Origin of the sequence: Halorubrum ezzemoulense DSM 17463 (genome assembly GCF_002114285.1) — an archaeon.
Lineage (GTDB): Archaea > Halobacteriota > Halobacteria > Halobacteriales > Haloferacaceae > Halorubrum > Halorubrum ezzemoulense.
In genome coordinates, this window is record NZ_NEDJ01000001.1 from 1 (window position 1) to 108,621 (window position 108,621).

The 108,621-nt window shown below is 70.8% G+C and carries 113 protein-coding genes, 2 tRNA genes and 1 pseudogene (1 of these 116 only partly in view); 52 read left to right on the top strand and 64 right to left on the bottom strand.

The annotated features are described in order from the left end of the window. Positions 1–2: 2 nt before the first annotated feature. Positions 3–1,034, bottom strand: a complete 1,032-nt coding sequence (locus B9H04_RS18940; protein WP_049930653.1) for a beta-ribofuranosylaminobenzene 5'-phosphate synthase family protein — start codon at positions 1,032–1,034, stop codon at positions 3–5. A 163-nt stretch (positions 1,035–1,197) separates the two neighbouring features. Here B9H04_RS18940 and hemC point away from each other — a divergent pair, with 163 nt between their 5' ends. From hemC to B9H04_RS00030, 4 genes are all read left to right on the top strand, one after another. Beyond that, complete coding sequence (gene hemC, locus B9H04_RS00015; protein ID WP_049930651.1) at positions 1,198–2,352, top strand: hydroxymethylbilane synthase; 1,155 nt, start codon at positions 1,198–1,200, stop codon at positions 2,350–2,352. Next, positions 2,345–3,232 (top strand): uroporphyrinogen-III C-methyltransferase, encoded by an 888-nt coding sequence (gene cobA / locus B9H04_RS00020; RefSeq protein WP_049930649.1) that lies wholly within the window; start codon positions 2,345–2,347, stop codon positions 3,230–3,232. Before hemC ends, cobA begins: the two co-directional genes overlap by 8 nt. Then, positions 3,229–4,005: a uroporphyrinogen-III synthase gene (locus B9H04_RS00025; protein WP_049930648.1), complete on the top strand. Its 777-nt coding sequence runs from the start codon at positions 3,229–3,231 to the stop codon at positions 4,003–4,005. The genes cobA and B9H04_RS00025 overlap by 4 nt, the downstream gene beginning before the upstream one ends. A gap of 227 nt (positions 4,006–4,232) precedes the next feature. Further along, the gene (locus B9H04_RS00030) at positions 4,233–4,634 is read left to right on the top strand and encodes a hypothetical protein (protein ID WP_049930647.1); all 402 of its coding nucleotides are present in this window, start codon (positions 4,233–4,235) and stop codon (positions 4,632–4,634) included. Here the strand turns inward: B9H04_RS00030 and B9H04_RS00035 are convergent, their stop codons facing one another. From B9H04_RS00035 to pdxS, 3 genes are all read right to left on the bottom strand, one after another. Continuing rightward, on the bottom strand, positions 4,635–5,711 hold the full coding sequence (locus B9H04_RS00035) for a DUF4382 domain-containing protein (RefSeq protein ID WP_049930646.1): 1,077 nt from the start codon (positions 5,709–5,711) through the stop codon (positions 4,635–4,637). A gap of 128 nt (positions 5,712–5,839) precedes the next feature. After that, positions 5,840–7,165 carry a 5'-deoxyadenosine deaminase gene (locus tag B9H04_RS00040; RefSeq protein WP_049930644.1) on the bottom strand — a complete coding sequence of 442 codons (1,326 nt, stop codon included), beginning with the start codon at positions 7,163–7,165 and terminating at the stop codon, positions 5,840–5,842. Positions 7,166–7,436: 271 nt separating this feature from the next. After that, a complete protein-coding gene (pdxS, locus tag B9H04_RS00045; RefSeq protein WP_049930642.1) occupies positions 7,437–8,345 on the bottom strand; it encodes a pyridoxal 5'-phosphate synthase lyase subunit PdxS in 909 nt (302 codons plus the stop codon). A 165-nt stretch (positions 8,346–8,510) separates the two neighbouring features. Between pdxS and mobA the strand changes: the two genes are divergently transcribed. Next, positions 8,511–9,191: a molybdenum cofactor guanylyltransferase gene (mobA, locus tag B9H04_RS00050; protein WP_049930641.1), complete on the top strand. Its 681-nt coding sequence runs from the start codon at positions 8,511–8,513 to the stop codon at positions 9,189–9,191. Positions 9,192–9,207: 16 nt separating this feature from the next. Here mobA and B9H04_RS00055 read toward each other — a convergent pair whose 3' ends face one another. Beyond that, positions 9,208–9,753, bottom strand: a complete 546-nt coding sequence (locus B9H04_RS00055; RefSeq protein ID WP_049930639.1) for a DnaJ domain-containing protein — start codon at positions 9,751–9,753, stop codon at positions 9,208–9,210. A gap of 180 nt (positions 9,754–9,933) precedes the next feature. On the opposite strand from B9H04_RS00055, the gene mutS reads away from it, so the two are divergent. The 3 genes from mutS to B9H04_RS00070 all read left to right on the top strand — a co-directional run bounded on the left by mutS (position 9,934) and on the right by B9H04_RS00070 (position 15,180). Next, positions 9,934–12,801 carry a DNA mismatch repair protein MutS gene (gene mutS, locus B9H04_RS00060; RefSeq protein ID WP_085682326.1) on the top strand — a complete coding sequence of 956 codons (2,868 nt, stop codon included), beginning with the start codon at positions 9,934–9,936 and terminating at the stop codon, positions 12,799–12,801. Further along, entirely contained in the window at positions 12,791–14,578 is a 1,788-nt protein-coding gene (mutL, locus tag B9H04_RS00065; RefSeq protein WP_049930634.1) for a DNA mismatch repair endonuclease MutL, read from the top strand. Before mutS ends, mutL begins: the two co-directional genes overlap by 11 nt. An 83-nt stretch (positions 14,579–14,661) precedes the next feature. Beyond that, positions 14,662–15,180 carry a hypothetical protein gene (locus B9H04_RS00070; protein ID WP_049930633.1) on the top strand — a complete coding sequence of 173 codons (519 nt, stop codon included), beginning with the start codon at positions 14,662–14,664 and terminating at the stop codon, positions 15,178–15,180. Positions 15,181–15,245: 65 nt separating this feature from the next. On the opposite strand, the gene B9H04_RS00075 is transcribed toward B9H04_RS00070, so the two are convergent. From B9H04_RS00075 to B9H04_RS19550, 3 genes are all read right to left on the bottom strand, one after another. Then, positions 15,246–16,481 (bottom strand): mechanosensitive ion channel family protein, encoded by a 1,236-nt coding sequence (locus tag B9H04_RS00075; protein ID WP_176450677.1) that lies wholly within the window; start codon positions 16,479–16,481, stop codon positions 15,246–15,248. 106 nt (positions 16,482–16,587) lie between these two features. After that, complete coding sequence (locus B9H04_RS00080) at positions 16,588–17,907, bottom strand: DUF7115 domain-containing protein (RefSeq protein ID WP_049930631.1); 1,320 nt, start codon at positions 17,905–17,907, stop codon at positions 16,588–16,590. A gap of 68 nt (positions 17,908–17,975) precedes the next feature. Continuing rightward, complete coding sequence (locus B9H04_RS19550) at positions 17,976–18,182, bottom strand: pentapeptide repeat-containing protein (protein WP_394334715.1); 207 nt, start codon at positions 18,180–18,182, stop codon at positions 17,976–17,978. Between the two features lie 62 nt (positions 18,183–18,244). On the opposite strand from B9H04_RS19550, the gene B9H04_RS00085 reads away from it, so the two are divergent. Next, positions 18,245–18,398, top strand: a tRNA-Met gene (locus B9H04_RS00085). A gap of 69 nt (positions 18,399–18,467) precedes the next feature. Here the strand turns inward: B9H04_RS00085 and B9H04_RS00090 are convergent. Further along, complete coding sequence (locus B9H04_RS00090; protein ID WP_049930629.1) at positions 18,468–18,962, bottom strand: metal-dependent hydrolase; 495 nt, start codon at positions 18,960–18,962, stop codon at positions 18,468–18,470. A gap of 145 nt (positions 18,963–19,107) precedes the next feature. Here B9H04_RS00090 and B9H04_RS00095 point away from each other — a divergent pair, with 145 nt between their 5' ends. Next, entirely contained in the window at positions 19,108–19,608 is a 501-nt protein-coding gene (locus tag B9H04_RS00095) for a CBS domain-containing protein (protein ID WP_049930627.1), read from the top strand. A gap of 61 nt (positions 19,609–19,669) precedes the next feature. Here B9H04_RS00095 and B9H04_RS00100 read toward each other — a convergent pair whose 3' ends face one another. Genes B9H04_RS00100 through B9H04_RS00110 form a run of 3 tightly spaced genes read right to left on the bottom strand, consistent with a single transcriptional unit; the run spans position 19,670 to position 23,137 of the window. After that, the gene (locus tag B9H04_RS00100; protein WP_049930625.1) at positions 19,670–20,842 is read right to left on the bottom strand and encodes an ABC transporter permease; all 1,173 of its coding nucleotides are present in this window, start codon (positions 20,840–20,842) and stop codon (positions 19,670–19,672) included. A 13-nt stretch (positions 20,843–20,855) separates the two neighbouring features. Then, positions 20,856–21,731: an ABC transporter ATP-binding protein gene (locus B9H04_RS00105; protein ID WP_080508558.1), complete on the bottom strand. Its 876-nt coding sequence runs from the start codon at positions 21,729–21,731 to the stop codon at positions 20,856–20,858. Then, positions 21,728–23,137, bottom strand: coding sequence for a CARDB domain-containing protein (locus B9H04_RS00110; RefSeq protein WP_211216859.1), 1,410 nt, complete (start codon positions 23,135–23,137; stop codon positions 21,728–21,730). Before B9H04_RS00110 ends, B9H04_RS00105 begins: the two co-directional genes overlap by 4 nt. A gap of 227 nt (positions 23,138–23,364) precedes the next feature. Here B9H04_RS00110 and psmA point away from each other — a divergent pair. Together psmA and B9H04_RS00120 are read left to right on the top strand one after the other, a co-directional pair. Next, positions 23,365–24,144: pseudogene (gene psmA, locus B9H04_RS00115) on the top strand (archaeal proteasome endopeptidase complex subunit alpha); the annotation flags it as partial. Positions 24,145–24,307: 163 nt separating this feature from the next. Continuing rightward, the gene (locus tag B9H04_RS00120; RefSeq protein WP_049930620.1) at positions 24,308–24,706 is read left to right on the top strand and encodes a helix-turn-helix domain-containing protein; all 399 of its coding nucleotides are present in this window, start codon (positions 24,308–24,310) and stop codon (positions 24,704–24,706) included. Between the two features lie 82 nt (positions 24,707–24,788). Here B9H04_RS00120 and B9H04_RS00125 read toward each other — a convergent pair whose 3' ends face one another. The 3 genes from B9H04_RS00125 to B9H04_RS00135 all read right to left on the bottom strand — a co-directional run bounded on the left by B9H04_RS00125 (position 24,789) and on the right by B9H04_RS00135 (position 25,843). Further along, on the bottom strand, positions 24,789–24,992 hold the full coding sequence (locus B9H04_RS00125) for a hypothetical protein (RefSeq protein ID WP_049930618.1): 204 nt from the start codon (positions 24,990–24,992) through the stop codon (positions 24,789–24,791). Between the two features lie 219 nt (positions 24,993–25,211). After that, positions 25,212–25,595, bottom strand: a complete 384-nt coding sequence (locus B9H04_RS00130) for a DsrE family protein (RefSeq protein ID WP_049930616.1) — start codon at positions 25,593–25,595, stop codon at positions 25,212–25,214. Positions 25,596–25,597: 2 nt separating this feature from the next. Then, positions 25,598–25,843 carry a sulfurtransferase TusA family protein gene (locus tag B9H04_RS00135; RefSeq protein ID WP_004596950.1) on the bottom strand — a complete coding sequence of 82 codons (246 nt, stop codon included), beginning with the start codon at positions 25,841–25,843 and terminating at the stop codon, positions 25,598–25,600. A gap of 158 nt (positions 25,844–26,001) precedes the next feature. Between B9H04_RS00135 and B9H04_RS00140 the strand changes: the two genes are divergently transcribed. From B9H04_RS00140 to B9H04_RS00150, 3 genes are all read left to right on the top strand, one after another. Beyond that, positions 26,002–26,259, top strand: a complete 258-nt coding sequence (locus tag B9H04_RS00140) for a DUF7542 family protein (RefSeq protein WP_176450674.1) — start codon at positions 26,002–26,004, stop codon at positions 26,257–26,259. Between the two features lie 133 nt (positions 26,260–26,392). Then, entirely contained in the window at positions 26,393–27,238 is an 846-nt protein-coding gene (locus tag B9H04_RS00145; protein WP_085682327.1) for a universal stress protein, read from the top strand. A gap of 43 nt (positions 27,239–27,281) precedes the next feature. Beyond that, positions 27,282–28,202, top strand: a complete 921-nt coding sequence (locus B9H04_RS00150) for an acetamidase/formamidase family protein (RefSeq protein ID WP_085682328.1) — start codon at positions 27,282–27,284, stop codon at positions 28,200–28,202. Positions 28,203–28,298: 96 nt separating this feature from the next. Here B9H04_RS00150 and B9H04_RS00155 read toward each other — a convergent pair whose 3' ends face one another. Next, the gene (locus B9H04_RS00155; protein WP_049930608.1) at positions 28,299–30,227 is read right to left on the bottom strand and encodes an ATP-binding protein; all 1,929 of its coding nucleotides are present in this window, start codon (positions 30,225–30,227) and stop codon (positions 28,299–28,301) included. 126 nt (positions 30,228–30,353) lie between these two features. On the opposite strand from B9H04_RS00155, the gene B9H04_RS00160 reads away from it, so the two are divergent. Continuing rightward, positions 30,354–30,716: a DUF5518 domain-containing protein gene (locus B9H04_RS00160; protein WP_049930606.1), complete on the top strand. Its 363-nt coding sequence runs from the start codon at positions 30,354–30,356 to the stop codon at positions 30,714–30,716. 419 nt (positions 30,717–31,135) lie between these two features. Here B9H04_RS00160 and B9H04_RS00165 read toward each other — a convergent pair whose 3' ends face one another. Next, complete coding sequence (locus B9H04_RS00165; RefSeq protein ID WP_085682329.1) at positions 31,136–32,827, bottom strand: tryptophan--tRNA ligase; 1,692 nt, start codon at positions 32,825–32,827, stop codon at positions 31,136–31,138. A gap of 125 nt (positions 32,828–32,952) precedes the next feature. Beyond that, positions 32,953–33,831, bottom strand: a complete 879-nt coding sequence (locus tag B9H04_RS00170) for a TOBE domain-containing protein (protein WP_049930603.1) — start codon at positions 33,829–33,831, stop codon at positions 32,953–32,955. Positions 33,832–33,947: 116 nt separating this feature from the next. Here B9H04_RS00170 and B9H04_RS00175 point away from each other — a divergent pair, with 116 nt between their 5' ends. The 3 genes from B9H04_RS00175 to B9H04_RS00185 are packed head-to-tail and all read left to right on the top strand — an operon-like array spanning position 33,948 to position 36,443. After that, complete coding sequence (locus B9H04_RS00175; RefSeq protein ID WP_085682330.1) at positions 33,948–34,919, top strand: substrate-binding domain-containing protein; 972 nt, start codon at positions 33,948–33,950, stop codon at positions 34,917–34,919. Between the two features lie 2 nt (positions 34,920–34,921). Further along, positions 34,922–35,668 (top strand): ABC transporter permease, encoded by a 747-nt coding sequence (locus B9H04_RS00180; RefSeq protein WP_049930601.1) that lies wholly within the window; start codon positions 34,922–34,924, stop codon positions 35,666–35,668. A gap of 22 nt (positions 35,669–35,690) precedes the next feature. Further along, positions 35,691–36,443, top strand: coding sequence for an amino acid ABC transporter ATP-binding protein (locus B9H04_RS00185; RefSeq protein WP_049930600.1), 753 nt, complete (start codon positions 35,691–35,693; stop codon positions 36,441–36,443). A 401-nt stretch (positions 36,444–36,844) separates the two neighbouring features. Here B9H04_RS00185 and B9H04_RS00190 read toward each other — a convergent pair whose 3' ends face one another. Together B9H04_RS00190 and map are read right to left on the bottom strand one after the other, a co-directional pair. Next, the gene (locus B9H04_RS00190) at positions 36,845–37,396 is read right to left on the bottom strand and encodes an HIT family protein (protein WP_049930598.1); all 552 of its coding nucleotides are present in this window, start codon (positions 37,394–37,396) and stop codon (positions 36,845–36,847) included. Further along, positions 37,396–38,304 (bottom strand): type II methionyl aminopeptidase, encoded by a 909-nt coding sequence (gene map / locus B9H04_RS00195; protein WP_049930597.1) that lies wholly within the window; start codon positions 38,302–38,304, stop codon positions 37,396–37,398. The genes B9H04_RS00190 and map overlap by 1 nt, the downstream gene beginning before the upstream one ends. 286 nt (positions 38,305–38,590) lie before the next feature. Between map and B9H04_RS00200 the strand changes: the two genes are divergently transcribed. Beyond that, a complete protein-coding gene (locus B9H04_RS00200) occupies positions 38,591–38,902 on the top strand; it encodes a CGCGG family putative rSAM-modified RiPP protein (protein ID WP_049930595.1) in 312 nt (103 codons plus the stop codon). 24 nt (positions 38,903–38,926) lie between these two features. On the opposite strand, the gene B9H04_RS00205 is transcribed toward B9H04_RS00200, so the two are convergent. Beyond that, positions 38,927–41,002 (bottom strand): histidine kinase N-terminal 7TM domain-containing protein, encoded by a 2,076-nt coding sequence (locus B9H04_RS00205; RefSeq protein WP_085682331.1) that lies wholly within the window; start codon positions 41,000–41,002, stop codon positions 38,927–38,929. A gap of 74 nt (positions 41,003–41,076) precedes the next feature. Between B9H04_RS00205 and B9H04_RS00210 the strand changes: the two genes are divergently transcribed. Continuing rightward, the gene (locus B9H04_RS00210; RefSeq protein ID WP_049930591.1) at positions 41,077–41,544 is read left to right on the top strand and encodes a peroxiredoxin; all 468 of its coding nucleotides are present in this window, start codon (positions 41,077–41,079) and stop codon (positions 41,542–41,544) included. Positions 41,545–41,575: 31 nt separating this feature from the next. On the opposite strand, the gene B9H04_RS00215 is transcribed toward B9H04_RS00210, so the two are convergent. From B9H04_RS00215 to B9H04_RS00225, 3 genes are all read right to left on the bottom strand, one after another. Then, on the bottom strand, positions 41,576–42,490 hold the full coding sequence (locus B9H04_RS00215; protein ID WP_049930589.1) for a DMT family transporter: 915 nt from the start codon (positions 42,488–42,490) through the stop codon (positions 41,576–41,578). 132 nt (positions 42,491–42,622) lie between these two features. Then, complete coding sequence (gene idsA3, locus B9H04_RS00220; protein WP_085682332.1) at positions 42,623–43,669, bottom strand: geranylfarnesyl diphosphate synthase; 1,047 nt, start codon at positions 43,667–43,669, stop codon at positions 42,623–42,625. Beyond that, positions 43,666–45,018 carry a ribonuclease J gene (locus B9H04_RS00225; RefSeq protein ID WP_049930694.1) on the bottom strand — a complete coding sequence of 451 codons (1,353 nt, stop codon included), beginning with the start codon at positions 45,016–45,018 and terminating at the stop codon, positions 43,666–43,668. The genes idsA3 and B9H04_RS00225 overlap by 4 nt, the downstream gene beginning before the upstream one ends. Before the next feature lie 256 nt (positions 45,019–45,274). Here B9H04_RS00225 and B9H04_RS00230 point away from each other — a divergent pair, with 256 nt between their 5' ends. The 7 genes from B9H04_RS00230 to B9H04_RS00260 all read left to right on the top strand — a co-directional run bounded on the left by B9H04_RS00230 (position 45,275) and on the right by B9H04_RS00260 (position 51,289). Next, on the top strand, positions 45,275–45,928 hold the full coding sequence (locus B9H04_RS00230) for a hypothetical protein (protein WP_085682333.1): 654 nt from the start codon (positions 45,275–45,277) through the stop codon (positions 45,926–45,928). Further along, the gene (locus B9H04_RS00235; protein ID WP_049930584.1) at positions 45,925–47,253 is read left to right on the top strand and encodes a hypothetical protein; all 1,329 of its coding nucleotides are present in this window, start codon (positions 45,925–45,927) and stop codon (positions 47,251–47,253) included. Before B9H04_RS00230 ends, B9H04_RS00235 begins: the two co-directional genes overlap by 4 nt. 101 nt (positions 47,254–47,354) lie before the next feature. Continuing rightward, complete coding sequence (locus tag B9H04_RS00240) at positions 47,355–47,597, top strand: LSM domain-containing protein (protein ID WP_049930582.1); 243 nt, start codon at positions 47,355–47,357, stop codon at positions 47,595–47,597. Further along, a complete protein-coding gene (locus B9H04_RS00245) occupies positions 47,594–47,770 on the top strand; it encodes a 50S ribosomal protein L37e (protein ID WP_006112801.1) in 177 nt (58 codons plus the stop codon). Before B9H04_RS00240 ends, B9H04_RS00245 begins: the two co-directional genes overlap by 4 nt. A gap of 154 nt (positions 47,771–47,924) precedes the next feature. After that, the gene (locus tag B9H04_RS00250; RefSeq protein ID WP_049930580.1) at positions 47,925–48,962 is read left to right on the top strand and encodes an MsnO8 family LLM class oxidoreductase; all 1,038 of its coding nucleotides are present in this window, start codon (positions 47,925–47,927) and stop codon (positions 48,960–48,962) included. Positions 48,963–49,117: 155 nt separating this feature from the next. After that, entirely contained in the window at positions 49,118–49,741 is a 624-nt protein-coding gene (locus B9H04_RS00255; protein WP_049930578.1) for a hypothetical protein, read from the top strand. A 138-nt stretch (positions 49,742–49,879) separates the two neighbouring features. After that, a complete protein-coding gene (locus B9H04_RS00260; RefSeq protein ID WP_085682334.1) occupies positions 49,880–51,289 on the top strand; it encodes a carotenoid oxygenase family protein in 1,410 nt (469 codons plus the stop codon). A gap of 39 nt (positions 51,290–51,328) precedes the next feature. On the opposite strand, the gene B9H04_RS00265 is transcribed toward B9H04_RS00260, so the two are convergent. The 6 genes from B9H04_RS00265 to B9H04_RS00290 all read right to left on the bottom strand — a co-directional run bounded on the left by B9H04_RS00265 (position 51,329) and on the right by B9H04_RS00290 (position 56,813). Continuing rightward, positions 51,329–52,048 carry an SDR family NAD(P)-dependent oxidoreductase gene (locus B9H04_RS00265; protein WP_085682335.1) on the bottom strand — a complete coding sequence of 240 codons (720 nt, stop codon included), beginning with the start codon at positions 52,046–52,048 and terminating at the stop codon, positions 51,329–51,331. 109 nt (positions 52,049–52,157) lie between these two features. Then, positions 52,158–52,631 (bottom strand): hypothetical protein, encoded by a 474-nt coding sequence (locus B9H04_RS00270; protein WP_049930572.1) that lies wholly within the window; start codon positions 52,629–52,631, stop codon positions 52,158–52,160. A 114-nt stretch (positions 52,632–52,745) separates the two neighbouring features. Further along, complete coding sequence (locus B9H04_RS00275) at positions 52,746–53,861, bottom strand: deoxyhypusine synthase (RefSeq protein WP_049930571.1); 1,116 nt, start codon at positions 53,859–53,861, stop codon at positions 52,746–52,748. A gap of 39 nt (positions 53,862–53,900) precedes the next feature. Then, on the bottom strand, positions 53,901–54,185 hold the full coding sequence (locus B9H04_RS00280) for a ubiquitin-like small modifier protein 1 (RefSeq protein ID WP_049930569.1): 285 nt from the start codon (positions 54,183–54,185) through the stop codon (positions 53,901–53,903). Positions 54,186–54,207: 22 nt separating this feature from the next. After that, positions 54,208–55,551 (bottom strand): hypothetical protein, encoded by a 1,344-nt coding sequence (locus B9H04_RS00285; protein ID WP_049930568.1) that lies wholly within the window; start codon positions 55,549–55,551, stop codon positions 54,208–54,210. Continuing rightward, positions 55,548–56,813: a potassium channel family protein gene (locus B9H04_RS00290; RefSeq protein WP_085682336.1), complete on the bottom strand. Its 1,266-nt coding sequence runs from the start codon at positions 56,811–56,813 to the stop codon at positions 55,548–55,550. Before B9H04_RS00290 ends, B9H04_RS00285 begins: the two co-directional genes overlap by 4 nt. A gap of 121 nt (positions 56,814–56,934) precedes the next feature. Between B9H04_RS00290 and B9H04_RS00295 the strand changes: the two genes are divergently transcribed. After that, the gene (locus B9H04_RS00295; RefSeq protein WP_049930564.1) at positions 56,935–58,110 is read left to right on the top strand and encodes an NAD-binding protein; all 1,176 of its coding nucleotides are present in this window, start codon (positions 56,935–56,937) and stop codon (positions 58,108–58,110) included. A gap of 27 nt (positions 58,111–58,137) precedes the next feature. Here B9H04_RS00295 and B9H04_RS00300 read toward each other — a convergent pair whose 3' ends face one another. The 6 genes from B9H04_RS00300 to sdhC all read right to left on the bottom strand — a co-directional run bounded on the left by B9H04_RS00300 (position 58,138) and on the right by sdhC (position 63,019). Then, a complete protein-coding gene (locus B9H04_RS00300) occupies positions 58,138–58,773 on the bottom strand; it encodes a uracil-DNA glycosylase (RefSeq protein WP_049930561.1) in 636 nt (211 codons plus the stop codon). 111 nt (positions 58,774–58,884) lie between these two features. After that, the gene (locus tag B9H04_RS00305) at positions 58,885–59,112 is read right to left on the bottom strand and encodes a helix-turn-helix domain-containing protein (RefSeq protein WP_049930560.1); all 228 of its coding nucleotides are present in this window, start codon (positions 59,110–59,112) and stop codon (positions 58,885–58,887) included. Between the two features lie 327 nt (positions 59,113–59,439). Continuing rightward, a complete protein-coding gene (locus B9H04_RS00310) occupies positions 59,440–61,269 on the bottom strand; it encodes an FAD-binding protein (RefSeq protein ID WP_049930559.1) in 1,830 nt (609 codons plus the stop codon). 53 nt (positions 61,270–61,322) lie between these two features. Beyond that, positions 61,323–62,213, bottom strand: a complete 891-nt coding sequence (locus B9H04_RS00315; protein ID WP_085682337.1) for a succinate dehydrogenase/fumarate reductase iron-sulfur subunit — start codon at positions 62,211–62,213, stop codon at positions 61,323–61,325. A 7-nt stretch (positions 62,214–62,220) separates the two neighbouring features. After that, the gene (locus B9H04_RS00320) at positions 62,221–62,592 is read right to left on the bottom strand and encodes a succinate dehydrogenase hydrophobic membrane anchor subunit (RefSeq protein WP_049930555.1); all 372 of its coding nucleotides are present in this window, start codon (positions 62,590–62,592) and stop codon (positions 62,221–62,223) included. A gap of 1 nt (position 62,593) precedes the next feature. Then, positions 62,594–63,019: a succinate dehydrogenase, cytochrome b556 subunit gene (sdhC, locus tag B9H04_RS00325; protein ID WP_049930554.1), complete on the bottom strand. Its 426-nt coding sequence runs from the start codon at positions 63,017–63,019 to the stop codon at positions 62,594–62,596. Between the two features lie 244 nt (positions 63,020–63,263). On the opposite strand from sdhC, the gene B9H04_RS00330 reads away from it, so the two are divergent. The 5 genes from B9H04_RS00330 to B9H04_RS00350 all read left to right on the top strand — a co-directional run bounded on the left by B9H04_RS00330 (position 63,264) and on the right by B9H04_RS00350 (position 66,775). Next, complete coding sequence (locus B9H04_RS00330; RefSeq protein WP_004596869.1) at positions 63,264–63,458, top strand: cold-shock protein; 195 nt, start codon at positions 63,264–63,266, stop codon at positions 63,456–63,458. 172 nt (positions 63,459–63,630) lie between these two features. Continuing rightward, positions 63,631–64,353, top strand: a complete 723-nt coding sequence (locus tag B9H04_RS00335) for a TetR/AcrR family transcriptional regulator (RefSeq protein ID WP_049930552.1) — start codon at positions 63,631–63,633, stop codon at positions 64,351–64,353. Further along, on the top strand, positions 64,350–65,723 hold the full coding sequence (locus B9H04_RS00340; RefSeq protein WP_049930551.1) for an MFS transporter: 1,374 nt from the start codon (positions 64,350–64,352) through the stop codon (positions 65,721–65,723). The genes B9H04_RS00335 and B9H04_RS00340 overlap by 4 nt, the downstream gene beginning before the upstream one ends. Positions 65,724–65,855: 132 nt before the next feature. Further along, positions 65,856–66,332: a 50S ribosomal protein L11 gene (locus tag B9H04_RS00345; RefSeq protein WP_049930549.1), complete on the top strand. Its 477-nt coding sequence runs from the start codon at positions 65,856–65,858 to the stop codon at positions 66,330–66,332. A gap of 155 nt (positions 66,333–66,487) precedes the next feature. Beyond that, on the top strand, positions 66,488–66,775 hold the full coding sequence (locus B9H04_RS00350) for a hypothetical protein (RefSeq protein ID WP_049930547.1): 288 nt from the start codon (positions 66,488–66,490) through the stop codon (positions 66,773–66,775). Positions 66,776–66,802: 27 nt separating this feature from the next. Here B9H04_RS00350 and B9H04_RS00355 read toward each other — a convergent pair whose 3' ends face one another. Then, positions 66,803–67,255, bottom strand: coding sequence for a universal stress protein (locus B9H04_RS00355; protein ID WP_049930546.1), 453 nt, complete (start codon positions 67,253–67,255; stop codon positions 66,803–66,805). Positions 67,256–67,393: 138 nt separating this feature from the next. Continuing rightward, a complete protein-coding gene (locus tag B9H04_RS00360) occupies positions 67,394–69,295 on the bottom strand; it encodes an ATP-binding protein (RefSeq protein ID WP_049930544.1) in 1,902 nt (633 codons plus the stop codon). 104 nt (positions 69,296–69,399) lie between these two features. Between B9H04_RS00360 and B9H04_RS00365 the strand changes: the two genes are divergently transcribed. The 3 genes from B9H04_RS00365 to B9H04_RS00375 all read left to right on the top strand — a co-directional run bounded on the left by B9H04_RS00365 (position 69,400) and on the right by B9H04_RS00375 (position 71,957). Continuing rightward, positions 69,400–69,735: a DUF7113 family protein gene (locus B9H04_RS00365; protein ID WP_085682338.1), complete on the top strand. Its 336-nt coding sequence runs from the start codon at positions 69,400–69,402 to the stop codon at positions 69,733–69,735. A 43-nt stretch (positions 69,736–69,778) separates the two neighbouring features. Then, positions 69,779–70,486, top strand: coding sequence for a DUF2270 domain-containing protein (locus B9H04_RS00370; RefSeq protein ID WP_049930541.1), 708 nt, complete (start codon positions 69,779–69,781; stop codon positions 70,484–70,486). A gap of 79 nt (positions 70,487–70,565) precedes the next feature. After that, positions 70,566–71,957: a M28 family peptidase gene (locus B9H04_RS00375; protein ID WP_049930540.1), complete on the top strand. Its 1,392-nt coding sequence runs from the start codon at positions 70,566–70,568 to the stop codon at positions 71,955–71,957. Between the two features lie 63 nt (positions 71,958–72,020). Here B9H04_RS00375 and B9H04_RS00380 read toward each other — a convergent pair whose 3' ends face one another. The 4 genes from B9H04_RS00380 to B9H04_RS00395 all read right to left on the bottom strand — a co-directional run bounded on the left by B9H04_RS00380 (position 72,021) and on the right by B9H04_RS00395 (position 75,201). Next, positions 72,021–73,253, bottom strand: coding sequence for an alkaline phosphatase family protein (locus tag B9H04_RS00380; RefSeq protein ID WP_080508557.1), 1,233 nt, complete (start codon positions 73,251–73,253; stop codon positions 72,021–72,023). A 182-nt stretch (positions 73,254–73,435) separates the two neighbouring features. Further along, positions 73,436–73,627 carry a hypothetical protein gene (locus B9H04_RS00385; protein ID WP_049930539.1) on the bottom strand — a complete coding sequence of 64 codons (192 nt, stop codon included), beginning with the start codon at positions 73,625–73,627 and terminating at the stop codon, positions 73,436–73,438. Positions 73,628–73,694: 67 nt separating this feature from the next. Next, complete coding sequence (locus B9H04_RS00390; RefSeq protein ID WP_085682339.1) at positions 73,695–74,435, bottom strand: helix-turn-helix domain-containing protein; 741 nt, start codon at positions 74,433–74,435, stop codon at positions 73,695–73,697. A 193-nt stretch (positions 74,436–74,628) separates the two neighbouring features. Beyond that, complete coding sequence (locus B9H04_RS00395; protein WP_049930536.1) at positions 74,629–75,201, bottom strand: peroxidase-related enzyme; 573 nt, start codon at positions 75,199–75,201, stop codon at positions 74,629–74,631. A gap of 136 nt (positions 75,202–75,337) precedes the next feature. On the opposite strand from B9H04_RS00395, the gene B9H04_RS00400 reads away from it, so the two are divergent. Together B9H04_RS00400 and B9H04_RS00405 are read left to right on the top strand one after the other, a co-directional pair. Further along, positions 75,338–75,811: a PaaI family thioesterase gene (locus tag B9H04_RS00400; RefSeq protein ID WP_049930535.1), complete on the top strand. Its 474-nt coding sequence runs from the start codon at positions 75,338–75,340 to the stop codon at positions 75,809–75,811. Further along, a complete protein-coding gene (locus B9H04_RS00405) occupies positions 75,804–76,649 on the top strand; it encodes an amidohydrolase family protein (protein ID WP_080508556.1) in 846 nt (281 codons plus the stop codon). The genes B9H04_RS00400 and B9H04_RS00405 overlap by 8 nt, the downstream gene beginning before the upstream one ends. A gap of 55 nt (positions 76,650–76,704) precedes the next feature. Here B9H04_RS00405 and B9H04_RS00410 read toward each other — a convergent pair whose 3' ends face one another. The 7 genes from B9H04_RS00410 to B9H04_RS00440 all read right to left on the bottom strand — a co-directional run bounded on the left by B9H04_RS00410 (position 76,705) and on the right by B9H04_RS00440 (position 85,152). Continuing rightward, the gene (locus tag B9H04_RS00410) at positions 76,705–77,868 is read right to left on the bottom strand and encodes a phenylacetate--CoA ligase family protein (protein WP_085682340.1); all 1,164 of its coding nucleotides are present in this window, start codon (positions 77,866–77,868) and stop codon (positions 76,705–76,707) included. A gap of 137 nt (positions 77,869–78,005) precedes the next feature. Then, positions 78,006–79,052 carry a branched-chain amino acid ABC transporter permease gene (locus B9H04_RS00415; RefSeq protein WP_049930531.1) on the bottom strand — a complete coding sequence of 349 codons (1,047 nt, stop codon included), beginning with the start codon at positions 79,050–79,052 and terminating at the stop codon, positions 78,006–78,008. Positions 79,053–79,139: 87 nt separating this feature from the next. After that, the gene (locus B9H04_RS00420) at positions 79,140–80,093 is read right to left on the bottom strand and encodes a branched-chain amino acid ABC transporter permease (RefSeq protein WP_049930529.1); all 954 of its coding nucleotides are present in this window, start codon (positions 80,091–80,093) and stop codon (positions 79,140–79,142) included. Beyond that, on the bottom strand, positions 80,094–82,172 hold the full coding sequence (locus B9H04_RS00425; RefSeq protein WP_049930528.1) for an AMP-binding protein: 2,079 nt from the start codon (positions 82,170–82,172) through the stop codon (positions 80,094–80,096). Continuing rightward, a complete protein-coding gene (locus B9H04_RS00430; protein ID WP_129452547.1) occupies positions 82,173–83,006 on the bottom strand; it encodes an ABC transporter ATP-binding protein in 834 nt (277 codons plus the stop codon). Continuing rightward, positions 83,006–83,857, bottom strand: a complete 852-nt coding sequence (locus B9H04_RS00435) for an ABC transporter ATP-binding protein (protein WP_049930523.1) — start codon at positions 83,855–83,857, stop codon at positions 83,006–83,008. The genes B9H04_RS00430 and B9H04_RS00435 overlap by 1 nt, the downstream gene beginning before the upstream one ends. Further along, positions 83,857–85,152, bottom strand: coding sequence for an ABC transporter substrate-binding protein (locus B9H04_RS00440; protein WP_080508555.1), 1,296 nt, complete (start codon positions 85,150–85,152; stop codon positions 83,857–83,859). Before B9H04_RS00440 ends, B9H04_RS00435 begins: the two co-directional genes overlap by 1 nt. Before the next feature lie 160 nt (positions 85,153–85,312). Here B9H04_RS00440 and B9H04_RS00445 point away from each other — a divergent pair, with 160 nt between their 5' ends. Beyond that, the gene (locus B9H04_RS00445; RefSeq protein WP_049930521.1) at positions 85,313–85,708 is read left to right on the top strand and encodes a universal stress protein; all 396 of its coding nucleotides are present in this window, start codon (positions 85,313–85,315) and stop codon (positions 85,706–85,708) included. A 622-nt stretch (positions 85,709–86,330) separates the two neighbouring features. On the opposite strand, the gene B9H04_RS00450 is transcribed toward B9H04_RS00445, so the two are convergent. Then, complete coding sequence (locus tag B9H04_RS00450) at positions 86,331–87,404, bottom strand: aldo/keto reductase (RefSeq protein ID WP_049930519.1); 1,074 nt, start codon at positions 87,402–87,404, stop codon at positions 86,331–86,333. A gap of 167 nt (positions 87,405–87,571) precedes the next feature. Between B9H04_RS00450 and B9H04_RS18500 the strand changes: the two genes are divergently transcribed. The 5 genes from B9H04_RS18500 (at position 87,572) to B9H04_RS00470 (ending at position 90,770) form a co-directional block, all read left to right on the top strand. Continuing rightward, positions 87,572–87,748, top strand: coding sequence for a hypothetical protein (locus B9H04_RS18500; RefSeq protein WP_155120031.1), 177 nt, complete (start codon positions 87,572–87,574; stop codon positions 87,746–87,748). A gap of 63 nt (positions 87,749–87,811) precedes the next feature. Then, entirely contained in the window at positions 87,812–88,723 is a 912-nt protein-coding gene (locus tag B9H04_RS00455; RefSeq protein WP_085682341.1) for an acyltransferase, read from the top strand. Between the two features lie 113 nt (positions 88,724–88,836). Further along, positions 88,837–89,430, top strand: coding sequence for a DJ-1/PfpI family protein (locus B9H04_RS00460; protein WP_049930515.1), 594 nt, complete (start codon positions 88,837–88,839; stop codon positions 89,428–89,430). 15 nt (positions 89,431–89,445) lie between these two features. Next, positions 89,446–90,264, top strand: a complete 819-nt coding sequence (locus B9H04_RS00465) for an Nmad3 family putative nucleotide modification protein (protein WP_085682342.1) — start codon at positions 89,446–89,448, stop codon at positions 90,262–90,264. Between the two features lie 92 nt (positions 90,265–90,356). Further along, positions 90,357–90,770, top strand: coding sequence for a DoxX family protein (locus tag B9H04_RS00470; protein ID WP_049930511.1), 414 nt, complete (start codon positions 90,357–90,359; stop codon positions 90,768–90,770). 18 nt (positions 90,771–90,788) lie between these two features. On the opposite strand, the gene B9H04_RS00475 is transcribed toward B9H04_RS00470, so the two are convergent. The 5 genes from B9H04_RS00475 to B9H04_RS00495 all read right to left on the bottom strand — a co-directional run bounded on the left by B9H04_RS00475 (position 90,789) and on the right by B9H04_RS00495 (position 94,807). Continuing rightward, entirely contained in the window at positions 90,789–91,865 is a 1,077-nt protein-coding gene (locus B9H04_RS00475; RefSeq protein ID WP_049930509.1) for a CNNM domain-containing protein, read from the bottom strand. 54 nt (positions 91,866–91,919) lie between these two features. Next, entirely contained in the window at positions 91,920–93,242 is a 1,323-nt protein-coding gene (hisS, locus tag B9H04_RS00480) for a histidine--tRNA ligase (RefSeq protein WP_049930508.1), read from the bottom strand. A gap of 103 nt (positions 93,243–93,345) precedes the next feature. Beyond that, complete coding sequence (locus B9H04_RS00485) at positions 93,346–93,801, bottom strand: ferritin-like domain-containing protein (protein ID WP_085682343.1); 456 nt, start codon at positions 93,799–93,801, stop codon at positions 93,346–93,348. A 58-nt stretch (positions 93,802–93,859) separates the two neighbouring features. After that, positions 93,860–94,453 carry a DUF7411 family protein gene (locus B9H04_RS00490; protein WP_049930505.1) on the bottom strand — a complete coding sequence of 198 codons (594 nt, stop codon included), beginning with the start codon at positions 94,451–94,453 and terminating at the stop codon, positions 93,860–93,862. Further along, a complete protein-coding gene (locus tag B9H04_RS00495; RefSeq protein ID WP_049930504.1) occupies positions 94,454–94,807 on the bottom strand; it encodes a DNA-binding protein in 354 nt (117 codons plus the stop codon). 141 nt (positions 94,808–94,948) lie between these two features. Here B9H04_RS00495 and B9H04_RS00500 point away from each other — a divergent pair, with 141 nt between their 5' ends. Further along, complete coding sequence (locus tag B9H04_RS00500) at positions 94,949–96,094, top strand: 60S ribosomal export protein NMD3 (RefSeq protein ID WP_085682344.1); 1,146 nt, start codon at positions 94,949–94,951, stop codon at positions 96,092–96,094. 126 nt (positions 96,095–96,220) lie between these two features. Here the strand turns inward: B9H04_RS00500 and B9H04_RS00505 are convergent, their stop codons facing one another. Further along, the gene (locus tag B9H04_RS00505; protein ID WP_049930501.1) at positions 96,221–96,412 is read right to left on the bottom strand and encodes a UPF0175 family protein; all 192 of its coding nucleotides are present in this window, start codon (positions 96,410–96,412) and stop codon (positions 96,221–96,223) included. 106 nt (positions 96,413–96,518) lie between these two features. Here B9H04_RS00505 and B9H04_RS18505 point away from each other — a divergent pair, with 106 nt between their 5' ends. Continuing rightward, positions 96,519–96,665: a hypothetical protein gene (locus B9H04_RS18505; protein WP_155120030.1), complete on the top strand. Its 147-nt coding sequence runs from the start codon at positions 96,519–96,521 to the stop codon at positions 96,663–96,665. A gap of 24 nt (positions 96,666–96,689) precedes the next feature. Here the strand turns inward: B9H04_RS18505 and B9H04_RS00510 are convergent, their stop codons facing one another. Next, positions 96,690–98,588, bottom strand: coding sequence for a helicase C-terminal domain-containing protein (locus B9H04_RS00510; RefSeq protein WP_085682345.1), 1,899 nt, complete (start codon positions 98,586–98,588; stop codon positions 96,690–96,692). Between the two features lie 157 nt (positions 98,589–98,745). Here B9H04_RS00510 and B9H04_RS00515 point away from each other — a divergent pair, with 157 nt between their 5' ends. Further along, complete coding sequence (locus B9H04_RS00515) at positions 98,746–98,976, top strand: hypothetical protein (protein ID WP_049930499.1); 231 nt, start codon at positions 98,746–98,748, stop codon at positions 98,974–98,976. Positions 98,977–98,997: 21 nt separating this feature from the next. On the opposite strand, the gene B9H04_RS00520 is transcribed toward B9H04_RS00515, so the two are convergent. The 3 genes from B9H04_RS00520 to B9H04_RS00530 all read right to left on the bottom strand — a co-directional run bounded on the left by B9H04_RS00520 (position 98,998) and on the right by B9H04_RS00530 (position 100,911). Beyond that, on the bottom strand, positions 98,998–99,462 hold the full coding sequence (locus B9H04_RS00520; RefSeq protein WP_049930497.1) for a DUF302 domain-containing protein: 465 nt from the start codon (positions 99,460–99,462) through the stop codon (positions 98,998–99,000). Positions 99,463–99,656: 194 nt separating this feature from the next. After that, positions 99,657–99,731, bottom strand: a tRNA-Glu gene (locus B9H04_RS00525). A gap of 106 nt (positions 99,732–99,837) precedes the next feature. Continuing rightward, complete coding sequence (locus B9H04_RS00530) at positions 99,838–100,911, bottom strand: M28 family peptidase (RefSeq protein ID WP_049930495.1); 1,074 nt, start codon at positions 100,909–100,911, stop codon at positions 99,838–99,840. 130 nt (positions 100,912–101,041) lie between these two features. On the opposite strand from B9H04_RS00530, the gene B9H04_RS00535 reads away from it, so the two are divergent. Further along, complete coding sequence (locus B9H04_RS00535; RefSeq protein ID WP_085682359.1) at positions 101,042–102,073, top strand: zinc-dependent metalloprotease; 1,032 nt, start codon at positions 101,042–101,044, stop codon at positions 102,071–102,073. A 30-nt stretch (positions 102,074–102,103) separates the two neighbouring features. Here B9H04_RS00535 and B9H04_RS00540 read toward each other — a convergent pair whose 3' ends face one another. Further along, complete coding sequence (locus B9H04_RS00540) at positions 102,104–102,517, bottom strand: SHOCT domain-containing protein (protein ID WP_049930493.1); 414 nt, start codon at positions 102,515–102,517, stop codon at positions 102,104–102,106. A 103-nt stretch (positions 102,518–102,620) separates the two neighbouring features. On the opposite strand from B9H04_RS00540, the gene B9H04_RS00545 reads away from it, so the two are divergent. Further along, positions 102,621–103,286 (top strand): non-canonical purine NTP pyrophosphatase, encoded by a 666-nt coding sequence (locus B9H04_RS00545; protein ID WP_049930492.1) that lies wholly within the window; start codon positions 102,621–102,623, stop codon positions 103,284–103,286. A gap of 24 nt (positions 103,287–103,310) precedes the next feature. Here the strand turns inward: B9H04_RS00545 and B9H04_RS00550 are convergent, their stop codons facing one another. Continuing rightward, complete coding sequence (locus B9H04_RS00550; protein WP_049930491.1) at positions 103,311–104,651, bottom strand: aminotransferase class III-fold pyridoxal phosphate-dependent enzyme; 1,341 nt, start codon at positions 104,649–104,651, stop codon at positions 103,311–103,313. 244 nt (positions 104,652–104,895) lie between these two features. Here B9H04_RS00550 and B9H04_RS00555 point away from each other — a divergent pair, with 244 nt between their 5' ends. Next, positions 104,896–105,258 carry an Hsp20/alpha crystallin family protein gene (locus tag B9H04_RS00555; RefSeq protein WP_049930686.1) on the top strand — a complete coding sequence of 121 codons (363 nt, stop codon included), beginning with the start codon at positions 104,896–104,898 and terminating at the stop codon, positions 105,256–105,258. Positions 105,259–105,456: 198 nt separating this feature from the next. After that, on the top strand, positions 105,457–106,104 hold the full coding sequence (gene deoC, locus B9H04_RS00560; protein WP_049930489.1) for a deoxyribose-phosphate aldolase: 648 nt from the start codon (positions 105,457–105,459) through the stop codon (positions 106,102–106,104). Positions 106,105–106,175: 71 nt separating this feature from the next. Here the strand turns inward: deoC and B9H04_RS00565 are convergent, their stop codons facing one another. Together B9H04_RS00565 and B9H04_RS00570 are read right to left on the bottom strand one after the other, a co-directional pair. After that, on the bottom strand, positions 106,176–108,605 hold the full coding sequence (locus B9H04_RS00565; protein WP_085682346.1) for a methyl-accepting chemotaxis protein: 2,430 nt from the start codon (positions 108,603–108,605) through the stop codon (positions 106,176–106,178). Further along, positions 108,605–108,621: the final stretch of a BMP family lipoprotein gene (locus tag B9H04_RS00570; protein ID WP_049930486.1), read on the bottom strand. It continues 1,144 nt past the right edge of the window; the window shows 17 of its 1,161 coding nt (coding positions 1,145–1,161); the start codon falls outside the window, past its right edge — the gene reads right to left on this strand; the stop codon is at positions 108,605–108,607. Before B9H04_RS00570 ends, B9H04_RS00565 begins: the two co-directional genes overlap by 1 nt.

A 108,621-nucleotide genomic window follows, 5' to 3' on the forward strand; every position in this document is an offset into this window, starting at 1 on the left:
ACTCACTCGCCCGCGCTCTCGTCGACTCGCGCCCCCTCGTCGGTCGCCCGGACGACCGACACCTCGCCGCCGACGCCGGCCGCGTCGAGGGCGCGCCGGCCGGCGTCGCGCGCCGCGTCCGCGCGGGCCGCGTCGGTGACGCCGTAGACGGTCGGCCCCCACGAGGACTGCCCGGCGCCGAACACCGACGCGGCCCCCGACAGGGAGTCGACGACCTCCCCCACGGGCGGCCGGTACACCCCGCCCTGCTCGTCGGCGTACCACGCCCCGTTAAGCCGGCCGATCTCGGCGACAGCGGCGCCGAACGCCTCCGCGTTCCCCGACGCGACCGCGGGGAGGGCGCGCCGGGTGACGATGCCGGCGATGCGGTCGGCGAGCCCCGGCTCCGCGCGCTCGACCGCGGTCCGCATTGCGTCGTCCTCCGCCGCGCCGTTCCGACCGGCGGCCGCCTCGGGCGCGACGAGCAGGAAGCGCCAGTCGTCCGGGACGGCGTGGCGCGCGGCCACCGGCGGCACGGTCCACTCGCCGTTCGCGGGGCGGTCGGTGGTGAAGCGCGCGGTGGGGTGGCCGGCGTCGAGGACGAACCCCCCGTCCTCGAACGTCGCGACGCCGACGCCGGAGCGCCCGCCGCGGCCGAGCGCCGGGGCGCGCTCGCGCACTCTGGCGGGCAGGTCGTACGCGGCCGCGACCGCCGCGAGCGTCGCCGCCGCCAGTTGCGTCCCGCTGCCGAGTCCGGCGTGACGGGGGAGCGACTCGCGGACCGTAACGCGGGCGCCGTCGACCCCGAGCAGATCGACCGCCGCGGTCGCGTAGCCGCGGACGTCGTCGCGCACGCTCGGCGACGAATCGCCCGACTTCGACGGCGTCCCCGCCGCTTGCTCGACCGCCACGCGCACCGCCGGGGCCGGTTCCGCGTCGACGACGACGCGGGGGCTGTCGAGCCCGACGCCGAGCGCGCCGTACAGGCGCTCGTGCGAGAGGCTGAGGTTACAGAAGCCGAAGTGGAGCCGCGCCCCGGCGCTCGCGCGTGCCATCTCGCCTCCGGCTTGGGGCGCGACGGATAAAGGGCCCGTGACGGTGGCGGGAGTTGCCTCGGTGTCCGCCTGAGCCGCGCCGCGCGAACGGGGACCGAGCCGTCTCGGTCGCCGAGGCGGCCGAACTGGTGCGCTTTTGAACGCGGGGGACCTCGGTCCGGGTATGACCGAAACGCTCAGGCTCGCGACCCGCGGGTCGGACCTGGCCCTCCGGCAAGCCGAGACCGTCCGCGAAGCGCTGTCGAGCCGGCGCCGCGACGTCGAACTCCGGCAGGTGGAGACGCGCGGCGACCAGATCCCCGACGAACTGATCCACCGCCTCGGGAAGACAGGCGCGTTCGTGCGCGCCCTGGACGAAGAGGTGCTCGCCGGCGACGCCGACCTCGCGGTCCACTCGCTGAAGGACCTCCCCACCGAGGAGATGGCGGAGCTCGTCGTCGCCGGCGTCCCCGAGCGGGCGCCCTCCGGCGACGTGGTCGTCCAGCCGGAGGGACTCGGGATCGAGGACCTCCCCGCGGGCGCCGTCGTCGGCACCGGCTCGCTCCGCCGCGGGGCGCAGATCCGGGCGGCCCGCCCCGACCTCACCGTCGAGCCGATCCGGGGCAACGTCGACACGCGGCTGGAGAAGCTGCTCGCGCCCGGCCTCCAGGCCGAACACGAGCGGCGCCTGATCGCGTCGGGCGAGGAGAATGCCCTGACGGCGGAGGCCGACGAGGGCGGCGACGAGAACGCTGACGACACGGACGACGAGGATACCGACGGCGACGAGGTCGACGAGGAGTTCGACGAGACCGTCGAGGAGTGGTTCGACTCGCTGTCCGACCTCGAACGCGACGCGATGGAGCGGAAGGTCGAGACCGAGTACGACGCCGTCGTCCTCGCGGAGGCCGGCCTACGCCGCTCGAACCTCTTCTACGAGGTGGAGACGACACGGCTCCCGCGCGAGGAGTACGTCCCTGCGGCGGGGCAGGGGGCCATCGCCGTCACCGCGAGCGACCCCGACGTGATCGAGGCGGTCCGTAAGGCGGTCGACCACCCGCGGACCCGCGTCGCGGTCACCGTCGAGCGGACGATCCTCGGCGAGCTCAACGGGGGCTGCGTCGCGCCGATCGGCGTCTCCGCGATGGTTCAGGGCGAGCACGTCCACGTCAGAGCGCGGGTGCTGTCGACCGACGGCACCGAGGAGGTGGCCGACACCCGCGACCTCCCGATCCGGTCACACGCGACGGCCGCCGCCGAGTTTGCCGCCGACCTCGCGGACCGCGGGGCGGACGAGCTGATAGCCGAGGCCCGCGAGGAGGCCGACGCCGATGAGTGACGACGGCGCCGGCGCGGGCTCCGGAGCGAACGCGGACGAACCCCCGACGCGTCGGCGCGACGACGGCGTCGGCACCGTCTTCCTCGTCGGGTCCGGCCCGGGCGACCCGGACCTGCTCACGGTGAAAGCGAAGCGACTGATCGAGTCGGCCGACGTGGTCCTTCACGACAAGCTCCCGGGCCCGGAGATCCTCGGCGAGATCCCCGAGGCGAAGCGCGAGGACGTGGGGAAACGCGCCGGCGGCGAGTGGACGCCGCAGGAGTACACCAACCGGCGTATGGTCGAGCTGGCCCGCGAGGGGAACCGCGTCGTCCGGCTGAAGGGCGGCGACCCGTTCGTCTTCGGCCGCGGCGGCGAGGAGGCCGAACACCTCGCCGAGGTTGGGATCCCCTTCGAGGTCGTCCCCGGCGTCACCTCGGCCATCGCGGGGCCCTCCGTGGCCGGGATCCCCGTGACCCACCGCGACCACGCCTCCTCCGTCTCCTTCGTCACGGGCCACGAGGACCCGACGAAAGACGAGTCCGCCGTCGACTGGGAGGCGCTGGCGGCGACCGGCGGCACCATCGTCGTGCTGATGGGCGTCGGGAAGCTGCCGGCGTACACGGCCGAGCTCCGCGACGCCAGCCTCGGCGGCGACACGCCCGTCGCGCTCGTCGAGCGCGCGACGTGGCCCGACATGCGCGTCGCGACCGGCACGCTCGACACGATCGTCGACGCCCGCGACGAGGCGGGGATCGAGCCGCCCGCGATCACCGTGATCGGCGACGTTGCCGCGACCCGCGACCGCGTCGTGACCTTCCTCGAGAACGCCGGCTCCGCACCGGTCCGGCCGGCGACGGAGGGAGACGACGACGGGTCGGTCGGAGGTGACGAGACGTGAGCGAAGACGGGGGTGGCCGCCCGCGCGTGGCCGTCTTCCGGCCGGACGACGAGCGGATCGAGGCGGCCGTCGAGCTGCTCCGGTCGCTCGGCGCGGAGCCGGTCGCCGACCCGATGCTCGAGGTCGAGCCGACGGGCGCCGTCCCAGCCGACGCGCCGCTCGTCGTGTTCACGAGCAAGACCGGCGTCGAACTGGCCGCCGAGGCGGGCTGGGAGCCGGGGGACGCCGACCTCGCGGCCATCGGCCCGACGACCGCCGCGGCCGCCCGCGACGCGGGGTGGACGGTCGCCGTCGTCCCGGAAGAGTACACCTCCGCGGGCCTCGTCGCGGCGCTCGAACCGCGCGTCGGGGGCGAGCGCGTGACGGTCGCCCGCTCCGATCACGGCAGCGACGTCCTCCTCGACGGGCTCCGCGAGGCCGGCGCCGAGGTGACCGAGACCGTCCTGTATCGGCTCGCGCGGCCGGCCGCCGCGGGCGACTCCGCGGAGCTGGCCGCCGCGGGCAACCTCGACGCGGCGGCGTTCACCTCCTCGCTCACGGTCGACCACTTCCTCGCGGCGGCCGCCGACCGCGGGGTCGAGGAGGCGGCGCGCGCCGGACTGGGGGACGCGGTCGTCGGCGCCATCGGCCCGCCGACGGCCGAGACCGCGGCCGACCGCGGCGTCGACGTCGACGTCGTTCCCGACGCGGCGTCGTTCGAGTCGCTCGCGGCCGCAGTCGTCGACGCGGCCGGCAAAGCGTCGACCGCCGCGTCCGGCGACGGTCCGCGCTGACCCCGCGGTCGCGTGACTGAAGCGGAACGACAGCGGCGCGGCCGCGTCGAGGCGGCCGTCGTGGCCGCCGAATATCCGGAGCGAAAACGCAAGGCGGCGTTGGGGTTTCTCGTCGCTTCGGCTCGCTCGCGGGTAACGACGCGGTCGCGTCCCGATTCGGCCGCGAAAATACCACTCGTGATATTCGGGAGCGCGGATTTATTATCGGGAACGTGATATCGGGTGCCATGGAACCGAGCGAGCGCTGGCTGCTGCGGGTCGAGGAGGATATCCTCGTCGTCGAGTTCCCACACGGGACTGGGCTGAGCCCCGCAGACGGCGAGGCGCTGCTCGACCGCTGGCGGAGCGCGACCGACCCCGACGATGTCGACGCGATCGTGATCGTCGTGCGGACGAGCAGGCCGTGTTCGGACGCCGGCCGGCGCGCGCTCCGCGAGTCGGCGCAGATAGCGGTCGCCCGCGGCGTCGACCGCTTCGCCGTCGTCGGGCAGCGCTCGAAGCGGCGGTACCTCAAGCGGACCATCGACGTCGAGGGCGTCGACACCGAGGCGTTCAACGACGACGACGCCGCGATGCAGTGGGCGAGGAGCCCGTCCGCGACCGCATCGTCGGTCGGGACCTCCTCGTAGTTAGCTTCCGGTCTCGGTCCCGTTCTCCGCGTCGTCCGTCTCGTTACCACTGGTGGCGTCGCCGTCACCGGAGTCGTCGGTCGTCTCCCCGTCGTCGCTCTCCTCGTCGCCGCCCTCCTCACCGTCTTCGTCCGCCTCTGACTCTTCGATGTCGCCGTCGCCGTCCTCGTCTTCGTCGATCTCGTTGACTTCGACGTCGCGGCCCGCGACCCCGCTGCCCGAGATCACGGGTTTGAGGATGTAGCCGTTGTTCTTGCCGCGCTTGACGACGTTGATATCGAAGACGAAGCTGACCGGCTCGTCGGCGGTGACCTCGAACTCGTTCGTGATCTGGAGCTTCTCGCTCGGGAGCTTCACGTCGACCTCGCCGCCGTCGACGATCCCCTCGATAGCGGAGACCGCCAGTTCGATCTTCTCGTAGTCCCCGGCCGGGAGCTCGCCGTCGAAGACGGCGATCGCGTCCTCGTCGATCACCTGCGTGAGGTCGACCGTCGCGCCGTCGAGGTCGACGACCCTGAAGCCGCGGTCCTCGCCCTCGTCCGCGTCGTCTTCCTCGTCGTCGTCTCCTTCGGTGTCTTCCTCGTCGTCTCCGCTCTCGTCTCCTGCCACGTCGTCCCCCTCGTCCTCGTCGTCCGGCGTTCCGTTGGGGGACCCGTCGTCACCGTCGGTGTCGGTGACGTTCTCGCCGGCGTCGTCCTCGTTTTCATCTCCGTCTTCGTCGTCCTCGTCCTCGCCGTCACCAGCCTCGAACACGCGGGCTCGGTCGAGGGTCACGTCCAGCCGGTCGAAGTCGTCGATGTCGGCCGGGGCGTCGCTGATGAGGAGCCGGAAAGTGCCGGTTAGCGGTTCCGAGCCGTCCGAGCCGTCGGAGCCGTCCGAGCCGTCGGAGCCGTCCGAGCCGCCAGACGACGGGGGCGATTCGCCGCCGGTACAGCCGGCGAGGAGCGTCGCGCTCGCGCCGGCGCCGACGGCGACGAACTCGCGTCGGCCGAGGCCGCCGGTGGCCGCGTCTGCCGGTCGGTCGTCGTCTGTCGGCTGCGATCCGTCGTCGTCTGCCGTCCGCGATCGGTCCGTCATGGTGATTCGACGGACGGGCCGCGGACGGGTATAAACGAGAGATACTCCGGTCGGATTTGCGCCGATAAAGCCGATTTTAGCGGGTATCGCGGTGGTTTGCGGTGAGCGGCCCGCTCTCGCCGGCGGACCTACGGTTTGGCCGTGTCGATGCCGGCCTGCTCGACCACACGCTCCGCGTGTCGCGTCGCGCGCTGGCGGACCGTCGCCGCGTCGACCCCGACGTGCTCGCCGTTCGCGTACCGGACCGCGCCGTCGACCATGGTGAAGGTCACGTCGTCGCCGTGGGCCGCGTACACGAGGTGCGAGAGGGGGTCGTGGACCGGCGTCGCGCGCGTCAGGTCGGTCGTGATCCCGATTACGTCGGCGCGGTGCCCCTCGCGCAGCGCGCCGAGGCGGTCGAAGCCGGCGGCGCGGGCGCCGTGTTCGGTCGCCATCTCCAGCACGGTCGACGCGGGGAGCCTCGTGGGGTCGCGGGCGTTGACCTTGCCGAGGAGGCTCGCCTGTCGCATCTCGGTGAAGGGGTCGAGCGTGTTGTTACACGGCGGGCCGTCGTTGCCGAGCGCGACCGTCATCCCGCGGTCGAGGTAGTCCTGAACCGGGGCGATCCCCGAGGCGAGCTTCATGTTCGAGGAGGGGCAGTGGGTGACGACCGTGTCGGTCTCGGCGAGCACCTCGCGCTCGCGCTCGTCGGTGTGGACGCAGTGGGCGAGCGTCACGTCCGGCCCAGTCAGCCCGACCTCGTCGAGCCAGAGGATGTTCCGCTTTCCGGTGTCGGCCTCGACCGTCTCGATCTCGTCCTCGTTCTCGCTTGCGTGGGTGTGGATCGTCACGCCGTCGTACCGGTCGGCCAACTCGCGGCAGCCGCGCAGGCAGGCCTCCGTACAGGTGACGGCGAACCGCGGGGTGACCGCGTACCGGACGCGCCCGCCTGCGGCCCCGTGGTACTCCCGGATGAGCGCCTCGCTCTCCGCGAGCGCGGCGTCAGTCTCCTCCAAGAGGCCGTCCGGCGAGTCGCGGTCCATCAGGACCTTTCCGAGCCGCGCGCGGATCCCGGTCTCGATCGCGGCCTCGAACGCCTCGTTCGCGTGGTTCACCGAGAGGTGGTCGACGACGGTCGTCGTGCCCGACTCGAGACACTCCAAGTAGCCGAGTTCGGCGGCCGCGCGGGTGGCCTCGGCGTCCATCGCGGCCTCCATCGGCAACACCGCGTCGAACAGCCAGTCGAGGAGGGCGGCGTCGTCCGCGATCCCCCGCCCCAGCGACTGGACGGAGTGGACGTGGCCGCCGACGAGGCCGGGCGCGACGACGTCGAACGCGCGCCGCTCGTGGTCGGGATATCGGTCCCGCAGGATGCTCTCGTCGCCGACCGCGGCGATCGTGTTCCCCTCGACGACGACGGCGCCCTCGGGGATGACGGTCTCGGAGTCGGCCACGACGGTTCCGGCGATCAGCATGTCCGTCCGTTCCTGACGGTCGACCGGGAAGAGGCTGTCCGTTCGCGACCCCCGGCCCGATCAGTTCGAAACCGACGAGCGTGCGATCGCCGAGGCGGCGAGTCCGGCGGCGGGAGCGACGAGACGTTCGGCGCAGTCGAGCGGTCGCCGCGTGTCGCTATCAACGTCGGAACGGTCGCAGGCGGGGTTCGCGGTCTGACGGTCGCTCGTCGCTACGCCCGCCACACGGGCTCAGTTATCATAGATCGTCGCGCGGCCCGAGACCGCGTATTTAAACGCCGCGGCCCTGGAGCTGCTCTTCTTCGGCCATGTCCTCGTTGGACTGACCCTTCATCCCCTTGCCGCTGCCGCTCGCGATCCGGGCGAGCTCCTCGGGGTCGTCCCAGTTGTTGACGGCCTCGACGATGGAGGTGCCCATCGCCTCGGGATCCTCGGCGCCGAAGACGCCGGAGCCGACGAAGATGCCGTCGCAGCCGTGGTACATCATCAGCGCGGCGTCGGCCGGCGTCGCGATGCCGCCGGCGGCGAAGTTGACGACCGGGAGCCGCTCGGCCTCGGCGGTCTCGTGGACCAGATCGCGCGGTGCGCCGTGTTCGCGGGCCCACTTCTCGCGCTCCTCGTGGTTGAGGCCGGTGAGCGTCCGGATCTGGTTTTTGATCGTGCGCTGGTGTTTGACGGCCTGGTTCACGTCGCCCGTGCCGGCCTCGCCCTTCGTCCGGATCATCGCCGCGCCCTCGTTGATGCGGCGGAGCGCCTCCGGCAGGTTCCGGGCCCCGCAGACGAACGGGGACGTGAAGTCGCGCTTGTCGGTGTGGTACTCGTCGTCGGCGGGCGTGAGCACCTCGGACTCGTCGATCATGTCGATCCCGAGCGCCTCCAGGATCTCCGCCTCCTTGCGGTGGCCGATCCGCGATTTCCCCATCACCGGGATCGACACCTCGTCGATGATCTCGGGGACGCGCTCGGGGTCGGGCATCCGGGCGACGCCGCCGCGCTTCCGGATGTCGGCCGGGACGTGTTCGAGGACCATCACGGCGACCGCGCCGGCGTCCTCCGCGATGCGGGCCTGCTCGCGGTTGACGACGTCCATGATCACGCCGCCCTTCTGCATCTGCGCGAAGCCGCGCTTGACCAGCTCGGTCCCCCGCTTCAGCTCCTCCAGATCCGTGGCCTCTGGCATGAATATAGCTTGGGTCGCCGGCCACTTAACGGGTCGCTTTCGGGCGGATGGACGGGCGAGCGCGCCGTTCAGTCGCGATCGGAAGCGCGGTCCGTCGCGGCCGCGCTCCGCGCTCGCGCGTCGCCACCGCAACCGCGAAGTCTCCCCGCCGTCTACGCCGCGAGCGTGACGACCGGAGCCATCCTCGCCGGCGGCCGCTCAACGCGCTTCGGCGACGCGGACAAGGCGGTGGCGCCGATCGCCGGGACCCCCATGATCCGTCGGGTCGCGGACCGGCTCGCGGGGACCGACGACCCGGTCCCGCCCGGCGCCGACCGCGCGAGCGGCGGCGACCCAGTCGTCGACGAACTCGTCGTCAACTGCCGCCCGGGCCAGCGCGAGGCGATCGCCGACGCGCTGGCCGCGGTCCCGCTGTCCGTCCGCTGGGCGCTCGACGAGGCGCCGGACCGCGGCCCGCTGGCGGGGATCCGGAACGCCTGCCGGGCGGCAACCGACCCCTACGCCGTCGTCGTCGCCTGCGACATGCCGTTCGTCGACCCGGGCTTCCTCGCCCACCTCCGCGAGGCGGCCGCGGGCGCGGAGGCCGCGGTCCCGCGGCTCGACGGGCGGTGGTACCAGACGACGCAGGCGGTCTACGCGACGGAGCCGGCCGCGGTCGCCTGCGACCGCGCGCTCGGTCGCGGCGACCGGAAGACGCTGGCGCTGGTGGACCGGCTGGACGAGGTCGTCGTCGACGACGCGGCGATCCGCTCGCTGACGACCGACCGCACGTTCACCAACGTCAACACGCGGTCCGACCGCGACGACGCGGAGCGGGCGGTCGCCGCCGCGCTCGACGCGGCGTGAGGCGCTCGGTCGGCGGTCACTCCTTCAGCACTTCGTATGCCTCGTTGAGCTGCTTGAAGTCCTCCTCGTCGCCGTCCTCGCCGTCCGGGTGGAGCCGCTTCGCGCGCTCTCGGTACCGCCGGCGAACCGTCTCGCCGTCGGCCGTGCGGTCGAGGCCGAGGGTCTCGTACGCCTCCCGTTCGCTCATCCGGTCGGCCGCGGGCGCGCGGTCACTGGGGTCCCCACCCCCGGCTCCGCCGGGACCGCGAGCGCCGGCCCGTCGGCCGCGCGCGCTCCGACCGCCGTCGGTCCCGGCGGCGCGGTACGCGCGCTCTCGGTTGGCCTCGGCGCGGGCGCGCTGTCTCGCGCGCTCGCGCTCAGTCGGTCCCGCCCGCTCGGCGGACCGCCGGGCCTGGTCGTCGAGGCGTCCGCTGGCGTGGTACCAGAGGAAGTACGAGACGGCGCCGAACGGCAGCGCGAGCGCTAACGCGATCGGGTGGAGGACGATCCCCGCGATCACGAGCAGCGCCGTCATGCCGACGAACGCCCCGGCGAGCACCACGACGATCGTTCGGTTCGTCACGGCCGTACTGGGGGACGGAGGACCGTAAGAGTCCCGACGGCGGCCGTCCGGCGAGGCGGGGGTCACGTCGGGGGCGGCGTTCGCGTCGCCCGCCGCCTCCGCTCGCTCCCTCGCGGCCCCACTCGCTTGCCGCTCCTCGCCTCCGCACCGTTTATCACCGCGGCCGCCCGGGTACGGCGTATGGAACCGGCGGACAGGGAGACGGTGACGGGGCTACCGCCCGGGATCGCCGCCGCCCGCGAGGATCTCACGCCGATGCTCTCGCAGTACGCCGACCTCTGTGCCGCCCACGGGGACGCCCTCGTCCTGTTTCAGGTCGGCGACTTCTACGAGGCGTTCTGCGAGGCGGCCGAGACCGTGGCCCGCGTCTGCGAGGTGACGCTGACCGAGCGGTCCGACTCGACCGGCGACTACCCGATGGCCGGGATCCCGATCGACAACGCAGCCCCCTACCTCGAGTCGCTACTCGACGCGGGCTACCGCGTCGCGCTCGGCGACCAGGTCGAGGATGCTGAGCAGGCGTCGGGGCTCGTCGACCGCGCCGTCACCGAGGTGATCACGCCCGGGACCGTCGTCGAGGACGACCTCCTCGAGTCGGGGACGACGAACTACGTCGCGGCGGTGGCGGCCGAAGACGACGACTCCGCCGAGACGACCGTCGGGCTCGCCGCGGTCGACGTCTCGACCGGCGAGTGCCTCGTCACGTCCGGCGGTCCGGACGCGGTCGCGGGCGAACTCGACCGGATCGCCCCGGCCGAACTCATCGCGGGGCCGGACGCGCCGGCCTTCGAGCCGAGCGACGCGGAGCGCGGGTGGACGACGCACGACTACGACGCCGGCGCCTTCGACCGCCGGACTGCGACCGAGCGGCTGGAGCCGTACCTCCCCGCGCCCGAGCGGCGCTTCGACGCGGACGCGGAGCTGCGGGCGGCCGGCGCGGTGCTCGCGTACGCCGAGTACACGCAGGGCGACGACGGCCCGCTCTCGTACGTGACTCGGGTCCGGCGGTACGACCCCCGCGACCGGCTCCGGCTCGACGCGGCGGCCCAGCGCAGCCTGGAGCTGTTCGAGAACCGGGGGCTTGGCGCGAGCGACACGCTGTTCGACGCGCTCGACGAGACGAACTGCGCGCTCGGGCGACGGTGTCTGGAGCGCTGGCTCCGGCGCCCGCTCGTCGACGCGGACGCGATCCGGAGCCGCCACGACGCGGTCGGCGAACTCGCCGACCGGAGCCTCGCTCGCGAGGGGGTCGCCGACGCGCTCGCGACCGCCTACGACCTCGAACGGCTGGTGAGCCGCGTCTCGCGGGGGCGGGCCGACGCCCGCGACCTGCGCTCGCTCCACCGGACGCTCGCCGTCGTCCCCGACCTGAAGGCGACGCTGGCGGGCGCGGGGGGAGAGGAACGCCACACCACCGACGACCCCGCCCTCCCCCGAACCGAGCACCTCCGCGACCTCGGTGACCGGCTCGACGAGCTGGCCGGGGTCAGCGGGCTGATCGACGACGCGATCGCGACCGATCCGCCACAGGAGATCACCGAGGGCGGGGTGATCCGCGAGGGGTTCGACGGCGACCTCGACGACCTGCGCGCCACCGAGCGCGAGGGCCGCGAGTGGGTCGCGGATCTGGAGGCGAGCGAGCGCGAACGCACCGGGATCGACTCGCTGTCCGTCGGCCACAACCAGGTCCACGGCTACTACATCGAGGTGACGGACGCGAACCTCGACCGCGTCCCCGACGACTACCGGCGTCGGCAGACGCTGAAGAACAGCGAGCGCTACGTCACGCCGGAGCTGAAGGAGCGCGAAGAGAAGATCGTCGGGGCCGCAGAGCGCGCGGACGCGCTGGAGTACGAGCTGTTCGTCGACGTCCGCGAGCGCGTCGCGGCCGAGACCGAGCGGATCCAGGCCCTCGCCGACGCGCTCGCCGAACTCGACGCGCTGGCGTCGCTCGCCGCGGTCGCGGTCGAACACGACTACGTCCGGCCCGAACTGCGGGAGGGCGTCGACGAGTCCCCCGACGCGGACGGGGCGGCCACCGCGGGCGTCGAGATCGAGGGCGGCAGACACCCGGTCGTCGAGCGGACCGAGGACGCGTTCGTCCCGAACGACGCGGACCTCCCGCGCGGCTCCGTCGCCGTAATCACCGGGCCGAACATGAGCGGGAAATCGACGTACATGCGGTCGGTCGCGCTCGCCGTCGTGCTCGCGCAGACGGGGTCGTTCGTTCCAGCGCAGGCCGCCACGCTCCCCGTCTTCGACCGGGTGTTCACCCGCGTCGGGGCCTCCGACGACATCGCGGGCGGCCAGTCGACGTTCATGCGAGAGATGAGCGAGCTGACGGAGATCCTCCACGACGCCGGCCCCGACTCGCTCGTCCTCCTCGACGCGGTCGGCCGGGGCACGGCCACGACCGACGGGCGCGCCATCGCCCGCGCGGCCGCCGAGTTCCTCCACGACGAGCTGGGCGCGACCGCGCTCTTCGCGACGCACTACCACGGGCTCACCGACCTCGCCGACGAGCGAGAGCGCGTCTTCAACCTCCACTTCACCGCCACCCGGGAAGACGGCGACGTTACCTTCCTCCACCGGGTCGTGCCGGGCGCCTCGTCGTCGTCGTACGGCGTCGAGGTGGCGGAGCTCGCCGGGATCCCGGGGGCGGTCGTCGACCGCGCCCGCGACCTCGTCGCCGCGGAGGAGGCGGACCGGTGGCGGGCGGCGAGCGGAGCCGGACGCGAGGACGCGGTCGACCCGGCGGACCGGTCGGGCGAGGGCGAGGCAGAGGGCGACCGGGACGGCGACGCGTCGCTGCGCGAGTTCCTCGCGGAGGAGGCGTCGGAGGACGGCAGCCGATCCGGGTCCGAGGCGGACACCCCGCCCGAAAGCGAGCGGGCGGAGCCGACGGGCGGCGACGACGACAGGCCTGCCGCCGGCGCGCCTCCCGGCCGCGCCGCGGAGCTTCGCGACCTCGACCTCGCGCGGATGACGCCGATCGAGGCGCTGAACGCCCTCCACGACCGCCAGTCGCGAGTCGGCGATGACGGGTGAGCGAGACGGCGAGCGCGGCCGGTCGGGTACCGGTGATCGGTCCAAGAGCGAGAGTCGCGTCCGTCGGCTTGACCCGGCGACCGTCGACCGGATCGCGGCGGGCGAGGTCGTCACTCGACCCGCCCGCGTCGTCGGCGAACTCGTCGACAACGCGCTCGACGCGGGCGCCTCGCGGATCGACGTCGCGGTCGACGGCGACGGCACCGACCGGATCCGCGTCGCGGACGACGGTCGGGGCATGGCCCGCGCGGACGCGGCCCGGGCCGTCGAGCGCCACGCGACGAGCAAGCTGGCGCCCGACGGCGACCCGGTGGGCGTCCCGTCGCTGGGGTTCCGCGGCGAGGCGCTCGCGGCGATCGCCGAGGCCGCCCGGCTGGAGGTCGTCACGAGCTCCGGCGACGGGGTCGGCACCCGCGTCGTCGTCGACGGGACCGCCGACCGGGGGAACCGGTCGAGCGCGTCCGACTCGACCGACGGCGTCAGCGTCGAACCCGCGGGCCGCGCCCGCGGGACGACGGTTCTCGTTGAGGACCTGTTCGCGACCCGGCCGGCGCGTCGGGAGTCACTCGCGGGGGCGAACGCGGAGTTCGCGCGGATCTCCTCGCTCGTCGCCGACTACGCGCTGGCGAACCCGTCGGTGGCGTTCACGCTCGACCACGACGGGTCGACGACGCTGTCGACGCCGGGGACCGACCGCACGGACGCGCTGCTCGGCGTGTACGACCGCGACACCGCGAGTCGGTCGACGACGGTGGCCGCGAGCGTCGACGCGCCGCCCGGCGGGGAGGGTGACGCGGACGCCGTCGGCGTCGAGGTCTCGGCCACGCTGGCGTACCCGTCGATCACCCGGTCCTCCCGCGATCACGTCCGCGTCTCGGTGAACGGCCGCCCGGTCCGGAACGACCGGCTCGCGGCCGCGGTCCGCGACGGCTACGGGCGGCTCCTCCCCGACGGCCGCGAGCCGGTGGCCGCGGTCGACGTGTCGCTGCCGCCCGCTCGGGTCGACCCGAACGTCCACCCGGCGAAGCGGGAGGTGGGGCTCCGCGACGCCGACGCGGTCGCCGACGCGGTCGCGTCGGTCGTCGAGGACGCGCTCACCGGCGCGGACCTCCGGCGGGCCGCGGACGTCGCCACCGACCTCGACGGCGCCCTCGATCCGGTCGGCGCGGACGACGGCTCGCGGCCCGGCGCGTTCGCCGACGCCGTGCCGATAGGCACGTTCCGCGACCTGTACGTCCTCGTCGAGGCCGGCGACGAGCTCCTCGTGATCGACGGCCACGCGGCCCACGAGCGGGTGAACTACGAGCGGCTGGCCCGCGCGTTCGACGGCGAGCCGGTGCCGACGGCCCCGCTCGACCCGCCCGCGACCGTCTCGCTGTCGACCGACGAGGCGGCGGCCGCGAGGGCGCACGCGGACGACCTCGCCGCGCTCGGCTTCGAGACCGAGGCGTTCGGCGGCGGCACGCGTCGCCTCCGGACTGTCCCGGCGCCGTTCGGCCGGACCGCCGACGCCGACGCCTTCCGCGACGCGCTCGCCGCGCTCGTCGGGGCGGACCCGGGGACGGCGCGAGACGCGCGCGACGACCTCCTCGCGGACCTGGCGTGTCACCCGTCGCTGAAGCGCGGCGAGTTCTCGGACCTCGCTCACGACGACCTCCGGGGGCTGCTCGACCGTCTCGGCGAGTGCGACCGCCCGTACGCCTGTCCGCACGGCCGGCCGACCGTCCTCTCGGTCGACGAGGAGACGGTCGCGGCCGGGTTCGGTCGGGACCGCTGAGCCGCGAGGCCGGTCGCCCCGCGGCGAGGCGATCGACAGTACCGACCGATATCTATTAACGCGATGGGACCGGGGATACTCGCATGGGAGAGCGGACCGAAGTGACGCGGGGGTCGCTGCCCGCGGAGCGGTCGGCCGGCCGGTTCTCGGGGCCGGACGGCTTCCGCGACCTCGTCGAGCGACTGCTCGCGTGGCTTCGGAAGCGACGCGCGTCGAGCTTGGAGAGTGTCTCGGCGGCGACGACGATGCGGAACGTCGTCGACGCGGACGCGCTCGCCGAGGAGACGCCGCCGAAGTGGAGCGTCCTCCACGACGTGGTCACCTACGGCGCGGACTCGCTCACGGACGTGCTCGTCTTCCGTCACGGCCCCACGAGACAGGACCTCGTGGTGATGCCGGAGCGGAACACCGACCCGGAGGGCGAGGTCAGCTTCTACCACGCCGACCGCACGAAGGGGGCGCGCCACCTGCTCTCGATCGGCGCGGACTCGCTGACCGCGGCGCTCAGTTACGTGTTGGACAAGATCGAGCGGTTCGAGCGGCTGTTCACCGGCCGCGGGTCGGAGCTGCCGAGCGGCTACACCGGTCCGTCCGACCGGTAGCGGGAGGGTCCGGCGGGTAGCAGAAGGGGCCAGACGGGTAGCGAGAGCGCCGCCGCGGCGGCGCGTCAGGCCGGTCGGTCTCGCGACCGCCCGTCGCCGTTTTCGTCGGTCTGTTCGACGCGTTCGACCGTGTCGTCAGCCGCCGCCTTCTCCGGCGGGTACGAGACGGTCCGCTGCGGGTAGGGGATCGAGATGCCGGCGTCCGCGAACCGCTCTTGGATCCGCTCGACGGCGAGCGCCTTCGAGCGCCACCGCGCCTGCGGGGTCGGCGGGTCGATCCAGAACCGGAGGTCGAGCAGGATCGCCGAGTCGCCGAATCCGGACGGGATCGCGTACGGCTGGGGGTTGTTCGCGATGACGCCGATGTTCTCTAAGACATCCTCGGCGATCTCGCTGGCCTCGTCCGGGTCGTCGTCGTAGCCGATCCCGACCTCCATGTGGATCCGGAGGCGCCCCTCCCGGCTTCGGTTGGTGATCGCCTGATTGGCGACGAGGTCGTTTGGCACCACGACGTACTCCCCGTCGAAGTTGCGCATGTGGGTGTTCATGATCGTGATGTCGGTGACGAACCCCTCCTCGTCGCCGATCGCCACCCAGTCGCCGATCTCGAAGGGGCGGGCGAACATCAACACGAAGCCGGCGATGAGCGAGCCCAGCGTCTGCCGGGCCGCCATCCCGAGGACGATCCCGAGGAACCCAGCCCCGACGAGGAGGCCGCCGAGGTTCACGCCCCAGATGCCAAGGACGGTTATCAGCGCGAGCACGAGCAGGCCGACCTGTGCGAGCCGGGTGAGCAGCTGTTCCTGGTGGGCGGTGATCCGGTCGCTGTCCGCCGACAGCTCGCCGACGTACGTCTCCACCACGTCGCTGACGACGTACGCACCGCCGAGCAGCAGCGCCGAGGCGATTACCTGCCCGCCGACCCGGGCGGCGTTCTCCACGAGCGGCAGCACCGCGACCACGAGTGCGAACCGGCCCCACAGCGTCAGCACGGCGACGCCCGCGAGCGCGAACAGCGCGAGCTGTAGGAGTCCGACCGCGAGCCGCAGGAGGAACGACGCGGGGATCCCCTCCCGCAGCGTCTCCACCGCGCCCTCCGTCGACTCCGACAGCCGCTCGTCGAGGAGCCGCCCGACCCAGTCGGTGACGGTCTGCTCGCCGGCGCGGACCGCCCGCGGCAGCAGCAGCCAGCCGACGCCGAGCGTCGCGAGGGCGATGGCCGCGGTGGCCGCCAGCCGCCCCTCCGTGCTCGATACGTCGCTCAACACCGCGCCGATCCGCGTTCCCAGTCCGCCTATCACGGTCTGACGTTCGCCGCCGCTCGGTTAACGGATCCGACGCGAGTCTCAGCGGAGAGAATCGGCACGACCGCTGCGGGGAAGGAGGCCGCGACTGCCCTGCTCCCGGTCACCGGCCGCGTCGGAGCTCTTCGATCAGCTGTTCGATGAGCGTCGATTGCCGGTCCAGGCGCTCGGACTGCGCCTCGACCGTGCGCCGCAGCGCGGCGACCTCGCTCGCGAGGTCCGCGTCCTCGACGCCGGCGCTCTCGAACGGCGAGCCGTCGAACGCGTCGTCGTCCGGGACGACGCCGTCGGTCTCGCCGTCCGCCGCGACCGCTTCCTCGCCGACCGCCGCCGCGGGCTCGCCTCCGGCCCCTCGCTCGGCGCCTTCCGCCGGGGCTTCGGGCGCGTCGCCGGCGGGGGAGTCCGTCGACTCCGTCGCGCCCGCGTCTCCCGCGAGAGGGTCCTCGGCCGCGTCGTCGACGGCGGCGTCCGCGGCGAGCGGGTCGTCGAGCGGGTCGCTGCCGCCGCTCGGTTCCGGCGATCCGACCGACGCCGACTCCGCGCTCTCGGTCGTCGCTCCGGGCCCGTCGCCCCCGGCGAGCGACTCCGACCCCCCGGCGGAGTCGCGTCCGCCCGCGCCCTTCGGTTCCGTTCCGAGCCCGCTGGAGTCTGGCTCCGCCTCGGCGCCGGGCGCCGCGTCGGCGTCCGCCTCGGCGTCGGCGGCCGGGGAAGCCGACAGCGGGTCCGGCCCCTCGCCGAAGTCGGTCGTGCCGGTCTGTTCGGCGTCGGACGCCGCCTCCTCGGCCTCAGCGGCGGCAACGCGGAACTCCTCTAAGCTGTCGACGCCGTGGAACGAGCACACCGCGTCGGCGAGCGTCTCCCGGACCGCCCGGGCGGACTCGTTCGGGGCCTTGAACCGCTCCGAGCGGCCGTCGTGGACGAGGACGACCGCGGTGGCGACGGTCCCCTCCTCGAAGTCGAGCCCGGTGAGGTCGTCGTAGCCGAACTCCTCGAACTCGGGGTCCCAGACCGCCGAGCCGACGTGTTTGACCAGTCGCTCGCTGGTGACGATCAGGGTGAGCTCCGAGAAGCGGAAGGTGCGCACGACCGTCTCGCCGGGCCCGGTGACGCCGCTCGCGGAGAGGACGCCCGCGAGGATCGGGTGGAGGACATCGTCGACGCGCTTGGTCGGTACCGAGAGCGTCTCGTCGCCGTCGAGGCCGTACCCGAGGGTGATCTTCGCCTTGCGGCGTCCCGTCGAGACCTCGATTCGCTCGACGTCGTGGCCGTACTCGTCGACGGACTCGTCGGACAGGAGTCCGTCGCCGCGGTAGACGAGGGTCCGGGTGGGCGTGACCGCGAGTCGATCGTCGCCGCCCAACGGCACCTCGGCGACGACGTCCTCGTCGCCGACGGTCCCCGCGAGCAGGTCGGGAAGGCTCATACGCCGGAGATACGCCGCGCCCGGCATAAATCCGCTGGCTCGGGGTCGATCGAGCCCAGTCACCGCGTTCACCGCGCTCCCGACGCGCCGCCCGCGCCGCCGGCCCGAGGCGGGAGCGATCGCCCCCGAAAGCGACAGCCCCCGAAGCGATCCTCCCGAAAGCGACAGCCCCCGAAGCGATCCTCCCGAAAGCGACAGCCCCCGAAGCGATCCTCCCGAAAGTGACAGCCCTGAAGCGATCCTCCCGAAGGCGACCGGCCGCGGCGATCTGCGATCGGTTCACAACCCTCCGACGGATGGGAAGGTTAAAGGGTCTCATCGCGGTACGAGAAGGTGAGGCCGGGTGGCTTAGCTGGACATAGCGCCGCACTCATAGGGTTCGGAGATTCGGTGCGGTGACGCCTTGGAAGCGTCCGCGTCCTTCCCGTGGCTCCGCCGAGCCTCGGACCTGGGACATGCGGAGATCGTGGGTTCGGAGCCCACCCCGGCCATTTCTACGACCGACCGGTCGGCGAGCGCCGGCCCCGCCGATCCGTCCGCCGTCGCCACCGGATCGAGTGCTACACCGGAACCGCCTCGCCGGCGACGAGCGCGACCGCGACGACGACGCCGCCCAGTCCCAACAGTCCGTAGTTCGCGAAGGGATTCGCCGCGGTGAACAGGTCGAGCGAATACTCGGTGTCTCGCACGGGCGCGTACGGTCGGATGCCCGTCGGTGTGAGCGCGTCCGCGAGGATGTGCGAGACGATCGTCACGGCGCCGAACAGGAACGCGGCGGCGCCGAACAGCAGCGCCTCGGCGAGTCCGCGCTGAAGCCCGACCGCCAGCCCGACGCCCCCGAGGACGACTCCGACGAACAGCGCGAACCAGACGGTGTGCGTGATCCCCCGATGCCTGACGACGGGAACTCGCATGTCGAGGTCGGGGACCATCGCCGTCGAGGCGACGCCGGCGGCACCGACGAGGCCGGCCTCTATCGAGAGGAGGGCGGTGACGAGAAACCCGAACGGGGCGTAGACGACGAGCGAGGCCCCGACGTGTCCCTTCCGGTACATGTTGACGACTGCGTTCCGGGTCCGTAAGTCCGTTACGTCGAGACGCGACCCCCCACGGCGCGTCTCCGGACGCGTCCGCGGAGCTCGCGGTCCCGTCGCGTTGTCGGGGCGAAACGCCTACGGCCTCCCGCCGTGACGCTCCGGTATGACACTGACCGCCCGCGACCTGATGGAGCCGGACGTGAAGACGGTCTCGCCGGACGACGACGTCGCCGACGCGTTCAAGCGGTTCGCTCGGTACGAGTTCAGCGGGTTCCCGGTCGTCGACGAGGACGAGCGGGTGGTCGGGATCGTCACCGAGTCCGACCTCGTCGACCTGTTCGAGCCGGAGGACGAGACGCTGTGGATCCCCGTCGGACTCCCTCCGTTCGTGGACACCCTCTCGTATCAGGTGAAGCGCCCGTGGGCCGACCTCGATCTGGGCGTCGACATGCTCCGCAACGCGGACCGACCCGTCTCCGAGGTGATGAGCGCGGACGTGGCGACCGTGACGCCGGACGTGAGCGTCGACGGCGTGCTGGACCTGCTTGTCGGCGACGACCCCGACATCAACCGCGTGCCCGTCGTCGACGACGACGGCCGTATCATCGGGATCATCGCGCGTCAGGACGTGATCCGCGCGTTCCGCGACCGCCGACTGGAGTAGATCCGGTCGGACCGTCGCGAGGGGTCCCGCGGACGCTCGGCTGTGGATGTCGGCGACCGCGTCAGCTCCGAAGCGCCTCGACGGGCCGCTCGTTGGCCGCCTTCCACGCGGGGTACGCGCCGCTGACGAGCCCCACGCCGACGCCGAAGCCGAGCGCCAAGAGGAGGTAGTAGGCGTTCGTACGGTCGAGCACGAGCGCCGTGTCGACGGCGGGCGTCGCGAGGACCAGGCCCGCGACGAGCAGGACGGTGAGCAGGGTGCCGGCCGCGGCGCCGGCCGCACCGATCAGCCCGGCCTCCGCGAGCAGGACGCGCAACACGTCGCGGCGGGCGACGCCCACCGCGCGCATCACCCCGATCTCCTGCCGGCGCTCGACGGTACTCATCAGCATCACGTTGAGGATCGAGACCCCGGCGACGACGAGGGAGATCGCGCCGAGCCCGAGCAGGAACGTCGAGAGGAGGCCGAAGAACTCGTTGATCTCGTCGACGAGGGCGGCCAGCTCGAACAGCTCCACCCGGTCCTCGCGGGCGTTCACCTCCTCGCGGATGGCGTCCGCGGCCGCCCGCGCCTCGGCGCCGGTGTCGGAGACGACGAGCGCCTGCGCGTAGCCGTCGGCCGAGAACGCCGACTCGGGGAGGTACACCGCGTCGTCGGGCGCGACCGGGCTGAACGTCTGGCTCTCGACCAACACCGCGATGACGCGGACCTGCGAGCCGGCGATCTCGACGGTGTCGCCCGCGCCGGCGCCGAGGTCCTCGGCGATCCCCGCGCCGAGGATCGCGCCCTGTCGGTGCCGCTCGGGGAGTCGCCCCTCGGCTGCCTCGTACGCCAGCGCGGGCTCTTCGACCCCGTACACCGTCGCGAACGTCTGGTCGCCCTGCCGCGCGACCGTGGCGCTGTCGGAGTACAGCGGGATCACTGCGGGCTCGCCGACCGCCCGGCGGATCGAGGCGATGTCCGCGTCGGACAGCGACTCCACGCCGGCGTCGGTGTTCGGCGACACGACGACCTGCGTGCCGATATCGCCGATGGCGTCGTCCGCGCCCAGCGCCAGCACGTTCCCGAAGATGCCGAGCGCCGCGACCGCGAGGACCCCGATACAGACCCCGAGGACCGCCAGCACGGTCCGGACCCGGTTTCGTCGGAGGTTCCGCGACGCCATCGACACCGCGGGGCGCCAGCCGCGGAGCCAGCCGGCGGCGCCCCCCGGTGCGCGGTCGTCGGCGCTCATCCGCGGTCACCGCTCATCCGCGGTCACCGCCCATCTGCGGTCCCGGAGCGGTCCGGCCGGCGTCGCGGCCGCCGCGCCGGTCCGCGTCGGCGTGCGGATCGGACTCGCCGGGCAAGCCGCCGGTCAGCACGCCGTCGGTGAGGTCGACGACGCGGTCGGCGTACTCCTCGACGAGCGGATCGTGCGTGACGGCGATGACGGCGACCCCCTCGGCCTTGACGCGCTCGAACTCGGCGAGGATCGCCTCGCCGGTGTCGGTGTCGAGGTTCCCCGTCGGCTCGTCCGCGAGCAGGACCGCGGGCTCGTTTATCAGCGACCGGGCGATCGCGACGCGCTGTTTCTGCCCGCCGGAGAGCTCGTTCGGTTCGTGGTCGAGCCGGTCGCCGAGCCCGAACCGCGCGAGCAGGTTCGCGGCCCGGTCGCTCGCGTCGCCGGGGTCGAACGCCGTCGGCATCGCGACGTTCTCGACGGCGGTGAGCGTCGGCAGCAGGTGGAAGTCCTGGAACACGAACCCGATCGACTCCTTGCGCGCCCGCGTTCGCTCCGCGACGGAGAGGCTCGTCACGTCGGTGTCGCCGAGCAGCCGTCGGCCGGAAGTGGGGTCGTCAAGGAGCCCGAGGACGTTCAGCAGCGTCGACTTGCCGGAGCCGCTCGGCCCGACTACCGCGACGAACTCGCCGGGCCGGGCCGCGAAGTCGACGTCGTCGAGCGCGACCACCGGCTCGCCGCCCCCGCTCGGATACCGCTTGACGACCCCGCGGAGCGCGACGGCGTAGTCGTCGTCAGCGAGATTGCTGTCGCCGCTCGTCTCCCAGTCGGCCGCAGCGCCGTTCGTCGCCCGACCGGCCGCAAGATCCTCCGCCTCGTCGGTCGTGCGGTTCCGGCTCACGGCGCCGACCCGTCGCGTCGTCGCCCGGTCGGTCCCCCGATTCGTCCGGTCCTGACCGCGACGCCGACCGCCCCGGCGAGGCCGACGAGCGCGAGGCCGCTCGCGACCGTCCCCACGGTCCCCAGCCCGCCGGCGCCGAGTCGGCCGAGGGTGCCGCCGCCGTCGCGATCGTCGGTAGCCGGCTCCGGCGCGGCCACCGAGAACGTCTCCGTGTACCGCACGCCGCGCTCGGTGTACGTGACGCGGATCGGGATCTCCTCGGCGACCGTGACGTTCGCCGCGGTCGTCACGTCGAAGCCGACGAAGTCGCTGGCGCCGAGCGTCCCGACGAAGTACTCGCCGCCCGCGGGGGTCGGCGCGACGCCGGGCGCGTCGCCGACCGAGACGACCGCACCGGTCATCTCGCCGCTCCCCGCGTTGCCGAGGTTGGCGTCGACGACGACGCCGTCAGCGGTCTCGCGCACGGTCGCGTCGGTCACGGTCGGCGTCGCCTCGCGGACGGGGTACGTCACCGTCGACTCCGCGCTCCGGTCGGCGCCGCGATCGTTCCGCCGGTCCGTGTCGGCGCGGAAGGCGGCGGTGACCGTCACGTCCGAGCGCCGGTCGAGCGGTCCGAGATCGACGATCACGCGTCGCTCCTCGCCGGGCGCCACGCCCTCGACGACGAACGGGCCGACGTCGACCGTCTCCGCGCCGTCACCGTCGACCGCGGCCCCGACGGCGCGGAGGCTGATCCGGTCGGCGGCCGTCGTACCGGTGTTGACCACGGTCACTTCGACGGGCGAATCGACGGCCGGCGGCGACGCCTCGCCCTGACCGCCGTCGCCGGTATCGAGCCCGCCGCCCCCGCCGAAGATGCCCTGGATGCCCCCGATGCCGAGGTCGCCGGTGGCGCTCTCGCTCTCGTCGTCGCTCCGGAGGTCCTCGGGGTCGAGCGCGCGGGTGCGGAGGTCGAGCGCGACCTCGGTCGGGCGCACCTCGAACACGACGTCGCGGCTGACAGTCACGAACTCGCCGCTCGTCGACTGGTTCGCGACGACCTCGACGGTGAGCCGCTTCTCGCCCGGTTCCCTGAACGTCGTCCACAGCGTCGCGTCCAGCGAGTCGCCCGCCGAGAGCGCCCCGACGCCCGAGGCGCTGTCGAGCACGTCGCCGTCCGCGTCCCGGACGCGGACCGTCGTGAGGTTCGCCGCCGCGTCGCTGCCGCCGGAGTTCGAGACCGTGACGTTCAGGGTCGCGCGCTCGTCGACGGTCGGAGCGCCCGGAGACACGCCGACCTCGGTGAGGGTGATCCGCGCGTCCGGTACCGCCGCCGCGCCGCCGACCGCGAACCCGCCGACGACGACGGACAGCACCGTTAACGCGGCCAGCAGCGCGGCTGTAGTTCGTGTGGGCGTCAATGTCACTATGACTACGCGACCTGCGTGGTTATATCCGTCGGCGACGGAAGCTGACGGCTCCTACCGGCGCTTCGTCGGCGAACTCGACTCCGCCGCTAGGCGGCGAACACGGCCGGCGGGGACCCGCGGTTTCGACGGCCACCGAGACGTACCGGTTACGGATGCTTTTTCAACGGGCCGACGTAAGTGAGGGTAATGACCGAACGCGACACCGCGCGAGCGGGTGATCGGCGATGATGGGCGGCAACGACCAGCAGGCGTACGACCGCGGCACGTCGCTGTTCTCGCCGGACGGCCGGATATATCAGGTCGAGTACGCCCGCGAGGCGGTCTCGCGCGGCGCGCCGAGCGTCGGCGTCCGGACGACCGACGGCGTCGTTTTCGTCGCGATGTCCCGCCCCTCCTCGTCGCTGATGGAGGCCGAGAGCATCGAGAAGCTCCACAAGCTCGACGACCACGTCGGCACCGCGAGCGCCGGCCACGTCGCCGACGCCCGGCAGCTGATCGACCTCGCGCGCCGCCAGTCGCAGGGGAACCGCCTCCGCTACGGCGAGCCCGTCGGCGTCGAGACGCTGACGAAGTTCATTACCGACCACATCCAAGAGAACACCCAGCGCGGTGGCACGCGCCCGTACGGTGCCGCCCTCCTCATCGGCGGCATCGACGACGGCGAGCCGCGCCTGTTCGCCGCCGACCCCTCGGGTACGCCCAACGAGTGGAAGGCGACCGTCATCGGCGGCGGCCGGCAGGACATTCAGGGACACCTCGAAGACGAGTGGAGCGACGACCTCGCGCTCGAGGACGGCATCGAACTCGCGGTCGCGGCCTTGGCCGCCCACGACGACGAGTTCGAGGCGTTCGACCTCGCGGTCGCGACCGTGACCGAGGCCGACGGCTTCCGGACGGTCCCGACCGACGAGGTCGAGGCCGCCGTCGAGGCCGCCGGGCTCGCGGCGGACGAGGAGGACGCGGAGGAGACGGACGACGACGCGTCCGACGGCGACGGGGAGCGGCCGCGTGCGGGAGCCGGGACCGAACCGCTCCGCCGCGCCTCCGCGCGGCGGGAGCGACCAGCGCGGGCAGCGCCGGGAGGAGCGGGAGTCCGGGCTCGGAAGCACGCGATTGTACGACACACACAACACTTTTTGCGGCGGAAACCGTCAGTTACCACGTAAAATGTCCGATTCGATGTCCGAACAGCTCCAACGAGACATGGAGTGCGAGGGGTTACTCGAGTGCTTCCACGGTCTGAAACAGTTGGACAAGGACTGCTACCGAGCGATGGTCTCGGCCGAAGAGGCGCTCACGATCGACGAGGTCGCCGAACGCGTCGACCGCGAGCGCTCGACCGCCTACCGCGCGGTCCAGCGCCTCCTGAACGCCGGCTTCATCCAGAAGGAACAGATCAACTACGACCACGGCGGCTACTACCACGTGTACAGCCCCACGGATCCGTCCCAGATCGCCGACGACATGCAGCGGATGCTCAACGACTGGTACGCGAAGATGGGCCAGCTCATCGGCGAGTTCGAGGAGAAGTACGACGAACCCGAGCGCGCCGCCGTCGAGAGCTGAGCGGAGCACCGAGACCCCTCACGAGGCGGACTCGACGCGAGGGCGGTGGGCGTCGCAGGGTTTCGCGCGCTACTTTCGGTCGCTATTCCGCGTAGATGAGGGTCCGCCGGCACTCGGGGCACACGTACGGGACCGGCGTGAGGATCTCGTCGGCGCTGAGGCCGCCGAGAAACCCGTCGCTCGACCCGTCGGAGACCACGGAGAGCGTCCCGAGAGCGTCGGTTCCCTGTAGCTCCATCTCCTCTAGCGGCTCCTCGCAGTCCGGACAGGTCTTTTCAGAGGGCATGTGTGTGATTTTTCCAGTACTCTCCAAAATAGTTGTGATCCGTACGCTCCCGATTGAGGACAGATCCGTTCTCACGTCGAGTCGGACACGTCTCGCGGTGGCAAGCTTCGGACGGCGCGGGAGTTCGGACGGTGGGAGAGTTGTTTCGGACGGCGATACGTCTCAGGGGCACACGTACAGCGGCGGGAAGGGTGGAGCGGACCGACGCAACGCCGGCGCTCAGAACGTGAACACGTGGTCGGCCTCCTCGGCCGCCTCGAGGAAGGTGACCGCGCCGGCGAACTGCGTCGTCAGGTCGTCGTCGATGGCCTCCTGCTCCCACTGGAGCATGTCCAGCGTGGTCGTACACGCGACCGAGGTGACCGCCTCCCCGCCGTCGGCGATCAGCTGGTCGAGCATGTCGTAGGGGTTCGGCATCCCCTCGTCGAGCAGCGGCTGGACCGACGAGAGGTCTTTCTCGCCCTCCAGCAGGTGCGTCAGTCCGTCGAAGGTGAAGTAAAGGAACACGTCGGTGTCCATCGTCAGCGCGACGTGGCCGAGGTTGGTCGCCATCGCGAGGCTCTTCGGGTCGTCGCTGGAGACGATGATGCCGATCTCGTCCATGCTCATTCTTCCTTGCGGACGTAGTGCGTGTACACGTCGTCGCCCTCCTCCTGTTCAAGGAGCGTGACGCCGTCGGTGCCCGTCGCCCACCCGTCGATGTCGCTCACGCTTCCGGGATCGGTCGCGACGACCTCCAGCACCTCACCGGGGGCGAGGTCGTCGATCGCGCCCTTCGTCTTCACGATAGGCATCGGGCAGCTCAGTCCTTTCACGTCCAGCGTCTCCGCGATATCGAGTTCGGTGCTCATGGGTTAGTAGTTTGTGCGCAAAAGACAATACTACTCACAGATGTTTTAATCTTGTGTATCTGTCTCAATACAGTCCCGTCCGAGGGAATCCGACGCCGGGGCGATCGGCCCAGTAGCCGATAGCGGCACTTACGCTGGTCGAGACCGAAGAGAGGGCCATGTCGACGACCGTTCGCGTCCGCTGTACCGACTGTGCGTACGACGAAGCGTTCGACTCGCTCCGGCGGGCGCGGACCGCGCTCGACGACCACGAGCGCGCGACGGGGCACGCCGTCGACTGGCAGATCGGCGGACTCACGGCAGGCGTCGAGCGAGCGGGCGACGACGCCGGCGTCTGTGGCCGGGACGAGTGTGCGAACGCGGACTCGCCGCTCCTCGATCACGGACCGTCGGCGGCGGCCGACCCGGACGCCTGAGGCGGGTTGCTCCCCCGGCAGCGACCGGCCCCGAACCGGAGTGTGCCGTCACCGACCGATCGCTGTGCCGTCTTCGAAGACTCTTGTATTGTACAACAAAAACAATATTACTCATCAGCACGAACAGTCGCGTATGAGGATCGTATTCGCGACAGACCTCTCGGACGCGAACGAGGCGGCGATCGAGTCTCGGACCTGTCTGGAGTGTCTCGACAACATCGGTGTCAGCGAGGTTCACCTGTTGACGGTCGTCCCGGACAACGTCTCCAGCGGGCTGCCGGGGATGGACGCCGCCAGCGACGCCCGAGCCGCGCTCGCGCCGCAGCGGAGCGTGTTCGAGCGCGCGGGGTTCGACGTGGAGACGCACGTCGCCCGCGGGACGCCGCATCGACGGATCAACGGCTTGGCCGAGCGGCTCGACGCGGACATGATCGTCGTCGGGTCGCGCGGACAGGCGCCGCTCCAGAATCGGCTCATCGGTGGCACCGTGCGCAACGTCGCGCGGACGGCCGTCAGGCCGCTGCTCGTCGAGCGGATCGAGGAGACGCCGGACGGACACGCGGTCAAGAAGGAACACCTGTTCCAGGACGTGCTGGACGCCACCGACTTCTCCGAGAACGCGGCGCGCGCCTACGACTACTTCCCGGCGCTGACGGGCGCGACCGAGCGGGCGTACCTGCTCCACGTGGGCGGCGGAGACGCGGAGTCGACGGCGACCGCCGAGGAGCGGCTGGACGAGCTTGCGAGTGACCTCGGCGACCGGACCGGGTTCCACGTCGAGACCAACGTCAGGTCCGGCAACCCCGTCGACGAGATCACGGCCGAAGAGGAGCGCGTGGGCGCGACGACGACGCTCATCGGCGCGCGCGGGACGAGCCGACTCCGGCGGCTCCTCCTCGGGAGCACCGCGGAGTCGATCGTCGCGCGCGGGACGAACAACGTCCTGCTCGTCCCGCCCGAGGCGGCGGCGCCGCGCTGACGCCGGCCGGGCTTTTTGTTACCGGGGCGCCCAGATGGACGTAATGACGCGAGAAACAGTCTCACACCGCGACGGCCACGTCTACGAGTTCGGTCCGGAGATGGACCCCGTCTACGAGGCCGCCGACGGCGAGTCGCTGACGGTCGAGACGATCGACAGTCTGAACGGCGAGATTCAGCGCGACGACGACCTCCTCGATGCGATCCCGGAAGAGGTCAACGCCGCGACGGGACCGATCGCGGTAGCCGGCGCGAGCCCCGGCGACGTCCTCGCGGTGGAGATCGAGGCCGTGCGCGTCGCCGAAGACCGCGGCCGTGTGCTCACCGCACCCGGGTTCGGACTGCTTCAGGACGACCCCGAGATCGACCACCCCGCGACGCGGATCACCGAGGTCGACACCGACGAGTCGGAGGCCGGGGCGGTCGAGTTCGAGGGGATCGACGTACCGATCGAACCCGTGATCGGAACGATCGGGGTCGCCACCGGCGGCGGGACGGTCTCGACGCTCACGCCCGACGACCACGGCGGTAACCTCGACACGACCGACGTGACCGGGGGGACAACCGTCTACTTCCCGGTGTTTCAGGAGGGCGCCATGTTGGCGCTGGGCGACGCGAAAGCGGCGATGGCGGACGGGGAGATGTGCGGGACCGGCGCGGAGATCGCGGTCGAGGTCGACGCGACGCTCTCCGTGGTCGAGGATCCGGCCGTGCCGCTCGACCGTCCGCTCCTCGACACCGGCGACGCGGTGAAGACGCTCGCGAGCGCCGAGACGCTGGAGGGGGCGGTCGAGCTGGCGAACGCCGACATGCTCGACCTGCTGGCGCACCACCACGGCTTCTCGCGCACCGAGGCGTATCTCGTCTCCAGCCTCGTCGGGGGCTTGGAGATCAGTCAGGTGGTCGACCCGCAGGTGACGGCACGGAACGCGGTGCCGAGCGAGTACCTCTCGGTCCCGTTCTGACCGGGCTACCGAGCGGAGAGTTACCTCGAGAGCCGGCCGCGGGGTTCGCCGACCGCAGCGCTCCGGTCTCAGCGCTCTGGCCCCGGCACTCCGGCCTCAGCGCTCCGATCGCTCGGCGAACCGACGCGCGGCGTCGCTCAGGCCGGCGTCGGTCGGCGCCGAAGGCTCCTCGTCCCCGTCGGCCGCGTCGGTGTCCGTGTTCTCCTCGGCCTCGTCGTCTCCGGCGGGCGCCCGGTCACCGACCTCGGCCGGAGCGGCGTCCGGCGGGTAGTCCAGTTCGGCGGACGGGACGAAGACGCGCTCAACGGCGCGAACGATCTCGTCGACCTGCGCCTCGTCGAGGCGGTCGGCGTACGCCTCCCGGACGAGGTCCGGGACCGCGTAGGCGTAGCTGCCCCGACCGGCGTGGCGGATGAGTCCCGCCCGCCGGATCGGGCGGTGACGGCTGTACGCGTGGCCGGAGTCGCCGTCGCCCCCGGCGTCGATGTGGGCCGCGACCGGGTCGCTCGCGCCCTCGCGCCGATAGTGGCGGAGCATCCCGCGCGAGAGCTCCGGGAGGGACTCGATCCGCGAGCGGAGCTCATCGATGACCGCTTCGCGGGTACCGAGCTCGATCGCCTCGTCGAACCGGAGCGCGCTCTCGGCCACGTCGTCGCGGGTGACCGGGTCGACGTCGTCCGGGGGGTTCGGTTCGTCCGCAGAATCGGCGGCCGTCGCGTCGACATCCGCGGCGTCAGCGGTCGCGGCGTCACCGGTCGCGGCGTCGGCGTCGACCTCGGCGCCGCCGTCGGCGGCCGATGGGCCCGGTCCGGGCGCGGCGTCGGTCTCCGCTTCCGGGTCCGCGTCGCTCTCCTCGGTCGCGGCGACCGCCTCGTCGTACGACTTGAGGACGGACTGGCCCTCGTCGCCGTCGTCCGTCCCTCCGAGTCGCTCGTCGCCGGCCGGAGGTCGACCGCCGCCTCGGTACGGGGCCTCCGCCTTACCGAGGAGCGCCTGCGCGAACTGGTCGGCCATGTCGCTCAGGTCGCGGGCCTCCTCCAGCTCGCGTTCGAGGTCGGCGATCCGCCGGTCCTTCTTTTGTAACTCCTGCTTGAGGTCGGCGATCTCGGACTCGCGGCGCTCCTTCTCGTCGGAGATCGACTGGAGCTCGCCGACGAGGTCGCTGGAGACGGACTTCAGTTCGGGGCGCTCGAAGTCGTCGAGCCCGGGGGTCGCGCCCGCGTCGAACGTCTCCTTGCGGTGGAACTGGATCCGGCGGATCGACTCGTCCCAGTCGGTCATCAGGAACGCCTCGCCGTCGCCGAGGTCCTCGACCGCGCTGGCGTACTTCGAGCCGAGGATGCGCCCGACCACCTTCGTGTCGTTGTCCCAGGTGAGCCGGTGCCAGCAGAGCCAGTCGCACTGGGTGATGAAGTCCTTCTTGACGTCGGCCGGGCGCTGGCTGATGCCGACGATGCCGAGCCCGTGCTTCCGGCCGCGCTTCCCCACCTTGATCAGCATCTTCCCCGTCTCGTCCATGCCGCCGCCCTCGGGGATGTACTCGTGGCACTCCTCGATGACGAGCAGGAAGGGCTTCTTCATGCGCTTCTCCTTCGCGAACAGCTGCTTGACGACCTCCAAGAGGAGCTCGTTGGCCGTGTCCTCTTCGAGGTAGCCGGAGACGTCCAAGATGATCGGGACGTTCTGCTCTAAGGCGAGGGTCGCAAGCTTCTCGGCGTGCTCGGGGGAGACGACGATGTCGCACTCGTCGTCGGCGCCGGCGTGAAGAATTTCATATTCTTCTTTTAAACCGTAATATTCACCGTCTGTGTCCACGATCATGACAGGAAATCCGTTAGATAGCAGATTTTCTATCACGACACTTGCGGTGTTGCTCTTCCCGGACCCGCTCTTCCCCGTGATGAAGGACCGGCCGGTGAGCACGTCGACGACCGGGAGTTCGACCGGCGAGCCGGGTTCCGCCGTCGCGTCGCCGCCGATCCCCTCGCTGACGTCCGCGACGTGGATCACCTCCTCCTCGCTCATACCCGTGAGAGGTGGCGCCCGCCTCATAAACTATCGGCTCGCTCGCCGTCCGGTCGTGCCGAGCGCGGGCCGGCCCGGCCGCCGCGCTTCGCAAAACGTATGCCGCCGCCGGGAGTTCGACCGCGCATGGACACAGAGAACACCCTCCTCAACGCGGTCGTCGGCGCTATCGCGTCGACGGTGCTCTCGTTTACCGGCATCTCACCGCTCCTCGGCGGCGCGGTGGCCGGGTACTTAAATGGAGACGACGGCCTCCGGGTCGGCGCGCTCTCCGGCGCGATCGCCGCGATCCCGATCGTCGGACTGCTGTTGCTCGTGCTGGTTTTCCTCCCGTTCTTGGGGTTCTTCGGGTTCCCGCTCGAAGTCGGCCTCGCGGCCGGCGGAGTCGTCTTCGTCGCCGCCCTCATCGTGTTGGGCGGCGTCGCCTACTCCGTGGTTCTGAGCGCGCTCGGCGGACTGCTGGGCGTGTACGTGAAGAACGAGCTGTAAGGCGGTCGCTGTTAGTTATAGAAATCGATTGCGGATCGGCGGCGAACGCCTCCAAAGCCCCAGTCGCTCGGTTATAAACAGCTACCCGTGAATTGGCGGCGAACGCCTCCAAAGCCCCAGTCGCGAGGACTCGCGCGGCTCGCTGTGCTCCTCACTCGGTCGCTCACTCCGTTCGCTCCCTCATTGCGGTGCTTACGTCGCCGTGCTTCGTCCTCGCGACTGCCCCTTTGAGTCCCGCCCAGCACAGCACCTCACGCCTCCCCAGCCTCGTCGCTGGCACCCTCCGCTTCGCTCCGGGAGCCAGCGACTCCCTCGCGCGTGCTGCTCGGCCGCAAGGCGGCCTCGCAGGCACGCGCCACCGCACCGTTCGTTTATAAAACAGCTCGTGAGAGTTGCCCTGCGGCCTCAATAGAGACGCCTCAGTGCTCGCCGCCGGTGCCGCGCCGGTCGGAGTCGAGGTCGATGTCGAGGTCGTCGAGGAGTTCCTCGGCCTCCGCGCGCTTCTCCTGGTGGTCCTCGAGGAACTCGCGCATGAGCTCCGCGGCCTGCTCCTTACAGCCGCCGCAGAGGCGCTCGCCGTTGACGCACTCGGAGTACACCTCCTTGGTGAGTTCGTCGTCGTCGCCCGCGAGCAGGTAGGCGTACAGCTCGTAGACCGGGCACTCGTCGGCCTCGCCGCCCAGCTCGCGCTGCTCCTCGGCGGTGTCGCGGCCCCCAGTCGTCGCCGCCTTCACCTTGTCGTAGCCGTCCTCAGGATCGTCGAGCAGCGAGATGTGGCTCGCCGGGATCGACGAAGACATCTTGCCGCCGGTGAGCCCGGTCATGAACCGGTGGTAGATCGAGGAGGGCTGCCGGAAGCCGAACCCGTCGTGGTCGATCTCGACCTCGCGCGCGCTGGACTCGGCCTCGTCGCGGGTCAGGTCGAACGCGTCGACGTGGCCCTCGAACACGCGTTTTTCCCCTTCCACGGCCTCGATCAGCGCCTCGAACGCCTCGTCGGTGGCGTTGCGGTCGAAGAACCGCACGCGGGGGCGGAGCGGCTCCTTCCCGCCGGCCTCGAGCTTGTCGAGGGCGCTCGCCTTCGCGGCCGCGAGGTCGACGCTCTCGCGGTCGCTCTCCGGCGGCTCGTAGTCGGCGAGCCACTCGGCGGCGTCCTCGCAGCGCACGTCGGTCTCGGCGGCGTCGTCCGCGTCTCCGGCGGCGTCGTTCTCTTCGTCGCGGGCCGCGAGCGCGTCGTAGGCGGCTCGCACGAGCCGGCGCTCGTCGTCGTCGAGCTCGAAGGAGGCGAACGCCTCTGTCACCTTGAAGTAGCGCACGCGGGTCGCGAGGTCGCGGGTGAGCCGGACGTGCGGGTCCTGATCGGGACCGACCGGGATCACCGTGGGCTTCGGCTCGTCGACGAGCTGCGGGTAGAGGATGTCCGCGGTCTGGGTGATCACGCTCTGCATGTGCGAGATGTTCGTCTCCCCGTCGAAGCCGTAGATCGCCTCGGACTCCGAGAAGTTCGCCTTCGAGCCGAGCTCGAAGCCGAGGTCCTGGACCTCGCGGTTGTCGGACTGGCGGTAGATCTCGCCGTCCTCGGCGTCGAAGCCGAGCGCGAGGAGGCTCAGGAGGTAGTTCCGCGCGTGCTCGTCGATCTCGTCCCACGACATCCCGCGCGCGGAATGCGCTTCGAGGTCGGCGATGAGCCCGAACGCCTCGCCGCCCATCTCTTGGTGCCAGATGATCTCGTCGAACACGAGCTTGTGACCGATGTGCGGGTCCCCCGTGGGCATGAACCCGGAGAGCGCCGCGAACGGCTCGTCGTTCGCCATCGCCTCCGCGACCGCGTCGTACTCACGGTGCCCGAAGATGACGCCGCGGCGCATCAGGTAGTGCGGGTCCGGCACGTCGTCGTCGACCTCGTCGAACGCCTCGATGCCGAACTCCGCGAAGAGGTCCGCGTAGTCCCCGACCGACGCCGACCCCCACGGGTCGAGCGCGACGTCCTCGGTCGGCTCGTCCGCGTCGGTCCCGCCGTCGGTCCGGGGGGGCGTCAACGGCCCGCGGTCGGCGTCGGCCTCGCGCCCGTCACCGCCCGGCGTCGTCCCTTCGGGGGTGTCCTCGTCCATACCACCTCTCCCGTCGGTCGACGCAAAAACCGTTCGTTTGCGCGGGAGCGCTTGGCACGGCCCGCCTGTCCGGGACGCCGGTCCGCCCCCCGGTTCAGAACGCTGGTCTACTCCGGTCGGCCGAGTCACTCGACCTGCGCAACGAGTCGCGTCGCGGTCGCCTTCCACCGGAGCGACACCGGGTCGCCGGGCGCGAGGCCGAGCCGGTCGATGCTCTCGGCGGTGATCAGCGCCGCGACCTCGACGGCGGCGTCGTCTGTCCCTCCCCGGTCGACCGGTTCGACGACGATCCGAACCGTCGACACCGTCTCGCCCGAGTCGATGCGCGAGACGCGGCCGGCCAGGCGGTTCCGGGCGCTCGTCGCGTCCGGGTCGACCGCGTTGGCCGCGTCGTTGACGGTGACCGCGTCCGCGCCGATCCGGACTTGAACCGCGTCGCCGACGGCGACCGCGCCGCCGTCGGCCCCGTCGTCTGCGTCTCTGCCGTCGGCCCCGTCGTCTGCGCCTCTGCCGTCGGCCCTGTCGTCTGCGTCTCTGCCGTCGGCCCTGTCGTCTGCGTCTTCGTCGTCCACGGTGCCGCCGTGGAGTCCGGAGAGCTCTCCGACCGGCGTGTCGACGACGGCGAGTTCGCCGTCGACGGCGGCCACGGTCCCGTCGAGGACCGTCTCGGGCACCGACGCGGTCGCCGCGAGGACGGCCTGAAGGCGGTCGTAGCGGTCGAGGAGGTCCCGAGCCGACGCGGCGAGCCGGCTCCCGCCGCCGCCCTCGCCGCCCCGACGGCGCTCAACGAGCGTGCCGTAAGCGTCCTCCAGCGTCTCGATCCGGGTGAGAGCGCGGGCGCGGGAGCGGCCGAGCTCCGAGGCCGCGCCCGCGACCGATCCCGCCGCGTCGACCGCGCGCAACAGGGCCGCGTCGCGGCCGTCGAACTCGACGCCGTCCTCGATCAGCGCGGCCCGTCCGCGCCCCGCGGCCGGGGCGGGACCGGAGTCGGTCGGCTCTCCCATGCTCGGGGGATGCGTCCGGGACGTGTTGGGGGTTTCGACGCGCCCTCGGGCCGCTCCGGGCCGACGTTCCCCACCGTGACGCAACTTATATGTCGTGTCGCCCCGCCGTTGTATCTATGCCGATACAACGACGGAAGTTCGTGGCCGCGGTCGGCGCCGGAGCGATCGTGGGTACGGCCGGCTGTTCGTCGACGAACGATGGCGGCAGCGGCGACGGGACCGGGGGCAACGGCACCGACGGCGGAAACAGCGCTGAGAGCGTCGGCGTCGCCGGCGAGACGCTGACGCTCACGACGACGACGAGCACCTACGACACGGGGCTCCTCGACGCGATCCACCCGGACTTCGAGGAGATGTACGGCGTCACGGTCGACGCCGTCGCGCAGGGGACGGGCGCCGCGCTGGAGACCGCGCGCAACGGCGACTCGGACATCGTGATGGTCCACGCCCGCGGCCTCGAAGACGAGTTCAGGCGCAACGGGTACGGGATCAACCGCCGCGACCTGATGTTCAACGACTTCGTGATCGTCGGCCCCGAGAGCGACCCGGCGGGAATCGGGGGGACGGGCTCAGCGACCGAGGCGCTGACGACCATCGCGGAGGCGGAGGCGACGTTCGTCTCTCGCGGCGACAACTCCGGGACCCACACGAAGGAGCTGAACCTCTGGGACGCGGCGGGCACGGATCCCGGCGGAGACTGGTATCAGGAGACCGGCACCGGGATGGGCGAGGCGCTGAACATCGCAAACCAGCAGGGCGCGTACACGCTCTCGGACCGCGGAACCTACATCTCGCAGCGCTCGGAGATCGACCTGACGATCCTCGTTCAGGGGCCGATCGAGGGCGGGCCGGAGATCCTCGCGAACCCGTACGGCGTCATGGCGGTCAACCCCGGCGTCCACGAGAACGCCAACTACGACCTCGCGATGGCGTACATCGGCTGGATCACCAGTCCCGGCGTCCAGGAGGCCATCGCAGAGTACCAGGTGAACGGCGAACAGCTGTTCTTCCCCGAGGCCGTCTCGGAGGACCCTGACTTCCAACAGTACGTTCCGGAAGGCTGGAGTAGCGACGACTCGGACGCGTAAGCGTGCCGCTCGAACCGGTCGCACAGCTGGCCCCCGCCCTCCTCGACTCGGGCGCGGGCCCCGCGGCGTCCCTGCTCGGCGCCTCGTTCAGGGAGGGGTACGTCGGGAGCATCATCGCGGTCTCGCTGTACGTGAGCCTCACCGCCGTGGCGCTGAGCACGCTCGTCAGCGTGCCGGCGGCCGTCGCGATCGGCCTCGCGGAGTTCCCGGGGAAGGGGTTCGTGAAGTCGGTCGTCAACACCGGGATGGGGTTCCCGAGCGTGGTGGTCGGGCTGGTAGTGCTGTTCGCGGTCTCCAACCAGGGGCCGCTGGGGTCGCTAGAGCTCATCTTCACCCGCGAGGCGATGATCATGTCGCAGTTCGTCCTCGCGACGCCACCGATCACGGCGATCAGCCTCGCGGCCGTGAGCGGCGTCGACGACGGCGTCCGGGACGCTGCTCGCGTCCTCGGCGGGACGCGGATCGACGTGGCGCTGGTCGTGATCAAGGAGGCCAAGTACGGGATCGCGACCGCGGTGCTGGCCGGGTTCGGTCGCGCGGTGAGCGAGGTCGGCTCCGTGCTGATCGTCGGCGGGAACATCACGAGCGCCGACGGCATCTCGAAGACGCGCACGCTCACCACCGCGATCCAGCTCGAAGCGCGGCAGGGGCGGTACGAGACCGCCATGGTGCTCGGCGCGGTGCTGGTCGCGCTCGTGTTGACCGTCAACGCGATCGTGGTCCGCTTCGGCGATCGGGGGGTGGCCTGATGCGGCGGGAGGTGTCCGGCTGATGCTCCGCGCGACGGGCGTGTCGCGGTCGTACGGCGACGAGAGAGTGTTCCGCGACCTCACGATCGACGTCGACGCGGGCGAGGTCGTCGCCGTCATCGGTCCCTCCGGCGTCGGCAAGACCACGCTGCTGCGGACGCTCGCGCTGTCGCTGGAGCCGGACGAGGGGACGGTGACGCTCGACGGGACCGACGCGTGGGCCGTCGACGAGTCGGCGCGGCTCGCGCTGCGCCGCCGCGTCGGGATGGTGTTCCAAGAGGCGAGCCTCTTCGGGGGATCGGTCGCCCGAAACGTCGAGTACGGGCTCCGGGTCCGCCGCTCGTGGAGCGAGCGGATCGCCTCGCTCTTCCGGCTGTCCGGCGCCGCCGACGCGGTCCACGAGTCGCTGGAGGTCGTCGGACTCGCAGACAAGACGGACCAGCCCGCCGACTCGCTCTCCGGCGGCGAGGCCCAGCGGGTGTCGTTCGCCCGCGCGCTGGCGTACGACCCCGACGCCCTCTTGCTCGACGAACCAACCTCCGACCTCGACCCACGGAACACGGCCGTCATCGAGGAGGCGATCGGTGAGGCGAAAGCGCGGGGGATCGGCGTGGTCGTGGCGACCCACGACATGCATCAGGCCGAGCGGGTCGCGGACCGCGTCGCGGTGCTGCTCGACGACGGGATCACGGAGATCGGTCCGACCGAGGAGATCTTCGACGACCCCGCCGACGAGCGCACCCGGAAGTTCATCTCGGGCGAACTGGTGTACTAATTTGCGTCGAGGGGAGGCGGGAGATCGGTCGAATACAGCGATCCGGTCGGGTGATCGACGACGCTGCGGTGAATACCTCCAAAGCCCCAGTCGCGAGGAGACGGTACGCCCGTTGTGCTCCTCGCTCGCTCCGCTCGCTGTGGTGCTTACATCGCCTCCCGCCTTCTCGCGACTGCCCCGTTGAGTCCCACCCCGCACAGCGACCGCACCTCACGGCTCCCCAGCCTCGTCGCTGGCACCCGTCGCTTCGCTCCGGGAGCCAGCAACTCCGGCGAGAATCGAAGATTCTCCGGCAGCCGGCGTTTCGCGCCGGCGACCTCGCGCGGGCGATTCGCGCCATACGGGCGCTCATCGGCACGCGCCGCCACGCCGTTTGTTTATGATTGATCGACACCGCCGAGTTAGACGCCGAAGTCAAGTTCGACCGCCTCGCCCGCCTCGGCGTCTCCCGGATCGACGACCGCGTCGTCGGCCGCGAAGCCCGCGTGGAGGTGGTCGTAGGTGCGGTCTATCGCCTCCACGATCACCTTCGTGGCGCCGGTGACGGGCATGAAGTTCGTGTCGCCGCTCCAGCGCGGGACGACGTGGGTGTGGAGATGGTCGATCGACCCCCCCGCGGCGTCGCCGCCAAGGTTCTGGCCCGTGTTGACGCCGTCGTGGTTCACGTCGCGGCGCAGCGCGGCGAGCGTCGCCGCCTTCAGCTTCGCGTGATCGAGGAGTGTCGCGTCGTCGAGGCCGGTCGGATCCTCGACGTGTGCGTCCGGGATCACCATCGCGTGACCGGGGTTGTACGGCGCGTTGTTCAGGAGGACGTAGTTGCGCTCGCTGCGGGCGACGACGCGCGCCTCGCGGGCGTCCTCGCGCTCGGGCAGGACGCAGAACGGGCAGCCGTCGATCGGGTCGGCGTCGCGCTCGACCCATTCGATCCGCCACGGCGCGAAGATCCGGTCCATCAGTCGTCGAAGCCGTGGATGCCCGCGGTCGTCACCTCGACGCCGTCCTCGGTGACGAGCAGCGTGTGCTCCGCCTGACTCACGAGGGCGTCGTCGTCCTCCTTCAAGACGGGGTACCCCTTGATCGCGTTCGCCTGCTTCAGGCGACGAAGCGCCATCCCCGCCCGGTCCGTCTCCAGCCAGCGCGCCGCGAACGGGAGGTCGTCGAACGCCTCGATCTCTTCGAGCGCCTGCCGCGCCCGCCGGTCGCGCACGCTCGCGGAGCCCTGCTGCTCGAAGATCTGTTCGTCGGTCCCCTCGCCGACCTTTCCGCGGCCGTCGGTGGCGAACGGCTCGATGGCGACCGCCTGCCCCGGCTCCAGCTCGACCGACCGGTCGACGCCGCGGTTCGGTACCGTGGGCCCGGTGTGGGCGTCGTAGCGCTGGACGCCGTGCCCGGAGAGGTTGAGGACGGGCGTGTAGCCGTAGCCGCGGATCACGTCTTCGATCGCCTGCCCGACGACGCCGACCTCGACGCCCGGCCCGGCCTCGTCGAGCGCGGCCTCCAGCGCCATCTCGGCGGCCTCGACGAGTTCGGGCGTCCCGCTGTGGTCGACCGTCACCGCGGCGTCGGCGATGTAGCCGTCGACGTGGACGCCGACGTCGAGACACACCATCTCCTCGCCGAACTCGGTCTCGTCGTCCCGACCCGGCGTCGCGTGCGACGCCTCGGGGTCGACGCTGATGTTGACCGGGAACGCGAGGCCGGCCCCCTGCTCGCGGACGAAGTCCTCCGTCCACTCGGCAACTTCGAGGTGGGTCCGGCCCGGCTCGACCATCTCGCGGGCCTCGTTCATCGCCTCGACCAGCACCGCGCCGGCCTCGCGGTAGCTTTCGACCGCGTCCTCGTCCAGAGGTCCGTGACTCATGGCTCCGGCTTCGGCGAGGGCGCGCAAAGAGGTTGCGGAGGGCGGTCGACTACGCCCCGTTCGTGACCTCGACGTACCACGCGTCGCCGGTCGGGGTCGTCGTCTATCTCGCGAGCGTCCAAGGGCTCGTCCGCGTCGCTGAACGGGTCGCGACTCATGAGTCTGTCGTCGGGTCCCGCGGGAGTGTCTCCTGTCCCCAAGACGTTCGCGCGCCGGTCGTCGGTCGACGCTCCGCGCGAACATGTTCGCTCGAAGACGTAGGGGAACTGAGGGCGTCGGATCGGACATGTCGAGTACACCCTCAGACCACGATCACGACGCGGACCCGGTGACCGACCACGTCCACGAGAATTCGTGGTCCGCGAACCTCGAAGGCCCCGAACACGCGGACGACCGGGATCTGCTCGTCCGACAGGCGATCGAAGCGGTCGAGCACACGGCCGCGGGCAACCACGTCAACCTCGTCACCCACGGCGACCACGGCCACCCGGAGACGTACCTCGTCGACGCGCTCGAATCGGAGCTCGGCGGCGACCTCGACTGGGAGTACATCGAGCAGTGCGGCTGCGGGGGTCACGTCGTCCGCGTCCGCGTCTGAGCCGACACCGGAAGGTCGGCGGATCTACTCGCACTCTTCGGCCGCTCGCGGGAGCCACATCCGGACTACCGTGCCGGTCGGCTCACGGGTGTCGATCTCGAGGTCGCCGCCGGACTCCGTGACGATCCAGTGGACGAGCCAGAGGCCGAGCCCGCTCGCGTGTTCGAGCGCCGTCTCCCGCGCCTCCGAGAACACCGTCCGCTCGACCGGCGGGATGCCGGGGCCGTCGTCGGCCACGTCGAGCCGGCACCGGTCGCCGTCGGCGACGACCGTGGCCTCGACGTGCGGATCATCGTCGTCGTTGTGGACGACAGCGTTCTCCAGCACGTGCCGGACCGCGGACTCCAGCAGTTCGTCCGCGGCGACGACGGCGGAGTCGGGCACCGTCACCGTCACCGTCGCCCGCGGGAACGACGAGCCCAGCGACTCGCAGAGGCGGTCGACGAGTTCGGCGAGGTCGATCTCGGTCTTGTCGGCGTCGCTGTGCAGCGCGACATCGATCTCGCGCGCCTGATCGCTGAGGTGCGTCAGTGTCTGTACCTTCCGGTCGATGACGTCGAGGTACGGGTCGCCCTCCTCGTCGACGTGGTCGCGGAGCAGGTCGGCGTACCCGCCGATGACGTTGGTGTCGTTCTTCAGGTCGTGGCGCAGCACGCGGTTCAGAACCTGGAGCCGCTGTTCGTACCGCCGAGCCTCCGTCACGTCGGTTGCGGTGATGACGACCTCGCGCGCGTCCTCGAACAGCCGCTCGATCACCGTCTCGAACCGGCGCCAACTGCCGTCGCCCCGGGCGATCCGGTGCGTGATCGACTGGGGTTCGGCGCCCTCGAAGGCGCGCTCGAACGCCTGCTGCGCCTCGCGTCGGTCCTCCGGGTGGACCAGGTCGATCACAGGACGCCCCTCGATCGCCGCGGGAGCGTGACCGAGCAGGCGCTCAATCGAGGGGCTCACGTACCTGATCAGGCCGTCCTCGCCGCAGACCGCGATCACGTTCGGCGACTTCTCGATGAGGGCGCGGTAGCGTCGCTGGAGCGTTTCCCGCTCGGTGACGTCGCGGAACAGCAGGACCGTCCCGCCGCGGGTCGTCCCCGGGCCGGTGATGTCGTGGACGTCAACCGTCAGGAACCGCGGCGCGGCGTCGTCGCCGCCGACGGTCACGCGGAACTCGTCGTCGGACGACGCTTCCCCCTCGTCGGACCCCGCCTCCGTCACCGCGTCGACGACCGGCGGGGCGTCGGCGAACGCCTCGTCGGCGCGGGCGCCGAGTTCGGCGTCGGGAAACAGCGCCTGAGCCGGGTCGTTGCGATCGATCACCCGGCCGTCGGCGTCGCAGACGACCACGCCGTCGGAGAGATTCGCGAACACCGCGTCGCGGGCGATCGGCGACACGTCGAGCAGCCGGTACCGGAACACGACCCACGCCAGCAGCGCCGAGGTCCCGCTGAAGGCGATCGGCGTGAAGTCGACCACGCCGTCCGCCGGACCGACGAGCCCGAAGATGCCGGCCGCGCCGAGCGCCGGCGGCGCGACGCCGGCGGCGAAGAGGAGGGCGGCCTGCCGGCGGAACACGCCGTCACGGGAGACCGCGGCGTAGCCGAGCACGCCGAAGGAGAACAGGTTGACCGCGTAGGTGTACCCGACGAATCCGAGCAGGGCGGGCGTCGGCGCGTAGCCGAGGAGGCGGTACCCGCCGGCGTCGACGAGCGAGGGGTCGGCGTAGAACAGCGGGTCGGCGCCGACCGTCAAGACGGCAACGGCGGTCGCGGCTGGGACGACCCAGAAGAGCGCGAACCGGCGGGGACCGAGCCACTCGGTCCGGTCGACGTACGAGAGGACGAAGGCGGGCCACGCGACCGCCAGCCCCGCGGTCCCGAGCCAGACGAGGCGGTTGAAAAGCAGCGTGGGACCGAGCGCGGTCGCCGACAGCTGCGCCGCGTACGCCAGCGACCAGACGCCGGCGCTGCCGGCGACGCCGACGAAACTCCACAGGAGCGCCCGGCCGCCGCGAGAACGGTTCGCGGCCGCGTACGCGGCGAATCCGAACGACGCGACGGCCGCGACGAGCAGCGGAACCGTGTACGGCGTCGGTTGCCACGCCATCGATACCGGTAGGATGCGAGTAGTCGGTAAAAAGGGACCGAATCCTCTAACCAGTTCGAGCGGCGTCGATCCGTATGCTCGAACCCGGCGACGACGCGCCCGCGATCACGCTCACCGACCACCGCGGCGAGACGGCCACCGTCGACCCGACCGCGGCCGGCCACACGGTGGTGTACTTCTACCCGCGCGCCGACACTCCCGGCTGTACCGCCGAGGCGTGCGGCTTCCGCGACGAGTGGGACGCGTTCGAGGACGCCGACATCGCCGTCGTCGGGATCAGCGACGACCCGGTCGAGGACCTCGAACCCTTCGCCGAGGAGTACGACCTCCCCTTCACGCTCCTCTCGGACCCGGACGGCGCGGTGTCGAGCGCGTACGACTCCTACGGCGAGAAGTCGATGTTCGGGAACACCTTCGACGGCGTGTTCCGGAACACGTACGTCATCGACGACGAGGGAACCGTCGTCTTGGCGTACGAGGGGGTCTCCCCCGAGGACCACGCCGTCGAGATACTCGACGACATCCGCGCGCTCGACGGCTGATCGGGGCGGTCGACGCCGTCGAGGGCGACCGCTATCCCGACGGGCTGATCCCGGCGACCGCGTCGGCGATCTCGCGGCGCTTCAGCAGGCCGAAGCCGAGGACGATGACCGCGAAGCCGGCGACGGTGAACGCCGTTACCGGCTCGGCGAGCAGCAGGGCGCCCGCGACGGTGGCGACGACCGGCACGACGTACGAGACGAGGTTGATCTCGAAGGGGCCGAGCCGGTCGAGCAGCGTGAAGTAGATGGTGTACGCCACCGCCGACGAGCAGAGCCCGAGGAACGCCAGCGCGAGGAGCGCGCGCGGCGCCGCGGCGGGGAGGCGCTGGCTCTCGCCGATCCCGAGGCTCAGTGCGTGGATGGCCAGCGCGCCGAACCCCATCGCCCACCCGGTGAGCGCGACGCTGGAGAACGACGTCTCGACGGTCCGGAGCCCGACGCTGCCGACCGCGACGGCGACGACGCCGATCGCGATCAGCCCGACGCCGACCGCGACGCCCCCGCCGAGGCTCGCGGGGTCCGGCTGTGCGACGAGGCCGACGCCGAGGAACGCGAGGACGACCCCGACCGCGCCGCGCGCGTCGAGGTCCGCCCCGCCGATCCACAGGGCGGCGACCGCCGCGGTCGCGATGGGGACGAGGCTGTAGGTGATCGAGGCGATGCCGCTCGTGGTGTACTGCTGGCCGACGAACAGCAGCGCGTTGTTCGCGGCCACGGAGAGTCCGCCGCTGAACCCGATCGCGGCGAGGTCGCCGCGCGTCCGCGGAAACGGACCGTCCTGCGTGACGAACACGTACGACAGCAGCGCCAGCGCGGCCACGTCGAACCGGTAGGCGGCGTACAACACCGGCGGATAGTAGTCGAGGCCGACCTCGATGGCGACGAACGATCCGCCCCACAGCAGGGCGAGGGTGAAGAACAGGAGGGCGTCTCGATACCGTGACACGGTCGACCGAACGCGGGCCGCGGGTAAAGCGGTGTCCGTCGCGGCCCGGACCGCCGGTGCCGGCTCGTCCGGCCGTGACGCCGTGTCTGGAAGTCCCGACCCGTCCGGCGGGTCCGTCGCGCCGCGGCCCGCTCAGTAGCCGCGGACGATGAGGTAGTCCGCGGGGTCTTCGAGCAGGCTCCGAGAGCCGCTCTCGGGGAGCACTCCGAGGTGGTCCTTCGACCGCGCGGTGAGGTCCTCGGCGGTCTCGCGGGCGTACTCGATCGAGCCGACCTCTTCGAGGGCCGCGACCGCGTCGTCGATGGCCGCCTCGGTCACCGCCGCGGGCGTGTCGGCGTCAACGAGCCCGTCGACGTCGACTCCCTGTTGTCGGGCGTGGAGCGTGATGAGCGTCTCCTTCCCCTCCACGAGGTCGGAGCCGCGCTGCTTCCCGAGCTCCTCCGAGGGGACGGTGAGGTCGAGCACGTCGTCTTGGATCTGGAACGCGCGTCCGGAGTCGATCCCGTACTGATACAGGGCGTCGACGACCGCCTCGTCGGCGCCGAGTAGGAGGGCGGGCGTCGCGGCCGAGGCGCCGTACAGCACCGCGGTCTTCAGCTCGACCATGTCCAAGTACTCGTCGGGGAGGATGTCGTCGCGGCTCTCGAAGGCGACGTCGAGGGCCTGCCCCTCGCAGATCTCGGTACAGGTCGACGCGAGCATCCGCATCGCTTCGAGCCCGTGTTGCGGGTCCGCGCCCGTCTCGGTCATGAACTCGAACGCTTTCGAGTAGAGGGTGTCGCCCGCGAGGATCGCCGTCGAGACGTCGTACGCCTCGTGGACTGCCGGGACGCCCCGCCGGAGGTCGTCCTCGTCCATGATGTCGTCGTGGATCAGCGTGAACGACTGGATCACCTCGATGGCGACCGCGGCCCGCATCACGTCGACCTCGTCGCCGTCGAGCGACGGGAACGCGCGGAAGTCGGCGCCCATCGGCTCGGTGCCGGTGACCGCCTCAGCGGCCAGGGTCGTCACCGTCGGGCGGAGCCGCTTGCCGCCGGCCTCGAGGATGTATCGGGTGGCCTCGTACAGTCGCTCAGGCTCCTGGACCGGCAGCTCCTCGTCGATAGCGGCGTTGACGAGCTCACGCCGCTCGCGGATGGCGTCGAGCACCCGCGCCTCCTTCGTCTCGCTCGTCATTCGACGAGCTGGATCGTGGACCCGTTCTGCGTGACGTGGACGTCGCGTCCGAGCTTGTACCCCTGCGTCTTCGCGAGGTCGACGTACGGCGAGCGACCCTTGAGCGTCTGGTGGCCGGGAATGAGATGCTGCGGCTGGAGCGCCTGTAGCATCTCGTAGTGGCCCTCCTCGCGGAGGTGGCCGGAGACGTGGATGTCGTCGTAGAGGCGGGCGCCCTGCATCCGGAGCAGCTGTTCGGACTGGTAGCGCTGCCCCTCGTTGGTGGGTTCCGGGATGACGCTCGCGCTGAAGACGACCTTGTCGCCGTCGTCGATCTCGTAGGGGGTCTCGCCGCGGCCCATGCGGGTGAGCATCGCGCGCGGCTCGCCTTGGTGGCCCGTCACGATGGGGAGGAAATTGCCCTTCCCCTCCTTCATGATCCGCTTGAACGCGCGGTCGACCGACTTCCGGTGACCGTACATGCCGACGTCGCCCTGGAAGTCGACGAAGTCGAGCCGCTCGGCCGTACCGGAGTACTTCTCCATCGAGCGCCCGAGCAGGACCGGCTGGCGGCCGATCTCGCGGGCGTACTCGACGAGGGTCTTCACGCGGGCGATGTGCGAGGAGAACGTGGTGGCGATGATGCCGCCCGTGTAGTCCTCCATCGATTTCAGCGTGTCCTCGACGTGTTTCTTCGCGTACGACTCGGAGGGGGTCCGGCCCTTGCTCCCGGCGTTCGTACAGTCCTCGATGTACGCGAGGACGCCCTCGTCCTGCCGGCCGATCTCGCGGAACCGGTCCATGTCGACCGGGTCGCCGATGACGGGGTCGTGGTCCAGGCGCTTGTCGAGGCCGTAGACCACCGCGCCCTCGGGCGTGTGGAGGACCGGGTTGATCGCGTCGATGATCGAGTGGGTGACGTTGACGAACTCTAGTTCGACCTGCTCGGAGTCGCCGATCGCCATCGACGCGCCGGGCTTCATCTTCACGAGGTCGTTGTCCACCTGGAACTTGCCCTCGTCTTCGATCTGCTGGCGCACCAGTTCGATCGTGTACGGCGCGGAGACGATCGGCGCGTCGTAGCGGTGGGCGAGCTTCGGGATCCCCGCGATGTGGTCGAGGTGCCCGTGGGTGGGGACGATCGCCTTGACGTCGCCTTCGAGTTCGCTCATCACCCGATCGTCCGGGATAGCGCCCATGTCGATCAGGTCGAGGCTGTGCATGCTCTCGGTCTCCACGTTGTCGTGGATGAGGACCTTACTGAGATTCAGGCCCATGTCGAAGATGACGATGTCCTCGCCCGCCCGGACCGCCGTCATCTGTCGACCGACCTCTTCGTAACCGCCGAGTGTCGCAATTTCGATTTCCATGGTGTTGTCGTGTTTGACGCCGTGGTCGGCGCCGGTCACTGAAACCCCGCAAGGAGCCGTCGGCGCTACGTCCTACCGCGCGTCGTTGAAGGCCCCGCTACGGCCGAGTCACCGCGACTCACCGTGTCCCGCGGGAGTGTGGTACATCGGCGTACTCCCGCGCACGTTAAAAACTCCCGGGTTCGGCCCCGCGGCGGGGATTCGCGCCCGAACTGGCCCCACAAAGGGTTTCACGCTCTCGATCGAACCCCCGGCGATGGCAGACGTACCCCGCCGCCGAGCCCTCCTCGCGGCCGCGTCAGGGATCGCCGCGCTGGCCGGCTGCGCCGGTGGCGACTCCGCGTCGAACAGCTACCCCGTCCGGGGCGATCAACCGATAGACGGGTACGAACTCGAACGAGCGCGCGACGAGAGCGGCGAGCCGATCCTCACCGGCGGTGAAGAGACGCCGTCGAGCGAAACCGACGAGCGCGGGCGACGGCGGCCTCGCGCCCGGCGCGTATTGGTCTCTGGCGACGGCCTCGACGCACTCGACTTCGCCGAGACCGCGGCCGCCGACCGCCTGCGGTCGTTCCTCGACGGGACGGACTTCGAGTCGGCGTCGGCCTACCTTCGCGCGATGCCGGTGACGGCCTGTCGCGATGTCCGGCTCCGGTCTGTCGCCGTCGAGCCGTCGGAGCTCGCCGACGGCGACCTCCACCCCCGAGCCGACTTCTGCCGGGCGTACCGCCCGGCCGACGTCGAGTGCGATCCGGAGGCCGTCCACACCGTCGGCTTCGCGATCCGACTCCCCGTGGCGGCGGAGCGGTCGAGCGGGAGCGGAATGGGGATGCGTGGCTCCTGTCGACAGGGAAATCCGCCTGCCGTGTTCAACTCCTCGGCACCCGGCGCGGGAGGTGATGGCGAGTGAGCCGCGAGTCGACGGGTCGCGGGTCCGGTTCGCACGGCGGCTCAAGCTCTCGCCGCCGGTTCCTCGCAGGGGTCGGAGCGGCGGTCGGGACGGCTGCGGTCGCCGGCTGCTCCGGACTCCCGTTCGGCGGCGGCGAGGAGCGCCGCGGCTCGCCCGTATCGCTCCCGTCCGGCGCCGTGGGGACCGTCGACTGGCCGGCGTCGCCGTTTCCGGCGACCGTACCGGAGTCGCTCGCGGACGCCCACGAGGCGCGGGCCCGGAGCCTACTCGACGACGTGCCGGCCGAGCCGGGGATAGCCAACGCTGCGGTGGCGACGGAGATCGGTTCCGACCGCGAGCGGGCGCTGGAGCGGGCGGACGCCGGAGTGACAGCCGAGTGGCCGGTGGACGTCCTCTCGGCGTGGCGTCGTCGTCGGGAGGACGCCGCGGCGGTGCGCGGCGCGTACCGCGCGGCCACCGGCGTCGACGACGGCGCGGACCTGGCCGCTCGGCGGAGCGCGGTCCGGGACGCTCGGGGCGCGCTCGCCGCCGAGGTGGAGTACCGAGCCGAGTCGCCGGTCGCGGCGGCGCTGGCGTACGAGCCGGTCGAATCGCTGCTCGCGGAGTGCGAGCGGCACGTCCGGCCGGAGCTGACGTACCCCGCCGACCCGGTCGCCGAGCCGTTCCGAGCCGGTGAGGCGACGGCTCGGGTCGAGCGCGCGCGGGCGACCGCGGACGACGCCGAGAGCCTCCGGAACGCGCACCTCGACGGGCGCGACGGACTGGTCCCGCGGTGGGCGTCGCTGGTCGCGGCCGCCGACGAGCTGCGGGGCTCCGTGAGTCGGACACGCTCGACCGTGCGGGAGCGCGCCGGCGGCGACGACCCGCTCGGCGGCGAGGACCTGAGCGGGACGGTCGCACAGGAGCTTGTGGCCACGGGCGAGCTCCGGACCGACTCGGCCGTCGAGGACGTCGAGCGGGCGGTCGACGCCGGCGACTGCGCCACGGCCGTCGTCGAGTCCGGCGTTGCGTTGGCCGAGCTCGACGCGTTTCGGGCGGCCGTCGGCGAGATCCGCGACGGCGAACACCGGGAGGCCCCCTCGGAGTCGTCCGTGCGGTCGGCCGCGGAGCGGGCGCGGACGGCGGTCGGCGAGGCCGTCGCCGGCGACGATCCGCTGGCGACGCGGCTCGTCCGCCCCGGGCTGGACAGCTTCGAGTACGTCGCCGACCGCGTCGAGGAGGGGTACAGCTCGGCCCGGCGGACGCAGGCGACCCTTGAGTACGTCGCCCTGTACGCCGCGGCGGTCCCGGCGGCGAGCGAGTTCGTCCGCGAGCGGCTGGACTGACGGACTGCGGCGGGCGCGAGCGCGAAGTTCGTGTCAAACCGACCGGCCTCGGGGGCTCCGTCCCGGTATTTTTATTACCGCGACGGGCGGTGGTACGGACAATGAGTGGACGACCCCTCGACGTGCTCGAAGCGTCGCTCGAGGAGCCCGTGACGGTACACCTGAAGGACGGCACGACGTACTACGGCGTCCTCGGCGGCTACGACCAGCACATGAACGTCGTCATCGAGCCGGAGGCTGACGTGGACGGCCGCGTCGACGAAGACCTCGACGGCGAGTTCGCGGTCGCGATCGAAGACACAACGATTATACGCGGCGATAACGTCGTCACAATCAAAGCATGACCGGCGCAGGTACGCCCTCCCAAGGGAAAAAGAACAAGACGGTTCACGTGAAGTGTCGACGCTGCGGCGAGAAGTCCTACCACGTCAAGAAGGAGCGCTGCTCCTCGTGCGGCTTCGGCGAGTCCGCCTCCCGGCGCGACTACGCCTGGCAGTCGAAGACCGGCGACAACTGAACTGCGGTTCTTCTCTTCGCTTCGTCTTCACCGTCGACTAGCCGCGGCGTTTCGCTCGGCTGGTCCTCCCGGCCCCGCGGTCGGCGCGGTTTCGATCCCCCGACCGCTCCGCCGCCGAGCCAACCGTTAACCGGATCAGTCGCCGAACGCGGGTATGGACCTTTCAGTCGTCGACCTCTCGCCGGTCCCCCGGGGCGGCACCGCGGCGGACGCGTTCGCGAACACGGTCGACGCCGCGCGCCACGCCGAGCGACTGGGCTACGAGCGGTTCTGGGTCGCCGAACACCACGGGATGGGCGACCGCCTCGCCGGCACCACGCCAGAGGTGCTGCTCGGTCGGGTCGCGGGCGCGACCGACTCGATCCGGATCGGAAGCGGGGCCGTCCTCTTGAACCACTACAGCCCGTTCAAGGTGGCCGAGTCGTTCGGCGTCCTCGACGGGCTGGCGCCCGGCCGCGTCGACCTCGGGATGGGCCGCGCGAACGGCTCGCCCGCCTCCGACCGCGCGCTCGGCACCGACCGCCGCGTCGAGAACCCGAACGAGGACCACCGCGAGCGGATCACCGCGGTGGTGAACCACCTCCGCGACGCCTATCCGGACGAACACCCGTACGCCGACCTGTCGGTGCCCGGGTCGGCCGAGGGGCCGGCCGTCCCGTGGGTGCTGGGGTCGAGTCCGGCGAGCGGGGAGATCGCCGGCGAGCTGGGCCTGCGCTACTGCTTCGCCGGCTTCATCCGGCCCGGGTTCGCCGAGCGCGCGTTCGCGGCGTACCGCGAGGCGTTCGACCCCGACGCCGGCCCCGGCGGCCTCGACGAGCCGCAAGGGATGGTCGCGGTCAACGCGGTGGCGGCCGAGACGGACGCGGCCGCGGCCCGTCGGCGCGCGCCCGCAGAGGCGACGTTCCGGCGTATGAAACGCAGTGAGCTCGGCGACGAGACGCCGACCGAGGAGGAGGCGATCGACGAGCTAGGCGGCGCGCCGGACCCGACGCCGGCGACGCTGGACGACGACGAGTGGCCGCGGTCGATCTCCGGGAGCCCGGAGACGATGTCGGGCCTGCTGGAGCAGTTGGCCGACCGCGTCGGCGTCGACGAGGTGATGATCCAGCACACGGTGCCGGACCGCGAGGCCGCGCTCGATTCGCACGCGCTCCTCGCCGAAGCGATGGACCTAGATCCACGCGCCGACTGACGCGCAGACGCCTGGCGAGCGGACGACTGACGCCCCGACGGCGAGCCGTAGCGACCGTGGCGACGACCGACCGTCGAAGTGACGGGAGGTGACGGACGGCCCGCCTCGGTTCCGGTACGGACAGGCGTTTAGTCGTGTGCCTAATAGTCGCACACATGTCCGACGACGAGCCGACGGGGCGACCCTCGCTCGAGGCGGTGACCGAATGGGACGGCGGCGTCAGTTGGGTCGCGCATCCCGAGGAAGACGCGATGCGCGGGAGTCACGCGCTCACGACCGAGGGCGGGGTCTGGATCGTCGATCCGCTCGACGCCGACGGGCTCGACGACCGGCTGAGTGACCTCGGCGAGGTCGCCGGCGTGGTCGTGACCCACGACCGACACACGCGGGACGCCGAAGCGATCGCGGCGCGCCACGGCGTCGCCGTGTCCGTCCCGGAGTGGATGGACCTGACGCGAGAGAAACTCGACGGCGAGCCGGAGCCGTTCGACGCGGAGCTCCCCGGCACGAACTACGAGGCCCACCGCCTCATCGACACGGACGAGTGGGAGGAGGCGGTCCTCGTCGACGAGTCCGGTGGGACCCTCGTCGTCATGGAGACGCTTGGCACCCTCCCGGGGTTCTGTGAGGGCGACAACGACGTCGGCGTCCATCCGGCGCTCGACGAGGCACCGGAGGGCCTCGCCGACTACCGCCCGGAGCGAATCCTGGTCGGGCACGGCGAGAGCGTATCCGAGGGGGGCGCGACGAAACTGGCGGCGGCGCTCGACGCCGACTGAACCGGCCCTCATGACGAGTTCCGGTGGTGCCCCTGCGAGTTCCGGAGCCGGGATGCGTGGTTGCTCGGGGTCGTTCCGCCCGTTCCGCCTCGAGGGACGGGTCAATTGATTACCGTACGGTCCGTATCAGCGGTCCGTATGGGGCAGGGCTACGGAGTCGGGTTCCGATCGCTCGCGACGGAAGTGACGGACCACCGTCCCCCGGTCGAGGGCGACATCCCGTCGTGGCTGTCGGGGACGCTCATTCGGAACGGTCCGGGGCTGTTCGATGTCGGCGGTGAGCGACTCGGGCACTGGTTCGACGGACTCGCGATGCTTCGGCGATACGCGTTCGAGGACGGGGCGCTGTCGTACTCGAATCGCTTCCTCCGCACGGACGCCTACGCGGACGCGATGGACGGCTCCGTCTCCGGGCAGTTCGGGACCGACCGGACGGGCGTGGGGAAAATCGCGTCGTGGCTGCGGGCGCTCGGCCCGCCGGAGATCACGGACAACGCGAACGTTCACGTCGCCCGCCTCGACGGCGAGCACGTCGCGCTCACCGAGGCGCCGCGTCGGATCGCGTTCGACCCCGCGACGCTCGAGACCCGAGGCGCATTCGGCTTCGACGACGACCTCGGCGAACACGTCACCGCCGCGCACCTCGTGCGCGACCCCGAGACCGACGCGTGGTTCGGCTTCGTGACCGAGTTCGGTCGAACGCCTGAGTATCACGTCTACCGGCTCGCCCCGGACCGTCGCGCCAGGGAACGGGTCGCGTCGATCGCGGCGGACGGCCCGGGGTACATCCACGACTGTAGCATCACGACCGATCACGTCGTCCTCGTTGAGACGCCGCTCGTGATGCCGATCCGCCGCGCGCTGAGCCCGTTCTCCGAGGGCATCCTCGACGTCCTCGATTGGCAGCCGGAGCGCGGCACGCGCGTCCTCGTCGTCGATCGCGAGACCGGCGACCTCGTCGCGGCTCCCGCGCTCCCGCCAGTCTTCGCCTTCCACCACGTCAACGCGTACGCGACGGGCGACGAGGTCGTCGTAGACCTCGTCGAGTTTCCCGACCCCGGTATCGTCGACGCGATGCGCCTCGACGCGCTCGACGGTGACCCCTCGGACGTCGATGTCCCCGACGGGCGCCCAGTCCGGTATCGGGTCGACCTGCGGTCCAACGAAGTCGACCGGTCGACGCTCCACCGGGTCGGCGTGGAGCTCCCCCGAGTCGCCCCCGACGTCGTCGGCCACGAGTACCGGTACGCGTACGCGCAGGCGACGGACCGCGAGGGCGCGAACGGACTGGTAAAGCTCGACGTCGAGACCGGTCGGACGCGCGAGTGGTGGGAGGACGGCGTCTTCGTGGAGGAGCCGATCCCCGTGCGGCGGCCGGGCGCGACCGCCGAGGACGACGGCGTCGTCGTCGCGCCGGCGCTCGACAGCCGCGCGGAGGAGACCCGCCTGCTCGTCTTCGACGCCGGGACGCTCGCACTCCTCGCCGACGCGTCGCTCCCCCACGCGGAGCCGTTCGGCTTCCACGGCCGGTTCTTCCGTGACAGTTGAGCGTCACCGCACCGTCCGTTGTCCGCTGTACCGACCCCGTTATATGAACTCGGAGTTCCGCGGCCCGTTCGTGACGGGGACCTCGAACGGCTGCGTGCCGACGTCGTCCCGTTCGACGAGGTGCCAGTACGTTTCCGCCATCTCGTCGGGGTCGAGGAACGTGTCGCCGTCCCGGTCCGGGGACCGTTCGCGAACCCCCGGCGAGTCGATCTGCCCGTCGATGACGACGTGAGCGACGTGAACGCCGTCCGGGCCGAACTCCTGCGCGATATCCATCGCCATCCCGCGGGCCGCGAACTTCGCGGCCGTGAACCCGATCGCGCCGCCGAGGCTCCGCACCGACGAGGTGGCGCCGGTGCAGACGACCGTCCCGCCGCCCGTCTCGAGCATGTCGTCGACCGCCCCCTGCGAGCAGGCGAACGCGCCGCGGCCGTTCACCGCCCACGACTCCTCGAACTCCTCGACGCTCGTGTCCATGAGTCCCGTCCAGGAGGCGGCGCTCGCGTGGTTCACGAGAACGTCGACCGGTCCGAACGCCTCTCGGACCGTCTCGAACCCGTCCCGGATCTGCTCGACCGCCGTGAGGTCCGTCGGGACGGCGAGCCCCTCGCCCGGGTCCGGCAGGTCCGCGGCGAGGTCTTCGAGATAGTCCGCCGACCGGGCGAAGAGCGCGACTCGACAGCCTTCGGCTGCGAACTTTCTGGCGAGCGACTCGCCGAGTCCCGGACCGACGCCCGCGATGACCGCTGTTCGCGTCATACGTCGCGTACTCGGGCCTCCCGTGTAAATTGTGGCGACGGCGTGGGGTAGCTGTCCCCGCGTGCGATGCCGACATCGGCGGGGCGGACCGGTCGATGCGCACCGAACGTCAACCGGACGTGCCGGCGCCGCTTCCGGCGGGCGCCCTCGACGGCCGGCGGTGAACCGGGGGTAAGACGTCGTCCTCGTCGATCTCGTCCCAGTCGAAGGCGGGGACGAGGACGTCGAACTCGGGGGCGACGTCGACGGGGTCGATAGCGGTGACCGCCCCCTGGTCGGGGGCGACTCGATCCGCTTCGGCGACGTGGAGCGTCGGCGGCGACGCGAGGCCGAGTCCCTGCGGTGGCTCGTACGCGAGTCCGTCCCTGGCCGTGAGGTAGATCTCGCGACGGCCGTAATCGAGGACGACCACTCGCTCCTCGCCGTCGGCTCGCCGCACGACCGCGTACAGCGTCTCGCGGGACCACGGACCGACCGGGTCGAGGTCCGCCGCGCGGGTGACGTGGACGTTGTGCCGCGAGCGCGGATCGAGGACGTCGTCGGGCCCCCCGAGCAGTTCCGGCCGGCCGCCGATCGAGCCCATACGCGCACGTATCGGTGTCTTCAGGCATATATCTCTCCCCGTATCGCGTGCGGCGTCCGGCCTCGCTCGTGGCCGAGATCGCCTGCGCGCTCGCCGGCGACCGGCGACGCGACCCTACTCCACGCGGTCGCGGGCGGCGGCGACGAGCATCGGGAGCATCACGGTCGCGTCGCCGTAGACGGAGGCGTTGCGCGCGTCCTTCTCCAGCTTCCCCCACGAGCGCGCCTCCTCGAGCGTCGCGCCGGAGAGCCCCCCGGTTGCCTCGGGGTCCATCGTGATCTGGACGGCGTAGTCGTACGCCCGCGGCGTGACGAGCATCGTCTGGAGCGTGAAGTTCTTCGGCACGCCGCCGCCGACGAGCAGGCAGCCGGCGTCGTCGGCCTCGAACGCGAGGTCGGTCAGCTCGGTCATGTCCGCGAGCGCGTCGAGCGTGAAGTCGGCCGTCTGCGCGTACATCCACGCCTGAAGCCCCAGCACGGAGTCCTGGACCGCCGGACAGTATATCGGCACGTCCGACTCGTAGGCGGCGGCCGCGACCCCCGGCCCTTCGGGCACGTCGTCGCGGTCGTTGACTTCGGCGTTGGCGCGGCCGAGCTCGCGCGTGAGGTCGGCGATGGAGACCGCGTCGGTCCCGTCAGCGTCGGGGTCGGCCTCCAGCGCGGGGAACACCTCCTCGCGGAGGTGCCCCTCGAACTCGGCGAAGTGCTCCTGCGGGAGGTAGACGTTGTAGATGCGGTCAACCCCCTCGTCGCGGAGCCCCTCGTCGTGTTCGCGGAGGCTCTTCTCCGGGTCGTGGGTGCGCCCGTGGTGGTGCTTCCCGCCGATGGCCTCGATGGCGTCGTGGGTGAGGTTCGCCCCGGTCGTCACCAGCGCGTCGACGTAGCCGTCGCGGATGAGGTCGGCGACGACCCGGCGCATCCCGGCGGGCACCATCGCGCCGGCGAGCGAGAGGAACACGGTACAGTCGTCGTTCGCGAGCATGTCGGCGAGCACGTCGCCCGCCTCGTTGACGGACGCCGCCCCGATCCCCGCGTCGCCGTAGCCGTCGACGAGTTCGCTCACCGTCATCCCCGCCGTCGCGCGCGTGTGGCCGACCGGGTCCTCGTGGAACTCCTCGCGGTTCGGCTCGCCGCCGGTGCCGTCACCGTCGGCGTGATCGCCTTCACCGCCGTGATCCTCGCCACCGGCGTCCGCGGCGTCGTCTCGGGGGTCCCCGTCGCTGTCGGTCATGGCTCCGACTGGGGTCGGCGCGCGTTTGAAACGACCGATCTATCGGTCGGCGGCCCCACCGCTCACCGGCGGGAACAGCGCCAGTTCGTCGCCCGCCTCCAGCGTCGCGTCGAGCCCGTCGTCGTGGCGGACGCTCCGCCCGTTCCGGAGGACGTTGATGTGGTCTGCGACGCTCCCGTCCTCGATGACGCGGTCCCGGAGGTCGGGGTGCGCGTCCAACAGCGCGTCGAGCGCGTCGCCGACCGTGTCGCCCGGCTCCGCGTCGACGGTCACCGCGCGGTCGCCCGCGATCTCCGCGAGGTCGGCGAACAGCTTCCACTCCATAGCGGATCCCCGCGCGGGCGGCTCAAGAGCGTTGCGTCCCGTCGGAGTCGACAGCGGCGTCGCCGTCGTCTTCGACCCCCGCCGCGTCGCCGTCCCCGGTCGCGGCGGGCTGGGCGGCGCCTGCGGCCTCCGCGGCCGACGCCGCCGTCTGGGCGCTCCCCGCGGTCGACGCGGCCGCCTCGAACGACCGGATCGCGTCCGGACGCCCGACGAGGTACGCCAGGTCGCCAGCGCCGAACGCGTAGTCGTGCGGCGGGATCGGCTGGACGGACCCCGCCGCCGGTCGGACCGCGGCGACGACGGCGCCGACCTCGCCGACGGTGCTCCCGTCGAGGTCGCTCCCGGCCGCGACCGTGACCGAGGCCATCGTCTCGTCCGCGCTCCGTAGCAGCGAGGCGAACTCGCGATCCGCCCGCGGCTCGGCGGGGAGCGTCACGAGCCGATAGCCGCCTTGGTCGGTCAGGCGTTCGGCGTCCGACTCGTCGAGCGCGACGGTGACCGCGTCGCCGGCGACGCCCCGCAGTTCGCCGGTCGCGACGCGCTCCGGCTCCGCGTCGTCGCGCCACAGCTGGACCGTGTCCCCGGCGGTGGCGTTGTTCGGCGGGTCGGCCGCCACCGCCACCGCCGCCGACTCCGGCGCGAGCGTCGGGCCGAGCCCGGCGGCGCGGGAGCCGACCGCGAAGTACTCGACCGACCCGTCCGCGTCGAGGTCGACGTCGACGTAGCCGACGCCGTACTCGTCTTTGAGCCGGGTGACGAGCCGTTCGCGGAGCGACTCCGGAGAGAGCTTCCGGGGGAAGAGCAGCGTCTTCTCGGCGATCTCGTCCTTCTTCTCCGGGGAGACGGGGTCGTACGTCTCCATGTCACCGATCTCGTCGGCCGGTGGGAGCGTCACCGCCGTGAACCGCCCGACAGCGCGCACGACCCCGCTGAGTTCGCCGTCGAGCTGCTTGGCGCCGGAGAGCGCGAACACGTCGACCGCGAGCCTGTCGCCCGCGTATCGGCCGACGGGCGCCATCACCACTGCGACGCCGAGCGAGACGAGGTTGAAGAACACGCTCTCGGGCGCCAACAGGGTCGGATTATCGCCGATCGCGACCGACCCCAGCGAGGTCGTGTTGAGGTACAGCGCGACGACCGCGACGCCCAGCAGCCCGGTCACCCCTTCGGGGATCGCCGTTCGGAAGTACCAGCGGTAGGAGAGCGCCGCGCCCCCGGTCAGGAGGGCGGCGACGACCGCGAACGTGACGAGCGTGACGGCCGCCTGTCGCGGCCGCGCGAATCCGACCTCGACGGCGGCGAGGGGGACATCAGCGGCGGCGAGGGAGACGCCGACGGCGGCGACCGCACCGAGCGCGGGGCTCACGCGGCCACCTCCGCGAACCGGTCGAGCGCGTCGCGGCTCCCCACGACGAACAGGTCGTTGCCCGCCGACAGCGGCTGCGTCCCGTCGGGCGCGACGCGCCACGAGTCGTGACGGGCCGCGAGGACGGCCACGTCGTAGGCTTCGCGGACCTCGGCCTCGCCGATGGTGTGCCCGTCCAACGGTCCGCCGGCGGCGACGGTGACCTTGCGGAACCGCTTCCCCGCCCGCCGGAGCAGGGCCGTGAGCTCGTACTCGCGGCGGGTGCCTCGCGACAGCACCAGCACGCGCCCGCGGTCGGCGCGGAGGAGATCCGTCGCCTCGGAGCGGTCGACGGCGAGCGTCACCCGCCCCTCACCCCCGGTCGTCGTGGGCGCGGTCGCCGCCGGGGGGGAGGGAACGTCCGTCTCCCCGCCGTCGGTTCGGAAGTCCTCCGAATCCGCGTCGTCGCCCGCGGGGGGAACCACAGTCGACGCCGCCCCGGCGCCCGGCTCCGGCTTCCCGCTCGACTGCGCGGCGATGACGGCGCCCTCGACGCCGATATCCGGCGTTATCACGCGAACGACATCGCCGCGGGCGATCCCGGTCGGCACGAGCGCCGACACCGACACCGCGCGCTTCCCGGCGGGCACCCGCTTCGAGAGCGCGCCGGTCGGCGGGGCGGCCGACACCGTCGCGCGCGCCTGTTCGTCGATCTGGACCGACACGTCGGCCAGGTCGAACTCGGTGCGGAGCCGCTCCGCGAACCGGTCTTCCAGCTCCGCGAGCGGGAGGTCGGCCGGAAACGTCCAGTCGCCGTCGAGGATCGCGGCGCGCGTGTCAGCCGGCAGCGGCGGGTACCCCTCGATGTCGGTCACCTCGCCGGCGACCTCGACGGAGACGCGCCCGCGGCCGCCGACGAGCTCGATCACGTCCGTCGAGAGCGTGCGGTCGCGGAGCTGCTTGAGCGAGATCCGCTTGGGGGCGCTGGCGCCGAGGCGGTCCCCCTGCGCGTGGGCGTACAGCGAGATCATCAACACCACGACGATCGCCGTGAGGATCGCTGGCGCGCGCTCCGACGACCGAATCGTCTCGTCGTTGAGCGCGAGCAGGCCGCCGTTGACGCCGGCGATCGCGAGCGACAGCACGACCACTCCGAGCCCGGGGATCGTCCCGTCGGTGACGTACTTGAACACGAACCCGAGGGTCCCGGCCACCAGCGCGGGAACGATCCCGGTGATCACCCCGAGGTAGACGCCGAAGACGATCTCGACGGGCAGCGACATACGGCGTCCAATCCGCGGCGCGGTTAAACCAGTACCGGCGCGAGCGACGCGCGGAGCGCCCGTCGGATCGATTCCGCGGCGGCCTCGCGGGGTTTAAGTTCGGTCTCGGCGACCCGGGAACATGGAGCTGACCCGGGACTGGGTGACCGTTCGGGCGTCGATCCTCCTGACGTTCGCGGTCGCGGTGCTGTCGATCCTCGCCGGGCTGGCCCAGATCGGGGGGCTCGGCGTCGACGGGCCGCTCGCCCCGTACGTGCTCCCGGTCGTCCGCCAGACGGTCGGGTTCACCGGGACGATAACCGGCTTCGCGATGTTCGGGAGCGGGTTCGCGCTCCGGAACGGCTACCGGATCGGGTGGTACACCACGGCCGTGTTGCTGCCGCTGACGGCACTTCAGGGGCTGATGCAGGCCTCCGTCCTGTCGTTCCCGCTCGTGGCGCTGTCGCTCCTCTCCGTGCCGACGCTCGTGGTCAACCGGGGCCGGTTCGACCGGGACTTCAGGCCCTCCCCGACGCAGTTGGCCGCGGGCGCGGCGCTCGTGGGGGCGGTCGCGTACGGGACGCTCGGGTCGTACGCCCTCAGAGACCAGTTCGAGGGCATCGAGACGATCGTCGACGCCTTCTACTTCACCGTCGTCACCGCCTCGACGGTGGGGTACGGCGACGTCCACCCCGCGACCGGTCCCGCCTCCGACATCGCGCAGCTGTTCGCGCTCTCCTCGCTCGTGGTGAACGTCGCCGCCTTCGCGGTGGCGCTCGGGGTCCTCCTCACGCCCGCCATCGAGGCGCAGCTCTCCAAGGCGCTCGGAAAGATGACCGACAGACAGATCGACCTCCTCGACGACCACGTCCTCGTGCTCGGCTACGGGGACCTGACGGAACCGATACTCGAAGAGCTCGACGCCCGCGACGGCGTCGAGTACGCCGTGGTGACGCCGGACGAGGCCGCCGCGAGGCGGCTCGCTGACCGCGACATCCCGGTGTACACCGCGGATCCCAGCGACGTCGACCCGCTCGAACACGTGAACCTCGACGGGGCCCGGGCGGTCGTCGCCGCCACCGAAGACGACGCGCACGACGCGCTGGCCATCCTCACCGCCCGCCAGCTCAATCCCGACGTGCGCATCGTCGCGGCGGTGACGCAGCGGGAGAACGTCGACAAGCTCCGGCGCGCCGGCGCCGACCAGGTGATCTCGCCGACGACGCTCGGCGGGCACATCATCGTCGACTGCGCGTTCGGCGCGGACAGCAAGGACGCGACGGAGGGAATCATCGAGGACATCGACCTCGACGACTGAGCGACGCTCAAGAGAGGCCGCGACCGCTCAGCGGCTCTGTCGGCCCTTCGTCTGCCGGTAGTCCCGACTCAGGACGTTCTCGCGCATGTGGTCGCAGAAGGCGTCCGCCTCGGCGTCGCTCATCTCGCTCGGCTCTTTCATCGGCACGAGCTCGAACCCGCGTCCGCGAATCGTCGTCGCGTGTTCCGCGTCGACGTCGAACGAGTCGGGCCGGCGAGTCGTGTACTCGACCGCCAGCTCGCGGAGCGGTCGGTCGCCGACCGGCACGATGATCTGGGGGTTTATCATCCGGATCTCCGCGTTGAGGAAGGGCTCGCAGGTGTCGACCTCCCGGTCCGTCGGCTCGCGGTCGGGGTGGCGACACCGCGTGAGGTTCGTGAAGAAGAGGTTTTGTACGTCCGGTTCCGCGGCGTCCGGCGCCGACCGGACGAACCCGAGGTCGGCGAAGATCGACTGGACGCGTTCGCCGCCGCCCGCGCCGGTGAAGGGGACGCCGTTGCGCTCGGCGGCCTCCGTGGGGCCGGTCCCGACGACGAGGAACTCCGCGCCGACGTCGCCGTAGCCGTGAACGACGCGGTCGCGAGCGCCGCACAGCTCGGCGCAGTTCTCGCAGTCGGCGTCCATCGCGAACGGGTTCTCGAAATCCGTCTGATTCGCGTCCACGGTTGCTCTGTGGGCTCCGCGTCCCTAAACGCTCCGCCGGGGAGGGCCGTACGAGAACGAGGCGGTGCGGAACGAGCGTGAAAAGCAGCGTGCGGCGGTGGCGCGGCCTGTTCAGTTCGGGACGTACCGGTCGCCGTCGCAGTCGACGAGTCCCTCGCTGCGGAGGGTCTTCAGGATGCTGTACAGGGAGAGCTTCTTCATCCCGAGCGACTCGCCCATCTCGGACACCGTGGCGTCGCCGTTCGTGGTCAGGTACAGGTACACGAGCTTGGCGCGGGGCGACTGGAGCTCCCGGGGCAGCTCGGGGGCCGCCGCGGACGCGGTCTCCGTCTCGATCATCTTGTCCGATATGACGGGTTCGACGATAATAAACCCCCTATTCAACGTTTGTCGAAACAGCGTGAATCGGTCTGAGAACGGCCCTGAAGCCATTTTTCTCTCAAATCGGACCGATAACGTCGATCGACGAACGGCGAATCGACGCGTATCGACGCTCGGTTTCGACCGTCGACGGATAAGGAACCGTGAACGATCCGGATCGATCGGGCGAAACGATCCGGGGCCGCCGCCGGACAGATCGGGGGCCGCGACCGGACCGGGCGAACTCCGGCCCAAGAGGTCGGAGCCGCGACGCGCCGCCGCGGGCGACCGAGCGTCCCGGGCGGTTCAGTACGACCGGCTCTTCGGCTCGTACGTCTTGTTCTCGCCCTCGAGGACGACCGGCTTGTACCACAGTTCCGGCTCGCCGTCGTTCCACGAGACGAGCGTGTGCTTCAGCCAGTCCTCGTCTTTGCGCTCCTGGTGCTCCTTGCGCCAGTGGGCGCCCCGGAACTCCTCGCGAGCGAGCGCGCCCATCGTCAGCGCCTCCGCGAGGTCCAAGATGTTCCGCGTCTCGATCGTGTGGATGAGGTCGGTGTTGAACGTCCGGGACGGGTCCGACACCGCGACGTCCTTGTACGCCTCGCGGGCCTCGCGGAGGTCGGCTAACGTCTCCTCAAGTCGCCCTTCCTCGCGGAACACGTTGACGTTGTCCGTCATCGTTTCCTGAACGGCGGAGCGGATCTCGGCGTGGTTGCGGCCCTTCCGCGAGAGCAGTTCGTCGACGCGCTCCTGCGCTCGGTCGACGGCGCCGCCGAGGACGCTCTCGGCGTCGGTCGCCACGGCGCCGCCGTCGGCCGCGGCCGTGCCCGAACCGCTCGTCTCGCCGACCTCAACACCGAACTCGTAGTCGGCGGGCTGCCAGTCGCCCGAGCGGCCGGTCTCGATCTCGGCCTCACCCATCTCCTCGCCGGCGGCGTGGCGGCCGGCGCGCTTGCCGAAGACGATGAGCTCCGGCAGCGCGTTACCGCCGAGGCGGTTCGCCCCGTGGACGGAGGCGCAGGCGCACTCGCCGGCGGCGTACAGCCCGTCGATGACGGTCTCGCCGAACTCGTTCGTCTCGATGCCGCCCATCGCGTAGTGCTGACCGGGCTTGACCGGCATCGGCTCCGTGAGCCCGTCGGCGCCCTCGAAGTCCTCCGCGAGGTGGAGGATGTTCTCCAGGCGGTCGAGGATGCGCTCCTCGCCGAGGTGGCGCATGTCGAGGTGAACGTACTCGTCCTCGATGCCGCGCCCCTCGTTGACCTCGGTCAGCTCGGCGCGGGAGACGACGTCGCGGGAGGCGAGCTCGCCGTCGTTGTTCGCGTAGCCGTGTTCGAACATGAACCGCTCGCCCTCGCTGTTGTAGAGGATTCCCCCCTCGCCGCGGACGCCCTCGGAGATGAGGACGCCGGTCGACGGCAGCGTCGTCGGGTGGAACTGGATGAACTCCATATCCTCCATCGGGACGCCGGCTCGGTACGCCATCGCGACGCCGTCGCCGGTGTTCGCCACCGCGTTAGTGGTGTGGTCGAACACCTGCCCCATCCCGCCGGTCGCGAGGATAACGCCGTTCTCGGCGCGGAAGCCGCTTATCTCGCCGCTCTGGATGTCGTACGCGACGACACCGTGGCAGGTCCGCTCCGCGGGATCGTCCTCGTCGGTGACGGCCAGGTCCATCACGTGCCACTCGTCGTACACCGTGATCCCACGTTTGACCACCTGCTCGTACATCGTGTGGAGCATCTGGTGGCCGGTCTCGGCGCCCGCGTACGTCGTGCGCGGGAAGGACAGGCCGCCGAACGGTCGCTGCGAGACGCGCCCGTCGTCCTCGCGGGAGAACGGCATCCCCCAGTGTTCGAGGCGGATGACCTCCTCGGGGCTCTCCTGACAGAGCGCCTCGACCGCGGGCGCGTCGCCGAGGTAGTCGGACCCCTTCATCGTGTCGTACGCGTGGTCCTGCCAGGAGTCGGCGTCGCGCAGCGCCGCGTTGATCCCGCCCTCTGCCGCGCCCGTGTGCGACCGGACGGGATGGAGCTTCGACACCATCGCCACGTCCGCGCCCGCTTCCTGTGCCGCGATCGCCGCCCGGAGTCCCGCCCCGCCGGCCCCGACGACGACGACATCGTGTTCGTGCATTGTTGGTATGTAATTTCGTAAGTTCCGAAGTCCCTTGATACTGTCTGTCGGGATTACCAGAACTTCAGGTTGTTTTTGACCGCCTCGCGCTTCAGCTCCTGGATGTGCTCGGTGAGGGGGATGTCCTTCGGGCACACCTCCGTACAGGAGAACTGCGTCTGACACCGCCAGACACCGTGCTCCTGCTCGATGATCTCTAAGCGCTTCTGTTTCATCTCCTCGCCCTCGCGCCCGTCCATCGCGCACCGGTACGCCTTGTTGATCGCGGCCGGCCCGAGGTACTCGGTGTCCCCCGCGGCGACGTTACACGAGGACATACACGCGCCACACCAGATACAGCGCGTGGACATCTTGATCTTCTCGCGGTTCTCCCGGTCCTGGCGCTGCTCTTCGAGATCGCCGTCCGGGTACTCGTCCGTCTGGAAGTACGGCTCGACGGCCTCCATCTGCTCGTAGAAGTGCTCCATGTCGACGACGAGGTCCTTCGTCACCTCGGCGTGGGGGAGCGGCTCGACGCGGACCGGCTCCTCGAGGTCCGATATCTGCGTCTTACAGGCAAGCTTCTGGCCGCCGTTGACGAACATCGCGTCGGAGCCGCACACCGCCTGCCGGCAGGAGTGGCGGAACGTGAGCGAGGAGTCGTACGTGTCTCGCGCGTACATCAGCGCGTCGAGGACGGTCATCCCCTTCGTGAACGGGACGTGGAAGGTGTCGAACCGCGGCTCCTGTTTCCCCTCGACCTGCGGGTCGTAGCGGAACACCTTCAGCTCGACCGTGCTCTCGTCGGCGGCCGCCTTCTCCGCTTCCTCCTCCGGTCGCTGCTGGCGGCGCTCGGCCGCGCGGCGCCGCTTCTCGGCGCGGCGCTCCTCGCCCTTCGAGGCCGGCTCCGTCTCGGTTTCGGCCTCGGTCGATTCCTCGGTCTGCTTCGGAATTTGCGTGCTCATTGTCGGTTCAGTAGAGTCCGATGCCCGCCCACGCGTTCGCGGTGCGGATTCCCTGCGCGATCAGCACGACGCTCGCGGCGACGAGCGTCCACTTGATCACTGTGCGTTTCGTGCCGGTGAGCCCCTGGTTGACCAGCGCGTTGTAGACGCCGTTGACCCCGTGGAACGTCGCTGTCACGAGGAAGAGGATCATCAGCGAGTAGTAGCTCAGCTGCTCCATCCGGCCGGAGCTGGCGAGGAACGACACCTCGTCGGCGTGGTGGACGAAGTGGAGCAGGAAGAAGTGGAACGCCAACACGACCAGCAGGAACACCGCCGTGATCCGCTGGAGCAGCCACATCCGGCCGCCCGACTGGAACGAGGAGTAGCGCTCGGCCATCTCAGAACGCCCCCGCGATGAACGTCGGCACGGACGCGACGGTGATCGCTCCGGTGAGGACCAGCGACGCGTAGAAGCTCTTGTCCTGTGCGTCCAACCCGATGCCGAGGTCGGTGAGGAGGAGCCGGGTGCCGTTGAGCATGTGGAAGACGGCGACCGCCAGCAGGCCGACCTCCAGGATGCGGACGAGCAGCAGCCCCTCCAGCGAGACGATCGTCTGCGTGTACACGTCGTTGCCCGCGGCGATCGCGGCTTCGCTGGCGCCGGCCGCCGGAATCCCCGTACTCAACACGGCGATGTGCGTGAACAGGTACCCGATGAGCACCCATCCGGTGAACTTGTGGAAGATCCACGCCCACATCCCCGCCTCGAACTCCCGCCAACGGCCGAAGTCCTCGATGAGGCCTCGATTGTACGACTGACTCATACCTAACGGTTCTGAACCGGGGTCGTATAGTAGTTACTAACACGGCGGGGCTCGCTCCCGGATCTCGGCGAGCGACGAACGCCCGCGAAACGGACGCAACGACCCGAAATGGCGAATTTTTGAACGCTCCGCGAGAGCCGGCTCGCGGCGGCGCGACGCCGTCGGACCGGCCCGTGAGACCGGGTTTCAGGGACCGCACCGTCACGGAAGCCTTTTATGTTCCACTCCCGCTTCTTCGGTCGCAATGGCGAAAGGCGAAGTCGATTTCTTCAACGACACTGGCGGCTACGGTTTCATTTCGACTGACGACGCGGACGAGGACGTGTTCTTCCACATGGAGGACGTCGGCGGTCCGGACCTCGAAGAGGGTCAGGAAGTCGAGTTCGACATCGAGGAGGCGGACAAGGGTCCGCGCGCGTCGAACGTCACCCGTCTGTAAGTCGGCGACGACACCCGAGGCGAATCGGCTTTTTGACCGCTTTCACCCTTCGAGCGGCCGCTCCGGATCGCGGGCCACCGCGGGCGGTAGGCCCGGTCGGCGCCGACGGCGAAACACCCGATCCGACCCCGACCGATAGGGATTTACCGCTCGTTGACTGACTAGTCAGTCAATGAGCGACGCGCCGAGCGCGGCGGAGGAGATCATGGACGGGGTGTACAGCGCCCTCCGCGCTCACGGGTACGCCGACCTGACGATGCAGGACATCGCCGACGAGTGTTCGAAGAGCAAGTCGCTGCTCCACTACCACTACGACACGAAGGAGGACTTGCTCGTCGCCTTCCTCGACTACGTCGTCACCGACTCGGAGGAGCGGATCGCGGCCCGCGCCGACGACCCGCCCGTCGAGCGGCTGGTCCAGTTCGTCGGGTGGTTCGTCTTCGCGCCCGACGAGGCCGACCGCGAGGCGTTCCACATCGCCCTGTTGGAATTGCGCACGCAGGGACCGTTCAACGAGCGGATCCGCGAGCAGCTGGCGCGCAGCGACCGGCTGCTGCGGGGCACCGTCGCCGACATCCTCGGGGACGGGATCGATGCCGGCGTCTTCCGCGACGTCGACGCGGAGGAGACGGCGGCGCTGCTCGTGGCCACCCTCGACGGCGCCCGGACCAGACAGATCACCCTCGCCGGCGCCGGGCGCGACGACGACGCGGCCGGCTACACCCGCGAGGTCGCAGAGGCGACGCTCCGGCGGATCGTCGGCCCGCTGCTCGCGGAGGGCATGGAACTGCCGCCGCTCGACGAGTCGATCGACGCGCTTCGGGGCGACGCCGACCCTGACGAATCGGTCGACGACGACGGAGCGGCCGGCAGGTCCACGGACCCCGGCGAATGAGCCGCTTCGGGTTCGAGCGACCGCCGCCGGTGCTGCTCGCGGTGATCGCGAGCACGTTCTTCGTCGGCTTCGGCGGCGGCGTCGTCTTCCCGATCCTCCCCAACCTCGGCGCAGTCCTCGGTATCTCCGCGTTCATGGTCGGCGCGATCCTCTCCGCGAACCGGTGGGTTCGACTCATCGCGAACGCGCCCGCCGGCGCCCTCGTCGACCGGTACGGGACCCGGACGCCGTTCGTCGCCGGGCTGTTCGTCGAGGGGGTCGCCACGCTCGGCTACGTCGTCGCGCTCGCGATGCCCCCCGCAGAGGCGCTCCGTCCACTCGCGGCCTCGCTCCCCGCGTTCGCCGTCGGCCCGTTGGTCGTCGGTCCCGAGCAGTGGTTCGCCCCGATCGGCGTCGCCGTCGCGCCCGAGACGTGGTTCCTGCTCGCGCGGGTCCTCTGGGGGCTCGGCTCCGCGGCGGTGTTCGCGACGGCGTACACCATTGCGGCCGACCTCTCCGACAGCGGTTCCCGGGGGACGAACATGGGGATCGTCCGCGGCGGGATCACGATGGGGTTCCCGGCCGGCCTCGTCCTCGGCGGCGTCGTCTCCGCGCTCGTGGGCAACGTCGCCGCCTTCGCCGTCGCCGCCGCCTTCGCGCTCACCGCGAGCGCGGTCGCCTACCGGTACGTCCCGGAGACGCACGTCACCGGCGACCGCTCCGACGACTCGATCAGGCCGTGGGAGATCGACACCGCCGTCCCGGCGCTGACGGTCGGGCTGGTCAACTTCGGACTGATGTTCGCGTACATCGGCGCGCTGTTCTCCACGCTCGTCTTGTTCCTCGGCGCGAACGACATCTCGCTGTTCGGTCTCGCCCCGCAGGGCACCTCCGGGCTGTTCATGGCCGGAACGGTCCTCTCGGCGGCGTTCTTCATGCTCGTCGGCGGACGCGTCTCCGACACCCGCGACTCCCGCACGCCGATCCTCCTGACATTCCTCGTCGTCTCGTTCGTCGGGTTCCTGCTGCTCGCGCGGGCCGGCTCGGTCCTCTCCTTGGGTCTCGCCTGCGTTTTCATCGGCGCGGGACAGGGCGGGACGAGCGGCCCGATGATGGCGCTGCTCGCTGACCTCACCCCCGATGAGCGCATGGGGCGCGCCTCGGGAACGAACAACGTCCTCGGCGACGTGGGGGGCGGGCTCGGCCCCATGGTGTCGCTCCCCCTCATCGAGGCGGTCGGCTTCACGCCGATCTACGCCGCCTGCGCCGTCCTCCCGCTGCTGGCCGGCGTCGTCCTCCTTTTCGGAGTCCGACGGGAGACCGGGACGTTCCTGCCCGGGCAGGCCGCGGGCGAGGCCGGCGGGAACGACCCCGTCGCGACGGACGCGTAGCCGCGCTCGTCGCCGCCCGACCGGCGGGACGGGAACTCCTTCCGGCGGGGCGTCGGGACGCCGTATGCGAACCGCTATCGCCCCCTGCCCGAAAGAACAACCGTTAAAAGTCGGCGTCGGGTTCGTACGGACATGGCTGGAACTATCGAAGCGCTCGTCCCCGGCGGGCAGGCCAACCCCGGCCCGCCGCTCGGTCCCGAGCTCGGACCGACGCCGGTGGACGTTCAGGACGTCGTCGAGGAGATCAACGACGAGACCGCTGCCTTCGACGGCATGGAGGTGCCCGTCACCGTCGAGTACGACGACGACGGCTCCTTCACCATCGAGGTCGGCGTGCCGCCCACGGCGGAGCTCATCAAGGACGAGGCCGGCTTCGACACCGGCTCCGGCGAGCCGCAGGAGAACTTCGTCGCCGACATGTCGATCGAACAGGTGAAGAAGGTCGCAGAGCAGAAGTCGAGCGACCTGCTCGCGTACGACACGAAGGCCGCCGCCAAGGAGGTCGGCGGCACCTGCGCCTCCCTCGGCGTCACCATCGAGGGCGAGGACGCCCGGACGTTCGACGACCGCGTCGACGCCGGCGAGTACGACGACGTCCTCGACGAGTAACGCTTTTTTCCGGCTCTCCGCTTTCCGGCGCCGCTTTTGATTCCGACCCGTTACACCGCGGTCCGCGTCATCGGGGTGCGTGCCCTCCGCACCGTCCGGGTTCGGGCCGTCCGCGGAGGCGGCCACTTATGAGCGGACCGGACCGACACGTCGGTATGCCGGATCTCAACCCGATCGCGAAGCGGATCCACAACGTCCAGCCCCGACCGGTTCGGCTCGAACTCGACTCCGGCGAGACCGGCGTCTTCGAGTTCTCGTCGACGGAGTTCTTCCAGCGGGAGTTCCGCGGCGAGGGCGTCCGAACCGACGGCGACGCCGACGCCGAGTTCCGCCTGATCAGCTCCGAGGACTACGAGGACATCCTGCTCGGCCGCTCCGGACCCGACGAGGAGGGGTGGTCGATGGTCGGCGAGGTGGTCGCGGCCGAGCGCGCCGAGGGGTAGCCGGACCGCCTCGTCAGCGGAGCGCGCTCAGCGGACGACCGTGACGGGCACCTCGGCGCGGCGCACCACGCCCTCAGCGACGCTGCCGAGGAGGACCCGCGAGAGGCCGGTCCGGCCCCGGCTCGCCAGCACGAGGTGGTCGAACGGCTCGCCGTCCTCGCCGTCTTCGCCGACCGGCTTCTCGCCGCCCGCGACGCCGAGGATCGTCTTCGTCGGGCGGCCGACCTCCAGCCGCGTCTCGACATCCCGGTCGACTATCTCCGACACTTCGGCGAGGACCCGTTCGCCGCGCTGCTTGGCGCTCTCGTACCACTGGTCGGACGCGCCCGGGAACCCGCCGTCGGCGCCCGTCGCCGAGTCGGCGGGGTTGATCACGTGAAGGGCCGTGAGGTCGGCGTCCGGCCACTCGTCGGCCGCGAACCGCAGCGCCTCGGCCGCCTCTTCCGACCCGTCCACCGCGACGAGGATGCGCTTGCTCATACGCGGCGGTTCGACTGCTCCGGACAAAAAGGGCGGCGATGAGTTCGAGTCGGCGACAATTCACCGCGAGGCCGTAGGCCGGGACCGGGCGGCGGGGCAGTCGGTCGCGGAGCGCTCGCCGGCCGCGCGGCGCTCGTCTCAGTCGTGCCGCGTCACGCACTCCGAGAGGCCGATCAGCTCGACGGGCTCGGAGTTGTCCGGCGAGTAGACGACCATCTGCCCCTTCTCCATGTACGGCACCTTGCCGGCGAGGTTCGACGGGATGTTGACGCTGGAGATCGCGTCCTCGTCGCCGAGGTTCAAGACGATCTTCGTGTTCACCTGCTTGAACACCGACTCGGCCACGTCCTGGGGGTCCTGCGTGATCAGGAACAGGCCCAGCCGCTCCTTTCGGCCCTGCTTCGCGGCCTCCGTGAACTTCTGGACCACCTTCTGGGCCTGGACGTTGTCGGCGTCGGCGAGGAAGTTGTGCGCCTCGTCCATCCCGACGAGGAGCGGCGTCTCCTTGATCCGGTCGCTCTCCGGGTCGTTCGAGAGCTTGTCGTCGACGAGTAGCCCCGCGACCGCGAGCACGACGATCTCCTTCTGCCGGGAGGTCGGCAGGTGGTAGGTTGGGACGACCGAGAGCCCGCCGGGGCGCACGAGGGTGTGGTCCAGCTCCGTGATCGGCTTCGCGTCCTGATCGAAGATCCCGCTCGGGACCCCGCGGACCCGCCGTTTGACCGCGTCGAACGTCGCCTCGTGGATCCGACCGCTCTCGTGGAGCTCCTCTTTGAGCGCCGGGTCGTCGAGGTACGAGAGGAACTCGCTGTAGGTGCCCGCGTCGCCGTAGTTGTCGAAGAACCGGTTGATGAGGGTCAACAGCGCGGGGTACTGGTTGTCGTTGAGCCCGGAGCCGGCGACCAGCCACGGCATGTCCTTCGCCAGCGAGAAGGGGATCGTGAACTCAACGCGCTCGGCGCGGTGCCCCTCGCCGGGGTACGTCGCGTTCGCGACGCGGGGCACGAGGGCGACGGTGTCGTCGTGGCCCCCGTGGGCGATCCCCTCGCCTTCCAGCCGGCGCGCGAACGCGTCGTCGAGGTCGGGGTTGTCGTCGTGCATCTGCGCGTACTCGTCCTGCGGGTCGAACTGGACGACTGCCATTCGCGATTCGCGGCCGTCGCCCATCGGGTAAGTTCGGTCGGAGTCGAGGTACTGGCGGAGGACGTTCTTCGAGGCGTGGGTCTTCCCGGAACCGGTGCCGCCGGCGACGAGCGTGTGCCGGAACGCGAGCGGGTCGCCGTCGCCGTAGTCGTCCTTGACGCGGTAGTCGACCGTCGGGGGCTCCGCCGCGGTGCGGACCTTCTCGCCCCCGACGGAGAGGTGGCCGAGGAAGACGCCGTCGTCGGGGATCTTCAGCCCCGTCTTGATCTCGGCGTCGTCGTCGGCCTCCTCGACGACCGCGCCCGGCTTCGGCACGCGGTCCGTCATCCGGCGTTTCATTCCCTCGCCCTCGCCGTAGACGACGGACATCGGCTCCAGGTCGGCGACGAACTTGTAGTCGCGCTCGGCGAACTCGTCGCGGCGCATCTGCCGGCGGGCGTGGATCTCGGTCGCGTCGTCGGACTGGAACTCCTGCGCGTACTCCAGTCCCGTGATCCGACAGAACAGCCGCTCGCCGTCCGGGTACGGGATCAGGAGGTACTTTCCGAGCCGCACCGACTCGCGGTTGCCGGTCGTGACGAACGCCTTCAGTGACGTCTCGTCTTCCTCCTCGGCCACGCGGAGCCCCTGAGAGACCGACACGACGCCGAGCCCCGCGTCGCTGCCGGCCGGCGTCGCGTCGTAGGCGGCGAACGCCTCGTCTTCCGCGTCGCCGCGCGCGTCAGCGGTCCCGGCTTCGGTCGCCGAATCACCCCCCGCATCGGCCGCACTCCCGCCGTCGGCCGCCGAGGCAACCCCGCCGTCGGCCGTGGAGTTGCCTCCGCCGTCGGCCTCGCTCGGCGCGCCGCCGTCGCCGTCACCGTCTCCGGTGAACTCGGTGAAATCCTCCAGCGTCATGGCGTATCCACCGGCCGCCGGGCCGAAAGCGTTTGCCCTCCCGCCGGGACGCACGGGAACCCCTCCCGCGGCGCGCTTATCCCGCTCGACCCCGTACCCGTGCCATGATACTCGTTCGCGGCAGCGGAGGCGGGACGGACCTCACCGGTACGGTGTTCGAGCGCGGCGAAGAGCCGCCGGCGTACAAGGGCGCGCCCGACGAGGACGCGCCGTACGTGTGGGTGTGCGACTCCTTCTACGAGGTCGAGAGCGGCGGCTCCCCGCTCGTCGTCGACGGCGAGGAGATCCGCGTCGCCTTCGAGGAGCCGATGCCCCGCGGGTTCGACACGCGCGACCAGGCGGTCGAGGCGGCCCGCGACCACGTCCGGACGCAGTTCGCGCGGATCGGCGTCGACCCCGATGACGCCGACATCGAGGTGACCGCGGCGGACCCCGCCTGAGTCTCGCCTCGCTTTTACCTGCCCCGCCTCGGTACGGGTCGGTATGTCCGAACCGTCGGAGGACTTCGACCCCGAGTCTCGGGAGGAGCGCGAGGTCGCCGCCGAGGCCGCCGGCGACCGGTCCGATTTCCTCTCGCTGATGGGCCACGCATACCGCGGCGAGCTCGGACGGACGAGCTCGTGGCGGACCCGCATCGACCGCACGACCAACTGGGCGGTCGTGGTGACCGCGTCTCTGCTCACGTGGACCTTCTCGAGCGCGTCGCGGCCGCACTACGTGCTGCTCATCGGGCTCGTCATGCTCAGCGTCTTCCTCGGCATCGAGACGCGTCGGTACCGCACCTTCGACGTGTGGCGGTCCCGCGTCCGGCTGCTGGAGGAGAACGTGTTCGCGAACGCCCTCGATCCGGAGGGCGTCGAGCAGTCGAACTGGCGGGCGCTGCTGAGCGAGGACCTCCGCGAGCCGACGATCAAGATGCCGGCCGTCGAGGCGGTCTCGCGGCGTCTCCGACGGGTGTACGCGCCGCTCGTCTCCGTCCTCGTCGCCGCGTGGGTCGTGCGGCTCACGGTGTTCACCGCCGCCGGAAACGGCGTCGTCGCGACGGCGTCGGTTGGGCCGATCCCCGGCGCGCTCGTGCTCGCGCTCGTCGGCGGGTTCTACGTCGTCGTGATCGCGCTGACGGTTCGGCGGGCGCCGAGACGAGCTAAAGGAGAGATGCAGGCCGCCGAGGACGCCGAGGAGTGGAAGTGAACCAGACGGCCTCGCGAAGCCAGACGAGGCGATCCGCGACTCCCGCAACCCCTTTTCGCTCGGGGCACTACCGAACCGTATGACCGAGCTACCGGACCGCGTCGTGGGCGACGCGCGGACGAGCGACTTCGGGTGGAGCCTCCTCACGGACCTGACCGACATCGGGAACCGGATGGCGGGATCGACCGGGGAGCGGCGCGGCGCGGAGCGCGTCGTCGAGGCGTTCGAGGCGGCCGGCCTGCGGAACGCCGGGCTCGACGAGTTCGAGATCCCCGGCTGGTGGCGCGGCGACTCCTCGCTGTCGGTGTCGGGCGCGGTGGAGCGGCACCACGGGAACTCCCACGAGGTGATCGCGCTGCCCGGGACCCCGAGCGGCGAGGTGACGGCCCCCCTCGTCGACGTCGGCGACGGCACCGATGAGGAGTTCGCGGCCGCGGGCGAGGCGCTGGACGGCGCGGTCGCGATGGCCTCCTCTCGCACGCCGGAGAGCCACGACCGGTGGATCCACCGGATGGAGAAGTACGTCGCGGCGGCGGAACGCGGCGCGGTCGGGTTCGTCTTCCGGAACCACATCGAGGGGGCGCTCCCGCCCACCGGCGAGATCGGGTACCACAACCGACCGGGGCCGATCCCCGCCGTCGGCGTCTCGAAGGAGGTCGGCGACCGGCTCTCGCGGCTCGCCGAGACGGCCGCGGACGGCGACGGCGGAGGCGGCCGCGGCTCGGGAGCCGACCGCCCGACCGTCTCGCTCGACGTCGACTGCCGCAACGAGCCGACGACCTCGGTGAACGCGGTCGCGGAGGTCGGCCCTGACACCGAGGAGGCGGTGTACCTCACCGCCCACGTCGACGCCCACGACGTGAGCGACGGCGCCAACGACAACGGCGCGGGGTCGGCGCTTGTCGCGGAGGTCGGTCGCCTGCTCGCGACGGTCGAGGGCGACCTCGACACGCGGGTGCGCCTCGTCACCTTCGGCTCGGAGGAGATCGGGCTGTGGGGGGCATACCACTCGGCGGAGACGACCCCGAAGGAGGATATCGCCTGCGTGGTGAACCTCGACGGCGCGTGTAGCTCGCGGAACCTCCGCGTGGGGACGAACGGGTTCGACGGGATGCGCGAGCCGTTCGAGGCGGTCGCGGACGCGTTCGATGCCCCCCTGACGACCGGCGAGACGATCTCGCCCCACGGCGACCAGTGGGCGTTCGTTCAGGAGGGAATCCCGGCCGTGATGGCGTCGACGACGAGCGACCAGTCAGGGCGCGGCTGGGGCCACACTCACGCCGACACCATCGACAAGCTCGACTCCCGCGACCTCCGCGAGGTGGCGACGCTCGTGACCGCGGCCGTCTACCGGTTCGCGACGGGTGACGTGGGGGCGGACCACCGATCGCGGGAGTCGATCCGCGACGCCATCGACGAGGGGTACGTCGAGGAGCTGAAGACGGGCGGGCGGTGGCCCTACGACGGGTAAGCCCGGGAGGTCGACGCAAGACACCCGGCAGAGGCCGGCGTCGAGTCCGGACCGCGCGCCGCGTCAGTCGAGCGCCGAGGCGCGGGCCGCCGCGAACGGGACCAGCATCTCCGCCGGGTTGAGCCCGCCGTGCATCCCGACGTACGACAGTTTCTCCGGCTCGACGTCGCCGAACCACACTCCCGAGTCGCGGTGCGTGACGATCAGGTCGCCGCAGCGCCGTCGGAACCGGTCTGAGACCGGGCGGTCGCCGAAGAGGTCGCGGTCGATCGCCTCCCGCCGGGTGAACGTCCGCGCGTCGTGGTCCGAGAGCGCTCGCCGCGCGTCCGGGACCGTTCCCGGTCGCAGGTGGAGGTGAACGTTGCGGGGGCTGCCGGACATCTTGACCGGCGTGCCGTCGGCGTGCCGTCGGAGGTTCCCCGTCACCGCCTCGTTCGCCGAGAGGTCGAGATTGGCGTCGGGGTCCGTGTTCACGTGGCCGTGGTCGGCCGTCACGAGCAGCAGCGTCCGCTCCGCGGTCCGCCGATCGACCCGCCGCAGAGCGGCGGTAACCTGCTCGCAGACGGTCGCCACCGTCTCGCCGTACGCCCGGCCGTCGGTGCCTTCGGCGTGGGAGACGTGGTCGACGTGCGGCACGTACGCGTAGACGTATCCGGGGTCGCCGCTCGCCGCGACCGCCGCCGACAGGCGCTCGCCGAACGAACCGAGGCCGTCGTAGACGTGCTGGGTCACGTCCTCGCCGCCGGCGTCGAACGGCTGGAGGCGGTGACAGTCGACCCCCGCGTCGCGCATCCGAGCGTAGAGCGACTCGCATCCGACGACCGACCCCTCGGGGACTCGCTCCGCCGCCGCGCCCGATTTCACATCCCCCCCGAGCGGCAGGAACGCCGTGTCCAACCGGGGGTCGTAGACGTTCCACCCGACGTACCCGTGTTCGCACGGGAGTCGCCCCGTCTCGAGCGTGGTGATCGCCGCCGCGGTCTCGGACGGGTAGACCGAGGTGAGCGGGGTCACCGTTCCCGCCTCGGTGAGCCGGTCGAGGAGGCCACACCGTGGACGGTGGCGCTTCCAGCCGTCGAGGCCGAACCCGTCGACGAGGAGGAGGACGACCGTGTCCACGTCCGTCTCGACGCCGTCGAACACGTCGCTCGGGAGGGCGCGGCGGCCGCCGGCGTCGAGCACCGATCGGACGGTGTCCGGGACGTTCCCGAAGCAGTAGTCCTCGTACGCCGGGAAGAGGTAGCCGTCGCGCTGCTGACGGTCTCGAAGGACCCGCTCGATATCGTCTCGAAACACGGTAGCGGTCGTAGAGAGGTCCCGACGCCCTCCGGGCGGATCGTTTCTTAACCTGTCGTGAGCGTCTCGTCGGTCCTCGGCGAGCGCCTCTCGGCGTGGCCGCGAGGGGACCGGCGGGGCGGGGCGCCGGCCCCGAGTCCGGCGCGGCGGCTCGCGGACGGCTCGTCAGGCCGCCGCTCGGCTCATTCCTCGTCGGAACCGTCGCAGACGCCGAGCGGGAGCGACTCGGGGGCGTCGCCGTCCGCGTCGAGGCCGGCGTACGCGTCGTCGATGAGCCGGGCTAACTGCGTCTCGGGGCTCACGCCGCGGGCGGCGGCGAGGGCCGCGAGCCGCTCGTACTGCTCGTCCGGCACGGTCACCGTTCCCTCGTCCATACGCGGCGCTCCGTCCCGAAGCTACAAAAGCGTTGGTCCGGCCCCGCTCGCGGGCGATCAGTCCGGCTCACGACGAGTCGGTCCGGTCTCCCCCGTACGCGGCGTCGATCGGCTCGCCCTCCGCGAAGCGATCGAACAGCGCGTTCATCACCGACGACTCGGCGCGAGAGAGGTGCTCCCAGACGGTCGTCGAGCCGAGGCCGAGTTCGGCGGCGACCTCCTCGACGCCCACGCCGCCGCCGTGGTCGTAGTAGCCCGCGGCGATCGCGGTGGCGAGGACCTCGCGCTGCCTGTCGGTGAGCCCGTCGAGGAGGCCGGACGCGGGGAGCTGCGGCGAGCGCTCGATGGACGCGAGCTCCACGTTCCGCGCCAGTTCCACCTCGTTCCCGCCGCGTTCGAGCTCGCGCATTACCGCCGAGAGGTCGTCGTCGTCCTCCAGGTACGCCGTCCAGCGCTCGACGCCGCCGGAGATGGTCGTCCCCGTCCGGTAGTGGAGCCCCAGCCGCGAGAACCGCTCGCCGATCCCGTCCCAGTCGGCGGCCGAGATGTCGATCGTCAGTGCGACGTAGGCGTGGGCGCCCTCGATCGGCGCGAGCGGCTCGGCCGACACGATCAGGTCGAACTCGCGGAAGTCCTCGACGAACGCCGCGATCTCCGCCGCCGGACCGGTGAGCTCGGCGATCCGCTTGCGCTCGGACCCGCTGCCGGTCATCGAGGAGACGGACCGGTACCGCACCTCCGGGTGGCGCGCGCTCACCTCGCACTCCGGCTCCCCCGCGTGGTAGATCCGGAACGTCACTTCCCGCATGGCCGATTCGAGGTCGCCGAGGTTCAAACGGGTTCCGGACCGGTCGCGAGCCGTCCTCGTCGGTGGCGGCGCGGCGGCGGTGGCGGCGCGTCGGCGGTGGCGGCGCGTCGGCGGTGGCGGTGCGTCGTCGGTGGCGGCGCGTCGGCGGTGGCGGTGCGTCGTCGGTGGCGGCGCGTCGGCGGCGCGGGCGCGGTCAGTCGCTGCGCCCCATCGCGTAGAACTCGTCGTTCGGACGCATGTCCGCGACGGTCGCCATGCGGTTGGAGAGGTTGAAGAAAGCCGCCACGGAGGCGATGTCCCACACCTCCTCCGGGGAGAAGCCGGCGTCTCGGAGCCGCTGTACGTCCTCGTCAGTCACGGCCTCGGGCGACTCGGTGAGCGTGACGGCGAAGTCGAGCATCGCCATGTGGTGGTCGGAGACGTCGGCCTGCCTGTGGTTCGTGGCGAGCTGGTCGGCGAGCTTCGGCGCGCCCGCGTAGATCCGACAAAGCGCGCCGTGGCCGACCACGCAGTAGAGGCAGTCGTTCGCGCCCGACACCGCGACGACGATCATCTCGACCTCCTCCCGAGCCAGCGGCGTGTCGGACACGAGCGCGTCGTGGTACGCGAAGAACGCCCGAAAGTGGCTGGGCTTGTACGCGAACGCCGAGAACACGTTCGGCGTGAATCCGGCGTCTTCCGTCTCCTCGTCGATGCGGTCGCGGAGGTCCTCGGGGAGGTCCTCGTAGTCGGGCACGGGGAACCGTCGCATCGCGTCCTCGTTCATACCCCCAAGCGCGCGCCGTGACCACAAAGCCGTTCCCCCGGACTACCCATCGCTTCGCTGCTCTCCAACGTCTCGAACGGTCTCGTCGACCTGGGCGGTTGATTTATGCGGGGGCGTGCCGTGCGTTGGCACACGCATGCCCGACCCGAGCGACGCCGGTCCGGGAGCCGGCGACAGCGACCGCCGGCCGGCGCCGAGTTCGGGAGAGGCAGACCGGACGGCGGTCGTGGAGCGGCTGTACGGCGAGGTCCCCTTCCACCGGCGGCACAACCTGGAGGTGCTCGCCGTGACACCCGAGCGCGCCAGCGTCAAGCTGCCGTTCGATCCCGGGCTCGTGGGCAACCCCGACCTCGGCGCGGTCCACGGGGGCGTCGTGAGCGCGCTCGTTGACCTCGCCGGCGCCGCCGTTTTCGTCGGCGGGCGCGAGGCGTTCACGCCCACCATCGACCTCCGCGTGAACTACCTCGAGGCCGCCGGCCGGGAGCCGCTGTACGCGACGGCAACGGTTGACCGCCGCGGCGCCGACATCGGCGTGGCGAGCGTCGAAGTCGAGTCCGGGGACGCCGTCTGCGCGACCGGCACGGGCGTCTACAAGCTCACCGATGACTGAGTTCCCCGTCGACGGCGTCGTGGACGCGCACGTCCACCTGATGCCCGAGCGGCTGATGGCCGCCATCCGAGAGGCGCTGGGCGAGGCCGCGGGCTGGACGTTCGACCACCCGACCGACCGCGACCGGATGGAAGCGGCACTGACCGCCGCCGGCGTCGAGCGGTACGTCGCGCTCCCGTACGCCTCGCGCCCGGGGACGGCGGGCGACCTCAACGAGTGGGTGATCGAGGCTGCCGCGGACTCCGAGATGGCGGTCCCGTTCGCCACCGTCCACGCCGGCGACGACGACGCGGGGACCGTCGTCGCGGACGCCCTCGACGCCGGGGCCCGCGGCCTGAAGCTCCAGTTGCCGGTCCAGGGGTTCGCGGCCGACGACCCGCGGCTCGACCCCGCCTACGAGGCCGTCGCCGCCCGCGGCGCGCCGGTCCTGCTCCACGCCGGGACGGCGCCGATGTTCGAGGACAGCCCCCACGTCGGCGTCGAGCGCTTCGAGTCGTTTCTCGCCTCCTACCCGGACGTGCGGGTGTGCGCCGCGCACATGGGGACGTACGAGGTGGACGCGTTCGTCGAACTCGCCCGCGACAACGGCAACGTCTTCCTCGACACCACCTTCGCCATGTCGAGCGTGGCCGAGACGTACATGGAGTTCGACCCGGCGACGGTCGCCGACGAGACGCTGATCGAGGTCTCGGAGTCGGTCATGTACGGCTCCGACTACCCGAACATTCCGTATCCGTACGCCCGGGAACGAGAGCACCTGCTTGCGCGGGATCTCCCGGTCGAAGCGCAACGGAACATGTTCTCTCGGACCGCGCGCCGCTTCCTCGACGGCGACTGAGCGACGATGCCGCCTCCTCGACGGCGACTGAGCGACGCCGATGCTCGGCGGGCGCTTAGTACCGCTCGTCCACGACGCCGGGCTCGTCGAGGTCGGCGACCAGTTCGACGGCGTCCGGGGTCACGATGAGGCGGTCGCCGAGCGCCGCGCGCAGTTCGTCGGCGTCGGCCTCGCCCTCGCAGATCACGACGAGGCGGTCGGTGGTCTCGGGCTGGGACACTTCGACGCGGTACTCACCGGTCAGTCCCTCGAAGCCGGCGAGCACCGTCTCGATGCTCTCCGGGTACACCTTCACGCCCTTGACCTTCAGCCGCTCGTCCGTGCGGCCGATGACGCCGTCGGGCAGCACGACCGTCCCGTCCCGGACCGCGAGTTCGGCGAGGTCGCCGGTCCGGTAGCGCACAAGGGGAACCCCCGCTTTCCTGAGGTGCGTCACGACGACCTCCCCACGCTTGCCGGCGTCCAGCACCTCGCCGGTGTCCGGGTCGACGACCTCCACCACCGCGTAGTCGTCGACGACGCGGAGGCCGTCCTCGGCCGCGGTCTCGGCCGCGACGGGCATGATGTGCCGCGTACCGAAGTAGTCCACCGCGGTCGAGGCGTCGAGCGCGTCCTTGACCGCCTCGCGGCGGCCGGGGATCGACGTGAACGGCTCGCCCGCGCCGACGAACGTGTCGACCGAGCCGCCCTCGGCGCCGATCTTCAGCGCGAAGCTCGGGTTGGCCACGACGGCGTCCACGTCGTACGCCTCGATGGTGGCGGCGGCCTGCTCGGAGTCGCCGGGGCCGAGCGGGAACACCTCCGCGCCGAGGCGTTCGAGCGCCCGATGGAGCACGTACCCGGTGCCGAACAGCTCGTAACCGAACGTGTTGACGACGCGGTCGCCGGGCTCGACGCCGGCGCGTTCGAGCACGTCCGCGTTGGCGGCGGCCTGGGCCTCGAGGTCGTCGGCCGTGTCGAACACCGGTCGCAGCTGCTCGCCCATCGGCGAGAACGTGACCATGGCTGCGCCGTCGTACAGCGACCCGCTCGGCGGCGCGGCCTCGAAGTCGGCCTCGAGCTCCCCCGCCGTGGTGAACGGGAGCGACCGGAAGTCGGCCCACGAGTCAACCGCCGTCGGGTCGACGCCCGCGTCCGCGAACTTCTCGGCGTAGAAGTCGCGGTCGGCGACCCGCTCCAACTGCTCCCCGACCGCAGCCAGTGTGCTGTCGTCGTACATCGCGTTAACACACGAAAAACTGGCACATAAATCTCCGTCACGGGCGCGGCGTCGAAGTCGACCGCGTCAGATCAGACGGATCGCGTCAGGTCAGACGGGAGCGACGCGACCGTATCGCGGCGCGCGGGCCGTCGCGCTCAGTACGCGAACGGCCACGTGCGCAGGTACTCCTTGATCTTGCCCAGCCCGGCCAACACCCCCTTCGGCTCGACGGCGAGCACGACGATGATGATCGAACCGAAGAACACCGGCAGCAGGGCGGTCGCGTTGGTTCCCGTGAGGTCGGCGAGGTAGTTCAGCCCGTCGTTGAGGTAGTCCTGCACGAGCGTGACGACGCCGACGCCGAGCAGCGCCCCCCACACGCGCCCGAGGCCGCCGAACAGCAGCATGACGTAGTGTTCGAGCGTGAGCCCGAGGGTGAAGTACTCCGCGTTGATGAAGCCGATCTGGAACCCGAACAGCCCGCCCGCGACACCGATCATGAACCCGCCGATGGCGAACGCGAGCAGCTTGTTCTTGAACACGTTGACACCGAGGACGGACGCGGAGAGGTCGTTCTCGTGGATGGCGCGGAACGTCTTTCCGATCCCGGTCCGCGAGAGGTTCAGCGACAGCAACGCGAACACTAACAACAGCACCAGCGCGAGCAGGTACTTGTCGATGGTCGTGCCGAGGGCGCCGACCGGGCCGACGAGGCCCACGTTCGAGGGCACCGACTGGGTCGTTCCGCCGTGGATGAACGCGAGCTGCGGGTTCACGAAGAACCACTCCTCGGCGATGAACTGGAGCGCCAGCGTCGAGATGGCGATGTAGAACCCCTTGACCCGGAACGACGGGAGGCCGAAGCCGACCGCGACCAGCGCGGAGATCAGGCCGCCGACGGCGAGCGCCGGAAACAGCCCCGCGCCGACGGCGAGCAGCCTGCTCGTGCTGTACGCGCCGATGGCCATGAACGCGCCCTGCGCGAGCACGATCTCGCCCGCGTAGCCGAGGATGACGTTGAGCCCCAACACCGCGATGGCGAAGATGTACGCCTGCGTCAGCAGCGTCACGGTCCCGCCGCCGAGCAGGAACGGCGCGATGAAGGGGATCGGCAGCCCCAGGGCGAGCGCGATCTTCTGCGTCCGCCACCGGACGAGGCCCATCCGCGACTCGTAGTCGGTGAAGTACTCACCGCAGGGCATGCGACCACCCCCCTTCGGCCGCGGCCGTTCGAGTCGTCGGTACGCCGCCGGAGCGCCGCGTGGCGCGCGAACTGTGTCCGTTCATGGTCAGAGCCTCTCTATCCGCTCGGTGCCAAACAGGCCGTACGGCTTCACCAGAATGACGACGAGCAGGAGGATGAGGGGGAGTATCTCCCCGAACCCCGCGCCGAAGTTGGCCTGAACGTCCGTGAACGGGACGTACACCGCCGTGCCGCCCACGAGGTAGTACGAGCCGAGTTCCTGGAGGACGCCCACGACGATCGAGCCGATGAACGCCCCGGGGATGCTGTCGAGGCCGCCCAACACGACGGCGGCGAAGATGATGATCCCCGTGTTCTCGATGGAGACCGCCGCCCCGCCGCTGGAGGTCGCGAGCAGGATGCCGCCGATGGCGGTGATGGCGATCGAGAGCGTCCACGCGAGCGCGATGGTGCGCTCGATCGAGACGCCGAGCACCATCGCCGCCTGCTCGTCGCTGGCCGACGCCCGGAGGATCGACCCGGTGACGGTCTCGCGGAAGAACAGCATCAGCACGGCGACGACGACGAGCGCGATGGCGACGGCGATGGCGTACGCCGCCTGTATCGAGGTGCCCAGCGGGAGGCTGAGCTGGCCGCCGAACGTCAGCGCCGACGGGTACGCCTGCGCGTTCTGGCCGTACAGGAAGAAGACGACGCCCTCGAGGATGCTGCCGAGCGCCAGCGTCACGATGATGACTGACAGCACCGGTTCGCCGATGAACTGGCGGAACACGACGCGTTCGAGCGCCAGCCCGAGCACGAGGCCGAGCAGGACCGTCACGAGCACCGCGGCCCACGCGGGGATCGCCGCCGGGAGCACGGTGGCCGTGCCGAAGACCACGACCCCGTACGCGCCGATCATCGCGATCTGGCCCTGCGCGAAGTTCAGGACGCCGGTCACCTTGTAGATGAGCGAGAAGCCCATGGCCACGAGCGCGTACAGCGCGCCCAGTCCGAGTCCGCTCAGCGAGATGTCGATGAACGTGACCCAGTCGACCATCTAGCTCACCTCCAGTTCGCGGTCGTCGTCGAGGACCGGTTGGTCCACGTCGACGATGCGCATGACGCCGCGTTCATCGGACTCTCTGCCGTCTTGGTACGTGATCGTGAGCTCCATTGCTATCTCGGTGCTGCCGTCGTACAGGGCGGTCACGAGGTCGCCGTACCGGTCCACGACGACCTCGCGGCGGAGCTTCCCGGTGCGGGTGAGCTCCCCGTCGTCGGCGTCGAACTCCTTGAACAGGAGCACGAACCGCCGGATCGGGTTGTCGAGGTCCTCGTTGGTCTCGGCGACCACTCCGCGAAGCAGCTCTAAGACCGGTTCCTTCCGCGTTAGGTCGCTGTACCCCGCGTACTGGATGTCTCGCTGGTCGGCCCACTCCGCGACGTTGTCGTACCGAATGTTCAGCACCGCGGTGAGCTCGGCGCGGTCGTCGCCGACGACCATCGCCTCCTTCACGTAGGGGTTGAACTTCAGCTTCGTCTCGACGCTGATCGGCGCGACGGCGGTGCCGTCGCTCATCTCCAACACGTCGTCCATCCGGTCGAAGATCCGCACGTGGTCGTCGTCGGTGAGCGCGCCGAAGTCGTCGGTGTGGAGCCAGCCGTCCTCGAACGCCGACTCCGTCTTCTCCGGCATCCCGTAGTAGCCGGAGGTGACGACCGGGCCGCGGACGAGGAGTTCACCGCCCGGCGTGATGCCCACCTCGACGTTCGGGAACACCTCGCCGACCGTCTCGACCTGGACATCGTCGTCGCGGTGCATCGTCACGAAGCCGCACACCTCGGACTGCCCCCAGATCTGCTTGAGCGGGACGCCCATCGCGTGGTAGTACTCGAAGTGGTCCTCCCCGAGCGGGCCCCCGCCGGTGTAGACGTTCTTCGCGCGCTTCAGCCCGATCTTGTCGAGTATCGGGCGGTACGCCACCCAGTACGACAGCCAGTGGGCACCGCGCAGCCACGCCGGCGGCTCCTCGTCGTTCCTGTCGCCGATGACGTACTCGGCGTACTTCTCGCCGATGCTCGTCGCCTTCTCGTACACCCAGCGCTTGAACCGGGTGGTGTTCTCGACCTTCGCCTTGATATCCGCGACCCACGCCTCGTACCGCTTCGGCGACGAGAAGATGATCTCCGGGCCGATCTCGCGGAGGTCCTCCTCTTCCGTTTCGGGCTGTTCGGGGAAGTTCGCGGTCCAGCCGGCGACGAACGCGGCCGCGAGCAGGATCATCTGCTCGCCCACCCACGCCATCGGGAGGTAGGAGAAGTAGTCCGACTCCTTCGGCAGCGGGTCGATGTCGATGGCGGCGTTGGCGAGGTTCACGAGGTTGAAATGCGAGAGCCGGACGCGTTTCGGCATCCCCGTCGTCCCCGACGTGGGCGCGAGCATCGCGGTCGCCTCCGCGGGCACGGCCTGGATCTCGGACGCGAGGTAGTCGTCGCTCACGGCCCCGGACTCGCGGCGCTCGCGGCCGCGCTCCTCGACGTCCTCGTAGGCGACGATCTCCGGGTCGCCCGGCTCGGTCTTCTCGCCGTTCTCGTACCGGAACATCCCCTTGTCGTCCCGGTAGATGATGGTCGACAGCGACGGCACGTCGCCCGAGACGAGGAGGAGCTTGTCCACCATCTCTTGGTCTTCCGCGTACACCACCTCGGGCTCGAGCAGTCGGAGCTGCTTCTCGATGTCCTCGGGCAGCATGTCCTCGTAGTTCGGGGCCGCCATCCCGCCGAGGGACTGCGCGGCGATCCACGCCCACAGCTGGTGCGGGCGGTTGTAGCCGATGGTGAACAGCACGTCCTCGTCGCCGAACCCGTACTCCTCTAAGCCGAGCGCGAACCGCTCCATCCGGTCGTAGTACTCCTCCCAAGTGAACTCCTGCCAGACTCCGTACCGCTTCCAGCGCAGGGCGATGTCGTCAGGATGCTCGGCGGCGTGGTCGATGAGGATCTCGGGGAGCGCCCGGTCGGAGACGATGGGAACCGACTCGCCCTCCGGCGCGGTCAGGACGCGCTCGACGGAGAGCCCCGAGTCGTCGGAGTCGCCCGACGCGACGCCCTCGCTCTCGGCGTTGTCGGCCGCCATCTACTCGACCCCCGTGTAGACGCGGGCGACCTCGGGGTCGTTCGTCACCTCCTCGGGCGGCCCGCGGGCGATGACGCCGCCCTTCTGCATGACGATCATCCGCTCGGAGACGGCGGTGACGACTTCGAGGTCGTGCTCGATCATCACGAGCGTCAGCCCCTCCTCCTCGTGGAGGTCGGTCAGGAAGCGGATCATGTCGTACTTCTCGTCGAAGGTGAGCCCGCTCATCGCCTCGTCGAGCAGGAGCACGTCCGGTTCGAGCGCGAGCGAGCGGGCGAGGTCCACGCGCCGCTGGACGCCGAGCGGCAGCGTCGACACCGTCGTGTGGCGGTGTTCCCAGAGCTCGAGGTAGTCGAGTATCTCCTCGACGAACCGCATGTTCTCGGCCTCCGTCTTCCGGCCGGTCCCGTAGTACAGCATCGCCGAGAGTACGTTCGGGCGCTCGGCGACGGCCCGGGTCGTCATCACGTTCTCTAAGACGTCCTCGCTCTCGAACAGCTCCAAGCCCTGGAACGTCCGCCCGATGCCGTGGCGCGCGCGGTAGTGTTCCGGCCTGCCGCTGACCTCCTCGCCGTTCAGGAACACCTCGCTCCCGGCGTCGGGCGTGTAGAAACCGTTGAGGATGTTCAACAGCGTGGTCTTCCCGGCCCCGTTCGGACCGACGATGGACACCCACTCGCCGTCGGCGACACCGAGGTCCACGTCGTCGACGGCGGTGATCGAGCCGAACGTCTTGGTCACGTTCCGGCAGCCGATCGCGGCGTCCTCGGGAGAAACGTGAGTCCCGCCTCTGAGCGCCGCCGCCCGCGTCTCGGCCTCCTGATCTGCGCTCATCAGGTCCACCTCTTGCGGATCTTGTAGTGCCTGATGTCGGTGTAGCGGGAGTCCTCGCTGGACGTGCCGAGGTAGAACTCCTTGATCTCCTCGCGCTGGACGAGATCGTCGGCCGGGTCGTGAAGCTCTATCTGCCCGTTCTCCATGACGTAGCCGTAGTCGGCGATCTCCAGGGTGCGCTTGGCGTTCTGGTCGGCGATGAGCATCGTGATGTCCTCCTTCCTGTTGATCTCCACGAGCGTCTCGAAGATGTCCCTGACAAGTTTCGGCGCGAGGCCGAGCGACGGCTCGTCCAACAGGAGCAGGTTCGGCCGGTGGATGAGCGCTCGCGCGATGACGAGCATCTGCTGTTGCCCGCCGCTGGCGTAGCCCGCCTTGAGGTCTAAGATGTCCTCCAACTGCGGGAAGTACTCGAAGGCGATCTGGTAGTCGTCCTCGTCGAACCGGAACCGGCGGCCCTCGCGGTAGAGCCCGCACCGGAGGTTCTCCTCGACGGTGAGGTCCTCGAACACCCGCCTTCCTTCGAGGATGTGCGTGATGCCGCGGCCGACCATCTCGTTGGCGCCGTAGTTGGTCACGTCCTCGCCGCGCAGGAAAACACGACCCCGCGTGACCTCGCCGCGCTCGCTCCGCCCGATGCCGCTGATCATCTTCAGTATCGTCGATTTCCCGGCGCCGTTCGGGCCGAGCAGCGCGACGATGTCGCCCTCGCTGGCCGACATCGAGACGCCCTGCACGGCGAGGAAGTGCCGGTCGTAGACGATCTCGACGTTGTCGAGTTCGACGACCGGTGGATCGCCGTCGCCCGCCGCGGCCGTCGCGTCCGCGGTCGTTTGCTCGTCGGTCGCCATCACAGTCCGATCCAGGAGTCGCGACGGGGCAGTTCGACGCTGGTGTCGAAGCTCAGGCTGCCGTCGGTGACCTCGAACAGCCGCCCGTTCATCGTCGGGCGCCGGTCGTCCTCCGCGTAGCTGAACGGCTCAGCGAGGCCGAACATGTCGTCGTCCTCGATGCCGAACATCCCCTGTCTGACGTTCGGCCCGGTCGTGACGTCGTTCCCGGCCTCGGCCGCGTTCTGCAGGCCCTTCAGCGCGAGCAGCGCGTGGATCACGCCGCGCACGTAGTTGAGTTGGGCGACCTCCGGGTCGTCCATGCTGCGCCCCTCGCGCTCGAAGTTCGCCTCGATGATCTCCGCGCCCCGGCCGCCGCTGTCGAGAGCGCCCTGGAACGTTCGGAACGCGTTGACGTATCGCACGCCCTCGAAGATGTCGGGCGACTGCTGGACCACGCGCTCGTCGACGGTGTAGGTCAGGCCGCACACCGTCAGGTCGGGGTAGATGTCCTGTCGGTCCTCCAAGAGCACCCGCATCGGCGCGGACGTGTTCTGGTGGATGAGGTAGTCGATCTCCTGGTCGCGGGCCTGTCTGAGCTGCGTGGTCGCGGAGTTGGCGGTCAGCGGGAGGTTGATGTCCGAGGCCACGTCGAGCCCGAGCTCCTCGGCGTACTGCTTGCCGCCCTCGACGGGCGACCGCCCGAACGCCGTGTTAGAGAAGATGAACCCGACCGTCGCCTCGGGGTCGTTGTCCGCGATCCACCGCAGGTGGGCGCGGGCCTGGCTGGTGTAATCGAGGTTCCCGAAGAAGTTGTACGGGAACTCCTCGGTGACGAGGTTCGCGGAGTAGGACGCGGAGACGTACACCACCTCGTCGTCCGCGACGGTGCCCGCCAGCGCCTCGGTGTCGGCGGTCCCCCAGCCGATGATCAGCGGCGGCGACGACTCCGAGGTGTACTGCTGGTAGTACTGCTGGGCCTGCGGCACCTCGTAGGCGTAGTCGTTGTTCGGATGGTCGATGCTCACGTCGAACAGGTCGTTCTCGTTGATGTACGTGATGGTGTCGCGAGAGCCGATGGCCGTCGGCCGGCCCACGTCGGAAGTCGCGCCGCTCTCGTCGTATATCCCGGGCACCGTAACGGAATCGGGCATCCCCCCGCTCCCTCCGCCGCCGCTGCCACTTCCGCTGTCTCCGCCGTCCCCGCCGCCGATACATCCGGCGAGCGCCAGCGTCGCCGCTCCGGCGGCACCGCTCTTCAGGACGTTGCGCCGCCGGTACAGCCTCGTCGGATCCCCTGTGTTATCATTTGTCATGAGTATCTACCTACCACCCAGAGCCACGTACTACATAATCATTAGGGATGGATTCACTCGCCTGCGGGCAGTCCTTCGGTCGCCGCGGCGCTCGAGAGCATCGCGCGGAGCGATCCGGTCCGCCGAAACAGTCAAATGCGAGTGCCGCAACGACTGTCGCATGTTCACTTTTGTCGTGGGTATCGACGCGGACGAGGACCGGGCCAGCGCGCAAGCCGAGACGATCGCGTCGATGCCGCTGGAGACGGACGACGTGACGGCGGTCCTCGTTCACTCCTTCAGCGAGAACAGGGAGGGGGGCACCGTCGAACAGGTAAAGTCAGTTCGGGTCGCTCGGTCGCGACTCGAAGACGCCGGGATCGAGGTGACGCCCGAGGGGTACGGCGGCGACGCGGCCCGAGCGATCCTCAACGTCGCCGACGAGTACGACGCCGACCAGATCGTCGTCGCCGGGCGGAAGCGCACCCCCACCGGGAAGGTCCTGTTCGGCAGCGTCACGCAGAGCGTCATCCTCGACACCGAACGGCCGGTCCTCGTCTGCAGCGGGGGCGAGTAACCGACCTCACCCTGCTTCGCTCGCGCTGACAGGCTCGCTCGTTGGGGGGCTCGCTCGTTGAGGGTGGGGCTTCGATGTGGTCCTCGCCGTCATGCGACGCGACGGGGCGTTTTGTGCGCCCCGCCTACCGAACGCCCTTCGGAGTCAGTGAACCCACCGTTCGGGGCCGGGCTACTGCGACCCGCACTGCGCGGGACTTGTGCCAGCACAGCACTAGTCGCCAATACAGCGGGATGTAGATTAACAGTTGCTCAGTATCATGTCAGTTTCCGCTCCGCCCTACTCGCTCGCTTCGGTCGCTCTCTCCTCACGGGTCGCAGGCCCGGGCGCCCGGTCGAGCGGTCGCCGCGACCACAGCCGCCGGTCGTCGGGGGCCGTCGCGATCAGTTTATACCCGCGAGCGAGTAGATCGCACCGTGGTGGCGATGACGAGTCGGTTACCCCCACTGAGCCCCTTGTGATGACGGGTTTCGACCGAGCCACCGTTTCCGCACCCGCCAGCGGCGCGGCCGAGCCGCCCCGGAGTGAAAGTGGTCCTGAGCGACGGTGTCAAGGCGCTGTCTGGCGGTTTCGAGGCGAAGAGGCCGGGTCGATCGGCGTCGATCGAACGCGGGGTCGCCGCTCAGTACGACGCGGCGCGCTTGTCGAGGCCGGCGGCCTCGATGTCTTCGCCGTCGACGGAGGTGCGGAGGACGTCCATCCCGTCGTCGCGGTCGATGTCGAAGTTGCGGGCGTACAGATCGTCGAGCCGCTCGTACTCGGCGTCGGAGATCGGCGGCACGTCGGCGGCGGCGCTCCACTCGGCGATGTCGGCGCCGTCGCGAAACGTCGGGGTGACGGAGGCGACCTCGTCGTGCGCGAGCAGCCAGCGGATCGCGGCCTGCGCCATCGTGCGCGCCCCCTCAACGCCGTCGGGGTCTTCGAGGAAGCGGATCGCGTCGACCTTCTCCCAGCCGGTCTCGTACCACTCCTTCGGGCGGTGCGAGCGGTGGTCGCCGTCCTCGAGGACGGTGTCGGGCGTCACCTGTTCGTTCAGCAGGCCGGAGGAGTGCGGGACGCGAGCGATGACGGAGGTGTCCGAACCGCTCTCGCGGATCGTGTCCACGAAGTGGCGACCGGGCTCCTGCTCGAACATGTTGAAGACGGTCTGGACCGCGTCGAACTCCTCGTACTCGACGGCGGCGTCGCCCTCGGCGAGCCAGCCGATCGAGGGGCCGAGCGCCCAGCCGAGCGCGCGGACGCGCCCGTCGGCCTTCCACTCGCGGAGGAGGTCGCGCACCTCGGGGGTCACCTCGTCGACGTTCGCGTTGTGGAGCTGGAGCACGTCGACGTAGTCCGTGTCGAGGCGGTCCAGCGAGGCCTCGAACGCCTCGGTGAGGTACTCACGGTTCAGCTCCTTCGGGAGCTCGCCGTGACCGGCCTGCGGGTTGTCGTAGAAGTCGTAGCCGATCTTCGTCGACAGCGTCACCTCGTCGCGGCGGCCGGCGATCGCCGTCCCGATTATCTCCTCGCTGTCGCCGTGGCCGTACACGTCGCCGGTGTCGACGTAGGTGACGCCCGCGTCGAGCGCCTCCTCGACCATCCCGACCGCCTGTTCGTCCGAGCGGTCGCCCCACCAGTCGGTGCCGACGACCCACGCGCCGAAGCCGACCTCCGAGACCTCGACGCCCGAGTTACCGAGTTCGCGGTGTTGCATGCCAACCGGTTAGTGGTCGGGACACTTATCGGGCGCGGTCGGTCTCGGGGCGGTGGAACGGCCGGCGATCGCTGTCGGTCTCGGGGCGGTGGAGCGGGCGGCGATCACGCTCGCTCGTCTCGGCTCGTCCCGCCGCCTATTACTTGATCCCGGCTCGTCGACCGCCCATGGACGACTCCCTCCGTCGGCGGCTCGACGCCGTGATCGCCCTGCTCGGGATCATCGCCGTCGTCGCGGTCACCGCGCTGTTGCTCTCGTTCGGCAGGGCCGCGATCGCCCCGGCGTTCGTGATCGCCTTCACGGGCGTTCTCGTCGGCATATTTGCCGCCGAGGAACTGTACTGATCGGCTGAGGCGCCGTGGTCGCACAACCGAATCCATTTGAGTGATGGCGACGAAGGAGGGCCGATGACAAAGCGACACGTGTCCCTGCCCGACGGCGCCGAGGCCGGGGTCCGAGGGTTCATCGACGAGGTGGACGAGCGGCTCTCCTCGGACGAGGACACCTGCGAGGTCGTCCGTGACGTGCTGATCGACCTCCACGGCGACCGGGAGGCGTGGGAGGCGTGGCAGAGCGGCGAATCGGTGTCGCGCGCCGAGCGCGTGCGCCTCCAGGGGTACGACCCGTGTAACGCGACGCTGGAGTCGGAGTACTACGCCGAGAAGGACGAGGAGCGCTTCCAGCGCTCGAAGCACCTCCAGTGGCTCTGGCGCCAGTTCGACGCCACACCGATGGCCGACAACGTCGAGTTCGCGCTCCGGTTCCGGCAGATGCTCGGCAACCACCTCTTCGCCGAGTGCGGCGACGACTGTCGCTTCTTCAAGGGGATCTCCGTCACCTACGGCCACAACATCGAGGTGGGCGACAACGTCGTGATCCACGACGACGTCCACCTCGACGACCGCGGGAAGCTGACGATCGGCGACCGCGCCTCCATCTCCGACGGCGTCCACCTCTACAGCCACGATCACGACATCGTCGACCAGACCGAGGTCCGGAACTTCCACACGATCGTCGAGGATGACGCCCGCGTCACCTACGACGCGATGGTCCGGGCCGGCTGCCGCGTCGGCGAGAACAGCGTCGTGGGCGCGCGATCCGTGGTCCAAGGCGACGTGCCCGCCCATCACGTGGTCGTCGGATCGCCCGCCCGCAGTGTCCGCGTGAAGCCGGGGTGGGAGGAGGCCGCCGAGGAGATCGAGGACGGCCGGCTCCCCGACAACCAGGACGACCGCGAGATCGAGTACGACCTCCCGGACGACCCCGAGCAGTTCGACGAGTTTCAGCGGGACCTCCCGCCGCCGAGCCCGCCGCGCTGAGGGCGCCGTGCGGCCGACGCGTCGGTGATCGGAGGCGGCTTGTTCGTGGTATGATATCTCACGCCAGTATCGTTATTGGCCAGCAGCGCGTACGCAGAGGTGGTGTCGCACACATGACAGGACAACGGATACTGATGATCGTCGGCGACTTCGGGGAGGACTACGAGATAATGGTGCCGTACCAGGCGCTCCAGGTGGTCGGCCACGAGGTCCACGCCGTCTGTCCGGACAGGGAGGGCGGCGAGACGGTCAAGACCGCGATCCACGACTTCCGCGGCGACCAGACGTACCTGGAGGAGCGCGGGCACAACTTCGAGCTCACGCACGGCTTCGACGAGGTCGACCCGGCCGACTACGACGCCTTAGTCGTTCCCGGCGGGCGCGCCCCCGAGTACCTCCGCGGCTACGACGAGGTGCTCGACGCGGTGCGGCACTTCTTCGAGGCGGACAAGCCCGTCGCGTCGATCTGTCACGGCCCGCAGATCCTCGCTGCGGCGGGCGTCCTCGACGGCTACGAGATCACGGCGTACCCCGCCGTCAGGCCGGAGGTCGAGGCCGCCGGCTGCTCGTGGGCCGACGGCGTGACGACCGACGGCAACCTCGTCACCGGGCAGGCGTGGCCCGATCACCCCGAGTGGATCGCGCAGTTCCTCGACCTGCTCGGGACCGAGATCGACCACGAGGCGACCGCGGCGACGGCGGACTGAGCCCGCGCTTTTTCGATGCCGGGCCCTCGCGCCCTCGCGGTCAACGTCGCCGCCAACACGAACGAACCCGGGTTCCGGGGGTCCGTCTACCCCGACGGCTCCTTCGCGTACGTCCCGATCCCCGAGTCGGCGGCGACGCTGCCGCGCGGGCGCGCCCCGGTCGACGAGCCGGTCCCGACCTACGGCGACCTCGACCTCCCGTTCGCCGTCCCGGAGGCCCTGCGCGAGGTGCCCGTCCACGCCGACCCCGAGTTCCCGGGCGTTCACGGCCGCGAGCGCGCGACGTACGGCGACCCGCACGGGGTGAAGGCCGGGCGGATCGCGACCCTCGAACCCGGCGACCGGCTCCTGTTCTACGCGACGCTGTCGCTGCGGCCGCGCGACTGGGCCGGACCGGGCGACGAGCGCCCCGGCGACGCGGGCGCGGACGACCGCGGCGGCGCGTGGCTCCGAGAGCACGGCGTCGCCGTCGACGACGACCTCGCCCCCGACTGGGGCGCGTACCTCTTCGCGGGGATCCGGATCGAGCGCGTACTCTCGCCGGCCGAGGGCGACGGTGTCGTCGACCGCGCCGCCGCCGCCGCCGCGGCGCCGACCAACGCGCACCTGAAGCGGGACCCGTTCGACGCCCGCGTCGTCGCGGTCGGCGACCCGGACGCGTCCGGCCGCTTCGACCGGGTCGTTCCGCTGAGTGCGCCCGACGCAGGGGTGGAAGCGAACCCGATCGTCACCGACCTGTCGAGCGACTCCGGGAAGGGGCCCTGGTGGCGCCGCCCGATGGGCTTCGACGCGGCGGCGACCGCGGAGCTGCTGGCGCAGATCGACCGGGTGTGAGGGGCGACCGACGCGGCGCGAGGGGGCGGCGCGACGGGACGCCGCGTCCGCCGCCACCGCGATTTATGAGGCGCGGCCGCGTTGTGTGCGGTATGAGCGACGACGAAACACCAGACGCGAGCGACGAGGCGACCGGCCGCGGCGCGCCGTCGCGGCTCGGGCGCGTCCTCCTAGGCGCCGGCCTCGCCGCGCAGGCCTCGGAGGACTTCCGCGACATGGACGACACGATCGAGTACGCCGAGTCGGCGGGCGTTCCGATGCCGGACGTGGCCGCGCCGTTCGCCTCCGGCATGATGATCGTCGCCGGCGTCGGCATCGCGCTCTGGCGGCTCCCGCGGGTCGCGACCGGCGCGGCGGTCGCGTTCCTGACCGTCGTCACCGCGACGATGCACGACTTCTGGAACGCCGACGAGGACGACAAGGGCGGCGAGCGGCTCGCCTTCTTCGGCAACCTCGCGATGCTCGGCGGGGCGCTGGTGTTCCTGCGCGAGGCGTACAAGGACTGACCGGAGTCGTGTCGCGCGCTACAGTTCGCCGGCGTCCAGCGGGTCCTCCAGCTGGCCCATCACCGCCTCCATGGCGTCGGTCGCGGTGAGCAGGCCGACGACCTCGCCGTCAGCGACGACCAGGGCGAGCTCCTGCGACTCCGCCTGGAACCGGTCGTAGGCGTCGCTGACGCTCGCGTCGGGGGAGACCGTCAGCGGGGGGGCCGCGACGTCCGCGAACGTCAGGTCGCCGTCGCGGAGCGCGTCGAAGCGGCTCACGATCGAGGGGGCGTACACGATCCCCTCGAAGTCGCCCCGGTCCTCGCCCACGAGCGGGAAGCGCGTGTGCGGGGTGTCCCGGATCCGGTCGAGGTTCTCGTCGACCGACGCCGTCGTGGTCAGCGAGACGATCTCGTCGGGCCGCGTCATCACGTCCGCGACGGTGACCCGATCCACGTCGAGCGCGTTGAGAATCTCCTCGCGCCGTTCCTTCGGTAGCTCGATGTCTTCCATCATCGAGCCGAGGCGGGTGCGGAGCTGCGCGCGCGTCTCCAGCACCTCCCCTTCGGCCTCGGTCCACGACCCGGTCATCTCGACGCCGAAGAGCCCCAGCGTCGCCTTCGCGACCCAGTCGCCGAACTTGATCAGCGGCGAGATGCTCCAGGCGAACCAGTACAGCGGCCGAGCGCCGTAGTTCGCGACCTGCTTCGAGCGCTCGACGCCGAGATACGTCGGCGTCTGCTCGCCGTGAGTCAGGTGGACCATGTTGATGAGGAAAAAACCCAACAGCGAGCCCGCGCCGGCCGACGCGAGCGCGGTGTTCTCGAATATCGGCGCGAAGATCGCCGCAAGCCCCGGCTCGGCGACAATACCGAGCGCGATGCTCGTGCCGGAGATCCACACCTGGCAGGTGGTGAGGTAGAACTCCAGGTCGTCCGTCATCTCCCAGGCGCGCCGCAGTCCGGGGGTGTCCATCTCCGACTCCGGGTACTGCCGGAGGCGCGTCAGGCCGAACTCGACCGCCACGAAGTACGCGTTGATCAGGATGAGGAGGACGCCCGCGGCCACGCGGAGCGCGACCTCGGTCGGGGGCATCGTCGTCGCGAGCGGGATCATCGTCTCCCGTTCCCCGTGCGACCCTGAAAAGGGTTCAGGCCGCGACCGACGCGCCTACTCGTAGTCCTCGTACGTCGGGAGCCCCTCCTCGGGCGGGAACTCCTCGACAGGCACCGTCGTCTCGTCGCCGCTTTCCATGTCCTTCACCGTGTACTCGCCGTTCTCGAGGTCGCGCTCACCGACGACCACGACCGTCTCGGCGTTGATCGAGTCGGCGTAGCCCAACTGCGCGCCGAACGAGCGGTCGGAGACGTCCTGTTCGACCACCACGTCGTCGCCGAGCGCGCGGAGGTCGCTCGCGAGCGCGGCCGCCTCGCCCCGCGTGTCGCCCACGCCGAGCACGTAGTAGTCGGTCGAGAGCTCCTCGTCCGGCCAGACCCCGGCGCGCTGGCAGAGCAGCTTGAGAGTGGCGTGGCCGGGGGCGACCCCGACCGCGGGGGTGGGCTGGCCGCCGAAGCTCTCGATGAGGTCGTCGTAGCGCCCGCCGCCGAAGACGGAGCGGGACACCTCGCCGGTGGAGTCGAAGCACTCGAAGACGACCCCGGTGTAGTAGTCGAGCCCGCGGGCGGTCGTCAGGGACACGTCGCAGAACTCGCCCGCACCGAAGTCGGCGGCGGCGGCGAGGACGTTCCGGAGGTTCTCGACCGCGGCCTCGACCGACTCGTCGCCCGCCTCGGCGACCGCGTCGAGGTCGTCGACGGTCTCCACCCCCGCGATGAGGTCGTCGAAGTCGCGCGCGGTGTCGCGGGCGAGGCCCGCGTCGGAGAGCAGTCCGACGTACTCGGCGTCGTCGACCTTCGCGCGCTTGTCGACCGCGCGGATCGCGGCAGCGGTGTCGACCGCGTCGGGGTCGGCGGCGAGCGACCGGACGAGGCCGCCGAGGATGTCGCGGTGCGAGACGCGGAACTCGAAGTCGTCGCCGGTGAGTCCGAGGTCGGTCAGGGCGTCGGCGGCGGTCGCGAGCACCTCGGCGTCGGCCTCGGGCGCCGACGAGCCGAACACGTCGATGTTCGTCTGGTAGAACTCGCGGAACCGGCCCTGCTGGACCTGCTCGTAGCGCCAGAACGGGCGGGTGGAGACCCACTTGATCGGCTTCGACAGCTCCTGGCCCTTCTCGACGACCATCCGCGCGACCGTCGGCGTGAGCTCCGGCGTCATCGAGACGCCGCGGCCGCCCTTGTCGTCGAAGGCGTACAGCTCCTCGACGATCTCCTCGCCGGATTTGTCCACGTACATCTCCGTCCGCTCTAGCGCGGGCGTCGCGATCTCGCGGAAGCCGTGGCGGGCCGCCGCGTCCTCGATCGCGTCGGTCACCTCGCGGCGGGCGGACTGCTCGCCGGGGTAGAAGTCGCGGAAGCCTTTGAGGCCGTCGTACATGGACGCCGGTTCGGCGAGCGCCCGCTTGAAAGCATCCCTTCGGGGCGGGACAGCCGGGATCGGCGCGCGGTCGCGGCCGAGGGGCGGCGGCTCCGCGGGCCGTCTACTCGCGCTGGTACTCCTTCTGGAATCCGCGGAACTCGGTCCGGTGGGCCTCCTCGTCCGAGAGCAGCGTCACGGCGAGGTCCTCGGTCACCGGGTCGTCCGCCGCCTCCGCGGCGTCGATCAGGTCGCGGTACGTCGCGATCGCGTCCTCCTCGGCGTCGAGCACGCCGTTGATGACGGCCAACACGTCCGTCGAGTCCTCGGGCGGCTGGAGCGACTCCTGCCCGGCGGGGAACTCGGCGGAGCCGGGCGGCCGCGCGTCGAGCTGTTTGAGCCGCTGCCCGAGCTGTTCGGCGTGGCCGAGCTCCTCCTGGACGTCCTGTTTGAGGCTCTCTTTGATCTCCTCGGCCCGGACGCCGTCGAGGACGATCGCGTTCGTCTGGTAGTTCATCACGGTCTCGATCTCGTCGGCGTACGCCGTCTTGAGCAGGTCGACGACTCGGTCGGATGACATGCCCGACGCTACGACCGCGGGGTCGAAAGGAGTTCCGGCGCTTCCGGGTCTGCGGGAGTCAGTCGGTCCGGCCGTGGACGTACGTCTGGTCGTGGTCCGGGAACACCTCTCCCACCGTGCCCTCGCCGTACTCGTCGGCGATGAGCGTCCGGAGCTCGTCCTCGTAGTCGGCCTTGGGGACCTCCTCGCTGGGTCCCTGCTGGACGTCGAAGGTCGCCCCGACGAGCTGGTCGACGGCGTGGCGGCCGAACCCGGAGAGCGGGGAGATGTAGTCGATCCCGCTTCGATCCTCGAGGCTCTGCGCCTGCGCCCGCGACACCGTGGGGACGCGGTCGTCGCGGCGGGTGCCGTCCGCGATGGCGTCGACGTCGAGCGCGGCGATGGTCTCGAGGGCGTGCTCGTGGACGCGCTGGATCCCGTTCCGGGGGTAGCCGTCCGCGACCATCGTCTCGGCGGCGCGCTCGGCCACTTCGCGGTCGAGGTCGGCCCGCTCGAACGGGAACCCGAGTTCGCCGGCCGCCCGCTCGGCGTGCTCCCAGTCGTCCGTGAGCCCGAAGCTCCCGGTGACACAGCGGACATCGTAGAACCGGTCGAGCAGGTGGGCGGCCAGCGAGGAGTCTTTCCCCCCGCTGTACAGCAGCGCGAGCTCCATCTACCGGCGGCGGATGTCGAAGCTCTTCTGTTCGGGCTGGAGCTCTTTGAGCAGGTCGCGCATCTGGTCCTCGTCGATCTGTCCCTGAATGCGTCCGCTCTGCGCCAGCGCGGCGACCTGTTTCTTCACCTTCTCGCCGAACTGCGGCTTCGACATCTCGACCGCGTTGAGGCGCTGGCGGGCTCCGTCGGTGAGGTACTGTTTCAGCACCGCCTCCTGCTGGGCCTCGGCGCGCTCTTGGGCCTGCTGTTGGGCCTCCGCGGCGTCGCCCTCGCCGCCCTGTCGCTCGCGAAGCTCCTCCATCTTCTGTTCGCGCAGTTCTTCGAGCCGCTCGTCGTCTGGGTTACCGCTCATACGCACCCGTTCTCGGTCCGTGCGAAAAACCATTTCGGAGGTCGCGACCCGCGCGGAACGGCCGGAGCCGCCCGCAGAACCGTCGACGCCGACGGGGACGGTCCGCGTCGTTTAAACGGGCCCTCGGCGTAGCCGCGGGTAATGAGCGAGTCGCGGGAGTTCTGTCCGCGCTGCGGCGACCCGGTCCCCGAGCGGCGCGACCCCCTTCCGGGCGAGCCGCGCGGGCGAGACGCGCTGCTCTGCGACGACTGCTACTTCGAGGACTTCGACCTGGTCGACGCCCCCGACCGGATCGAGGTGTTGGTTTGTTCCGGCTGCGGCGCCGTCAGGCGCGGCGAGTCGTGGCGCGACGTCGGCGCGCGCGACTACACCGACGTCGCCGTCGACGAGGTCGCGGAGGCGCTCGGCGTCCACGTCGACGCCGAGGAGGTCGAGTGGGGCGTCGAGCCCGAGCAGGTCGACGAGAACACGGTCCGGATGCACTGCCGCTTCTCGGGCGTCGTCCGCGGGACCCTCCGCTCCGCGGAGGGGACGGTCCCCGTGAAGATATCACGGGGGACCTGCGACCGCTGCGGGCGCATCGCCGGCGGCTACTACGCCGGGATCGTTCAGGTCCGCGCGGACGAGCGCGACCTCACCCCGGCGGAGCGCGCCGAGGCGCTCGACATCGCGGAGTCGTACGTCGCCGACCAGGAGGCCGACGGCGACCGCGAGGCGTTCATCACCGAGGTGAACGAGACCGACGACGGGCCGGACATCAAGCTCTCCTCGAACCGGCTCGCGCAGAACGTGGCGACGCGGATCACCGAGTCGCTCGGCGGGAGCTTCGAGTCGTATCCGACGCTCGTCACCGAGGACGGCGACGGCAACGAGGTGTACCGCGTCACGTTCGCGGTGCGGCTGCCGAAGTACGCGGAGGGCGAGATCGTCGACCCTGAGGACGGCGACGGGCCGGTCCTCGTCACGGGCGTCTCGGGCCGTCTCCAGGGGATCCGGCTCGCGAGCGGCGCGGAGTACACGTCCGCGTTCGCGGACGCGGAGGCCCCCGACGCGACCCGGCTCGGGACCCGCGCGGACGCGACGGAGACCACCGTGGTGACCGTCGAAGACGAGAACGCGATCCAGGTGCTCGACCCCGTCACCTACGAGGCGAAGACCGTCCCGAACCCGGCGTTCGTCGACGGCGACGCCGACGTGGTCCTCGCGTTCGAACACGGCGGTGAGGTCCACCTCGTGCCCGACGACGAGGCGGAACGGACCGCGGAGTCGGCTCGGAGCGGCAACTGAGGGATCGCTGCGAGCCGGACCGAACGCGCTACGAGGACGGCTGGAGGGCCGTAGAACTGATCGTTCGTGAGACGGCGTCGCGAAAACCGTCGACGCGTCGGCATCCCCGACCGCGGGGGACACCGCTCAGTCGGCGCGGGCGGGCTGCTCGCAGCCGAGCGCGGCGGCGCGCTCGGACTCCGTTACCTCGATGCCGCGGCGTTCGAGTTGCTCGATGAATTCGGCCTCGCTGAGCCCTGCCTGTGCGGCCGCCTGCGACAGCGTCAGGGTTCGCGCACCGTACAGCGTCAGCGCACTCGACAGCCCGTTCGTGGCCATACATCCAGTAGTCGCGTGAGGGATTATGAAGGTTACTACTTCATTCAGGCCCCTGATACACCTTATACGATATATATTGACGGACGATCGGCTCGGAGGTGGTAATATGACGCACGCGTCGTCGTCGCTCGCCCGCAGGAGTTATACGCCTCTGCGGTCGAACGCCGATATGGACAGACAACAGCTCATGGCGTTGTTCTTCGCGTTTCTCATGGTGAGCTCCATGGTCGCGTACGGCGTCTCGCTGCTGTGACGGCCGCGTCTGGATAGCGCCTCGTCAGCCGTCGCCCCACACGTCCGACAGCGGGTGGTTCTGCCGTCGCTCCGCGTCCCGCTCGGAGCGGGTCCGGACCGACTCGTCGTCGGTCGTTCCGCTGTCGGCGGTCGCGTCCCCGTCGCCGACCGAGGAATCGCCGTCGGCAGGCGACGAGCGATCCGAACCCCTCGACCCACCCGAGCGGCGGCGCCGCCGCCGTCCGCTCCGCGCACCGTTCGCCGCCGACGCGTCGATACCCGCCAGCGCCGCGTCGGGGTCGAACGCCGGGAGCGACGGGGTCGTCATCGCGTCGACCTGATCGCGGAACCACGCGGGCGTGTCGGCCGCGGCGCGGTCGAAGAGGTCGAGCAGCGAGTCGTCGGCGAGGTACGTCGCGCCGTAGTCGTCCGGGGCGCGGCCGACTCGCCCGCACGCTTGGATGACCGTGCGCAGCGCCGTCCGGTGGTACCACGCCCACTGCCCGTCCGCCAGCCGGCGGGCGACCCGCGAGTCGTTCGTGTTCCGGTACGGCGCCTTACACACCACCTGCCAGCGACAGAGGTCGCCCTTCAGGTCCAGCGCCTCCTCCATCTTCACCGAGACGAACACCTCCGGGTCCGCGCTCGCCTTCCACGCCTCCAGTTCGGCGTCGCGGTTCTGCCTGTCGTGCCGCCTGACCCGCGCGGCGACGCCGAACTCGCCGAGCCGCTCGGTGATCCGCTCGGCGATGTCGTACGAGTGCGCGTGGATCAGCCCCTTCTCGTCGGGGTGTTCCGCCATCAGCCGGACGAGGAGCCGGGCGATCTTCGGCACCGTCTCGTCGCGGTTCTCGGACGTCATCGACCCCTGCGTCACGTCGTACAGCGGGCGGTTCGCGAGCGGGAACGTGTGCTCGACGTCAACGAGGGCGACGTCGGCGGGGTCGAGCCCGACGCCGCGGCAGAACGCCTCCTTCGAGAGGATGGTCGCCGACAGCAGCGCGAACCGGTTCCCCCGGTCCCAGACGGTGTGCCGGAGGTACCGGGCGGGGTCGAGCGGTTTGATATCGAGGGCCGACTCCTCGCCGCCCGGCTGGTCGACGACCCACGAGGTCGGGGACTCGATGTCGCGATAGTCCTCGAGGAACCAGCCCAGTTCGCTTATGAGCTCCTGGAGCCGGTCGCGCCGGGCGACCTCCTCGCGGTCGAGCTCGGGGCGGCCGACCAGCTCGTCTTTCGCCCGGATCGCCACGTCGCGGAGCGTCTCGACGAACCGCGCGGTCCGGTCGACCGCGTCCTCCTCGGGGCCGGCGTCGGCCGCGACGTCCGGGACGCCGACGTCGTCCCACACCGGGACGCGGTCGGGCGATATCTCGATCGTCGCGTACATCTCGGCCCACTCGGCGAGCCCGTGCGCCTCGTCTATCACGACGGCGTCGCGCTTCCGGAACACCTCGGAGCCGGCGGTGCGCATGAAGTACGCTAACGTCTGTGCCGCGAAGCGGTTGCCGGACGCGATGGCCCGGTCGGAGAAGTACGGGCAGCGGTGCCGGATCGAGCAGTCGAACCCCTGCTGGCGCGCGCAGGGCGCGCGGTTCACGGGCGTGTCGTGCTCGCCGGGGAGCACGCAGTCGTAGTTCGACTTCCCGCGGATCACCGCGAGGTCGTCGAGGAGGTCGTCGGCCTCCACGTCGTCGATCTGCGACACCTGCGGGGTGGTGTAGTACGCGCCGGTCGCCTCGCTGGGGGCCGCCTCGCCCGCGGTCTCGGCCGCGCCCATGATCGCCCGGGCGAGCAGCGACTTGCCGCTGCCCGTCGGCGCGCGCACTAACACGACGCGGTTACCGGCGGCGAACGCGTCGCGGATGTCGGCGAGGGCCTGCTCCTGCGCGCCGCGGAAGCTCGGGGCGGGGAACTCGGCGGGGATCCGGCTCGGGTCCACACGACGCCCTCGCGCGCTGTCGGAATTAAACCCTCGCTTGGGCGGCGACCACGGCCGCGGGACGCCGACGAGCGACGCCGGCCGCCCCCCGACGACGGGGCGCCAGTCGCGCCCGACCCCACCACCTATTTCCCCGTCGCCCGCGGTGAGGGAAGCGATGAGCGACGACGGGATCCTCGGGTCGCTGTCCGCGGTCGGCCTGTTGAGCCTCTGTTGTATCGGGTTCGGCGGGGTGGCCGGCGGGGCGGCGCTGGTCGGCGGCTCCGCGTCGGTGAGCGCGTTCGCGACGGGCGCGAACAGCGCCCGCGGCGCGCTGATCTCCGGGGTCGTCACGTTCGGGACGGTCCTCGTCGCCGCCGCGGTGATCCGGTGGCGGCTGAACCGGTGAGCGCGGCCGAGCCGTCCGAGGCTACTCCCGGCCGTGCCGCTCGATGTTCTCCCAGACGACGGCCATCAGCTCGCCGGTCTTCACCACGAGGTCCTCGACCGCGCCCTCGTCGGCCCCGGCCGCCGACGCGCAGCCGAGGTCGCGGATCGCCTTCGTGGCGGACACGTGGTGGACGTGGACGCGGTCGTCGCCGGCGCGTTCGTACACGACCGTGGTACAGGGGAGCATACCGGCGAGCGTCGGGTCGATCCGCAGCGCGTCGGACGCGATCTCGGGGTGACAGACGACGATCAGCGCGGTCCGCTCGGCGTCGTCGTGGCCGAGCATCCCCTCGATCATCTCGTCGAGCCGCGTGACGCGCACGGTCTCGAAGTCGGCGAGTTCGTGTTCGAGCTGGACGAACGGCACCGCGTCCTCGAAGGGGAGGTCGACGGTCGTGTGGAGCGCCTCGTCGGCGGTGGGGGCGGGGCGTGCGGCGTCGCTCATACGCCGTGGCTCGCGCGCCGCCAGCTAAAACCCGGACGCCGTCTCAACACCTGCCGCTACCTCGAACGGTGGCCGATCGGTCCGGCGGAGGCGGAGCGATGCGTCGACCGACGGAGGCGGAGCGATGCGTCGACCGACGGCGGGCGGTCGAGTACGGCCGGTACTGATCGGGTTCGGTCGCATCGAGAGAGAAATGCTCCGGCTGGGATTTGAACCCAGGTCATCACCGTGAGAGGGTGATATGATTGGCCGGACTACACCACCAGAGCACGTCTTTCGTCGCAATTGACGGTAAGAAAGACGATTGTAAAACAGTTCCGTTTCGACGCCGCCGTGCCCCGGTTTGTCGTGCCGAGCGGACCGACGGCGGCCGGTTCAGACGTCGACGGCGAACGGATTCGTCGCCCCCTCGCGGTCGCCCGCGGCCGCGGCGAGCGCCGCGAGGAGGTCGGCGACGCCGTCGAGGTCGGCGGTGTCGATCACCTCTACCGGCGTGTGCATGTAGCGGTTCGGGATCGAGACGTTGAGCGCGGGGGTCCCGCCGCGCACCGTGTAGAACGCGTCAGCGTCGGTCCCGGTTCGGGTGCCGGCCGCCTGAAGCTGGACATCGACGCCGGCGTCGGCGGCCGCGTCGCGCGCGAGGTCGACGAGGACCGGGTGGTTCGCGCTCCCGCGGCCGATCACAGGGCCAGCGCCGAGTTCGACCGGCCCGCGTCGCTCGCGGTCGACGTCCGGGTTGTCGGTCGCGTGGGTGACGTCGACCGCGACGAACGCGTCGACGTCGTCGAGGTCAACGCCGACCATTCGCGCACCTTGGAGCCCGACCTCCTCCTGAACGGTGGAGACCGCGTACACCGTCGCGTCGACGTCCGCCTCGGCGGCGCGCCGGAGCCCCTCCGCGGCCGCCCACGCGCCGGCCCGGTTGTCGACCCCCCGGGCGGCGATCCGGTCGCCGACGAGGTCGCGGAGCCCGGTCGAGAACGTGACCGGGTCGCCCACCTCGACGTGGTCGCGCGCCGCGTCGGCGTCGGCGGCGCCGATGTCGACGAACTGCCCGGCGATATCCTCGTACTCCTCGTCGCCGTCACGGAGGTGGATCGCGGTCTGGCCGATCACGCCCTGAACGGGTTCGTCGGCGTGGACCGTGACGTGCTGGCCCTTCGAGACCGTGCGGTCGGCGCCGCCGATCCGCCCGATCCGGAGGAAGCCGTCGTCGAGCACGTCCCGGACGATGAACCCGATCTCGTCGGCGTGGCCGGTGACGGCGACCGTCGGCGCGTCCGGGTCGCCCTCGTGGACCGCGACGGCGTTGCCGTACGAGTCGGTGTCGACCCGGTCCGCAAACGCGCGGACGTAGTCGGTCCAGACGCGCTGGGCGGCCGTCTCGAAGCCCGAGGGGCTCGGCGTCGCGAAGAGGTCGTCGAGGAACGCGCGGCGCGTGTCGTCCATGCTCGGTGGCTGTGGGGCGGCCGGGAAGAAAACGTCGGTGTCGGCGTTCGGCGCCGGGACCGCCGGCGAGTCCGCCGGGGCGCGGATCGGTCGACACAAGCGCTTTGAGTCGCCCGCACGTCCGGTCCGTATGGACATCCTCCGAAGCGTCCGGGCCGTCGCCGAGGCCGAGGGACCGGGCGTCGTCGACTGGGATCGGGCCGCGTCGGCCGCGAAGGAGGCCACGGACCCCGGATCGATCGCGATCTCCGACGCGGAGCGCGCGGGGTACGCCGCCGACGTTCGCGACGCCCGCTCGCGGCTCACCGAGGTCGCCGGGATCGAGTTCGACGTGCCCGACACCGTCGAGGTACAGAACCGCCACCACTGGATCGACGCGAGCGTCGGCACGTTCCGGCGCGTGATGGACCCGATCGGGGCGGCCGCGGCGGACCCCGGCGGACCCGACGGGACGTTCGACGCGACACCCGCGAAGCGCGGCCCCGCGTTCGCGCAGGACGTCAGCCGAGTCGCCAACACGGGGTCGATGGCGTTCGCCTTGGGCTTCCTCTCGCGGAACGTCCTCGGCCAGTACGACCCCCTCCTCCTCGCCGACGAGCCGGACGCCGACCACGGCCTCTACTTCGTTCACCCGAACATCGTCGCGGTCGCGAGCGCGCTCGACGTGGACTACCCCCGCTTCCGGCGGTGGATCGCGTTCCACGAGGTGACCCACGCCGCCGAGTTCGGCGCGGCCCCGTGGCTCCCGGAGTACCTCGAGTCGCGCGTCGAGCGCGGCGTCGAGGGGATGGTCGGCGGCGAAGGGGGCGTGAGTCGCGGGCTCGACCCCGACGCGTTCGCGGAGCTCCAGGCCGCGATGACGGCGGTCGAGGGGTACGCCGAGGTCCTGATGGACCGCGCGTTCGACGGCGAGTACGCGGACCTCCGGGCGAAGCTGGACGAGCGTCGAGGCGGGGGCGGCCCGGTGCGGCGGCTCGCCCAGCGCCTGCTGGGACTGGGCCTCAAGCGGCGGCAGTACGAGCGCGGGGCCGCGTTCTTCCGGCACGTCGCCGACGAGCGCGGCATCGAGGCCGCGGGCGCGGTGTGGGAGCGCGCCGAGAACCTCCCGACCGGTGACGAGCTGGACGACCCGGACGCGTGGATCGTCCGCGTCGACCCCTGAGCGGGAGTTGCCGCGTCGGGCCGGCCGGCGTCACTCCAGTTCGTACTCGCGTGCTCTGTTCTCGCCGGACCGGTCGGATAACCCGGCGGACGTTCGCTCGAACCGCTCGTCGAGGTCTTCGGTCGCGAGCAGCCGGTCGAGCCGCCGCTCGAACTCCGCCTCGTCGATCTCGCCGTTCGCGTAGCGTTCCCGCAGCGCCGCCACCGGTCGTTCGGCGGAAGGAGACGCCGATCCTGCGTCGGCATCGTCCGCGGCGACGAGCGGGAAGTCCTCACCGAGCACCACCACCAGCGGGATCAGGATGAAGAAGCCGGTGATGAAAATCGCCGGTCCGAGCGGCGCCACCGGGCTCGGGAGGAGGACGGCGGACAGCGACGTGAGCCCGAACGAGAGGATCGCGATGAGACCGATCAGCCGCTTCTTCTCGAACGTGGGGAGGGCCATGCGCGACTGCTGTCGCCGAGGCGACAAAAACGTACTGCCGGAGTCGGTCGATTCCCTGCGGGCGACCGACGGCTATTCCTCGCGGGCGCACCCACGTGGATCCGTGCTCAGGTACGTGACGACGAACCCGGGGAAGGTCCGCGAGGCGGAGCGGTACCTCCCGGACGGCTCGGTGGAGCGACTCGACTTCGACTACACGGAGGTCCAGGCCGACGACCTCGGCCCGATCGCGGCCCAGGGGGCCCGGGAGGCGTACCGCCACGCCGACGCCCCGGTCCTCGTCGACGACGCGGGGCTGTTCGTCGAGGGGCTCGACGGGTTCCCGGGCCCGTACTCCTCGTACGTTGAGGAGACGCTCGGGATCGAGCGCGTCCACGAGGTCGCGAGCGAACTCGACGACCGCCGCGCCGCCTTCCGGTGTACGCTCGGCTACTGCGACGGCGAGGGGTTCGCCGCGAGCCCCGACCCCGTCGACCAAGGCGACCGCGACGCGGCCGCGGCGGCGGGACCGGACGCGGCGGGCGAGGGCGGGAGCGACGGCGAGGGCGGCGCGGCCGGAGCCGGCGCGGAGCCGCTCCCGGTCAAGCTGTTCGAGGGGTACGTCCCGGGCCGGATCGTCGCGCCGCGGGGCGACGGCGGCTTCGGCTACGACCCGATCTTCGAACACGACGGCGAGACGTTCGCGGAGATGGACACCGACCGGAAGAACGCGGTGTCGCACCGCGGGCGAGCCTTAGAGAAGTTCGCGGAGTGGTACGCGGACCGCTGAGGCTCGGTTTCTCTCCCCGGCGGCTCAGGCCGCGTCCGCGATCGCGTCGGTGAGGAGGTCGCAGCCGAGGTCGATCTCGCGTTCGGTGACGTCGAGCGGCGGGAGGATCCGGAGGACCTTGTGGCCGCACGCGAGCGTGAGGAGCCCGCGCTCGAACGCGTTCTCCACGACCGCGTCTCGGCGCTCCTTCGTGTCGAACTCGACAGCGAGCAGCAGTCCCTTCCCGCGGACGTCCGCGACGGGGTCGAGGTCGGCGTCGCGCAGCGTCTCCTTGAACTGCCGACCGCGGACGACGGCGTTGTCCATGAGGTCCGCCTCCTCGATGGCGTCGAGCGTGAGCGCGCCCTGCGCGGAGGCGATCAGGTCGCCGGCGCCCCACGTCGAGGAGAGGCGGCCGCTCTCCTCGGGGAACACGTCGCTCCGGGAGACGGTCGCGCCCACGCGGAGCCCCTTGGCGCTCGTGATCACGTCGGGGTCGTACGCGTAGTGGTCCGAGCCCCACATCTCACCGGTGCGGCCGACCCCGGACTGGATCTCGTCGGCGATGACCGTGATGTCGTGCTCGTCGGCGAGCGCCGCGATCTCGTCGGTGAACGCGTCCGAGGGGAAGCGGTAGCCGCCCTCGCCCTGGATCGGTTCGAGGATGAGGTAGGCCACGTCGTCCGGGTGGACGTTCCCGCGCTCTGGGTCGAGCTTCCGGCGGAGCCGGGAGACGCCGTCGGCGAAGAAGCCGCACGAGCAGGTCTCGGGCGAGCAGGTCCGGTCGTCGCAGTACGGCACGTCCATCACGCCGCTGACCTCGGGGAAGTCGCGGCGGTACACGGACTTCGAGCGGTTGAGCGAGAGCGCGCCGAGCGTCCGCCCGTGGAACGCCCCGTCGAAGGTGATGGCGTACTTCGCGCCGTCCGAGGCGTCGTACGCGATCTTGATGGCGTTCTCGACCGCCTCGGCGCCGGAGTTCGAGAGGAAGACGGTGTCCATGTCGTAGTGGCTCGTCAGGTCCGTCAGGCGGTCCATGAGCCCGGAAGCCCCGGGGATCCCGTCGCCGGGTGAGGGGCCGCCCGCCGCGTAGAAGTCCTGCCCGGCGATCTTCAGCGGGTCGACAAGGTCGAACTCCGCGAGCCGGTCCATGATCAGCGGGTTGTTGTACCCGAGCGGCGCGGCGGCGACGTGGCTGGTGAAGTCCATGAGGACGTTGCCGTCGACGTCGGTACAGAACGGGCCTTCGGCGGGGGCGGTGCGGTCCCAGACGAACTCGTAGACGTAGGTGCTCGGCGCGGCCGACTCGTGGTGGTAATCGACCCACTCGCGAGCGCGCTCGCCCGGCAGGTCGGCGACGGCAGGCGTGGCGGTGTCGCGATCCATGCCTCCCGGTGGCACGCGGACGGAATAAATTCGTGGCGAACGCGCGAACGTTGGAGAAATCTCTAACTCTTGTTCGCCAGACGGCGCCTGAGACGGCGACCGGATCCGTCGGCGCAGTTGTACGGAGCGCCGCTCGGTGGGACGGGCCGTCGACCGTTGTGTGAGACTCAACACCAAGATGCGTTAGATTTTTATAGAATCGCAACCCTATAATTGGATGAGTTCGAGGTGGTCAGCGATGCCCATGCTTGAGCCAGCAAACACGTGGACACAGGGACTCGACTTCCCGAGCAGACTGTTCGAATCCGGTAGCAACGACTACGAACTGTACGAGGAGGACGGCGAGTTCGTCCTGTCGGTCGAGCTTCCGGGGTTCGACCCGTCGGAGATCACCGCCTCGTGGAACGACGGCGTGCTTAACGTCGCCGGCGAACACGAGGACGAACACCGCGGGACCCGGCGGACGTACCACCGTCGGTTCCGCTTCCCGAAGGCGATTGACGAGGACGGTATCGAGGCCGAATACCGGAACGGCATCCTGACGGTGCGGCTCCCCGTGACCGTCGAGAGCGCCGTCAGCGGCACGGAGATCGAGATCGAGAGCTGACGCCGCCGCGCTCGGCCCGCGACCCTCGGTCTCCGAGCCCCGTAGTCGCGACGGACCGGCATCGCGCCGGGCCCCCTCCCCGCGAGTTCCGTTCCCGCGTTGTTCCGAACGCGCTCCCGTTCGTGCCGGAGCGACCGGTCGTCAAGTCGGTCGCGCCGACCCCGCACGCCTTTTACTGCCGCGCGCGACGGTCGACGCATGAACCGCGACGAGTTCGCCGCCAGCATCGACCACACCGTCCTCGGTCCGGAGACGACCTGGGACGACGTGCGGAGCGTTCTCGACGAGGCCGCCGCGCACGGGATGAACGCGTGTATCCCGCCGTGCTACGTCGCCGAAGCGGCCGAGTATGAGGCAGAGCCCGCGGCGATCGCCACCGTGGTGGGGTTCCCGCACGGGCAACACGACCCGACGGTCAAGCGCGACGAGGCGGTCACGGCGTGGGAGGCGGGCGCGGACGAGGTCGACCTCGTGATCAACGTCGGCCGGCTGAAGGCCGGCGACGGCGGCGCGGTCGCCGACGAGCTCGCGGACGTCGTCGCGGCCGTGCCCGTCCCGGTAAAGGTGATCATCGAGACCGCCCTCCTCGACGACGCCGAGAAGCGCCGCGCGTGCGAGGCCGCGGTCGCCGCCGACGCCGACATGGTGAAGACGTCGACCGGGTTCGCCGACGGCGGCGCGACCGTCCCCGACGTGGAGCTGATGAGCGAGTACCTTCCCGTGAAGGCCTCCGGCGGCGTGGGCTCCTACGAGGAGGCGACGGCCATGCTCGACGCCGGCGCGGTGCGGATCGGCGCGTCGTCCGGCGTGGCTATCGTCGAGGGACACCCGGAGAGCGGGGAGTAACGCTCGTTCGTCGGTACGCAGTCGAAAGGTCGCCCTCGCGCTCGTTCGTCAATAGCGAGCCCGAAGCAGGGCTAACGTTCGTCCGACGACGGGGGGCGCCCGTCGCCGTCGGCGGCGAGCCCGTCACCGGACGGCGATCCGTCGGCGTCCCCGACGGTCCCGTTCCCGGCATCGCGTCGCTCGTCGCCTCCGACCGCGTCGTCGCCCTCAGCCCCGTCGACGCCGTCGGACTCCGCGCTCTCGATTTCTTCGGGGTCGACGTCGACATCGAAGGCGGAGACCGACTCGGAGAGCGACTCGGCCTGTCCCCGGAGCCGGTCGGCGTTCTCCGCGATGGTGGCGACGGTCGCGGTCTGCTCCTCTGCGGCGGCGGACACCTGCTCGGAGCCGGCGGCGACCTCCCCGCTCACCTCGGCGACGTCCTCGACGCCCTCGACCGCGCGCTGCGTCGACCGCGCCTGGTCCTCGGCCGCCTCGCTGATCTCCTGAACGCCGTGGTTCGTCTCCTCGACGGCGTCGACGACCGCTTCGAGCGACGACGAGGCCTCGCGGACGGTGTCCGCCCCCTCGTCGATCCGCTCGTTTGTCTCGCGGATGTCATCGACCGTCGCGTCGGTCTCCTCGCGGACGGTCGCGATCTGCGACTCGATCTCGGCGGCGGCCTCCTGCGTCTCCTCCGCGAGCTCTTTCACCTCGTCGGCGACGACCGCGAAGCCCTCGCCGGCCTCGCCGGCGCGGGCGGCCTCGATCGAGGCGTTCAGCGCGAGGATGTTCGTCTGCTCGGCCACGTCGGTGATGAACTCCACCACCTCGTCGATCTCGTCCATGCGCTCGTCGAGCGCCTCCATCTGCTCGACCGCGGCCGCGGAGCGCGCCTCGATCGCGTCCATCTCGTCGAGCGCCTCCGAGGCGGCCTCGCGGCCGGACTCGCCGCGCTCCGCGGCGGCCTCGGCGGTCTCCGCGACGGACGCGGCGGACGAGGCGACCTCCTCGATGCTCGCGGAGAGGTCGCTCATCTCGTCGCTCACCTCGTCGAGGCGCTCGTCCTGACTGATCGCGCCGTCGGCGATCTCCTGAATCTGCTCGCTGACGGTCCCGCTCGCGGTCTCGACCTCGTCGGCGCCGGCCGCGAGCTCCGCGCTCGCGCCGTCGACCTCGCCGGCGAAGGCGGCGACCCGCGCGGTGGTCCGCTCCAGCTGGGCCACCATGTCGTTGAACTCCTCGGCGATCTCGCGCATCGCCTCGCGGTCCGCGTCCGGGTCCATCCGGCGCGTGAGGTCACCGTCCGCGACCGCGCCCATCACCTCGCTGTAGTCGGCCGCACGCGCCTCCATGTCGCGGGTGACGGCCTCCGCCTCCCCGCGGGCCGCCTCGGCCTCGTCGGCGGCGGTCTCGGCCTCGGCGATCCGGTCCCGGAGCGAGTCCCGCATCTCCCCGCAGCTCCTGAACCGGCGGCCGATCTCGTCGATCCGTCCGGTCGACAGGTCGACGTCGAGGTCCCCCGACTCGATCCGCTCGGCGCGGTTGCGGAGCCGCGAGAGCGGGAGCACCGTTCGAGTTCCGAGGACGGCGCCCACGACGCCCAGCGACGCGAGCGTGAGGAAGATGAGGAGCAGCACGGAGTTCCCCACGTCGTTGCGGACGGCGAACGCGGTCGACTGGTCGACGCTCGTGACGGCCACCCAGTCGGTGTCGGGAACGGAGGCGTACGCGTGGACCTGACCGTCGCCGATCCGCGTCGCGGTCGTGGCGTTGCCCTCCCGGATCGCCTCGACGCCGTCGGCGTGTTCCGCCTCGTCGACCGTGCCGTCGATGTCGAGGACGGTCTGCCCGGCGGCGTTGAGGATCATCGTCTCCTCCCCGGTGTCGCTGTTCTGGATGCGTTCGAGCTGCGGCTGGATGCGGGTGACCACGACGAGGTACCGGCCGTCGGCCCGCGGCACCGAGCTGGCGAACGCCATCACCGGGCGGTCGTTGAGCACGGGCGACCGGTACGAGCGGTCCGACCGCCAGACCCGGTCGTCCTCGCCGACCCCCTCGGGGACGTCCGCGTCGCTCCACGGCGCGTCGAGGTCGCTCGGCGCGCGCCCCTCTAAGGGGCGTTCGGTGCTGGCGACAACCCGGTCCTGCGCCGCGTCGACGAGGTGGATACTAACGATGTCCTCGGAGAGCAGTTGGTCTTTCAACAGCACGTACGCCGGCGCGCGCCGGTCGGACCGGAGCGCGTCGGCCGCCGACATCGACCGCGTCTCGGTGCTCATCCGCTCGGTCCACGACCCGATCGCGTCGGCCTGGAGGCCGCCGGTCTCGGCGAGCTGCGTCGTCGTGTCCGACTCCACGGTCTGTTCGGTCTGGAGGTAGGTGAACGCGCCCCCGGCGACGACGACCGCCGCGACCACGAGGAACGCCAGCGCGAACTTCGCGGCGTACCGGCGGCGCACCGCGTTCGGGAGGAGCCGCCCGACCGCGCGCACGAGGCGCTCGAACGAGTCGGGTGCCATCAGTTCACCGCCTCCG

Coding starts and splice junctions, on each gene's coding strand:
- B9H04_RS18940 (WP_049930653.1), bottom strand. CDS start 1,034: ATGGCACGCGCGAGCGCCGGGGCGCGGCTCCACTTCGGCTTCTGTAAC.
- hemC (WP_049930651.1), top strand. CDS start 1,198: ATGACCGAAACGCTCAGGCTCGCGACCCGCGGGTCGGACCTGGCCCTC.
- cobA (WP_049930649.1), top strand. CDS start 2,345: ATGAGTGACGACGGCGCCGGCGCGGGCTCCGGAGCGAACGCGGACGAA.
- B9H04_RS00030 (WP_049930647.1), top strand. CDS start 4,233: ATGGAACCGAGCGAGCGCTGGCTGCTGCGGGTCGAGGAGGATATCCTC.
- B9H04_RS00035 (WP_049930646.1), bottom strand. CDS start 5,711: ATGACGGACCGATCGCGGACGGCAGACGACGACGGATCGCAGCCGACA.
- B9H04_RS00040 (WP_049930644.1), bottom strand. CDS start 7,165: ATGCTGATCGCCGGAACCGTCGTGGCCGACTCCGAGACCGTCATCCCC.
- pdxS (WP_049930642.1), bottom strand. CDS start 8,345: ATGCCAGAGGCCACGGATCTGGAGGAGCTGAAGCGGGGGACCGAGCTG.
- mutS (WP_085682326.1), top strand. CDS start 9,934: ATGGAACCGGCGGACAGGGAGACGGTGACGGGGCTACCGCCCGGGATC.
- mutL (WP_049930634.1), top strand. CDS start 12,791: ATGACGGGTGAGCGAGACGGCGAGCGCGGCCGGTCGGGTACCGGTGAT.
- B9H04_RS00070 (WP_049930633.1), top strand. CDS start 14,662: ATGGGAGAGCGGACCGAAGTGACGCGGGGGTCGCTGCCCGCGGAGCGG.
- B9H04_RS00080 (WP_049930631.1), bottom strand. CDS start 17,907: ATGAGCCTTCCCGACCTGCTCGCGGGGACCGTCGGCGACGAGGACGTC.
- B9H04_RS00090 (WP_049930629.1), bottom strand. CDS start 18,962: ATGTACCGGAAGGGACACGTCGGGGCCTCGCTCGTCGTCTACGCCCCG.
- B9H04_RS00095 (WP_049930627.1), top strand. CDS start 19,108: ATGACACTGACCGCCCGCGACCTGATGGAGCCGGACGTGAAGACGGTC.
- B9H04_RS00100 (WP_049930625.1), bottom strand. CDS start 20,842: ATGAGCGCCGACGACCGCGCACCGGGGGGCGCCGCCGGCTGGCTCCGC.
- B9H04_RS00120 (WP_049930620.1), top strand. CDS start 24,308: ATGTCCGATTCGATGTCCGAACAGCTCCAACGAGACATGGAGTGCGAG.
- B9H04_RS00125 (WP_049930618.1), bottom strand. CDS start 24,992: ATGCCCTCTGAAAAGACCTGTCCGGACTGCGAGGAGCCGCTAGAGGAG.
- B9H04_RS00130 (WP_049930616.1), bottom strand. CDS start 25,595: ATGGACGAGATCGGCATCATCGTCTCCAGCGACGACCCGAAGAGCCTC.
- B9H04_RS00135 (WP_004596950.1), bottom strand. CDS start 25,843: ATGAGCACCGAACTCGATATCGCGGAGACGCTGGACGTGAAAGGACTG.
- B9H04_RS00140 (WP_176450674.1), top strand. CDS start 26,002: ATGTCGACGACCGTTCGCGTCCGCTGTACCGACTGTGCGTACGACGAA.
- B9H04_RS00145 (WP_085682327.1), top strand. CDS start 26,393: ATGAGGATCGTATTCGCGACAGACCTCTCGGACGCGAACGAGGCGGCG.
- B9H04_RS00150 (WP_085682328.1), top strand. CDS start 27,282: ATGACGCGAGAAACAGTCTCACACCGCGACGGCCACGTCTACGAGTTC.
- B9H04_RS00155 (WP_049930608.1), bottom strand. CDS start 30,227: ATGAGCGAGGAGGAGGTGATCCACGTCGCGGACGTCAGCGAGGGGATC.
- B9H04_RS00160 (WP_049930606.1), top strand. CDS start 30,354: ATGGACACAGAGAACACCCTCCTCAACGCGGTCGTCGGCGCTATCGCG.
- B9H04_RS00165 (WP_085682329.1), bottom strand. CDS start 32,827: ATGGACGAGGACACCCCCGAAGGGACGACGCCGGGCGGTGACGGGCGC.
- B9H04_RS00170 (WP_049930603.1), bottom strand. CDS start 33,831: ATGGGAGAGCCGACCGACTCCGGTCCCGCCCCGGCCGCGGGGCGCGGA.
- B9H04_RS00175 (WP_085682330.1), top strand. CDS start 33,948: ATGCCGATACAACGACGGAAGTTCGTGGCCGCGGTCGGCGCCGGAGCG.
- B9H04_RS00185 (WP_049930600.1), top strand. CDS start 35,691: ATGCTCCGCGCGACGGGCGTGTCGCGGTCGTACGGCGACGAGAGAGTG.
- B9H04_RS00190 (WP_049930598.1), bottom strand. CDS start 37,396: ATGGACCGGATCTTCGCGCCGTGGCGGATCGAATGGGTCGAGCGCGAC.
- map (WP_049930597.1), bottom strand. CDS start 38,304: ATGAGTCACGGACCTCTGGACGAGGACGCGGTCGAAAGCTACCGCGAG.
- B9H04_RS00200 (WP_049930595.1), top strand. CDS start 38,591: ATGTCGAGTACACCCTCAGACCACGATCACGACGCGGACCCGGTGACC.
- B9H04_RS00205 (WP_085682331.1), bottom strand. CDS start 41,002: ATGGCGTGGCAACCGACGCCGTACACGGTTCCGCTGCTCGTCGCGGCC.
- B9H04_RS00210 (WP_049930591.1), top strand. CDS start 41,077: ATGCTCGAACCCGGCGACGACGCGCCCGCGATCACGCTCACCGACCAC.
- idsA3 (WP_085682332.1), bottom strand. CDS start 43,669: ATGACGAGCGAGACGAAGGAGGCGCGGGTGCTCGACGCCATCCGCGAG.
- B9H04_RS00225 (WP_049930694.1), bottom strand. CDS start 45,018: ATGGAAATCGAAATTGCGACACTCGGCGGTTACGAAGAGGTCGGTCGA.
- B9H04_RS00230 (WP_085682333.1), top strand. CDS start 45,275: ATGGCAGACGTACCCCGCCGCCGAGCCCTCCTCGCGGCCGCGTCAGGG.
- B9H04_RS00240 (WP_049930582.1), top strand. CDS start 47,355: ATGAGTGGACGACCCCTCGACGTGCTCGAAGCGTCGCTCGAGGAGCCC.
- B9H04_RS00245 (WP_006112801.1), top strand. CDS start 47,594: ATGACCGGCGCAGGTACGCCCTCCCAAGGGAAAAAGAACAAGACGGTT.
- B9H04_RS00250 (WP_049930580.1), top strand. CDS start 47,925: ATGGACCTTTCAGTCGTCGACCTCTCGCCGGTCCCCCGGGGCGGCACC.
- B9H04_RS00255 (WP_049930578.1), top strand. CDS start 49,118: ATGTCCGACGACGAGCCGACGGGGCGACCCTCGCTCGAGGCGGTGACC.
- B9H04_RS00260 (WP_085682334.1), top strand. CDS start 49,880: ATGGGGCAGGGCTACGGAGTCGGGTTCCGATCGCTCGCGACGGAAGTG.
- B9H04_RS00265 (WP_085682335.1), bottom strand. CDS start 52,048: ATGACGCGAACAGCGGTCATCGCGGGCGTCGGTCCGGGACTCGGCGAG.
- B9H04_RS00270 (WP_049930572.1), bottom strand. CDS start 52,631: ATGGGCTCGATCGGCGGCCGGCCGGAACTGCTCGGGGGGCCCGACGAC.
- B9H04_RS00275 (WP_049930571.1), bottom strand. CDS start 53,861: ATGACCGACAGCGACGGGGACCCCCGAGACGACGCCGCGGACGCCGGT.
- B9H04_RS00280 (WP_049930569.1), bottom strand. CDS start 54,185: ATGGAGTGGAAGCTGTTCGCCGACCTCGCGGAGATCGCGGGCGACCGC.
- B9H04_RS00290 (WP_085682336.1), bottom strand. CDS start 56,813: ATGTCGCTGCCCGTCGAGATCGTCTTCGGCGTCTACCTCGGGGTGATC.
- B9H04_RS00295 (WP_049930564.1), top strand. CDS start 56,935: ATGGAGCTGACCCGGGACTGGGTGACCGTTCGGGCGTCGATCCTCCTG.
- B9H04_RS00305 (WP_049930560.1), bottom strand. CDS start 59,112: ATGATCGAGACGGAGACCGCGTCCGCGGCGGCCCCCGAGCTGCCCCGG.
- B9H04_RS00310 (WP_049930559.1), bottom strand. CDS start 61,269: ATGCACGAACACGATGTCGTCGTCGTCGGGGCCGGCGGGGCGGGACTC.
- B9H04_RS00315 (WP_085682337.1), bottom strand. CDS start 62,213: ATGAGCACGCAAATTCCGAAGCAGACCGAGGAATCGACCGAGGCCGAA.
- B9H04_RS00320 (WP_049930555.1), bottom strand. CDS start 62,592: ATGGCCGAGCGCTACTCCTCGTTCCAGTCGGGCGGCCGGATGTGGCTG.
- sdhC (WP_049930554.1), bottom strand. CDS start 63,019: ATGAGTCAGTCGTACAATCGAGGCCTCATCGAGGACTTCGGCCGTTGG.
- B9H04_RS00330 (WP_004596869.1), top strand. CDS start 63,264: ATGGCGAAAGGCGAAGTCGATTTCTTCAACGACACTGGCGGCTACGGT.
- B9H04_RS00335 (WP_049930552.1), top strand. CDS start 63,631: ATGAGCGACGCGCCGAGCGCGGCGGAGGAGATCATGGACGGGGTGTAC.
- B9H04_RS00340 (WP_049930551.1), top strand. CDS start 64,350: ATGAGCCGCTTCGGGTTCGAGCGACCGCCGCCGGTGCTGCTCGCGGTG.
- B9H04_RS00345 (WP_049930549.1), top strand. CDS start 65,856: ATGGCTGGAACTATCGAAGCGCTCGTCCCCGGCGGGCAGGCCAACCCC.
- B9H04_RS00350 (WP_049930547.1), top strand. CDS start 66,488: ATGCCGGATCTCAACCCGATCGCGAAGCGGATCCACAACGTCCAGCCC.
- B9H04_RS00355 (WP_049930546.1), bottom strand. CDS start 67,255: ATGAGCAAGCGCATCCTCGTCGCGGTGGACGGGTCGGAAGAGGCGGCC.
- B9H04_RS00360 (WP_049930544.1), bottom strand. CDS start 69,295: ATGACGCTGGAGGATTTCACCGAGTTCACCGGAGACGGTGACGGCGAC.
- B9H04_RS00365 (WP_085682338.1), top strand. CDS start 69,400: ATGATACTCGTTCGCGGCAGCGGAGGCGGGACGGACCTCACCGGTACG.
- B9H04_RS00370 (WP_049930541.1), top strand. CDS start 69,779: ATGTCCGAACCGTCGGAGGACTTCGACCCCGAGTCTCGGGAGGAGCGC.
- B9H04_RS00375 (WP_049930540.1), top strand. CDS start 70,566: ATGACCGAGCTACCGGACCGCGTCGTGGGCGACGCGCGGACGAGCGAC.
- B9H04_RS00385 (WP_049930539.1), bottom strand. CDS start 73,627: ATGGACGAGGGAACGGTGACCGTGCCGGACGAGCAGTACGAGCGGCTC.
- B9H04_RS00390 (WP_085682339.1), bottom strand. CDS start 74,435: ATGCGGGAAGTGACGTTCCGGATCTACCACGCGGGGGAGCCGGAGTGC.
- B9H04_RS00395 (WP_049930536.1), bottom strand. CDS start 75,201: ATGAACGAGGACGCGATGCGACGGTTCCCCGTGCCCGACTACGAGGAC.
- B9H04_RS00400 (WP_049930535.1), top strand. CDS start 75,338: ATGCCCGACCCGAGCGACGCCGGTCCGGGAGCCGGCGACAGCGACCGC.
- B9H04_RS00405 (WP_080508556.1), top strand. CDS start 75,804: ATGACTGAGTTCCCCGTCGACGGCGTCGTGGACGCGCACGTCCACCTG.
- B9H04_RS00410 (WP_085682340.1), bottom strand. CDS start 77,868: ATGTACGACGACAGCACACTGGCTGCGGTCGGGGAGCAGTTGGAGCGG.
- B9H04_RS00415 (WP_049930531.1), bottom strand. CDS start 79,052: ATGCCCTGCGGTGAGTACTTCACCGACTACGAGTCGCGGATGGGCCTC.
- B9H04_RS00420 (WP_049930529.1), bottom strand. CDS start 80,093: ATGGTCGACTGGGTCACGTTCATCGACATCTCGCTGAGCGGACTCGGA.
- B9H04_RS00425 (WP_049930528.1), bottom strand. CDS start 82,172: ATGGCGGCCGACAACGCCGAGAGCGAGGGCGTCGCGTCGGGCGACTCC.
- B9H04_RS00430 (WP_129452547.1), bottom strand. CDS start 83,006: ATGAGCGCAGATCAGGAGGCCGAGACGCGGGCGGCGGCGCTCAGAGGC.
- B9H04_RS00435 (WP_049930523.1), bottom strand. CDS start 83,857: ATGGCGACCGACGAGCAAACGACCGCGGACGCGACGGCCGCGGCGGGC.
- B9H04_RS00440 (WP_080508555.1), bottom strand. CDS start 85,152: ATGACAAATGATAACACAGGGGATCCGACGAGGCTGTACCGGCGGCGC.
- B9H04_RS00445 (WP_049930521.1), top strand. CDS start 85,313: ATGTTCACTTTTGTCGTGGGTATCGACGCGGACGAGGACCGGGCCAGC.
- B9H04_RS00450 (WP_049930519.1), bottom strand. CDS start 87,404: ATGCAACACCGCGAACTCGGTAACTCGGGCGTCGAGGTCTCGGAGGTC.
- B9H04_RS18500 (WP_155120031.1), top strand. CDS start 87,572: ATGGACGACTCCCTCCGTCGGCGGCTCGACGCCGTGATCGCCCTGCTC.
- B9H04_RS00455 (WP_085682341.1), top strand. CDS start 87,812: ATGACAAAGCGACACGTGTCCCTGCCCGACGGCGCCGAGGCCGGGGTC.
- B9H04_RS00460 (WP_049930515.1), top strand. CDS start 88,837: ATGACAGGACAACGGATACTGATGATCGTCGGCGACTTCGGGGAGGAC.
- B9H04_RS00465 (WP_085682342.1), top strand. CDS start 89,446: ATGCCGGGCCCTCGCGCCCTCGCGGTCAACGTCGCCGCCAACACGAAC.
- B9H04_RS00470 (WP_049930511.1), top strand. CDS start 90,357: ATGAGCGACGACGAAACACCAGACGCGAGCGACGAGGCGACCGGCCGC.
- B9H04_RS00475 (WP_049930509.1), bottom strand. CDS start 91,865: ATGATCCCGCTCGCGACGACGATGCCCCCGACCGAGGTCGCGCTCCGC.
- hisS (WP_049930508.1), bottom strand. CDS start 93,242: ATGTACGACGGCCTCAAAGGCTTCCGCGACTTCTACCCCGGCGAGCAG.
- B9H04_RS00485 (WP_085682343.1), bottom strand. CDS start 93,801: ATGTCATCCGACCGAGTCGTCGACCTGCTCAAGACGGCGTACGCCGAC.
- B9H04_RS00490 (WP_049930505.1), bottom strand. CDS start 94,453: ATGGAGCTCGCGCTGCTGTACAGCGGGGGGAAAGACTCCTCGCTGGCC.
- B9H04_RS00495 (WP_049930504.1), bottom strand. CDS start 94,807: ATGAGCGGTAACCCAGACGACGAGCGGCTCGAAGAACTGCGCGAACAG.
- B9H04_RS00500 (WP_085682344.1), top strand. CDS start 94,949: ATGAGCGAGTCGCGGGAGTTCTGTCCGCGCTGCGGCGACCCGGTCCCC.
- B9H04_RS00505 (WP_049930501.1), bottom strand. CDS start 96,412: ATGGCCACGAACGGGCTGTCGAGTGCGCTGACGCTGTACGGTGCGCGA.
- B9H04_RS18505 (WP_155120030.1), top strand. CDS start 96,519: ATGACGCACGCGTCGTCGTCGCTCGCCCGCAGGAGTTATACGCCTCTG.
- B9H04_RS00515 (WP_049930499.1), top strand. CDS start 98,746: ATGAGCGACGACGGGATCCTCGGGTCGCTGTCCGCGGTCGGCCTGTTG.
- B9H04_RS00520 (WP_049930497.1), bottom strand. CDS start 99,462: ATGAGCGACGCCGCACGCCCCGCCCCCACCGCCGACGAGGCGCTCCAC.
- B9H04_RS00530 (WP_049930495.1), bottom strand. CDS start 100,911: ATGGACGACACGCGCCGCGCGTTCCTCGACGACCTCTTCGCGACGCCG.
- B9H04_RS00535 (WP_085682359.1), top strand. CDS start 101,042: ATGGACATCCTCCGAAGCGTCCGGGCCGTCGCCGAGGCCGAGGGACCG.
- B9H04_RS00540 (WP_049930493.1), bottom strand. CDS start 102,517: ATGGCCCTCCCCACGTTCGAGAAGAAGCGGCTGATCGGTCTCATCGCG.
- B9H04_RS00550 (WP_049930491.1), bottom strand. CDS start 104,651: ATGGATCGCGACACCGCCACGCCTGCCGTCGCCGACCTGCCGGGCGAG.
- B9H04_RS00555 (WP_049930686.1), top strand. CDS start 104,896: ATGCTTGAGCCAGCAAACACGTGGACACAGGGACTCGACTTCCCGAGC.
- deoC (WP_049930489.1), top strand. CDS start 105,457: ATGAACCGCGACGAGTTCGCCGCCAGCATCGACCACACCGTCCTCGGT.
- B9H04_RS00565 (WP_085682346.1), bottom strand. CDS start 108,605: ATGGCACCCGACTCGTTCGAGCGCCTCGTGCGCGCGGTCGGGCGGCTC.